This window comes from Gilliamella sp. BG1 (assembly GCF_046635625.1).
Lineage (GTDB): Bacteria > Pseudomonadota > Gammaproteobacteria > Enterobacterales > Orbaceae > Gilliamella > Gilliamella bombi.
In genome coordinates, this window is sequence record NZ_JBIDFG010000003.1 from 57672 (window position 1) to 162290 (window position 104619).

Below are 104619 nucleotides of genomic sequence, written 5' to 3' on the forward strand. Positions count from 1 at the left end.
AATGAACAAAAATTTGCATTTTTGGTTGGTGCCGTCAGTGTTTCATTCATATGGTTTTTTAGTCTTGGTTACGGAGCAAAATTACTCATACCGCTATTTAGAAAGAAAAGAATGTGGGTAATATTGGACTGTATAGTTGGTGCTGTAATGTTCTATATTGCCTATTGTTTAGTTATGTATGTATTTGATATGCATTAAGCACATACATAACCAAAACGTTGAACTAATAATTATTATTTGGGAATTGTGTTAGGTTATTCTTGACAAGCTTGATATATATTATTTTTACAATATTGTTTAAAAGTAATGCTTAGCAGTTTGAATACCTTTTATAGTGCCATTTAGTTATTTCCCATTGCCAATATTATATTTTTATTAAAGAAGTTTCTTGACATGTTTACATGCTTCTTGATGGTTGTTTTGGCAAGCTTGTTGAAAGTAATATTTTGCAGTATAGGTATTTATTGCCACTCCCAATCCTTGTTGATAGATAATACCTAAATTGTATTGTGCATCGGCATGATTTTGTTCAGCGGCAAACTGAAACCATCTTCTAGCTTCTGTATAATTTTTTTCAAACCATGAGCCATTATAATATAACCAACCTAAGCTATATTGTGCTTCAGGATTTCCTCTTTGTGCAGATTGAGTGTCTAATTCTACACCTTTGGCAAAATCTTTTTTTAATCCACCTAATCCATTGTAATACATATTTGCTAAATTATGCAGAGCATATATATTGCCTTGCTTAGCTGCTTGTTCATATAGTTCTCTAGCTTTGGTATAGTTTTTTTTGACAACAATTCCAATATAATAAAATCTACCCAGATTGTTTTGAGCCTCTTTATTGCCTAGTTGTACAGCTTTTTCGTAAAAATATTTTGCCTTAACATAGTCTTGGCTAATAGTATTATTATCTGAATTTTGTTCAATTCCTTTTAGATAATGTTTTTTTTCTGCAAATTCGTAAAGTGCCCCTAGATTAAATAGACCTAAAGCATAACCGCTTGAGGCTGCTTTTGCATAAAACTGCTTTGCTTTAAGCAAATTTTTCTTCACGCCGAGACCATAATTGTACATGTAGCCTAAACTTACTTGTGCATCGGCGTAATTTTGATTAGCCGATTTTTGGTACCATTCAATAGCTTTAGCATAATCTTGTTTAACGTTAAGACCGTACTGGTACATATAACCTAACCGGTTTTGTGCTTCGGCACTATTTTGTTCTGTTGCTTTTTTATATTCAACATCAAAGTTATATTCTATATTTTGTGTTGCAAAAATAGGCGTATTTACAAATAAGTATATTATTAATAGTATTTTTTTCATTTAACTGCCTCTTTATTTTGGGCCCAAATTTCTTATTAAAGAATGTTTTTAACTTGTTTGCAAAACTATTTGTGCTTATTTTGATAAGTCTATTGAAAGCAATGATTTAATGTATAGATATCTTTTGATATTTTTCCATTTTGGTGTAACAGATTAATTATTAACAACCGCAATCGTTATTACTAGCTTGCTTTTTCTTGGCCTGTTGTTTGGCTACAATGGCATTAACCTTTTTTGTTACAACATTTAAGTGATCTTTAGCATCGGAATAGTTTTGTTCAGCGGCCTTAGCAAACCATTGTTTAGCTTTAAAATAGTTCTTTTTAACCCCTGTACCATTGTAATAGAGTGTTGCTAATGTATATTGAGCAACGGCATCTCCTTTTTTAGCTGCTTTTGTATCCCACTCAATTCCCTTAGAATAGTTTTGTTTTGTTCCTTGTCCATTATAATACAATAAGGCTAAACTGTGTTGAGCTGCGATATGACCTTGATTGGCAGCCTTTTCAAACCACTCTTTTGCTTTAATATAATCAGGTTGTGCTTTTAATTGCTCATCAAAACCATATTCGAAACCTTTAAATTGCCGTTTTTTAGTATATGAGCCATCAGCGTACATAAGACCTACATGGTATTGCGCCTCTGCATCTTTTTGTTCTGTTGCTTTTTGATATTCTTCATTAAAATCAAATAATGTTTGTTGATCAGCATTAACAGCAATACTAAAACATAAAACTAATGATAGTTTTGCAAAAAACTTTAGCATACAACTTCCTTATAAATTAAATAACTTAATTATTCTATCGTATTTATCTGTTTAGTATAGCGTAATTAAATAAGTTGTTTATTAATTAAATATTGATGTCATGAAATGGTGGGTCGTGAGCAATTATTCGGCACATCGTGTGCCTCACCCCTTCGGGGCCAACACTGCGTGTTGTTCAAATTTGTTCCAGAAAAATTTGTCGAACGCTATCGTTCTCATCGCTTTTTTTACTTAATTAGATTGATTGGACTTATTCAGAAATTGTTTAATAAAATGGTGGGTCGTGAGCGATTCGAACGCTCGACCAACGGATTAAAAGTCCGCTGCTCTACCGACTGAGCTAACGACCCATCTTAAAGATGGTGGGTGATACCGGGTTCGAACCAGTGACCCCCTCCTTGTAAGGGAGGTGCTCTCCCAACTGAGCTAATCACCCCAAGTGTTTCATTACTGAAACATCACGGTAAAGATTGGTGGGTGATACCGGGTTCGAACCAGTGACCCCCTCCTTGTAAGGGAGGTGCTCTCCCAACTGAGCTAATCACCCTTACCGTGTGGATGTGCATTATAAGGCACGACTTATTTCAGTCAACCTTTTTTTTTAAAATTCTCTAAAATCTACTTCGTTCGATTTAATTTTAAACATTTTTTGGGTGATAGTTCGCAAAAATCGCTTTTGTCAGTTTTTATTTAGGAAAAGATGATTATGATTAAGTGATGCTATTATCAGAAACAAGAAGATAATCCATCATGATTTTTAATAAAAGTAGCGTCATTATTTATGTCGAACCTACAATTTTACGCTATAGGATTGAAAATTCAGTTAAGCGAAATGCTACAACAGCCACTAGCGAAGATCTGATTGTATTTAATTATCAAAATGAAAATGATATAGATATTTTTATTGATGAGTTACTAAAAAAAATTTCTGAGCGTGCGGTATTTGAACTTAATTTGGATATCAATTTAATTCAAATACAACAATTAACCTTACCTGATGTAAAGCTAAATTTAAATGAATTGAGTTTATATGTTGAAGCTAACATTTATAAATTATTCCAAGTGTCGGCTAAAAGTGTATTTTTTGATTTTGTTTATTCAACTGAACATACAAAACAAATTACAGTGATGATAGTTGAACGTCATTATATTGAAAATTGGATCAATCTTTTTAAAAAGCATCAACGACTATTAACTTTTGTAGGTTGTCGATTTGAAAATAATAAAGTTAATTTTTTACCTTGGCGGCAAGAGAAACAAACAAAACATCAACGACAATTGACAGGCGTGGTTGTTGGATTTATGGGCATAATAAGTTGTTTGCTCTGTTATTTGTGGGTACACGCTAAAAATGATTTACAAACTTATGATGAAAAATTACTACACCAGCAAAAGATAGTACAAAAATTAACTGAAGAATTAGTTAATTATTTGCCTAATCCATCATTAAGCCAAAAACAAATTCAGCAATCCTTATTATTGCTTTCAGCGCAGTTACCTTCAGTAATTTGGCTTGACTCTTTCTATTATGAACCTAAAAAAGTAGCAATAGAAGGGCAAAGCTTTAGTTATGTCGAACTTACTCATTTTAACCAAAATTTGTTAATGCTAAAAAATATCGCTAAAAGTCAAATAAAGACCGTATCGACCAATAAGAATAATTTATTTTTTGAAATGGAAATGGAACTTAATGAACAGTGATTTTTTCTATCGCCCAGTTTGGCAACAGTACGCATTGTGTATTTTATGTTGTTTAGCATTTTTTGTTATTGTTTATCAACTTTTTATTAAAGAAGGCCAGCAACAAGCTGAGCTAAAGGCCGAGTTATATCAGCAAAAGATTACTGAAATTGAATTGTTACAGGCAAAAGTAAGGCGTTATCAGGCAAGTAAAAATAGTTTATATAGTTTGATATCTGAAAAAGAATTAGCGTTGGCTATTGAACAAAATCATCTAACACTAAGTTCCTTTAAACATTATCAAACTGACAATACGGTTAATTGGGATATTGAATTAGAAGGGCAATTTTTTGATTTTATGGCTTTAATTTCATCATTAACGGATGATTTTTATTATCTTGATTTTCAGAATCTAAAAATCAGCAAGCAAGAACAGCAGTTACAGATCATGTTTACGCTCTTATTTAAAAAGGCATAAAGTGAAACGTTATATCTATCAATTTATTAGTTTATTAATTGTTATCTGTTTTGAACTAAAGGCCGATGTGTCTTTAGGACGAGATCCTTTTCAACAAAATTACTCAGTTTCTTGTAGTGAGCAAACGGCGTTACTGCTTGAACAAATTCAAGTTTGGCATTTTAGGGGAAGCATGAATCAAATTGATCAGAATTATCAGCAAATTTGGTTAACATCTGAAAATCAATGGCTAGCAATAACCGATGATGTGGTGCCTAACGTTTTGTTTCCTTGGCGTTTGCAATCTTTATTAAACGATAAAATAACGTGGCAGGCCGATTTACCTGATTATTGCCATAGTACTGTATCATGGACAATGTCGCTAAATGAATAATAACAATAGTAAGAATCAAAAGCATCAATGGCTAGAACAATGTATTTGCAGATTGATTAAAGCAATAATAAGTTTGTTAGCTGTAATAATTTTTATATTTGTAACAATGATCATAAATACAACTTACGCAAATATGAAGCAATCAGTAAATGTCGATTCGCAACAAAATATCTCAATGACATTCTACCAAACCGACATTGCAATTATCTTACAAGCTTTAGCCGATAATCAGCAGATGAATTTAGTCATGACCGAAGATATACCAATTAAGCAAACCATTAAACTCAACAACGTTGATTGGCACAAAGCGCTAAAGATCATATTAGATTCGGCAAATTTACAAGCCGAAATTGACGATAATATTTTGTTCGTATCTAAAGCGATAGAACCAGAAGTTTTATTGAAAAAACAGCAATCTGAACAAAGAGAAAAAGAATTAAACCAACCACTTAATTCTTTGCCTATAGCTGTTAATCATGCAGACCCAGCCACCTTAATTGAAACAATTCAACAACAAGGATTATTATCAGAACGGGGCAAGATTACGCTCGATAAGCGGACAAATTCGCTTATCATTACCGATTTAGCTAAACAATTTGCTAATATCCAAAAATTAGTTAAAACACTGGATAAACCAATGCCTCAAGTTCATATTTCAGCGCATATTGTTACCATGAATGAGGAGAGCATGTCAGAGCTGGGTATAAAATGGGGATATTCAGGAAAATCATCGCAATTATTAGATAAGTTCGATGTGGGGCTTGGAGCTAGTTATCCCACCACAACTGTAGGTTTTAATTTGGCTAAAATATCTGGTCATTTACTTAATTTAGAGTTATCAGCGCTCGAATCTGAAAATCAACTTGAAATTATAGCCAGCCCAAATTTGTTAACAGCCAATCAAAATATGGCGTCGATAAAACAAGGTACTGAAATTCCTTACGAGGTTTCTAGTGGTAGTAATGGTGCAACATCTATTGAATTTAAGCCTGCGGTGTTAGGGCTAGAGGTCACACCGAAAGTACTAACAGATGATAGGATGATTTTAGACTTATACATTACGCAAAATACGGCTGGTCGCTCAATAAAACGTAGTGATGGTGGTGAGGCGATAGCTATTGATACACAAGAGATCAAAACACAAGTTCAAATAAAGAATGGCGAAACAGTAGTTTTAGGTGGTATTTTTCAACAGCTTAACACCAATGGGCAACAAAAAGTACCTGGTGCGGGCGATGTGCCCATTATTGGAAATATATTTAAATATAATAGAAAAAAACAGCAAAAACGAGAGTTGGTTATTTTTATTACACCGCAATTGGTTGAGTAAATGTTAACGGAGTTGTATCATACTTTAACTTGTTTTAGCAGTTGCTTTGATAAGTAAATATTGTTTTAAAGTATATTATTATTACCATTAATTATAAAAGTAGAGAATATTATGCATGTTGTTGCTTCTGATTTAGACGGTACTTTATTAACTCCTGAACATAGCTTATCACCTTATACCAAGCAAGTCCTTCAAGCGTTACGTAAAAAAGGCATTCACTTTGTTTTTGCAACTGGCAGACACCACATTGATGTCGCTCAAATGCGTGAAAACATGGAAATTGACGCCTTTATGATAACAGCAAATGGTGCTAGGGTGCATGATAGCGAAGGTAATCTAGTTTTTAGCCAAAGTATTTCCCCATCGCTTGCTAGTGAAATAGCTAAAATGAGTATGGATGATCCTTTAATTTATACTCATGTATATCGTGGTGATCATTGGTTAATTAATAAGGAAGATACATATTCATTAGAATTCTTTCGAGACACAGATTTTACTTATCAATTATTTAATCCACTTAATTTTGACACTAGCGATGTTGCTAAAATTTATTTTACGACAACGGATAATGCACTTTACCCGCATTTAGTCCAATTAAAGAATCGACTTGATGCAAAATTTGGTGACAAACTTAGCATTGCTTTTTCAACCTTAAATTGCCTTGAAGTGATGGCCGAAAATGTGTCTAAGGGTAGTGCACTAAAAAAAGTGGTAGAAAAATTAGGTTACAGTTTAAAAGATAGTATCGCTTTTGGTGATGGCATGAATGACTACGAAATGTTAAAAGCCGCAGGTAAAGGTTGTATAATGCAAAACGGAAGCTCGGAATTAAAATCATTATTGCCTGAGTTAGAGGTTATTGGCTCTAACGCTCAAGATGCTGTACCACATTATCTAAGTAAACTGTTTTTATAATTATTAAATATGAATATAACTATTGACAAAGAACTCAACACGCTTGGATTGCGTTGTCCTGAACCTATTATGTTAATTAGAAAAGCGATCCGAGAACTATCTATAGGACAAGTTCTTTATGTGATCGCTGATGATTTTGCAACTACTCGTGATGTACCTAGCTTTTGCCGCCATATGGATCATCAATTACTGTCATTGCAAATAGAATCTCAACCTTATCAGTATTGGATCAAAAAATCCCATTAGTGTAACGATTTTTATGGCAAAAAGTTTCAGGAAAGTAGGTGTTTGTGTCAATTTAATTCGATTTGCTTTAAGTAAAAACGTAATGTACGCCAATCATTAGGTTGAAGATTATCAACCATTAATAATAGCGTACAGCGTTTGCCATTATGTCGTGATTTTAAGTTTAAAATAATGATATAACGAAATATCAACGGTCTATGCATTAAGTACCAACGTTGTTTGTGCCAGTATATTTGATTGATACAGTGAAATAGCGCAAATTCGTCTTTAATAGTTTTGAAATAACGTAGACTGTGCCACCATTCTATTATTAATAATAGAATAATAACAAAGGTATAACAATTTAAGTATGTGTTAGCAAACATAACTAAACAAAGTGCGATTAACACTGAGTAAAAAAGAGTTGAAATCAGTAATTGTATCTTTGATATGCTAAGTTTTATGCTCCACATAATTCATTCTTTACTTTAGTTAAATTAGGATTATTTCATTCTTTTGCAAAAAATTACTTAAAATAAAGACAAATATGGGAGATAATGCGCATAATTTTTGTGTGTTTTAATAAACGAGCGATCAACCATAGACTTTTTCTTTTAATGTCAATGTGAAGATCCAGAACTGAAGATAGTGTTACTAAATTTGGCGCAGAGAGAACTCTCGTGCCATTATTTTTGCCTTAAAATTTAGAATAGGAAAGATTTGTGATATTAATTAGAGTGTTAAAAATTATTCTAAAATTATTCATTGGCTTATTTCTTTGTGGCTTAATTATTGGTATTGCAGGTTATGCTCATTATTCAAAGGATCTTCCTGATGTCACTACATTAAAAGATGTTCGACTTCAAACACCAATGCAAGTATTAAGCAAAGATGGTGAATTAATTGCCATTTTTGGTGAACGGCGTAGAACCCCTCTGAAATATGATGAAATTCCTCCAATAGTTATTAATGCGGTCATTGCAACTGAAGATGCTCGTTTTTATGAACATTTTGGCATCGATCCAGTTGGTATTGCTCGAGCGATGTATATTGGTTTAAAGCAGAAAGGATTTTCTCAAGGTGGCAGTACAATTACGCAACAAGTCGCTAAGAACTTTTTCTTAACACCTGAAAAAAGTATAGCGCGTAAAGTCAAAGAAATGATTTTGGCTATCCGTATGGAAAAAGAGTTATCAAAAGAAGAAATCATGGCACTATACCTTAACATGATTAACTTCGGATCGAGGGCATATGGTGTTGCTGCTGCATCTTATACTTTTTTTGGTAAAACACCTGAACAGTTAACTGTTGATGAAGCGGCTTTATTAGCTGGTTTACCAAATGCACCATCAGCTTACAACCCAATTTCACATCCAGAACGAGCATTGACTAGACGCAATTGGGTACTAGGACGAATGCTAGATCAATCCTATATTACTCAAGCAGAATATGACGAAGCGATTAAAAAACCGTTAGGCGCTAGCTACCACTCACCACAAATTGAGTTTTCGGCGCCTTATGTTGCCGAAATGGCACGTCAATTTATGTACGACAAATTTGGCGAAAATGCCTACACAGATGGCTATAAAGTCTATACAACTATCTCAAAAACCGATCAAATAGCTGCAACAGAAACAGTGCAAAAGCATATTATTGAGTATGATACCAGACATGGTTATCGTGGTGCTGAAAAAGTATTATGGCAACCAGACGAAGCACCATGGAATTCTGAACAAATCCAGCAAACTCTTAATAAATACATGTGCTATGGCGGAATATGCCCAGCGGTGGTCATGACATCTTCAGATAAAGAAGCAACAGCGGTATTATCTGATAAAAGTAATATTACTATTGCATATCAAAACATGAAATGGGCGCGTCCATTTATTAGCGATACAAGACAAGGCGCTTACCCAAGAAAAGTCTCTGACACCATCAAGGCAGGACAGTTAATTTGGGTCAAAAAAACTGATGATAATTGGGAATTATCACAAATTCCAGCTGTTAACGCTGCGCTAGTATCACTTGATTCAGACAATGGTGCAATCAAAGCGATTGTTGGTGGTTATGATTTTAATTTGAGTAAATTTAATCGAGCAACACAAGCACTAAGGCAATTAGGCTCGAATATTAAACCATTTATTTATACCTCAACATTAGAGCAAGGTTTAACAATGGCTACGCTTCTTAATGATGCACCAATTGTTCGTTCTGCGGGTAGTGCTACATGGCGTCCTAAAAACTCACCACCTACCTATGCAGGACCTTTACGTTTAAGAATTGGCCTAGGAATGTCTAAAAATGTAATGATGGTAAGAGCATTGCGTGCAGTTGGTATAGATTATGCTGCGACTTATTTAGAGCGTTTTGGATTTCCTAAAGAAAATATTTCTTATAATGAATCGTTAGCTTTAGGTTCGGCATCATTTACGCCATTGCAAGTGGCAAGAGCTTATTCGGTGATCACTAATGGCGGTTATTTAATATCACCATATTTAATTGAAAAAATTGAGGAAAATGATGGTAAAGGTCTAATTTATCAGCATCAACCTTTAATTGCTTGTCACAATTGTACTGACGATGACGTCATTGTAGGGGCCACACCAGTATCACTTGATAATGTTGAAAATGAATCAACCGAATTAGGTAATGAAGAGCCAGAGCAAGAAAATCTAAAAGCAGATGATAATATAATTTTACCTGATATTGATACTGAAAATAAAGTCACTGATGTAACACCAAAATACGCACCGCATACGGTAAATAGTGGTATTGCATTTATTATGAAAGATGGTCTTCGATCCATCGTATTTGGTGGTTCAGATTGGCAAGGTACTGCATGGCGTGTAAAAGCATTGGGTAGAAAAGATGTCGGAGGTAAAACTGGGACAACTAACTCATCTAAAGACGTTTGGTTTTCTGGATTTGGTGGCAATATTGTAACTACTGTTTGGATGGGATTTGATGATCATCGCCGTGACTTGGGGCGAACTGTCCGAGCTGAAGCAGGGGCTGTAACCGCAAACCCAATATGGGTTGATTATATGAAAGTTGCCCTAAAAGATGTACCAGTAATAGAAGATGTAAAACCTGCAAATGTTATTTCTGTTACTATTGATCAAAAAACAGGTCTATTACCTCAATCTGGATCTAAAACAATGTCAGAGTACTTTATAAAAGGTACCGAACCAACGACTTATGCGACCCAAGAGGTGGGCACGAAAGTAACAGATTCAGAAGGTAATACTTCAGAACTATTCTAATAAAGGATTTAGCATGAATGGTTCAATAAGAATTATTGGCGGAAAATGGCGTGGGCGTAAATTGTCGGTACTAGACAAACAAGGATTACGCCCAACCACCGATCGAATCAAAGAAACTCTATATAACTGGTTAATGCCAGTTATACATGATAGTGATTGTTTGGACTGCTTTTCGGGTAGTGGCTCATTAGGTTTTGAAGCAGCATCCAGAGGAGCCCAAAGTGTTACTTTGCTCGAAAAAGATAAACAAGTAGCACAGCTACTTAGCAAAAATAAACAGATTATTGCTAGCAACGCAATCGACATTTATCATACTGATACTTTACAATGGCTAAACAGGCCAGCAGTAAAACAGTTTGATATTGTATTTATCGATCCGCCATTTCATCAATCATTAGTCGCAAAAACGGTTAACGAACTTGAAAATAACAACTGGCTAAAACCGTTGGCTTATATTTATATTGAAACAGAAATACAGCATGATCTAACAACTTATATTCCAACTAACTGGCGCTTACATCGTGAAAAAATTGCAGGGCAAGTTCACAGCTATCTATTTATACGAGAAGATAATTAATGTTCATCTTTATTGGTAAAACTTTATACTCATTAATGTGGTTATTTTTATTATTTAACTTAATCCACCCATATCCAAAACCGGCAAATGTTGTTGCCAATATTGGCTTAATCGCCTTTACTGTTACTCATGGCTTACAAGCTTGGATGTTAAACTCAACCATGACCAAACAAGAAAAACAACAAGACAAATTTAAAGTGTTACGGTTATTTTTATTTGGTGTTTTTGAATCACTTAGTTGGAAAGATAGTTTGAAAGACAAAAAATAATAATAAAAAGAGGTTGCGAGATACAAAAATTTTTGTATAATGCTCACCACTTCTTACGAAGCACCTCAATAAGCGGGAATAGCTCAGTTGGTAGAGCACGACCTTGCCAAGGTCGGGGTCGCGAGTTCGAACCTCGTTTCCCGCTCCAATAAAATATCTATTTAGTATAAAAGTAAATTTATATCCCATAGTGTGTTAACTAACGAAAGTGATTAGTTGTGTGCAAGGCACAAAAAACACAGCAAAAACATTGTAATAAAAACAGAAATTAGCTAATAATTACTTAAATTAAGTAAAATAAAAAACTTCAATAAAATCAATGGTCTACCTGAGATATTTTAGAGAAAACACACAACACGGCAAGGTCAATCCACCTATCTTTTAACTGTGTCGGAGTGCTTTGCTGATAGACTGAGGGCAGCACGCCAAATAGGACTGTTTGGTGAGTTTGTGCTTTGTTAGGGATGCCAATTTATCAGGAACAACTTGGCACTTTTTAGCAAAGCAAATAGGCTTAAAAAAGGCGAATATCATAATGATTCGAGTAAATCATACCGATGGTTAAGAGCGAGAGCGTTGGGTACCGTAGTTCATATTTTGTATCTCATGTGAGTTGTAAGATGTTACGCTCAAAATTCTTAAATTAAACGTTACCACCAATATCAGTTATTCCGACAAAATTCAAAAGCTATAAAGCTAACACCATATTTTAATTATAAAATTAACCTATCTATAAAGTCGAATTGTTTTATCTTTACATTTCTTTACAAAAAAGTCCGCCAAAAAACTAGCCAACTATTTTATAAATGGTTATACTTTTATCGCTGTAGGAAAACAAGCTTATTAAATAAGCGAATAATTATAAAAATTCAAATAAAACAAAATATTACTTGACAAGAGAAACGTAATGCATTATCATTTTAGACACCAGACACCAGCACTGGCAAACCTATGTCTTAAATTTATCAAATAATCTTATTCGACGAGTTTTTACACTAAGCTCATTTATACTTTCCAAATTATCTCTCAAATTATTATCGAAATTATTGCTCAAATCACCTAAAACAGCTTTGCTAGTATTAGCACTGTTACTATTGTCATCGTCATGGGATGTACAGGCAAATGGTAAAAAGGTTCGAGCAGGTAATCGTAGTGATGCAATAATAATACCGTCGGCAGTTATCAATTATGTAAGGCCGTATCTATCTAATATTTATGATGACCGATATGCAGGCCCAGCTGACATATGGAATCCTAATAAGGGCTTTTTAGTTCAATCTACCAATCCTGAATCATACAGCCTAAATTTTCCGACTACAGGTGCGCATAATTTATATTTTGATTTACTCATAACAGGAATAGATGTAAATGAATTGACATGGGCACCCGTTACTTTGGGGGGAATTACTGCAACAGTGACAAATGTTGTACCTAATGATTACTGGATTCCTTATGAAGACAAGGGACAAGTTGTCGCCCGTGTTAAGTTAATAGGTCCAGAGGCAAGAAATCAATGGTACAATCCTCATCCTAACCCAATTGCTAAGCCAAAGTTACCGCAGACGTTTGAGTTAGTGGGTAGAGACATTAAAACTAATAATGAGGTAGTAAAATATGGATTTGTGTTGAGGCAGTGGTTCGTCAGTCGGGGGCATACATGGAGAAATTATAGTGACTATTCAGCATGGTGTGATAGTTTGGGTTACCGCATGCCGAGGGTAAGGGATTTAACCAATGCGAAGTGTGGTGTAAGAGGGGCTATGGGTTTTTTCCCATGTATAAATGGCATAAATAGCGCCATGCCGTCGTCTGATTGGAATGGTTACAGGCGTCACATAGGCGCTGGATTTTTTACGGAGTGGGGTTCGGTAGGCATCTACGCTGATTCAGGTTTCTCCGAGAACAGCATGACGAGTGACGGCTCAGCTAGTAGCAAGCTCCATGTCAGCACGTCCGATGGCGATGTTATACTCGGCGATGGACCCGCCTATGGTGTTTGCACCATACCTTAGCTTTTAGCGTTTGGTACTTAATCTTTAGATCTTGAGACGAAAGGGGGCTTATGGTGTAAATAACTGAGAGTTATGACTTATTCTAACCTAGTGAGGTTTAGGACGTTTTATTTGGCAAAAACAAAATGCCCTAAACCAAACATCTCTATAACTATTTTCATAATATTGATTTAAAAATTATCATTAATATAAATCAACATAATACGATTTATGTAGTATTGTAAAACAATTATCTACTGAATTATGATTCTTTAGCAGTGCCATTAAGGCTCAATACGTTATTTTGATGCAGATTTAGATGTTTTTTATGTTTTTATAAATTATTTTATAGATTTTGATTCTTGGTTATAAATTGAATCTTCATTTTAAGTTATACGACTCTGTGTTATGCTACAGTTAATATTAGTCACAGGATATTCCTTATGATAAAAGATCCTTTTTTTGACCGCGAAGCCGAGAAGTATGATTCCCCAATTGCCAGTCGAGAGCTTATTTTAGATTACCTTAAACAAGAAGCAAAGCCTGCTAGTTTAGAAAAAATTGCTCAAGCTGTTGATATTAAAAATGAAGAGCAAAAAGTGGCATTGCATCGTCGTTTGCGCGCAATGGAGCGTGATGGACAAGTAGTTTTTACACGCCGTAAATGTTATGCCTTGCCTGAAAAATTTGATATGGTTAAAGGCAGTGTGATTGCGCATCGTGATGGATTCGGTTTTTTACGCGTTGAAGGAAGTCCTGAAGACTATTTTTTATCACCGGAGCAAATGAAAAAAGTTTTACAAGGCGATGTAATCTTAGCTCAGCCAATGGGAACTAAATATCGCGGAAAAATGGAAGCTCGTGTTGTGCGAATTTTAGAGCCACGCAATAATCAAATTGTTGGGCGGTATTTTATTGAGCAAGGTGTTGGTTTTGTTGTCCCTGATGATAGCCGTTTAAACTTTGATATTTTAATTGCGGGTAAACCTAGCCGCACGGTTCGTATGGGAACGGTGGTGGTGGTTGAGTTACAACAACGCCCTGAACGCCGTCAAAAAGCTGTTGGCATTATAAAAGAAGTGCTCGGTGAAATAATGGGGACTAATTTGGCGATTGATATTGCTCTGCGGAATCACGAAATCCCTTATGAATTGCCAAAGGCTGTTGAAAAAGAGGTAAACAAATTCACTGAACAAGTGCCAGAAAGCGCTAAAAAAGGGCGAAGAGATTTGCGACAATTACCTTTGGTAACAATTGATGGTGAAGATGCCCGTGATTTTGATGATGCGGTTTATTGCCAAAAAAATCGTGGTGGTGGCTATCGGTTATGGGTGGCTATTGCAGATGTTAGTTATTATGTTAGACCAGGTAAGGCGTTAGATAAAGAAGCTTGTTTGCGAGGTACATCGGTTTACTTTCCTTCACGAGTTGTACCAATGCTTCCAGAAGCATTATCTAATGGGCTTTGTTCGTTAAATCCGCAAGTTGATCGCTTATGTTTAGTTTGCGAAATGACGGTGTCTAATCGTGGACGGTTGACGGGGTTTGAGTTTTATGAAGCGGTAATGAACTCGCATGCTCGGTTAACGTATACTAAAGTGGCTAAGATTTTAGATGGTGATGAAGAACTTCGTGAACACTATCATGAATTAGTCCCTCATCTTGAAAATCTTTATGGACTTTATAATGTGCTTGATAAAGCACGGGTTACCCGTGGTGCAATAGGATTTGAATCAGAAGAGCCTAAATTCATCTTTAATGCTGATAAGCGTATTGAAAGTGTCGAGCTAGCACAGCGTAACGTGGCACATAAAATCATTGAGGAGTGCATGATTTTAGCCAATATTTCAGCGGCAAAATTAGTGATTGGTGCCCAAGTGCCATCATTATTCCGTGTACATGACAGACCTGATGAAGATCGAATGAGTAACTTGCGCAGTGTATTAAGTGAACTTGGTTTATCACTTGGTGGTGGTGCAAGTCCTAAACCTAAAGATATTGCTGAATTAATGAAAGTGGTTGAAACACGCCCTGATCATGATATGTTGCAAACCGTGATTTTACGCTCTATGAAACAAGCTATTTATGATCCAGAAAATCGAGGACATTTTGGTTTGGCACTTGAGGAGTATGCACATTTTACTTCGCCAATTCGCCGTTATCCTGATTTGCTTTTGCATCGTGCTATCAAATGGATTTTAGCTGATGAAAAACATAAAACCAGTAAAACAGGGGGGTATCGTTATGATACAAATGAAATGCTTTACTTTGGTGAACACTGTTCAATGACCGAACGACGAGCTGATGAGGCCGTACGTGATGTGGTGGATTGGCTTAAGTGTGATTACATGCAAGATCATGTAGGTGAAGTATTTAACGGCTCTATTTCAAGCGTGGTTAATTTTGGTTTCTTTGTGCGGTTGGACGATCTATTTATCGATGGTTTAGTGCATGTGTCATCGCTTGAAAATGATTACTATTTTTTTGATGCCTCGCACAATCGCCTAGTTGGTGAAAATACACGTTTTACTTATCGTTTAGGCGATAAAGTGCAAGTGAAAGTCGATAATGTTAATCCAGAAGAACGTAAAATTGATTTTTCATTGGTTGGCAGTAATAATAAGCCAAAACGTCAGGGTAAAACGGCAAAAGATAAGTCCAAACAAGTCAAAAACGATCAAATTGTCGATTTACCAATAAAACGAAAAGGCAAAAAATCAACCAGTAAAAAAAGTAGCGCGAAGCCAAATACTAAGCAAAATACTAAACCAAGTACTAAATCAAGTACCCCAAAAAAGGCAAAATCGAACGCTAAATCAAGCATGAAAGCAAGTGCTAAAGTTGAAGTGAAAGCCAAAAGTAAAAAACGTAGTAAATCTAAATCAACGAATAAAACTAAATAGTTAATAAAATAAAAGAGTAACAAATAAATGAGTGAAACAGTTTATGGCCTGCACGCCATTGAAGCATTATTAGCACGTTCGCCAGAAAGAATTATTGAAGTATTTATTATTAAAGGGCGTGAAGATAAACGCCTTCTTGCCGTTGTGCGTCAATTAGAGCAACTTGGTTTGCCAGTTAAAGTTGCTAATCGCCAATGGTTAGATGAAAAATCTAAAAATGGTGTACATCAAGGTATTTTAGCCATGGTTACGCCGAATCGAGGTTATCAAGAAAATGATATACCTTTGCTCATGGAACAACAGCCAAATCCAGTTATTTTAATTTTAGATGGTGTAACTGATCCGCATAATTTAGGTGCATGTATAAGAACTGCTGATGCTGCTGGTGTCGATTTTATTATTGTACCAAAGGATCGCTCCGCACCGCTCAATTCAACGGCACAAAAAGTTGCTTGTGGTGCAGCTGAAAGCGTGCCTGTGGTTAGGGTGACCAATTTGGCTCGTACAATGCGAATGCTGCAAGATGAGTACCAAGTTTGGATTGTGGGCACCGCTGGAGAAGCTGATAGAACGCTTTATCAAACAGACTTCTATAAAACATCAACACAGACCGCACTTGCATTGGTAATGGGTGCTGAAGGTGAAGGTATGCGTCGTTTAACCAAAGAACACTGTGATGAATTGGTGAGCATTCCAATGGCAGGAATTGTGTCATCACTAAATGTATCGGTTGCAACTGGTGTTTGTTTATTTGAAATTGTTCGGCAAAAATCAGCTATCAGAACCTAATTTAGATGGTTATAACCGTATTGGTTACCTAACTGATTAAGTTTCATACTAAATCAATAGATTAGTTGAACTTTAATACGGTTAATTAAAACAATCGTAAAAATATATTAGTAAGCATCTTTTTTATTAGCATGAATTTTTTATTTGTCTTTAAAAAATTAAGTAAACAAATGAGTATAATTTTGTCAAAAAGTTTCAGGTAACCCTACGTTTCAGTAAAAAATATTGTTTTTTAGATCGTTAAATGCTTTTTAACAAGTTGCGATCTTATTTTTATTTATACTCGTGCGTACTGCCTAATATTTTATCTATGGGGAAACATCTATTATTGCTTGAAAATACATTTCTTATATATTTTTTCAATCCAAAAAATCGTGTAATGACAGCATAATAAAATGGCTGGGTATATGATGAAATTAAGCGTGATCCATGCTGATATCAGCAAATCAATACCAATCGAATTGATTAAATAACGCTGATATAAATAAGGATATTGAATTAACCGAGGGATAATCATAAAAATAAGGCTAATTAAAATGCCAATAAGTAAACCACAAAAGACTAAACCTGACGGTTTTTTTATTTTGTTTAAAATGAAGATTGAAATAAGAATAAAACAGAAATAACACAATCCATAATACATTAAATAATAATATTCAGGTGTATGGTATTGTCTTTTGATAAAGCGATAACACCATTGATAACTTAGCAATCCTCCGACACAATTAAACAATAATATAACAGCTAGTTTAATGGCTTTCATTGGTTAGTCCTTTTTATGTTCAATCTTTTTAACTGCTTTATCTAAAACAGTATATGTACGATATAAACCATCAAAAGCAATTTTTCATTATTATTTTTAGTTGTAATAGATTATTTAATAGGGATAAATTTAATATTTTTTATTGTATGTAGTTATATTGCTTAATATAACCATTTTGATAGTGGTTGGCTAATTTAATGATAAGCTATGGAAATACCGTATAGCCCAATGAGTAAAAAGCTTTTCTGTAAATCCTATGTCATTATTGATGTGTATTTTCAGTAGATAGTTATAACTAATAATTTAAAATGCCGACTAGGTTAGTCGGCATTGTTATTTTTAGTGCTAATTTTTTATTAGGTTAATATCAATGCCTAATCCTTTGGCAATTCCAGTTCCATAGTCAGGGTGCACTTTATAGAAGTGTTTGAGCTGTCTGATTTGAATGTCTCGATTCACGTTTTTCATAGAGCCAACGATATTATCAATAAGCAGTTGTTTTTGATCAGACTGCATTAAGTTAAATAATGCGCGTGGTTGTGAGTAATAGTCGTCATCAACACGATGATCGTGCCTGTCCATTGTGCCAGCTGGTACATGCATTGGCGGTTCGGTATATTGTGGTTGTTGTTTTGGTGCGCTATCGACGCTATTAGGCTCATAGTTAGGCGCATTATCAGGAGCATAAAAACGCATTGCACCATCACGTTGATAATTATGAACAGGGCATTTTGGAGCATTGATCGGCAATTGTTGATAATTAGTACCAATACGATAGCGGTGCGCATCGGCATAAGCAAAAATTCGACCTTGAAGCATTTTATCTGGTGATAAACCCGTTCCTGGCACTACATTACTTGGTTCAAATGCTGCTTGTTCAACTTCAGCAAAATAGTTTTCTGGATTACGATTCAGTTCCATTACGCCGACTTCGATTAATGGGAACTGTTTTTGTGACCAAACTTTAGTAACATCAAATGGGTTTTCAGGATGGTTGTTAGCTTGTTCTTCTGTCATTACTTGTATGTAAAGTCGCCATTTTGGATAATCTCCTCGCTCAATGGCTTTGAACAAATCTTCTTGTGCTGAATCTGGATTAGTTCCATCCATTTCTGCTGCTTTTTTAGGATGAATGTTTTTTATTCCTTGCTCAGTTCTGAAATGCCATTTAACCCAAGTGCGAACGCCATCTTTATTAATTAAGCTATAAGTATGGCTACCATAGCCGTGCATATGACGATAACCATCAGGAATACCACGATCAGAAAATAAAATAGTGACTTGGTGAAGTGATTCTGGTGATAAAGACCAAAAATCCCACATCATTTGTGGATCTTTTAAGTTGGTTTTGGGATCACGTTTTTGAGTGTGAATAAAGTCAGGAAACTTTAATGCATCACGTATAAAAAATACAGGTGTATTATTGCCTACTATATCCCAGTTGCCTTCGTCAGTGTAAAATTTTACCGAAAATCCACGAGGGTCGCGGGCGGTGTCCGATGAGCCACGTTCTCCACCAACTGTTGAAAACCTTGCAAAAAGAGGGGTTTGTTTACCTATCTTAGCAAATATACTGGCGTGAGTATATTGAGTGATATCATTTGTTACCGTAAATGTACCGTGTGCGCCAGAGCCTTTGGCGTGTACACGTCTTTCAGGAATATTTTCACGGTTAAAATGGGCTAGTTTTTCAATGAGTTGATAATCATCAAGCAATACTGGACCACGAGGGCCAGCAGTTCGAGAGTTTTGATTATCGGCTATTGGGGCACCGTTATTGGTGGTTAGTTCTTTTTTTTCTGACATTGCAACACTCCTTTCTAGTATATTAAAGCGCTTTTGTAAATTAAAATAATCAATTAATTAATTTTTGAATTTAAAATTACTAAAACATATATATGGGACGGTAGTGCATAGTAAAAAGCTGGATATTGGGGGTTTTCAATACGTTAAAATATATTTAAACTCACAACATCTAATTTATATCTATAAATTTGTGTATTTCTAAATTTAAGGTTCTCAATGGAATAATACACTAAATCATTTATTTTTTGATAATTATGAAAATTTTGACAATTTTTTAAATTGTTATCAATAAATTCAAGCGTAAATAATTTCGGGCAATCGAATATCCCAGGGTTTGTTCTCAATATGTTGGACTTTTTGGCAAGCAAAAGCAAGCCCAATTGGTAAAATTTGTTGAGTTTGATAATTTGCTAGTAATCGGTCATAAAACCCTCCACCCATGCCCATACGATAACCTCGTTGATCAAAAGCAACTAGTGGCGTAAAAACAATGTCGAGTTGATGGTAAGGAAGTACATTTAATACATTTAACTTTGGTTCTAATATACCAAAGTTATTTTTTATGAGTTGAGTTTGGCTAGTATATTTTAAGAAGAGCAAGTTTTTGGTTGCAAAAGGGTGGATAACAGGTAAATAGACGGATTTATTTTGTTGCCATAAATAGTTAATTATAGGTTGGGTTTCGACTTCGCCATCAAATGATAAAAATATGGCGATATTTCTTGCAGTATTAATCGCTTGGTGACAGGCAATTTTTTGATATATAGCGTGTTGTGCAATCTCACGTTCATCGGGAGATAATTGTCGCCGTTTTTGACGAATGATTTGCCTTATATTCATCAGTTTTCACTGTTGTTTAAAAGTAAAAGAGCGCTCCAAGATGTCGTTAGGGTCGTAACCCTTGAACCCAAGGTTCAAGGTGAACATTGTGTTTTAATTTTTAGGTTTCCTTACAAGTAAGGCATACACACCAATTAAAAGTCACTCCGTTCTTAAGTTTAGAATATCGGCTCAGGGGACTAACCCATATGGCGATCATCTCAGAGTCGTATGCTATAATACAAAATTTGACGGATCATACAATACTATTTGTATTAAATTTACAATTCAAGTAGTTAATTATTAGGATTTAGGGCAGAATCGAGTAATTGTTGTAACATTTTTAACCGATCGCCAAATTCACTGCTTTTTTCTTTTTCTTTTGAGAGTTCGTAAGAAATGTTTAGAGCGGCAGTCATAATAAGTTGATCACTGCCAACATGTGGAGACTTTTCTCGTAAATTTGTTAAGCGCGCATCTAAATCTTTTGCGGCATTGTTAAGTGCGTCGACTTCATCAACAGGACAATTAAATTTTAATGTTCGTCCAAAAATTTGAATAGTGACAGCTTGAGTTTCCATATTTAACCTATTGATTCATAAAACGATTAATTTTATCGATAATGTGTTTTTTATCTAGTCCTATTTCTTGCCTTATTTCGCTTTGAGAGCCTTGAGAAATAAACTTGTCAGGGAGTCCAATATTTAAAATATCACATTTTATTTTTTTCGATAATAAATATTCACAGACGGCGCTACCTGCTCCGCCTTTGATACTGTTTTCTTCGATGGTGACAAGTATATTATGAGTTTGGCTAATGTGCAAAAGGACTTTTTCATCTAATGGTTTAACAAAACGCATATCGATAACTGTAGCATTGATTTGTTCTGCAGCTTGTAAAGCTTCGGTAAGTAAAGCGCCAAAATTTAGTAAAGCAATGTTTTCACCTTGCCGGCACAATTTAGATTGTCCCAAAGGAATTGCTGTTAATGGGATTAATGGCGTTCCAGTGCCTTCACCACGGGGGTAACGTACTGCTGCAGGACCATTATGTAAATAGCCTGTGTAGAGCATTTGTCGACATTCGTTTTCGTCACTCGGTGTCATAATGACCATATTGGGTATGCAGCGTAGATAACTTAAGTCAAATGCACCTTGGTGAGTTTCACCGTCGGCGCCGACAATTCCTGCACGATCGATAGCAAACAATACAGGTAAGTTTTGAATAGCAATATCATGAATTACTTGATCATAAGCGCGTTGCAAAAAAGTTGAGTAAATAGCTACAACAGGTTTTAATTCACTAATTGCAAACCCAGCAGCAAGGGTTACCGCATGTTGTTCGGCTATTGCAACATCAAAAAATTGGTCAGGATAATTATTTGCAAATTTTGTCATACCTGAACCTTCCCCCATTGCTGGGGTTATTGCCATTAAACGTTTATCATTTTGCGCCATTTCGCATAACCAATCGCCGAATACTTGCGAATATGTTGGCGCAACTTTTTGAGTAGTAGGTAATATACCATCATTTGGATTAAATTTTGGTACGCCATGCCATAAAGTCGGATCTTTTTCAGCTGGTGCGTAGCCTTTGCCTTTTTGTGTTATTACATGAAGCAGTTGTGGACCCTTTAATTGGCGAACTTTTTGTAAAGTTGCGACCAATCCATTAATATCATGTCCATCAACAGGACCTATATAATTAAATCCAAGTTCTTCAAATAAGATAGCTGGTGTGACTAATCCTTTTAAGTGTTCTTCAGTTTTTTTAACAAGTTCTTTTAATGGTGGAATATTAGCTAATATTCGTTTGCTATTTTCCCTAAAAGATGTATAGGCTTTACTTGATAATATTTGAGTTAGATGTTGGTTAAGTGCTCCAGTATTTGCAGAAATTGACATATCATTATCGTTGACAATCACTAGCATATCTGGCTTAACATGACCAGCGTGATTCATTGCTTCAAATGCCATACCAGCAGTTAATGCTCCATCACCAATAATGGCAGCTACTTTTTTACCTGATTGTTTTTTTTGTTCGCTAATTGTAATACCAAGTGCTGCACTAATTGAAGTTGAAGAATGACCTGTGGTTAGCACATCATATTTACTCTCATTACGATGAGGAAATGGATGAAGTCCCCCTTTTTGACGAATAGTGAGCATTTGGTCTCGTCGACCAGTTAAAATTTTGTGAGGGTAAGCTTGATGACCAACATCCCAAATAATTTTATCAAAAGGTGTGTGATAAACATAATGCAAGGCTGTTGTTAATTCAACAACACCTAGTCCCGATGCTAAATGACCACTTGATTGACTTACGCATGCGAGTAAATATTGTCTAAGCTCGTGACAAATAGACGATAACTGTGACTGAGGAAAACGTCTTAGATCCTCAGGCGAGTTTATTTGTTTTAACAAAGGGTAATTATCTAAATTCATTATGTAATGCTGTATTTTAGCTAGTTATTAACTATTGCGATTAATAATATAACCAGCAAGATCCTGTAATGGCTGATTATTATAAGGTATTTGTTTTAGACTATCGATAGCTTGCTGATAGAGTTGCTGGGTTAGTTTTACTGCGCTATCTAGCCCAATTAATGCAGGGTATGTACTTTTTTCATGAGTAAGGTCTGAACCTTGTGGTTTACCCATAATAGATTGCTCGCCAATGATATCTAAAATATCGTCTTGAATTTGAAATGCTAGCCCAATAGCCTCAGCATAGCGATCGAGCATTAGCTGATAAGGTTTAGCTATTTCACCGCATGCAAAAGCACCCAAACGGATTGCCGTTTTGATCAATGCTCCTGTTTTATAACAATGTATTTTTTGCAAATGTTCAAGACTAATTGATTGATGTGTGGCCTGTAAATCAAGTGATTGACCAAGGCACATGCCATTAACGCCACTGGCATGGGCAAGTTCAGTTATCATATTAATTTTAGTTTCAGCATCGATTAATTTACTTTTTGCTAGTATTGAAAAGGCTAAACTTTGTAAGGCGTCACCAGCAAGTATTGCTTGAGCTTCACCAAATTGGATATGGCAGGTTGGTTTTCCTCGGCGTAAGTCATCATTATCCATTGCAGGTAAGTCATCATGAATTAATGAATAAGTATGAATTGCTTCAATCGCAGCAGCGGCTTCATCTAACTTAGAAAGGGGGCAATTAAACATTTGTCCAGTTAAATAGACTAAAATAGGTCGAATTCGTTTTCCACCAGCCAACAAACTATAACTCATTGCTTGTTGAAGTTGAGATGGTTCAATTTGTGAAATATAGGTGGTTAAAAACGAATCAATTCGTTCTTGTAATGGCTTTAAACTATTCATTATCATCATTTGAGAATTCTGACAGTTCGGAGTCACTATTTTCAGATAATAAAATCTGAATGCGTTGCTCAGCTTGCTGTAACTGTTTTTGTCCTGCTTTTGCTAATTTGATCCCTTTTTCAAACTCATTTAGTGCTTCGTCTAATGGTAGATCGCCGTTTTCTAATTGAGCTACAATGGTTTCGAGCTGTTTAAGTGTCTCTTCGAAACTTACTTCTTTGTCTTGCTTTTTTGCCATATTCAATTCCTCTTTGCGTGCGATGAGTATACACTTATTTCCCATAATCGTGAATCTAGGTTTTGTTTATTTACTCTCATTTTCATTATTCAATTCATCCATTGATAATAAGGTAATATCTGGATTAATCGGTTTTTTAACTTCGATACCCATTTCACGAAATCGTTCAATTTGTCCAATTACATTGCCACGACCTTTACATAATTTGTTCATGGAATTTTGATAGGTTTGTTGAGCTTTGTCTAAACAACTTCCCAGATTTTCCATATCTTCAACAAAGCCACGCATTTTGTCATATAATTTGCTTGCTCTATCGGCAATAAGTTCAGCATTACGATTTTGATATTCAAATCGCCATAAATTATGGATAGTTCGTAATGCAACTAATAAAGTAGTGGGGCTTACTATCATAATATTACTTTTCAGCGCATCGTTAATTAATGTTGGGTCATTATCTATTGCACTTAAAAATGCTGGCTCGACAGGAATAAACATCAAAATATAATCTAATGAATTAATGCCAATAAGTTTATGATAATCTTTTTGACTAAGTTGTTTTAAATGGTTACGCACAGCCGTTAAATGTTCGGCCATTGCTTTTGCTTTAACGTTTTCGTCATCACTATTAAAATGGCGTTCGTAGGCAACCAAGGCCACTTTTGAATCAATAACTACATCACCCCCTTGCGGTAAGTGAACAATGACATCAGGTTGTAATCGTTGATTGTTCTCGTTGGTTAGATTAACTTGTGTTTCGTACTCATAACCTGAACGTAATCCTGAATTGTCCAGAATTTGACTTAGAATAAATTCCCCCCAATTCCCTTGGGTTTTGTTATTACCTTTTAACGCATTAGTTAGATTGGTTGCTTCTTTACTCATTTGTTCATTAAGTAGTTGCAAGTTACGGATTTCATGCGTCAGTGTGTGGCGTTCTTTTGCCTCTTGTCCAAAACTGTCTTGTACTTGTTTTTTAAAACCTTCTAGTTGCTCTTTTAGTGGTGAAAGTAAAAAATCAAGGCTTTGCTTATTTTGTTGTTCAATCTTTTTGCCACTCTGTTCGAAAATACGATTGGCTAGGTTTTCAAACTGAGTCGTAAGCCGTTGTTCGCTTTGTTCTAGTATGGTTTGTCGTTCATGTGTTGCACTTAACGTTTCTTCTAAACGCGTTTTGAGTTCACTAATTTTAACATTCTGCGCTAGATTTTGTTGTCGATACTGCTCTAATTCATGCTCAAGTTGTTTTACTTGAATTACTAAAGTTTGGTTTTCTTCCTTTTTTTGAATTAGTTGTAGATCGAATAGTTGCTGTAAATTATTAATTGTTGATTGAGATTTTATAGCAAATATAAATAACATTAAGGCAACAATCCCAATAATAATGGCAATCCATTCGGTTAATCCTAAAGCATTGAACATAATTAAGCCCTTTCAAAAGTAAATGACATCACATCATTCAAGCTATTGCAATTTAAGGCAAGCATAATTAAACGGTCTAATCCGACAGCGACTCCAGCACAGTCTGGTAGCCCAGCTTCCATAGCGGCCAGTAATTCAATGTCAATATTCTGAGCTGGTAAATTTTGATTAGTACGATCTAAATTATTTTGTTCAAAACGCATTCGTTGTTCTTGTGCATTAGTCAATTCTTTAAAGCCATTAGCAAGTTCAACACCTTTGTAATAGAACTCAAAACGGCTAGCTACACGATGATCTTCTGGGCTAATAACGGCTAATGCAGCTTGTGATGCTGGAAAGTTAAATACAGCAATAGGCTTGTCTTGACCAATATGTGGTTCAACACCGAAAGTGAATAAGCATTGTAACAATCCATCTTTATCATAATTATCTGTGTTAAGTCCGATATCAAGCTGATTTGCTGCATTGACTAAGGTTGCGTGATCGGCTTCCAAAGGATCAATATTAAGATGCCTTTGAAACGCTTTTTGATAAGAAATACGTTCAGCAGGTTCACAATCTAAAATGGTTTGTAATAGATCATCGACTTCATTAATCATTTGCATCATATCAAATTGGATGCGATACCATTCTAACATGGTAAACTCAGGGTTATGATAACGGCTGAATTCTTCATGATTACGAAAACATTTACACATTTGATAAATTGGACCACTACCAGCAGCTAGTAAGCGTTTCATATGATATTCAGGGCTAGTAATTAATGACATGTTTCGCCCTTGTTGATCATCGATTTCACCAGGCTTTAAAAATTTAGTGTGAAAAGAGCTTAAATGTACGTCTGTTACTGCATATTGGCTTAAGGTAGGTGTTTCGACCTCTAAAATACAGCGATCAGCAAAAAATTGACGAATTTGAGAAACAATTTTCGCGCGCTTAAGTAAATTATTTATAGGTGCAGAAGGTTGCCAAGTCATAAAAATATCCATGGATTTTGATTAGTTACTAAAAAGAAGTGAAATAGGGCAAAAGCCCTATTTCTTATTGCTGGCGTTCATTTTGCCATATTGAGAACAAATTGTCGTATTTTTCTTGTTGTTGCCAAATATGACGATGTAATGCGGAAAGAATAATTGGGTCTTCTAAAATCGCTAACTGCTTTTCTTTACTCATTTTTTCTAAGTCTATGTGTTGATATTGTTCAATAAGCTCATTGCGTTTTTGTTGGTTTTTATTATTAACTCTATGTCTTGAAGTCGATAAAGAGCAAGTTAGCGCATTATATATAGGATCGACCAACGCCATAACAAAGCCATGCTCAACAAATGCAGTTTCAGTTTTAATTAAATATTCGCCTGTAAGAGTAACAGCTCTTGTAGGATGCGTTTCTTCAGGGGTTAAAAATAGTCCTGCTTTTTTTGCCTTCATGCCGATACTTGAAAGCCCAGATACTCTAATTACTAAAGGTGAAATGGTTAAAGGTATTAATATGGCTATATACCAATAAGTAAATTGTGGATTTAACCAGATAATTACTCCTAACCAGATAATACCTAATAATGACAGTGGCCAACAAAAATAAAATGACTCCCCCCATGTTAGAGCGTCGTCATTTCGGGATGGTGACTTCCATTGAATTTTACTGCCCATCCATGCTTTAAGTACAAATTTACTATGAAAGATCATGCGTATTGGCGCTAAAATCATTGACCAAATCATTTCAATCAGTATTGATAAAGTTAATTTAAATATACCGCCAACATCTTTTGCCCCAGTTCTGGCTATAATAATACCGTAGCTGAAGAATTTAGGTGCAAACAGTAAAACCATTGTGGTTGATAATAGTTGAATGGCTAATTGTTCATCCCACCTTGGCCAAGTCGGATAAAATTGGTTAGGTTGGAAGAAATATTGAGGCTCAGAAATATTAAACACCAATAATAATAGTGTCGAAAATATTAAAAATACTAGCCACAATAATGAAGAAATATAAGCCATGCCACTAGTTGCAAACATTAAACGATGGGTCAATTTAATACCGCTTTTGAAGATTAGCCTTAAATTAATTAAGTTACCCATACACCAGCGATTATCACGTTTTAAATCTTCAATCATATTACCAGGAAGCTCTTCATAACTTCCATTCATATTATAAGCAATCCAGACGCCATAACCAGCACGACGCATAAGCGTCGCCTCAACTAGATCATGCGATAAGATATGAATTGGACCCTTACGTTTTTGCAATGGAGATAATATGCAATGCTCAATAAAAGGTTTTAAGCGAATCATTGCATTATGTCCCCAATATTGCGCTTCGCTTAATTGCCAAAAGTGTGTACCAGAACAAAATATATCACTATAAATCTGGTTGGCAAATTGTTGAATACGTCCATAAAGCGTGGTCATTCTTACTGATTTTGGTGGTGATTGTAAAATACCGGCTTTTGGGGTCATTTCCATCATGGCGATCATTTTTAAAATGCAATCACCAGTCATGATACTATCGGCATCAAGGATCATCATGTATTCATATTGATGTCCCCAACGACGGCAAAAGTCATCAATATTACCACTTTTACGTTTTACTCGGCGTTTGCGATGGCGATAAAAAACGTTGCAACCATTGTTTTGTTTTGCTGCATTAAATTCAGCCCAAGCTTTAAGTTCGTTCACATATAGATCGGGATCGTTAGTATCACTTAATATATAAAAATCACAACAAGCTGCGTGGCCTGTTTCAGCTAAAGATTGATAAGTTGCTTGTAACCCAGCAAATACTCGAGCAACATCTTCATTACAAATTGGCATAACAAGAGCGGTTCGATGCTTTGCGTCGATATGTGATGCTGGGTCCTTGGGAATAGGAATAGTGTAACGGTCTTTACCCATGACGGCTAAAATTAGGCCCATAATGCTGGTCCAAAATCCAATGGAGATCCAACAAAACAAAATAGCAAACAGGATAATAATCGCCCCTTGTATGATATAAGGTATTATGCTGTAGATGGCTAATTCAGGATTGATATCCCAATTAGTCATAAAATTGATTTTTTGCCAACTTTGGTATGGTAATAAAGAAGATAGATAAGTGGTTCCATAATATGTTTGTACTACAATCAGCGCAAACATAATAAAGCGTCGAATTATAGCTAAAATATTAAAGTTATGTTTTGACTTGGCAATATAGCGCTGGTTCCAGATTTGAGGTTGAATTGGAACGCGTTCAACTTCAGGATAACTTGGTTGTTGTTTTCGGTCATCAATAAAAGAACTAGTATCGCCAATCTGATTTAAGCGATATTTTAAGAACTCAACATCATCAGGTGATGTTGTATTATTTTCATATTTTTGACGCCAAGCTTCAGCATCAGGTAGATTTGTAAAGTAATCTTTTTTCATATTTTTATCTTATAATAATAATGACTATTACATTACTATTGTGCTGGGTATTGCCCGCTCCAAGTTTCAGAAATCACTTCATTGGTTGCTTGTGAAGCGAGTTGTACACGAATATCCGTTGCCTTTTTACTATCTTGGACGTTGAATCTAACAATTACACGCCATCCTTTTATTATTGGATTGTACTGTGAATCACAGCTTACAATAGAGCCGTTAGTAATACTTGAAATTACTTTGACTGGGTCATTTTCTGATAATGAAGGACCAGCGAAGTCAATCACGTACGCATTAGAGCCATCAAGTTTACGAATTAAATTAGCTTGTTTTATATCGCCGAGTGATAATCGGGTACTAATAGCTTTTGCGATATTATTAGGATAACGCTGTAATTCATGTAATGAATAATGTAATCGATATTTTATATCAAGCACGTCGCCAGCTTTATATTGTTTTTCTGGCACCCAAAAAGTGACAATATTATCGTTAGTTTCGTCTGCTGTTGGGATTTCAACTAATTCGACTCGTCCTTTTTGCCAATCGCCTAAAATTTCAGTCCAAACGCTTGGTCGTTTTTCATAGTGATCATCGAGATCTTGATAATCATCAAAACCTTTATCACGCTGAATTAAGCCAAAAGCTTTTGGGTTTTCTAAACTATACGATGAAAACGATAGACGTTTAGGGTTATTTAATGGACGCCATATCCATTCGTTATTATTAGCTAAAATTGACAGACCATTAGAGTCATGCATTGCAGGTCGATAATTTAACAATGGTGATGGTTGATTAGGCCCAAATAAAAACATACTGGTGAGTGGGGCAATGCCAAGTTTTTTTACAGAATCGCGGAAAAAGACCTTAGCTTGAACTGTAACAGTAGTATCAATACTTGGAATCAATGTAATTTTATAAGCACCAGTTACGCTTGGTGAGTCAAGTAATGCATAGATAACTAAATGTTTTTGATTTGGTTCTGGTCTTTCAATCCAGTACTCTTTGAAACGTGGAAATTCTTCACCAGACATTTCTCCAGTGTTAATGGCAAGCCCTCTTGCCGAAAGACCATAGCGTTGATCTTTACCTACCGCACGAAAATAACTGCCACCAAGAGCTGAAAATATTTCATCGTCGGTTTTTGTTGGATTATTAATTGGGTAATGGACTTTAAAACCAGCAAAACCCAAATTTTTAGTATCTAGTTTATCAAGATTAATCTGGCTTAAATCAAAATAGCTAGGATCATATTGTATTGGAGTTATTTGGTTATTAACAATTTCATTAATCTTTATTGGAACATCAAAGTACATTCCTTCGTGATAAAACTCAAGTTTAAAACGACTTTTTTGATCACCCCAGTAAGCTTTTTTATGATTAAATAGAATTTTTTGGTAATCAGCAAATTGTAAAGATGCTAATTCATTAGGAATATTTTTAGATGGTTGAACATAAGCCTTTTTAGATAGTTTTTCAGCTTTTTCAACTACATCATCAAGCGAAAAAGCCCATGCAGAAAAACTAATACAAGTAGCTGAAGCTAAGCAAAGCACCTTGCAAATTAAAGTTTTATTAAACTTATGAATTGGAAATAAATTGCACATAAAAGACTCGCGTTAGTATTATCTAAAAATATTGAAATAATTGATAATATTGTTTTTTGGATCATCTAAGCATTTCTCAACGTAATCCACTTTCATTTCTTGAAGAATGCTTGGGTTTTCGTTTATTAGGAAGTAAGAATAGTCATCTTTAGTAATCTTTGCTTTTAAGGATGAGATATCTTGTTCTGACATTCTAAATTGTGGTCGAAAATATTGTGTTATTTTTGCATTATCTTTTGTATAAATTGCTGCAACGAAATCAGCTGAATATTGGCAATAACTTTTTATATTGTTTTCAGTTGCTTTTATTTTACTTAGTTCCATATTATGTTCGGCTTGGTTTTCCTCAACTACTTTTTTGAGTTGCACATGATACTTTAATTTATATAGTTCATTTAAATAAAAATTCAATACACAAGAGGAGAGATTGTTATTGCCTTTACAATTTAGAATACCTTGTTTAATAATGTAGTTATCGAAGTTTTTATCACCAACAAACCGAATTAGTTGATTTTTAGCATCAACAACATAAGGGTCGTTAGTTTCAGTTTGTTGTTTTAATAGAGATAGTTGCTCTGTTTCGGAAATTGGTTCATTATTTTTTAAAGGTAAATTTTTTTTTGCACAACTTGTGACAAGAATAGCGACAAAGGTGCATATAAGGATATTACTTACTTTCATTTATCAAATTCCATGAGCATATTCTTTAGGTTAATTTTAAAGCGAGCAACTTTGCCACTAATTTAGTCACGTTATTAGTAACAACAGCCACTTATAACGATTATTGTTATAGCGCGAAATTATATACTCTTATTATTTTAAAAAACACTAGCAGATTAAATTAAATTTATAAAAATTGTACTTTATATACGGTCATTTCTCTCTAATGTTTGCATATTTTTTTATTATCGACCGTAAATTTAGTTTCATGATCAACTGAGGATTTAAATTTCCCCTTTGCTTTTAAAAAAGCGATTAGTTGCTCGGCATTCATGTTGGATTTTGAACAAGTATGAAATATGGCATCTTCTCCAAACTTACTTTTGATAGCATCAAGTAAAGAAGATTCGGTATAATTGTTTCCATTCATCATATGCAATACTTCGTGTCCATGAATTGACATTATAGCCTCCCTGAATTATTGTTCATTTTAATGATTAATTCATTATTTTTAGTCCCGAAAGATAACAGATATTTTTAATAAGAAAAAGAGGTTTGATATTAAAAATATAATAAAGTTTTAATTATTCCCCCTGATTTACATCGGGGGAAGAAATAACAGCAAAAAGCTGTAAATTCAAGCAAGAATAATCTTTCTTTTATTTTTAATTGTTGGCTAATTTTGTAATGATTGATTGATTTTCGCTTTTAACCTGGTGAATAACAACAGATATAGTATCAGCAAGTTTGTAGCAAACCTCATCTTTAATTTTGATGATTCCTTCATCGGGTAAAGGAGTAATTTCTTCCTTGACTGAGTGAATCATTGAAAGTGGCATAAATGCAAAAGCGCCTATATCACATAAACGAACTCGAGCACCACCACGATTGATATCGATAATTTCAGCAGAAAAACTTTCACCTACTTTATTTGATAAGTATTGAGCATAAAGGTTTTCAGCCATATCACGTTCTGCATAGCGTAATGTTTTGCGTCTTTCATTCATGTTTTTTAATTGATCTTTATCGGGTGCGACTAATTCTTGTGATCGGATAAATGCTTTGATTAATCGATGGTTGACCATATCACCATATTTACGTATTGGTGAAGTCCATGTTGCATAGGCATCAAATCCCAAACCAAAATGTGGTTTAGGTTCAGTTGAAAAATCAGCAGGGCTTTGGAACTTGCGAAGTTTTGTGGACAAAAATGGAGTGTTGTCGATTATACGACGCAACTTTACGTAACCATCGAAAGATAATAATGATTCTTTATCAAACTCAGTGATTCCGTTGTCATTTAAAAAAGTCACTACTTGTTCAATATATTTATTATCAAAACCTGAATGAATATTAAAAATTCCAAAACCAATTTTATTTTTTAATTGCAATGTTAAAGCTTGGTTAGCTAAAACCATGACTTCTTCTACTATTTGATTTGCAATCCGACGAGACTCTTTAATTATTGATTTAACTTGGCGATTTTCATCAAGTTCAAAACGATAATCTCCATTATCTTTAAAAACTAATGCATGATTTTGCCGCCATGTCATACGAATTTTTGCTAAGTCAGCTAAATGTTTAAGTTGCTGTTTAATAATTGGATTGTTAGTTTCTAAATCTTCATTATTTTCTAAAAAATTAGAAACATTGTTATAAGTTAATTTAGCTTTTGATTCAATCCAAGCTGGTATAAAAGTGATCTCATCGCTATTAATATTGCCCGTTTCGTCAATACTCATTTTACATATCATTGCTGGACGTTTTTGATTTGCTTTTAATGAACATAAATCATTGGCAAGCTCTTTGGGTAGCATAGGGATATTAAAATCAGGCAAATAAGTGGTAAAATTTCTGATTTTGGCAATACGATCAAGTTCGCTATCTTGTAATACATAAGCGGTAGGATCGGCAATGGCAACCATCAATTGATAATCTCCTTGTTCACCTTTTGATATCGCAATAGCATCATCCATATCTTCTGTATCTTCGCTATCGATGGTGAAAAAGTTAACATCGGTTAAATCTTGACGGTTATCAAGTTCAGTACCGTTAATTGATAATGAATCGAACTGTGGGGCGTGAGTTTCTAAATCGTAGCGCGCTAACGTTTTTAGCCAAAGTTGATAAGGTGAATTGCTTTCAGCAACAAAACGAACAATTTCGGCAAGAAATTGATTCTGTTCTTCTTGCAAAGGGTGAGAAACAAGCGTTGCCAAAACCCAATCGCCTTCTTTTAGTTTTTCGCTAACTTGCTTGTTTATTTTGCAACGAATGGCTAGATTAGTTGACATATTTTCAGGATAAATAACCATTGCACGATCTTGAAAGCCTATTTTGCCAATAAATTTTTGCAATGCACTTTCAATTAATGATTCAGGTTCAAAAGACTCTTTATCGTTATTACTTATTACTGTCCCTGATACCTTATCACCATTGCAAACTCTTTTCATTTTAGCAATAGGGATGAAATAACTTTTTTTATTATCAACATCTAAAAAACCAAATCCTTTTTCATGAGCTCTAATAGTGCCTTCAACGCGTGGTGTTTGCTCATGGAGTTCTTGTTTTAATTGTGCAAGTAGAGGGTTATTTTGAAACATATGGCCTAACACTAGTTAAAAAGTTGGTATTAAATTCTATCATATTTATGCAAATTGTGGTTATTGAATTAATCGGTGATGGTATTGAAAATAGACGTATAATAATGCCACTTAAAATAATTGGTCGAATTAAAGTATGAAATTAAACTATAAATTACAGGGTGATGGAAAGTCGATAGTGTTTTTACATGGGGTATTTGGGAGTTTAGATAATTTAAATATGTTAGCGAAGGATTTTATGCAGTATTATCAAACCGTGCAAGTTGATCTGCGTAATCATGGGCATTCCCCTTGGTCTGATAAGATAACTTATCAAACTATGGCTGAAGATGTAGCTGAACTTTGTTATGATTTACAATTAAAAGATATAATATTAGTTGGTCACTCAATGGGGGGGAAGATTGCTTTGCAATTATCGCAAATGCTTTCAGATTCTATCCAAAAAATTGTTGCTATCGATATTGCGCCTATAAAATATCACCGTTCGGCCAATGCCACTATTTTAAGAGTGTTAATGTATTGCCTTAGTAACAAAATTACCGATAAAAAGCAGATCATCAATTTAATGGAACAAGTAGGTATTAACATGCCAACCATTCTTTTTTTACTAAAATCGTTTAAGAATGATAAATGGTTGTTTAATATTGAAGCAATTAATTCACAATATGCTCATATATGCGATTGGCAAAATATCTCTCCTTGCTTAAAACCCACGTTATTTATTCGGGGAAATAACTCTACTTATATTACAAATGAAGCTTATCCAGCGATTTTCGAACAATTTCCTAATGCAAAAATTGAAGTAGTTGAAGGTGCAGGGCATAATGTTCACGCTGAAAAAACGTCACAAGTTTTGCAACTTCTACATAACTGGATAGAGGGATGAATGGTATTTAACTTGCAAACATTTAGAGTGAATTACAAAATAATCGTTGCTGCTTGGCAACTTGTTTGTTAGGTGCATTAACCGTTATAACAACCATTTTACACTGAGCATTATAAGTTTTACTGGTGAGCTTATAGTGCCAACCAGAAGGAATAATTTGGTTTGTGGTATAAGGGTAGCTATCAAGTAGCTGAAAAGCAATTTTGTTGGCACGTAAGTAGTTTGTAAAGTAGTGATGTTTATAAAACAATGCTTGTTGGTAATTAACAAATCCTAACATAATAATTGAAAATAATAGCGTTGCTATCATAACTTCAATTAAACTAAAGCCAGCTATTTTTTTCTTTTTGTTATTCACAATAAATAGCCCTTTTTTCTGGGCAATAATCGAGCCAATGACCTTTTTCAACAATCAATCGATTATTATCAAAATGTGCGAGTGTATATAAATAGAAGTCTTTAGCTTCGCCCCTTACTAACACATACTTATCAATTTTTAATAAAGACTTTTTTATACATGCTTTTAATTGATAAGTGGGTTCAGTCATACAATACCAATTTGTTTTAGGAGTTTGCCAATTTTGGGTTATTGCCCAAGTTAAAGATGAACTAGCTTGATTAAATTTTTGATAGTATTGACTTTCCATTAAGATAGTTTTTTGCCACGAGGTAATAAGTATATTAAAACCAATTAATAGCACCAATCCCACAACCATCAAAATAATTACCATTAAAATAGTGCTAAACCCAGACGAAGTATAAATTTGTTTAAAATAGGTTTTCATTTTTGATTATTTCAGTTATGTGATAATTAATCTGCTTGTTTTTTCTTAATTCAGCAGTAACAGATAGACTAATGGCATCGGGTAGCTGTTTTATTGTAAAATCGGTTACTTTGATTTCGTTTGAATCAAATAAGTTTTCCCATTTAGTTCCAAAACAATCTATTGCTCCTGTTTTATAGGCTATATTGTTTTCTTTATAGCGATAGGTAAAAACATCTGACTTTATAGGGGAAAATTTGTCCCAAACCCAAGAATTGCGAATTTCGCTATCGTATCGAAGAACAATACATTTTCCTTGTTTATCGATTTTAATAGCTTTAGCTGTTATTTTTTTGGGGTCATTAGCAATAAAACCAGCTCGTCTTATGTCTTTTTTCATACCAGCTAATCCAAGTTCAATTGCCTGTTGTAAACGTATTTTTTGATAATATTGCATAATACTTGTTTGTAATTGAATGTAAAACGAGGTTATACCCATAAAAATTAGACTTGATAATATTAAGCTAATAAGCATTTCAAATAAGGAATATCCAGATGCTTTTAACATCGAGGTAACCCTGTTATATAGCTATTTTCTGCACAGAATCGAATGCGTCCAAATAAAGAAATAAAAATCCTGCTAGTACCTATCTTATTTTTTAATTGGAAAGACATTGTTTGTGCTAAGTTGCGACGACCTAAGATCAAAGCATTTTTATTGTTTAATAATTCACTAATTTCAACAGAATTATCAGGTTTGATAAAATAAAGTACTCCTTCACTGCATGATGTAGGTTTTTCATCGTTAGTGATTGCAATGCACCAAGGTGAAGTAAATTGGTGAATAATGTAATTCTCATTTTTAATCGACGCTTTTATTTGAACTTCATACAAAAAATAAGCTAACTGTTTGGTTGTATAAGCTAATTCATTACGCAGCTGTTGCTCTTTCCAATGCTCAACGCCTATTGTGACTAAAATAGCACTAATACAAATAGTTATTAACAATTCTAGTAATGAAAATCCCCAATTTTGCATAATATTGTCTTGGTAACTATCACGATAGTTGCAGAGTACATTTTAATTAAACAATTGGTTATTTGACATTCTAGATTTGTGATACATTGCTCAAATAAATTGTGCTTTTTTCGTTAATACTTTGCTTTTTGTTTTGATGAAAAGTTTATTTAAAAATTACGTCAAAAAGCGGTTGGCAAGTATATTGATTTTACTAAGTTTTTTATTTTGTTTTTCCTGGATTCAAACATGAAGTGCAATTTTAAACACGGTGGAGTGAAGAAAGTAGAAAGGTGATTTATACTAGCACCTTCGCACCATCACAGTTTGGAGATTGTTATGTATTATAATCACCTTTCTAGGAAGGAAAGATACTAGATTTTTGTATTTATAACTATACACAATATCTATTGAACTTACACACAAGAAAACGGCATAAGTTTAAAAGCCCTGTCGCTTTTTATTCTAAGCGTTAAGACGAATTACACTTCATGGTGCAATCAAGGAAATTAACAAAAAACTTAAATAAAATCAATAGTCCATTTGAACGCTTTTAAAGCAAGAAACACACTTATAGCACTACAAGGCTAATATGCTTGCCTTATTAGAGCGTCAAAATGTGCCGATAACGAAGTAAAGCTAGTACGCTAAACTAGGTTGTTGGGCGTGTTTGTGTTTTAGATGTTATCAGCAATATTAATCATTCCGCAAAATACAAAAACTTACAAAACTAACACCTTATTTTAATTAGAAAATTAACCCATCTATTCTATAAAGACAAATCGTTTTTATTTTTACATTTCTTTACAAAAAAGTCCGCCAAAAAACTAGCCAACAATTTTTAAAATGGTTATACTTTTATCGCTATAGGAAAACAAGCTTATTAAATAAGCAAATAATTATAAAAATATAAATAAAACAAATAATTACTTGACAGGTGAACCATGATGCATTATCATTTTAGCCACCAGCACTGGCAAACCTATGCCTTAAATTTATTAAATAATCCTATTCGAAGAGTTTTTGCACGAAACTCATTTATATCATCGAAATTATCTCTCGAATTGTTATCGAAATTATTCACAAAATTATTTTCAAAAATCCCATTGGCATTAGTGCCGTTGTTGTTATTGCCGTACTCCTTAGAATCGCAGGCATTATCGGCCACGACTTCTGAGCGCATTCACGGTACTGCGCCTTATTTAACCTTTGATGGTGGTGTTACTAAAGTGACTAAAACAGAGGACTTATTAGGTATTAAGTTATCAGATGGTCGAACATTCACATCGCAAAATAATTCTTCATCACCAACAGCGCCAATCAAGTTACCTAATGTAGGGGATACCTTGGCTGATATTGAAATGATAGTCCCGCCATTAAGTGACTCAATAAATATAAATGACTTAGTGACACAAGGTAAATGGAGAGACGATGATGGAGATGGACAGGGAGCAGGTGGAGTTACTGCATTAGGAAGTATATCGTTAGCAATAACGGATAAAGATGGCAATACCATTAATCGTAGTGATGCATTAGATATATGTAATGCACCTTATAAGGTAACTTTAAGTAGTACTGGAGGTAGTTTAACTACACAATATGGTTTGCCAGATAGTAGTACTTTTAGTGGAGGAACAGCGGAGTATTATATCACGCCATCACAGCCCGTTATTTGTGCAGTCAGGCCGAATCTAACTTATGGCACAGACAGCTTCTCAGGTCCTGCTAACATATGGAATCCAGCTAAGGGCTTTTTAGTTCAGTCTACTAATCCATCATCTTACGGTTTAAATTTTCCAACAACAGGTGCAGATGGATTGTATTTTGATTTGGATATAGGTGGAATAGATGCAAGTCAGTTTAGTTGGACAGTTACCACACGTGGTGATATAACGGCAACGGTGAGTTGGGTTAGGCCGCGTTCAGGTTCATTTATAGACCCATGGGGAAGTACTGTACAATATGATAATTGGATTAGAGATAAATCCAAGAATGTAACACGGGTAACGTTGAATGGTCCAGAGGCAAGAAGCTTGTGGAGCAATTCTAATCCTAGTCAAATTACCGTGCCATCTTTGCCACAGACATTTGAGTTGGTGGGAAGTGATAGAAGTGGTAATGGGGTGAGATATGGCTTTGTCTTAAAGCAGTGGTTCGTCAATCGGGGGGCTCAAAGAACTAGCGTTTCTAATCAAACCACATGGTGTAATAGTTTGGGTTATCGTTTGTCACGGGTAAGTGATTTAACCAATGCGAAGTGTGATGTAAATAGTAGTAGGTTCCCATGTATAAATAACATAGATGGTGCGATGCCGTCGTCAGGTACTTTTTATTATAGACGTCATGTAGGAGCAGGTTTTTTCACGGAGTGGGGTAATATGAACAGCTATGCTGATACGGGTTTCATCAGCAACAACTACTGGACGAGTGATGCCACAAGTATCCGTAATTTCCATGTTCTCTCTACTAGTGGCGGCGTTGACGGCAACGGTAACAGTTACAGCTTCTCTGCTGCTTGCACCACACCTTAGTTTTTAGTGTTTAGTTCTTAATCCTTAGGCGCGGGGGGGGACGGTGCTTGAGAGGATAATATAACAAAGAATAAAGCCCCCGCGTAAGTTGGGGCGTTTTCCTTAGGGTTGCGCTATTGTGGCGAAGCCACAATCGCGCCGCCCCCCGCCGCCGACGCAGAAAGCGTGGCAGGTAGTCCAGTATTACGCTGTGGCGGTTTAAAGCTGTGGTCTATTTTAGTTCGGCAAGGTTTCGGACGTATTGACCTTTGGGGAATAAAATAGCTATCTTGAATATGTCCTAGCAAGGGGAATTAGAGTGAACTCCTTTTGCAATCCCACGCTTTAGCGCATAATGTGTCTACGGCGCTTCTCGTATCATCCTGATACTCGCCTTTTCGAGGCCATCTTCTCTGTGCTCAGATGTTCAAATTTGTTCCAGACAAATTTGTCTGACGCGAGAATAAGACAAATAACATAGCCTTAGGTGGTTTTTGTGAGTTGTTTTGTGTTAAAAAGCAGTGCAATTACATCCCAAAAGTGATCAGAAAAAGTATTGATTTTTATTAAAGCTTTTATTTTTCTGTTTTTTTGTGATTTCCTATGACTTTACTAAGATTTCGATTGTTTTTGATTGCTTGGATATTGATTGTGGTGTTTTGATTAAACCACTTAAAAAGCAAGAAAGATTATATTATACTGTCCATCTAATTATTATTTGCTAACGGACTATAAATTAAAGGAAACTTGAGATGCAACAATTACAAACTATTATTGAAGCAGCATTTGAACGTCGTGCTGAGATTACACCGTCAAATGTTGATACAGTTACACGTGATGCGATTAACCAATGCATTGCTTTATTAGACAGTGGTAAAATGCGTGTCGCAGAAAAAATCAATGGTGATTGGGTAACTCATCAATGGTTAAAAAAAGCGGTTTTGCTCTCTTTCCGTATTAACGAAAACCAACTGATTGATGGCGGTCCGACTAACTATTATGACAAAGTGCCATTAAAATTTGCTGAATATGATCAAGCAAGATTCCAACAAGAAGGTTTCCGTGTTGTTCCATCTGCTATTGCTCGTAAAGGTGCCTATGTTGCTCGAAATACTGTATTAATGCCATCTTATGTCAATATTGGTGCTTATGTCGATGAAGGTACGATGGTTGATACATGGGTGACAGTTGGTTCTTGTGCGCAAATTGGTAAAAATGTTCATTTATCGGGTGGTGTTGGTATTGGTGGTGTTTTAGAACCGTTACAAGCTAACCCAACCATTATTGAAGATAACTGTTTTATTGGTGCACGTAGCGAAATTGTTGAAGGCGTTATTGTTGAAGAAGGTAGCGTAATTTCAATGGGTGTATTTATTGGTCAAAGTACTAAAATATATGACCGTGCAACTGGTGAAATTCACTATGGACGTGTACCAGCTGGTTCAGTAGTTGTTTCTGGCAACTTACCGACAAAAGATGGCAAATATAGTCTTTATTGTGCAGTTATTGTGAAAAAAGTTGATGCTAAAACTTTAGGTAAAGTAGGTATCAATGAATTGCTTCGTACTATCGATTAATTCACGCTTATATTTTAAAGTCGTCTAAATTATTGTTAGGCGACGATTATTCTATTTATTAACTAGATAATTTTAGTTTTATAACCATTAGAAGAGGAGAATTTATGCCTTCTTTTGATATCGTTTCAGAAATTCAAATGCCAGAAGTTAAAAATGGTGTTGAAAATGCCACTCGTGAGTTAGCTACTCGTTGGGACTTTAAAAATGTTGAAGCATCGTTTGAATTAAATGAAAAAAATGAAACGATTAAAGCAACAAGCCAATCTGATTTTCAAGTACAGCAACTGCTCGATATCCTGCGCGATAAGCTAGCTAAACGAGGTATTGATGGTGGTGCACTTGAAATTCCTGAAGAAATGGAGCACAGCGGTAAACTTTATAGCATTACGGTTAAGCTTAAGCAGGGTATTGATAAAGAGCTATCTAAAAAGATTGTAAAAGCGATCAAAGACAGCAAAATTAAAGTACAAGCTCAAGTACAAGGTGAACAAGTCCGTGTTACAGGTAAATCACGTGATGATTTACAAGCTACTATGGCATTGGTTAAAAATAGCGAATTTGGTCAACCGTTTCAATTTACCAATTTTAGAGATTAATGTGTTATTGAGTTGATATTGCCAACAATTGTCGGCAATATTATCCCTTAAACTTTGTAAAAAATTTCAGAAAAGACAGTGTTTGAATAAGGGGATGCAATAACTATTATGATGTTTTAAACCTGAATGTAAGTAGATAAAAAAACGAGATTTTTTGTAAATACGTTATGCTGTCTGCTTGTCTATCCTCTTAATTATAACAATATTTATTATGATGAAAAAAGTAGCTATATATTTATTTTTTCTTATCTTTTCTGGGCATTTGTTTGCACAAGAACCTAATAGCGAAGTAAAGGAAATAAAGAAAGTTTTTATTGATAATCTATTATCAAAAATGACGCTTCAAGAAAAAGCGGGACAATTGCGCCTAATTAGTGTTGGTGGTGATCTAACGTTAGATAAAGTACTTGATAAAATTGAAGCAGGTGAAATTGGTGGCATTTTTAATACTGTTGTCGAACCTGACCTTTCTCAAATGCAGGAGCGTGCTCTAAAATCTCGCAATAAAATTCCTCTATTTTTTGGTTTTGATATAATTCATGGACATAGAACTATCTTCCCAATTAATTTAGGTATTGCATCCACTTGGGATCGTAGTGCAATTGCAAAAGCTGCTGAAGTATCAGCTGACGAAGCTACCTCGGATGGATTAAATATAACTTGGGCGCCAATGGTTGATATTACACGTGATCCTAGATGGGGGCGTGTGTCTGAAGGGTTTGGAGAAGATCCTTATTTAACCTCAGAAGCTGGGCGGATTTTTGTTGAAAAGATGCAAAAGCAATCGCTTGCCGATAAAAAATCATTGGTGACATCAGTAAAACATTTTGCACTTTATGGCGCAGTTGAAGCAGGGCGTGAGTATAACAGTACGGATATGAGCGAACGCAAAATGTTCCAAGAATATCTTGTGCCTTATAAAGCAGCAATTGATGCAGGTAGCAGGGCAGTTATGGTTTCGTTAGTGAGCGTTAATGGTATTCCAGCAACGGGGAATCATTGGTTGTTAACCGAAGTGCTACGGAATCAGTGGCATTTTGATGGTGTTGTTGTCAGTGATCATGGGGCTATTCGTGAACTTATTAATCATGGCGTAGCTAGTGATCCGAAAGATGCTGTACGTGTTGCGATTAAAGCTGGCATTGATATAAGTATGAATGATGAATATTTCTTACAATTTTTACCTGAATTAGTCGAAGAAGGTGCCATTACAGAAGATGAAATAAATCAAGCTTGTCGTCATGTACTTGAACTTAAATATGATATGGGGTTATTTAGTGATCCTAATCGTAATTTAGATCCAAAATTAGATATCGATACAATGTTTGCTGATAATCGATTACATCGTGAAGAAGCTCGTGATGTGGCACGCCGCAGTATTGTGTTATTAAAAAATGAGAATGAGATATTACCGCTAGCTAAAAATAAGAAAATTGCGGTGATTGGTCCATTAGCTGATTCAAAACGTGATATTTTGGGGAGTTGGTCGGGAGCTGGGCGTGCTAATTTAGCGGTAACTCCATTAGAAGGTATTAAAAATGCAGTTAAAAATCCTGAATCAATTAGCTATGCATTTGGTGCCAATCTTTCTGATGATAAAAATTTATATCGGTTTTTAAATTTATACGGAGAAACAACTAAATTTGATAATCGACCAGCCGACAAAATGATTGCAGAAGCGATGAAAATAGCTAAAAAAGCTGATATTGTTATTGCCTTTGTTGGTGAGGCAGAAGGTATGGCTCATGAGTCATCAAGTCGAACAGAACTATCTTTGCAAGCAACTCAAAAACAATTAATTAAAGCAATGAAAAAGACAGGTAAACCTTTGGTCATTGTCTTAATGAATGGTCGTCCTTTAACATTATCTGAAGAGTATGCTCAAGCTGATGCTATGCTTGAAACTTGGTTTTTAGGAACTGAAGGAGGTAATGCCATTGCCGATGTACTATTTGGTGACTATAACCCTTCGGGTAAATTACCCATGTCTTTTCCTTATAATGTTGGGCAGATCCCAGTCTATTATAGCCATTTGAATACAGGCCGTCCTCGTGGTACGGAAAATATGGGCAAATATACAACCTCGTATTTTGATAGTCCTAATGAGCCGTTATTCCCCTTCGGATTTGGTTTGAGTTATACCAATTTTGCGATGGACTTTTCGTTATCAAGTACTAAAATGAATCGAGATGGTGAAATTATTGTCACCGTTAATGTTGAAAATACAGGGAATAGAGAAGGTATGCAGACCGTCCAGCTTTATTTGCAAGATGTGACAGCGTCGGTTAGCCGCCCAGTGAAAGAGTTAATTGGTTTTGATAATATTACTTTAAAACCGCACACTAAGGGGCAAGTAAAATTTGTGATTAAATATGACATGCTGAAATTCTGGAACAATAAAATGCAATATGTTGCCGAACCAGGAAAATTTAATGTGTATATCGGTAGTGATTCGACAACTCAGGACAAGCAAACATTTACTTTGCTTGATTAATACTTGTTAAGTAATTTGGGTAATTTTCACATAGGATAATGCTGTGCAAAATGATATTACTTTTTATCAACGTTTTAAGTCTGATATTTTAGCTGGTTTAAAAGTCATTACCATTCGAGATAAGAGTGAATCACATTTTAAAGTTGGTGATAAGCTTCGTGTTGGAACTTTTGAAACTGATGAGTATTTTTGTACAATTAAAATAGTTAACATTACACAAATTACATTTGATCAACTTACCGAAAACCATGCCCAACAAGAGAATATGACTTTGAGTGATTTGAAAAAAGTAATTTCTGACATATACCCCAATGAAAATCATTTTTTTGTAATTCATTTTTCGCTCTTATAATAAAAAAGACGCATTGTTAATGCGCCCCTATTTATTTTTATAACTAGCAAAAAACTATTGATTTATAGGTAGCACATCTAAAATTAAACCATCCACAGCAATAATTTCAACACGCTGCCCAACATTAAGATCTTCAACGCATCTTGCCGACCATGTTCCATCTTTGATTTTTACCCGACCTGAGCCATTAACAATAGCATCTGTGACAACTGTTTTAATACCAATTAAATCTTGTTGTGGCTGATTGATTTCGCCTTTACTTGATTTATCTTTACCTTGCTTTTTGAGCCAAAGCCACCAAAGATAAGCAGATACAAGCGTTAGAATTGCAAATAAAATCCATAAAATTGGCCAAGAAAGAGGTAAAATCCAAGCAATTAAACCAACAATAATAGCAGCTATCCCACTCCAAAGCCCGTATCCACCAGTACCAAGTAATTCTATAATCAGCAAAATACCGCCTAAAGCAATAAATACCCAATTGGGCGAACTATAGAAAACCATAAAAAAATCAGTCATTGTTGATTACCTTTATAATACATTCAGTAAAAATCTTAAACATAGCGTTTATAGATTTTGTTAAAAAGTTTCAGGAAACACTATGTTTAAGTATAAAATTTGATTTTTATTTAGTATTTTTAATCATTTCGTTAATGCCTCCAATGCTATCCATGATCCACAAAATTGGCCAAGAAAACGGTAAAATCCAAGCAATTAAAACAATAATAAAAGTAGCGATCCCACTCCAAAAACCATATTTGCCAGTATTGAGTAATTTTATAACTAGCAAAATACCACCTAGAACAATAAATCCCCAATAAGGTGGATTATAGAAAACCATCAAAAAACCATTCATTATCAATCACCTCTAAGATTCATTCAGTGAAATTTCTAAATATAGAGTTTACGATTTTGTTGAAAAGTTTCAGGAAACACTATGTTTAAGTATAAAAATTGATTTTTTATTTCGTGTTTTTAATCAATTCAGCAATACCACCAATACTACCCATTAAACTTGACGCATCAAGTGGCATCATAATCACTTTACTATTATCCGATGAACCAATTTGTTGTAATGCTTCAGTATATTTTTGGGCAACAAAGTAGTTAATAGCATTAATATTACCTGCAGCAATAGCATCGGATACCATTTGAGTTGCTCTTGCTTCTGCCTCGGCAGCACGTTCACGCGCTTCGGCTTGTAAAAAGGCAGATTGTCTTTCACCTTCTGCTTTTAATATTTCAGATTGTTTTTCACCTTCAGAGCGTAAAATCGCTGCTTGACGAACACCTTCTGCTTCAAGAATTTCGGCACGTTTATTACGTTCTGCTTTCATTTGCGCATTCATCGCAGCAATCAATTCTGCTGGTGGGCGAACATCTCGAATTTCGATACGGGTAATTTTGATTCCCCATGGACTTGTTGCCTCATCGACAATACTTAGTAACTTAGAGTTAATATGATCACGTTGTGATAACATTTCATCCAATTCCATGCTACCTAAAACAGTACGAATATTAGTCATCATTAAATTAATGACAGCACGCTCTAATTGATTTACTTGATATGCAGCCCTTGCCGCTTCTTGTACTTGGATAAAGCAAACAGCATCAATTTGCACATTAGCATTATCTTTTGAAATGACTTCTTGTGATGGAATATCGAGTACTTGCTCCATCATATTAATTTTACGACCAACACCATCCATAAACGGAATAATGATATTTAAACCGGGTTCAAGTGTATGGGTATATTTACCAAAACGTTCGATAGTATATTGATAACCTTGGGGAACAATTGTAATTGCCTTTAAGACAGTAATTAACGCAAGCAAAACAATAACACCAATGACGATATAAAATACTGGCATAGTTCAAAAATCCTTATAATTTTTTATAATAAAAATGAGTCAACCATTTTATAGATTATTAAATTTTTTGCCTAGTTATAAATGCGAAGTTTGTTTTTAAAAATAAATAATCTCTTGACAGTGTGCTAGTAAACTAGTTTAATAGTACAAAATTTATTTTTAATCGATAAAAATTATGAAAGCACAATATTTACATCTTATTACTCGTCAATTCACCAGCTTTGGTTGGTGGTGCGTTACCTTTTGCGGGTGATGTAATGATGTATTGTCTTTTTTACACAACCCGCTTTATGCGGGTTTTTTAGTTTTTGGATGTTAAACGAATCAGCTAAATAAAAATTTAAATGTAGAGAGCCAACAATGAATAAGCCGACATTAACACAAATAACCCAAACCATCGGTTATTATCAAGATCCAACTCAAGTGTTTTATCAATTGTGCGATAGTAAACCGGCAACGTTGTTACTAGAATCAGCCGAAATTGATAATAAGCAAGGAATTAAAAGTGTCATGATTGTCGATAGTGCATTACGTATTTCGGCAATAAATAATGAAGTGAGTTTTAAGGCATTGACCACAAATGGTGAAAAGCTATTACCTTTATTACAACAGGCTTTTACAGACAAGTTAGATAATGTACAAGTGGATGAACAAACACTTAAATTGGTATTTCCCACTATTGATAGTATGCAAGATGAAGATTCAAGATTAAAGTCGCTATCAGTTTTTGATGCATTACGCACATTATTGACTATTGTGAATATCCCTGAACAATGTGGTCAAGATGCGATTTTTGTTGGTGGGCTATTTTGTTACGACCTTGTCGCTGGATTTGAAAACTTACCTAATTTACCTACAGAGCAGCGTTGTCAAGATTTCTGTTTTTATTTAGCTGAAACAATATTAGAAATAAATCATAAAGATCATAAATCCATTTTAAAAACGACGGTTTTCACTTCTGATTCAAAAGAAACTGAGCGCTTAACGCAACGGTTAACTAATTTACAAGCAACATTAAATAGCACAATGAAAGCCATTCATACTCAGTCCCTTACTAATATCGATGTGACATGTAATAAAAGTGATGATGATTTCAATACAATTATCAAAAAAATGCAAGATGCAATTGAGCAGGGGGAAATTTTTCAAGCAGTACCTTCACGGCGTTTTAAATTACCTTGCCCTGAGCCATTATCGGCTTATCAGGTATTAAAAAACAATAATCCAAGCCCTTACATGTTTTATATGCAAGATAGTGATTTTGTGTTATTTGGAGCCTCACCTGAAAGTGCACTTAAGTATACTAAAGCAACTAATCAAGTTGAAATTTACCCAATTGCCGGTACTCGTCCACGAGGTTTAACTGCTAATGGCGATATTGATTATGATTTAGATAGTCGATTAGAACTCGAAATGCGTACCGATAAAAAAGAACTGGCTGAACACTTAATGTTAGTTGATTTAGCTCGCAACGATTTAGCGCGTATCTGTAAACCCGGTACTCGTTATACTAAAGATTTGTTAAAAGTGGATCGTTACTCTTTTGTGATGCATTTAGTTTCGCGTGTGGTTGGTCAGTTACGCAGTGATTTAGATGCGCTTCATGCTTATCAAGCCACTATGAATATGGGAACATTAACAGGAGCACCCAAAGTTCGTGCGATGCAATTAATTGCTGAATCAGAAAAAGTTAAACGTGGTAGCTATGGTGGTGCTGTTGGCTATTTTACCGCGAATGGTGATCTTGATACCTGTATTGTGATTCGAAGTGCCTATGTCGAAGATGGCATAGCGACAGTACAAGCTGGCAGTGGTGTGGTGCTAGATTCAAAGCCACAATCAGAATCTGATGAATCACGTAATAAAGCACGTGCAGTTATTCGAGCTATCATGGCAGCGCATAATGTAGAAGGTGTATTCTAATGGCTAATATCTTATTTATTGATAATATTGATTCTTTTACTTATAACTTGGTCGATCAATTACGTAATAGTAAGCATTGTGTGACGATTTATCGAAATACTATCCCTGCAAATGTAATTATTGAAAAATTGTCACAAATGCAAAACCCTATTTTAATGTTATCACCAGGTCCAGGAGCGCCAAGTGACGCTGGATGCATGCCAGAACTGTTAAAACGTTTAAAAGGTAAATTGCCTATTATTGGTATCTGCCTTGGTTATCAAGCTATTGTGGAATCCTATGGTGGAGCGATTGTGCCAGCTGGCGATATTTTGCATGGTAAGGCATCTTTAATTGAGCATGATGAGCAAGCGATGTTTAAAGGATTACCAAATCCGCTACCGGTGGCTCGTTATCACTCTTTAAAAGGTGAAAATATTCCAAAAACACTAACCATCAATGCGCTTTGCAATAATATTGTAATGGCAGTTCGTAATGATGAGGATCGGGTTTGTGGTTTTCAATTTCATCCAGAATCGATATTAACCATTCAAGGTGTAGAATTATTAGAACAAACTATTAAATGGGCACTAAATCCTCCACAAAAACAAGAGAAGCCAAAACAGGAAGCTATTGTTGATAAGCAAGAGTATAATATTCAACCTATTGTTAATAAATTATATTTAGGGCAAACCCTTACACAAGAGGAAAGTAAAATACTATTTAATTTAATTATTCAAGGTAAGATTGAACCAACTGTATTGGCTACCGCAATAATTAGTATGAAAGTTCGTGGTGAAAAACCGGATGAAATAGCAGGGGCAGCTTTAGCATTGCTTGAGAATGCCGATCTTTTTGATTCTCCAGATTATGATTTTACTGATATTGTTGGTACTGGGGGTGATGGCACCAATAGCATTAACATCTCAACAGCTAGTGCTTTTGTGGCTGCAGCATTAGGTTATAAAGTGGCTAAACATGGTAATCGTGGTGTATCAAGTAAATCAGGCTCTTCCGATGTGCTTTCTGCCTTAGGCATTAAATTAAATATGTCAGCACAAACATCTCGTCAGGCATTAGATGAACTTGGCGTGTGCTTTTTATTTGCCCAGCAATATCATTCAGGTTTTCGCCATGCAGCACCAATACGCCAACAATTAAAAACTCGGACCATTTTTAATGTGTTAGGGCCATTGATTAATCCATCTCGTCCTAAACGTATTTTATTAGGCGTGTATCATCCAGATTTAATCCAACCGATTGCTGAAACATTAAAAATGCTTAATTATAAACATGCTTATGTGGTGCATGGTGCAGGAATGGACGAAGTTGCTATTCATGGTAAAACTGACGTTGCTGAAGTTAAAGATGGTGAAATTCGTTATTTTACGCTTAAACCTGACGATTTTGGCTTGCCAACATTTACCTTAAAAGATATTGAAGGGGGTACACCTGAGCAGAATCGTGATATGTTAATTGCCATTTTACAAGGTCACGGAAAACCAGCACACCAATCAGCAATTGCCGCTAATGTTGCGATGTTAATGAGCTTATTTGGCGAGTCAAATTTAAAACAAAATGCACAACGGGCAATTGAAATGATGCAAAGTGGTAAACCTTATGCATTATTACAACAACTAGCAGCAAGATAATAAGTGGAGAATAACATGGCAATTGCAGCATTAGTAAAAAATGTTGAAATGGCAACAGTATTGAAAAAAATCATTGAAGATAAACAAACATGGTTAACTGAGCAGTTAGCAGTAAAGCCAATTAATACCTTTAAATCAGCGATATTCCCTAGTGATCGCAATTTTTATCAAGCGTTAAATCAACCTAAAACGGTTTTTATTTTAGAGTGTAAAAAAGCGTCGCCATCAAAAGGATTGATTCGGGATGATTTTGATCCAGCCGCTATTGCTAAAGTTTATAAAGATTATGCTTCAGTAGTTTCAGTATTGACTGATGAAAAATATTTTCAAGGTAGCTTTGAATTTTTACCCATAGTTCGTAATGAAATCACACAACCCGTGCTTTGTAAGGACTTTATTATTGATGAATATCAGATCTATTTAGCGCGTTATTATCAAGCTGACGCAGTACTATTAATGCTATCTGTATTGACGGATGATGAATATCGTCATCTAAGTAACATTGCTCATAAGCTCAATATGGGGATATTGACAGAAGCTAGTACTGAAAACGAAGTTGAAAGAGCCATCCAACTGGGTGCGAAAGTAATCGGTATTAATAATCGTAACTTAAGGGATTTGACGGTTGATCTAAATCGGGTAAAGGCCTTATCCAAATCAATTCCTAACGATCGCATTATTATTAGTGAATCGGGTATTTATACTCACAATCAGGTTAAAGAACTGAGTCGTTTTGCAGATGGATTCTTAATTGGCAGTGCGTTAATGTCTGAACCAAACTTAACTTTGGCAATTCGTAAGGTGATGTTAGGCGAAAATAAAGTATGCGGTTTAACACGTCCCGAAGATGCTGTTAGTGCTTATCAAGCTGGTGCAGTTTATGGTGGTTTGATTTTTGTCACAAATTCAGCACGTTATATACAGCCAATTAAAGCTCGAACAGTTATTGCAGCAGCGCCACTTAATTGGGTTGGTGTATTTCGAAATGAAGATATTGAAACCGTATGCCAAATAGCAAAACAGTTATCTTTATATGCAGTGCAACTGCATGGAGATGAAGATGCAAACTATATCAAAACATTGCGCCAAGAATTACCCAAAACTTGTCAAATTTGGCAAGCATTAAGTATTGATGGTGCTGTACCTGAACATGCCAATCCATTAGTGTCTCGTTATATCTTTGATCATGGTGCAGGCGGTACAGGAAAAAGCTTTGATTGGTCGCTACTTGATAATCAAGATCTAAATAATGTCATTTTAGCTGGAGGCATTAATCCAGAAAATATTAAATCAGCTTTAGCGACGAATGTGATTGGTGTTGATCTTAATTCAGGGGTTGAAGTTTCACCAGGAGTTAAAGATAAACAGAAAATCCAAGCAGTATTTGAACAAATTTAATTTTTTAATTTAAAAAAGGAATGGTTATGTCTAAATTAAATCCTTACTTTGGCGAATTTGGTGGGCAATATGTCCCGCAAATATTAATGCCAGTACTTGAGCAACTTGAGGATGCCTTCATCTCTGCAATCAACGATCCAAACTTTCAGAAAGAGTTTAATGACCTATTAGTTAATTATGCAGGTAGACCAACAGCACTGACATTATGTAAAAATTTAACTGCAGGAACAAAAACTAAGCTTTATTTAAAACGAGAAGATTTAGTGCATGGTGGTGCGCACAAAACCAACCAAGTATTAGGGCAAGCCTTACTTGCAAAAAGAATGGGAAAAACCGAAATCATTGCCGAAACAGGTGCAGGGCAACATGGTGTTGCATCAGCTTTAGCCTGCGCACTACTTGGCTTAAAATGCCGAATTTATATGGGTGCAAAAGATGTTAAACGTCAAGCTCCTAACGTATTTAGAATGCGATTGATGGGCGCAACAGTCATTCCAGTTGAAACGGGATCAGCAACGTTAAAAGATGCATGTAACGAAGCACTACGCGATTGGTCTGGTAGTTACGAAAAAGCTCACTATATGCTTGGCACAGCAGCAGGTCCGCATCCTTTTCCAACAATTGTACGTGAATTTCAACAGATGATCAGCCGTGAAGCTAAACAACAAATCCTTGAAAAAGAAGGACGTTTGCCTGATGCAGTAATTGCATGTGTTGGTGGTGGTTCAAACGCAATTGGTATGTTTGCTAATTTTATTGATGATAAATCCGTCAAATTAATTGGTGTAGAGCCAGGAGGTCATGGGATTGAAAGTGGCGAACATGGCGCTTCGTTAAAGCATGGTAAGCTTGGCATCTATTTCGGTATGAAATCACCGATGATGCAAACGGAAGAAGGACAAATTGAAGAATCTTATTCAATATCGGCAGGGTTAGATTTTCCATCAGTTGGTCCACAGCATGCGTATTTAGATAGTATTGGTCGTGCTGATTATGTTTCAATTACTGATGATGAAGCGCTTGATGCATTTAAAGCGTTATCACGGCATGAAGGTATTATTCCTGCGTTAGAATCATCACACGCATTAGCTTATGCTATGAAAATGATAAAAGAAAATCCAACTAAAGAACAGCTACTAATAGTTAACCTGTCAGGGCGTGGCGATAAAGATATCTTTACCGTTTATGATATTTTAAAAGCAAAAGGAGAAATAGAATGAGCCGTTATCAAAAACTGTTTGCAACATTAACAGCCGAAAAACGAGGTGCTTTTGTTCCTTTTGTTCCAGTTGGTGATCCAACGCCAGAACTGTCATTTAAAATCATTCACACTTTAATTGAATCTGGCGCTGATGCACTAGAGCTAGGGATCCCATTTTCAGATCCTATGGCCGATGGTCCAACTATTCAAAATGCCAATATTCGGGCATTTAAAGCAGGAATAACAGTTGAAAAGTGTTTTGAAATTTTAACCAATGTCAGAGCGCAATACACCAATATTCCAATAGGATTACTTATTTATGCTAATTTAGTTTTCAAAAATGGTATCGACGACTTTTATGCCAAGTGTGCCAAAGCGGGAGTTGATTCAGTATTGATTGCTGATTTGCCAGCTCAATATGCACAAGAATTTACAGTGGCCGCCGAAAAATACAATATAGCACCGATTTTTATTTGTCCACCAAATGCTGATGATAAAGTCATTCAAAGTATTGCTAAGCAAGGCAAAGGTTATACCTATTTGGTATCACGAGCAGGTGTTACTGGTGCTGAAAATCGAGCTAACAAACCGCTTACCCATCTGATCAAAAAATTAGTTGAGTTTGGCGCTCCACCTGCGTTACAAGGGTTTGGTATTTCAGAACCGAATCAAGTTAGCGAAGCGATTAAATCCGGTGCAGTTGGGGCAATTAGCGGATCGGCAACAGTAAAAATTATTGAGAAAAACCTCGACAATCCTGAACAAATGCTTAACCAATTAGCCAAATTTGTTCAATCAATGAAACAGGCAACTAGCAAGTAATTTATATTACTTTATAGTACTAAATAGTGGGCACAATAATAGGCTTGAAAATGGAATTATTGTGCCAATATAAGTTAAACAATTATGCTTAAGTTAAGTGGTATATATATTAAAATTGACGTGTAGCATATTTTTAATAATTTTAAGGTTACTGATAAAATCAGTGTGATTTGCAGTTGCATTTTATTTAAAATGCCGTATAATTCTCATTCATCTATCGCGGGGTGGAGCAGCTTGGTAGCTCGTCGGGCTCATAACCCGAAGGTCGTTGGTTCAAATCCAGCCCCCGCAACCACTTAAATTTTCATTCATAAACCAATTTATCCTGTTATTGTCTGAAAGTTCGAATAAAGTGGCTTCATTATAGTTAGTTTTTGAATGTAAGCCTCGCATGTCGAGGCTTTTTTTCGTGTAATGATTTAAGCGTAAGTTTAAAAAGAATGTTGGGCTTTATGCCCTTTTTTATTTTCTGCTGTGGAGGTTTGTTTGGCTAATATAGAACAACAATTAACCGATATTATCCAAGAGCCAGTTAATGCACTTGGTTTTGAATTAGTCGGAGTTGAATATATTCGTGGTCGTTATCCTATACTACGAGTCTATATTGATAGTGAAAATGGTATTACGGTTGATGATTGTGCTGATGCAAGCCGTCAAATCAGTGCGGTGCTTGATGTAGAAGACCCGATCAAAGATGCTTACAATCTTGAAGTTTCATCACCAGGAATGGACAGACCTTTGTTTACGCTTGAGCATTATCAGCGGTTTATTGGTGAAGAAGTTACAGTCAGTCTACGTATACCTGTTGCTAATCGCCGTAAATGGAAAGGACGAATTAAGTCTATCGATAGCCAAATGATTACATTAACTGTAGATGATAAAGATGAAGTATTTGCTTTTAGTAATATTCAAAAAGCGAATATTGTACCTAATTTTAACCTTAAATAGAGTACGGATGTAAAGGATGAATAAAGAAATTTTAGCTGTTGTTGAAGCTGTATCAAACGAAAAAGCACTTACGCGTGATAAAATTTTCGAAGCTTTAGAAACCGCATTAGCAACGGCCACAAAAAAGAAGCATAATGTTGATATTGACGTTGTTGTTAAAATAGATCATAAAACAGGTGATTACGACACTTTCCGCCGTTGGCTTGTTGTTGATGAAGTTACGCAACCAACTAAAGAAATGACATTAGACGCTGCACAATACGAAGACCCATCTGTTAAACTTGGCGATTACGTTGAAGAGCAAATTGAATCCGTTGCTTTTGACCGTATAACCACACAAACAGCAAAACAAGTTATTGTACAAAAGGTACGCGAAGCTGAGCGTGCAATGATCATTGACATGTTTAGAAATCGTATTGGTGATATTGTGACTGGAATTGTCAAAAAAACCAATCGCGATAGCGTGATTCTTGATTTAGGTAACAATGCAGACGCAATGATGTCACGCCATGATATGTTACCGCGTGAAAACTTCCGCATAGGCGATCGTGTCCGTGGTATTTTATATCTTGTAGAACAAAATAATAAACCTGCACAATTATGCATTAGCCGTTCAAACCCTGAAATGATGGAAGAGTTATTCCGTATTGAAGTCCCTGAAATTGGTGAAGAGATGATTGACATCAAAGGCGTGGCTCGTGATCCTGGCTCACGTGCTAAAATCGCAGTTAGTAGTAATGATCGTCGTATTGACCCTGTTGGTGCTTGTGTTGGTATGCGTGGTGCGCGCGTACAAGCAGTATCTAATGAATTTGGTGGAGAACGTATTGACATTGTTTTATGGGACGATAATCCTGCACAATACGTAATTAATGCTATGGCGCCGGCAGATGTTGTTTCAATTGTTGTTGATGAAGACAAACACACCATGGATGTAGCCGTCAATGCTGAAACTTTACCACAAGCCATTGGTCGAAATGGTCAGAATATCCGTTTAGCTTCACAGCTTACTGGCTGGACACTAAATGTGATGAGTAACGAAGATTTACAAGAAAAACATCATGCAGAATCTTTTGCTGCAATCAATAATTTGATGAAACATCTTGATATTGATGAAGGGCTTGCACAGCTATTAGTTGAAGAAGGCTTTACCTCACTTGAGGAACTTGCCTATGTGCCAGTTGACGAATTGCTTGAAATTGAAGAACTTGATGAAGATCTTGTTGAAGCATTAAGAACGCGAGCAAAAGATGCATTAACAACACTTGCACTAGCAAATAGTGGCGAAAAACAACCAGCTCAAGATTTGCTAAATCTACCTGGTATGACACAAGAGTTAGCTTATCAATTAGTACAACATGACATCATTACTTTGGAAGATTTAGCAGAACAAGGTACTGATGATTTAGCTGAAATTGAAGGTATAACAAACGAACAAGCTGGCGATTTTATTATGGCTGCTCGTAATATTTGTTGGTTTGCAGATGAATAATTGAGGAAAAGTAATACATGACCAAAGTATCAATAGAAACACTGGCTCAAGAAATCAATACACCAGTGCAAACACTTTTGCAACAGTTTGCTGATGCAGGTATGAAGAAATCTGCAACAGACACTGTCACACAAAAGGAGAAAGAAGCTTTGCTTGCTCATTTAAAACCTCAGCAAGGCCCAACAAAGTTAACATTGCAACGTAAGACGCACTCAACCTTAAATGTGTCGAGCGGTGGTGGCAAAAGCAAAGAAATAAAAGTAGAAGTTCGTAAAAAACGAACTTTTGTTAAACGCGATCCAGCTGAAATTGCGGCGGAGCAAGAAAAAGCACGCTTAGAAGCTGAACAAAAAGCTCGCCAAGAAGCTGAATTAAAAGCGAAACAAGAAGCCGAATTAAAAGCGCGTAAAGAAGCGGAAGAAAAAGAAAAGAAAGCTGAAGAAGAAGCGAAAAAGCGTGCTCAAGAGGAAAAAGCGAAAGCGGCACAAGAGCGAGCAGTTGATCCAAAAGTAAAAAAAGCGCAAGAAGAAAAAGCACGATTAGAAGCTGAAGCGAATGAAATTAAACGTAAAGCGGAAGAAGAAAATCGTCGAAAATTAGAGGAAGATGCCAAGCGTATGGCTGAAGAAGCTCGTAAGCTAGCAGAACAATATAATGAAGTTGATGATAGTGATCATACAGAAGATGAAGATTATCATGTGACAACCTCTAAATACGCTAGAGCAGCAGAAGATGAAACTGATCGTGAAGTTGAAAGCGCTCGTGGACGTGGTCGAAATACTAAACAAACTAAACAGAAAAAAGGCAACAAGCTATCAGAAGGCAAAGCGGAACGTGAAGAAGCTCGAGCTGTGACTCGTGGCGGCCATAATAAAAAGAAAGGTAAAAGCACGTTGCAACAAAGTTTTACTAAACCTGTCCAAGCGGTTAATCGTGATGTTGTTATTGGTGAAACCATTACCGTTGCTGAATTAGCGAATAAAATGGCAGTAAAAGGTTCCGAAGTGATCAAAACTATGATGAAAATGGGGGCAATGGCAACTATTAATCAAGTTATCGATCAAGAAACAGCACAATTAGTGGCTGAAGAAATGGGACATAAAGTGGTATTACGTCGTGAGAATGAACTTGAAGAATCACTCATGAGCGACCGTGATACAGGCGCTGAAAAAGTTTCGCGCGCACCAGTTGTTACCATTATGGGACACGTTGACCATGGTAAAACCTCATTACTTGACTACATCCGTAAAGCAAAAGTCGCATCAGGCGAAGCTGGCGGTATTACTCAGCACATTGGTGCTTATCATGTTAAAACGGCAAGCGGTGAAATTACCTTCTTAGATACTCCAGGGCATGCGGCATTTACCTCAATGCGTGCTCGTGGTGCTAAAGCAACGGATATTGTAGTACTTGTTGTTGCTGCTGATGATGGTGTAATGCCACAAACTATAGAAGCAATCCAACATGCTAAAGCGGCAAATGTACCAATTGTTGTTGCTGTTAACAAAATTGATAAACCTGAAGCTGATCCAGAGCGTGTAAAAGGCGAACTTGCACAATATGGCGTGATGTCAGAAGATTGGGGTGGAGATACCCAGTTTGTTCATGTGTCTGCTAAAGCAGGTACTGGTATTGATCAACTACTTGAAGCCATCTTACTACAAGCTGAAGTGCTTGAATTAACCGCGTACGAAACAGGTATGGCAAGCGGCGTTGTGATTGAATCATTCCTTGATAAGGGTCGTGGTTCAGTTGCAACAGTACTTGTTCAATCAGGTACATTGCATAAAGGTGATATCGTACTTTGTGGATTTGAATACGGTCGTATCCGAGCGATGCGTAATGAACTAGGTAAAGAAGTGACTGAAGCTGGTCCATCAATACCAGTTGAAATTCTTGGCTTGTCTGGAGTACCATCAGCTGGTGACGAAGCTACTGTTGTACGCGATGAAAAGAAAGCTCGTGAAGTTGCGCTTTATCGACAAGGTAAATTCCGTGATGTAAAACTTGCTCGTCAACAGAAGGCGAAGCTTGAAAACATGTTTACCAACATGACAGAAGGCGATGTTTCTGAACTCAATATTGTTCTAAAAGCAGATGTTCAAGGTTCTGCTGAGGCGATTTCTGATTCATTACTTAAACTATCAACAGATGAAGTTAAAGTTAAAATTATTGGATCAGGTGTGGGTGGTATAACCGAAACTGACGCATCACTGGCTGCTGCATCAAATGCGATCATTTTAGGCTTTAACGTTCGTGCCGATGCTTCAGCACGTAAAGTGATTGAATCAGAAAATTTAGATCTACGTTATTACTCTGTTATTTATGATCTAATTGACGAAGTTAAACAAGCCATGAGCGGTATGCTTGCACCAGAATACAAACAAGAAATTATTGGTCTTGCTCAAGTGCGTGATGTGTTTAAATCACCTAAATTTGGTGCAATTGCAGGTTGTATGGTAACCGAAGGTGTTGTTAAACGTCACAACCCAATTCGTGTATTGCGTGATAACGTTGTTATCTATGAAGGCGAACTTGAATCATTACGTCGCTTTAAAGATGATGTTAACGAAGTACGTAATGGAACCGAATGTGGTATTGGTGTGCGTAACTACAACGATGTTCGTGTTGGCGACACGATTGAAGTTTTTGAAACTATCGAAATCAAACGTACGATCTAATTACAACGTATTTATGTTATAAGCAAGGTATAGTCCTTGCTTATTCATTTATAAGGAAAATAGATATGGCAAAAGCATTTAATCGTTCATCTCGAGTTGGGCATGAATTACAAAAAGAAATTGCAATTATCTTACAACGAGAAATCAAAGACCCTCGTCTTGGTATGGTAACTGTTTCAGGCGTTGATATCTCGCGTGATCTTTCGTATGCCAAAGTTTTTGTGACTTTTTTGAATGACGATGATCCACAAGTTATTGAACAAGGATTAACGGTACTTAATGATGCTAAAGGTTACATTCGAACCTTAATTGGCAAAGCGATGCGTTTGCGAATCATTCCAGAGATAAAATTCTTTTACGATGAGTCGCTCGTTAAAGGTATGCAAATGTCGAGTTTGGTGGCGGATGTTATCAAACAAGATAATGAGCGTCATAAAGATTAATATTAAAAAATAGTCCTGAACTCTGTAAAAAAGTTTCCGGTAACTATGTGTTTCAGTATAAAAAATGATGAATATAAAAAAAACTCGCCGTGATCTTCACGGCGTTTTGTTGCTAGACAAAACGCAAGGCATGACATCAAATGATGCGTTGCAAAAAGTAAAATGGTTATTTAATGCTAAAAAGGCAGGGCATACGGGAGCTCTTGATCCACTAGCGACAGGGATGCTTCCTATCTGTTTTGGTGAAGCAACCAAATTTTCACAATATTTATTGGATTCAGATAAGCGTTATCGTGTGATCGCCAAACTAGGAGAACGAACCGATACATCTGATGCTGATGGTCAAATTATATGTACCAAACCTGTTAAAGTGACTGAATCACAAATCAACCAAGCTTTAACACATTTTCGCGGTGATATTTTACAAGTGCCAACTATGTTTTCGGCATTAAAATATCAAGGAAAACCGCTTTACCAATATGCTCGCCAAGGTATTGTGGTTGAACGTGAAGCTAGACCAATTACCGTTTACGAAAATCAATTTATCCAATTTGATACAATAAAAAACGAATTAACGTTAGAAATACACTGCTCAAAAGGCACTTACATCCGAACCATTATTGATGATTTAGGTGAATTATTGGATTGCGGAGCACATGTTATTTATTTAAGGCGTTTACAAGTTTCCAACTACCCGATTGAAAACATGGTCACCTTAGAACAGCTACAAAATATCGAACTTAAAGATGATCTACTAATGCCCGTTGACAGCCCATTGCAAGATCGCCCAAAAGTTACCCTTAGCGATACGCAAGGTAAAGACATATTATTAGGACGAACCATTGAACTTGAAAGCTCCACGCAAGTTGAAACCTTAGTGCGAATTTATCAAGGCAAGCAATTTATTGGCGCTGGTATAATGCAAAATAACAAATTATCGCCAAAGCGTTTAATATCAACATCCTAATTCTTTTAAAAAGTTAAATTTTTCCTAAATTACTTGATATTAAAAAGATCTATATTTGTTGATATCTAGGACTTCATCCTGAAATAGCAAAAAAATTATTTGGCACTGGCATTACATTTATGCCAGTAGTTGTCTCAAAATTACTTTCTTAAAAGATCAAAAATAAAAAAAGAATGTTTAATCAATATTCAACATTTATCAGCTTGTCTTGCTCGGTTTAAATCGACTACAAAAACAAGATCTTCAAGCTAGTAGTTTTTAACGACTCGTTGAGATATGAAACGGTATAAACTCCTGAATCTTTTTTACAAGATAATAAGGCATACTAAAGCAATAAATGGGCACATAGTGTAGCCGATCCATGACTATATACTAGGTTCAGAAAATATTTGCCTAAGCCCTATTTTAAAAAAACTAAAGAGAGTATTTCCGTTAAAGGGCTTTTCCATAAATATGGCATGGGTAATTTGACTTTTATAAATGACGATAAAATATAGCGAAAAAATATTTATGCTGAGTTTTTTGTAATGTTTCAATCGTATTCAAGACATTACAATAAATTAACAAAATACTAGCTCTTTAGTGTTTAACCAGCTATAATTTCGACGCATTATTTAGTATAATACAGCTTATTAAATAAGCAAATAATCATAAAAACACAAATAAAACAACAAATTACTTGACAGGTAGAATGTTATGCGCTATCATAATAGGCACCAGGCACCAGCACTGGCAACCCTACGCCTTAAATCTTTTTCAATTTCACAGTAGTCAAAAACAGATTCGATTCTTATTTTTATCACCAAATCTATCGAAATCGATAAAGTTGTTGGCAAGGATATCTTTGATTTCTAGATTGCTATCCAAGTCACCGCTGGTTTTTGCTCCATTGCTTTTATTGCCTTATTCGCTGAGCTCGCAGGCGTTATCGGCAAAGACATCACAGGTCATTTACGGCTCTGCACCATATTTAAGTATTGATGGTGTAACTAAAGTTGCTAGTATGGAAGATTTATTGGGTATAAGGCTACCAAATATTAGTTATATTCCTCAGGGAGCAAATAGTGCACTTTATCCCAATGCAGTAATAGATCAATCTAACGTAGATGCACCAATTGAAATGCCAAATATAACAGATACATTTGCTGATATACAAGCAATAGTACCATTGGTAAATTACCCAAGAATTCAATTAAGCGAATTAATGGATTCACCTTATAATTATGGTCGAGACGATGATGGCGATGATAATATAAATGCAACAGGAAATTTAACCATAAAATGGCAAGATAAAAATGGTACAGATATTACAGGAGAAGTTAAAGCAAATCCGAATAGACGGCTAAATCTTTGTGATGGGCCTTATAAACTCACCTTAACAGCAACTGCAAGCACCTTATCGACGCAGTATGGTGTTCCCAATAGTAGCAATTTTACGGGTAATGAGCATAGTTACTATATTAATGCCAATATGAATAGGCCAGTTGCTTGCTATGCGCAACCAAATTTAGCTTACGATGACCATGCTTTTGGTACTACCATTTGGGATATGGATGGTCCAAATTGGGTTTCGTTAAAAGGGTTTAAAGTCACAAATAATAGCAATATAGCAGAAAACTTTCCGACGACAGGATCTGATAGGTTATATTTCTATTTATTATTGGGAGGAATCTCTCCTGAACAAGTTATAGCTGCAAATGGTACAACGGTGAGTGCGGTTAGCGGTAGTGGTGTATCATTATCGTTAAGCAAAGAGAATACACAACATTGGGCTATTGACATTGATAGGATATGTAGAACTTGTATTAGAGATGGTAACCTTTATCCTGGTGGCGAACAAGCACTAAAGATTATATTAAAAGGCCCTTCCATAAATTCAAGTAATAAGGCTTTTTCCCCTTCGTTATTTAAGCTTTACTCTGATGTAAATCATACAAAATTACTGTATAGCTTTAAGATAGAACGTTGGTATATCTCTCAACCAGGAATCACAGTAAGATATGGATATGCGGATGCTCAAAACTTTTGTCGTAATTTAGGTAATGGTTATCGAATTCCCGATATAAATGACTATACCAATGGGAATGGAGCTGGTTGGACAGAAGGTTTACCTGGAAGAAGTATTAATAACTGTCAACGAAAAGTCAGTTATAAAGATATTAGCGGTAAATGGGTTGGCGGACTATTTAACGAGTGGGGTTTTACTGCCAATACTATGAATAATTTCTATGAAGGTAGTGATTGGAATCTCAGTATTGGTAACAACTGGGCTAATGATACAGGATATTGGGCTAATTCATATAATGGCAGTCTATATGGTGTTTATTCAGCCGATGGGGGAATTTTTCTGCAGAGTACAGCTAATAGTCACTTTATGGCTTGTGTTACCCCTTAATTCTATATGTGCTTTTCTTGTTAAAGGCGATATTGCCTTACTGCAATGATTAGAACGCACCTATCTGTAGACCTTTAATATGAAGTCTAGATCAAATTTGCGCTTTTGTTGTTAAACAGCAAAAGCGCTTTTTTCTCAAAATTAGTTGAAAAAATATTGTTTTTATTATGTTTTTTAAGAAACCTTTTCTTTCAAAACATCTTACCTTTACAACAACCGCTTAATAATCCTATCCACTTTAATGCGGCTCAGTCGCTTTATCAACTTATGAACTTGACTTGGATAAAATTGACTCGCTTGGATTTGTTGAAAATGTGTGATCAATGTGGTTTTTTGACGAATAGTGTCAAGTTCTTGGTTAAATTTATGGCTTAATTCTTGCTTTGGATCATGTATTAATATGCCATTTTCCAGATCAAGTCGCCAAGCGCGTGGATTTAGGTTGTTGCCTGTTATAAGTACCCAAGTATTGTCCACCCAGATACCTTTAAGATGATAGGTTTGCTCTCCATCCTTCCACAGACGTATGATAAGTTGCTCTTTGTCAATAAAAGATTGTAGGCGCTCAATAAAGCTTCTTAAATTGATTTCGTATAAGTAGGGTAATCCACCCGATATGTTAAAAGGTTGGTCTGGTGGAATATAAAAATCATTTGCTTCTTTATCACCAATAATCAGTTCAACTTGGCGACCTTTACGAAGCAAGCGAATGATATCGCGAACTAGGATGTTAGGCAAATTAAAGTACGGCGTGCAAAATATGATTTTTTGTTCGGTTACGTTGATTAAATGATGGATGATTTTGTTGAGCGAGTTATTGCGACCAAGCCCCATTATTGGTGCAACCGATAAGGTGTTGTTGTCGGTATTGCTGTTATATTGGTAGTTGGTATTCATTAAGTGTTGGCGTAGCTCTTTAATTTCAGACTTAATTTGTTTGCGGGTTTTATGGGTGCCAGTATTAAGTAGTTGCAACGCTTGATATGGTAAAAAGTGGTCGTGAATAAACTGCACCATGCTGTCTGCTAATAGTGGGTTAGTAATAAAGTGATAACGGTCGTAACGGTATTTTTCACGCTTGTGTAGGTATACGTTATTAATGCTAGCTCCACTGTAAATGACAGTATTATCAATAATAAAACCTTTTAAATGCAGTACGCCTAGTACTTCACGACGATTGACAGGTACACCATAAATAGGAATGTCAATATCTGGATATTGCTGTTTTAGTTGGTAATAATAATTTGCGTTGGTATGGGCTTTGTCTTCGCCAATTCTTCCGCGTTGTGCACGGTGCCAGTCAACAAATATTTTGATATCTAAATTAGGGCGTTGCCGTTTGATTTGGTACAGTTCATTAAGAATTTCTTGACCTGCCTCATCTTGCTCTAGATAGAGCGCAACTATATAAATTCGGTGCTGAGCTCTTTTTATACTTTCAATTAAAGCCAGTCGATATGCTTTTGGGGTATAGCAGATATGATATTGCTTGGCGTCTTGCTGAATTTTACCTAATTCGTCAAGATGCTTTTGGTGATTGTATTTTATAAATGGTATTCGCATGATTTTTTGTCATTATAACTGTCAAGTTACTTTAGAAACTTGTTTTCTAATATAAGCTAAGCCAGTAAAAATAACACTCCTTTTAATTTGTATGCATTTTAGCTCAGTTGCTTTAAGTTATGTAGCGTATTTAGCAACTTGTTTATGCGCTTATGCTTCTTACTGGGTGATAATAAATTGTTTAAGATTGTTCATCAACCCAAGTTTGAATTATTTTGTAAGTTAAAGCTAGTACGACAGGACCAATAAATAATCCCATTATGCCAAAGCCAAGTAAGCCACCAATCACACCAAATAATATAAGTAAAAACGGTAAATTGGCACCTTTTTTTATTAAGTAAGCTCGCATTACGCTATCTAAGGTGGTTAAGATAATTGCCACAACAATTAATACGATACCAGCTATGGTGTTGCCCGCCCAAAATTGCCAAAAAATGCATCCAAGCATTACAATCACAGGACCAATTTGTGCGACACAACAAATAAATAAAATTAGAGTGAGTATACCTGGTAACGGCATGTCGGTTAATATAAAGCTTAATCCACCAATTAAGGCTAAGGTAATGGCAGTAACCACAACACCAAGAGCTACAGCTCGAATGGATTGTCCTGCTAATGTGACAGTGATTTCGCCATATTGTTTTGATAATCGGTTGGCTAGTAGGTAAACGTATTTGGTGATATTTTCGCCTTTTAAAAATAGTAATAGACTAAAAATAATCATTACACCAGCATGAAAGATAAATAGTCCAATATTGGTGGCTTGCTCAAGTAGCCAACCTATCATGGTGCCAATATAAGGTTGTATGCTTGAAACTAAATCAGAGCCATCAGTTTGTATTAAGTTTAACCATTTTTGGTGTAGTTCAGAGCCGAAGGCAGGTACGCTTTCAAGCCAGTCAAGTGTTGGTAGTTTTTGGTGAGATAGCGTTTTTGCCCATTCAATAAGATGGTGACCGTTTTGTGCTACCGAGCTAATAATTAATATGAAAGGTATAATACAAACAAAGGCTAATATTAGTGCCATTACTAGTAGTGATAGCCAGCGTTTGTTAAATAATTTTCGTTGTATTTTTATCATTAAAGGCCAAGTGGCAATTACGACCATCACCGCCCAGAAGAAACCGAATAAAAAAACTTCAACAACACGATAGGTAATAATGATTAGTAAACCAATTATTAACAGGTTTAAAATCAATTTAAGTAAATCGGTAGTATTTTTTTCTGCTGGCATTTTTACACCAATTTTATTAATCTAGATGGTGTTATTATACGCATTATCACTGAAAATTAATACGATGGTGTTTATGATTAATTAGTTAAAGGAGATAAAAATGAAAAAATTATTGTTATTAACATTATTAGGTGTAGCATTAACAGCATGCGCAAATTCACAAAAAACGCAACCTGTTGCACAAAGTGTCAATGATATAGCGCCATTCCCTGCAGCTCAAGTTGGCTATACTCGTTATGCTATTCATTTACCAACTATTGCTAATGAAAACAATGCGAAAGTTGAGGTGATCATTGGTAAAGAAATGAATGTTGATTGTAATTTGCAAAATTTAGGTGGTGTAGTTAAGCAAGAAGAGCTTAAAGGTTGGGGATACTCTTATTACGTAGTTGAAAAGACTGTTGGTAACATTTCAACATTAATGGCTTGCCCTGAAGGTACTAATAAAAATCAATTTGTGACAATCAACCATAATTTAGGTTTGTTTAGCTATAACAGCCAATTACCGTTAGTCTTTTATGTTCCGAACGATTTGCAAGTTAAATATCGTGTGTGGCAACCAAATGCTAAAATTATGCAAGCAAGTGCTGAATAATTTTGTTATCTAATTGTTAATTGGTTGTTCCTTACTCCTTGGGTGGTTAAAATACAACCACTCAATCCTTAAACTTTCAATATTTGATTTTTTAAGTGGACATCTTTAAAAAAAAAGGTATTTTATCCCTCGTAATGCAAGGTTAGCTCTACTAGTTCATTTATGTTATTAATGACTTGTGATTGCCTGATTACCTCGGTTTCGCTAGATGGTTGTTACTTTGATAATTTTTATTATTGTTAACAATGTCGATAGTAAAATTTGGGGGTCCGTTGTGTCTTTGCAATGGGCTTGTGTCTAACATGTAATATCCCTACAACTAGAGGAGAAGTGGTGAGCATGTTTACTCAACGTAAAACAATTCTTTCAATCGTGGCTGGTGTTTCACTAGCGTTATCTCAATCTGCTATAGCTAAAGATCGTGTCGTACATTTTTACAATTGGGCAGGGCAAATTGGTTCTAATACGATTTCGGATTTTGAAAAATCGACTGGTATTAAACTAGTTTATGATGTTTATGATTCTAACGAAGCTCTTGAAGGTAAATTAATGGCAGGTCATTCTGGCTTTGATGTGGTTTCGCCTTCAGATAGCTTTTTAGCTAGACAAATTAAATCTGATATCTATCTTCCGTTAGATAAAAGTAAATTGTCTAATTGGAAAAACTTAGATCCTAATCTAATGAAATTAATGGCAACACATGATCCTGATAATAAATATGCTATCCCTTATGTATGGATGACAACAGGTATCGGTTATAACATTGATAAAGTTAAAGAGCGTCTAGGTGATAATGCACCAGTTGATAGCTGGGATTTAGTGTTTAAACCAGAAAATATGGAAAAACTAAAAGATTGTGGTGTGGCATTTTTGGATGCGCCTACCGAAATTTTTGCTAGTGCTCTTCAATATTTAGGTAAAGATCCAAATAGTACAGATGCCAAGGATTATACTGGTGCTGCCTATGAGCTGTTAGAAAAAGTTCGTCCAAATATTCGTTACTTCCACTCTTCACAATATATTACCGATCTAGCTAATGGCGATATTTGTGTGATTTTGGGTTGGTCTGGCGATATTTTACAATCACGAGATAGAGCTAACGAAGCAAATAACGGTGTGCATGTTGGTTATCAAATACCAAAAGAAGGTGCTTTAGTCTTTTTTGATACCTTTGCTATTCCAAAAGATTCAGCAAACCCAGATGAAGCTCATGAGTTTTTAAATTTTGTTATGAAACCAGAAATTGCAGCGCAAGTTACTAACGATGTTAACTTTGCTAGCGCTAATCAGGTTGCTAATGAAAATTTTGTAAAACCAGAAGTGAAAAATGATCCAGCAGTTTATCCAAAACCAGAAGTGATGGAAAAACTATTCACTTTAAAAGTTAAAGATCCAAAACTTGAGCGTATAATTACCCGCACGTGGACTAAGCTCAAAACTGGTAAATAATCGATATTTTGTATATCGAATCTTAACTAATAATCCAAGACGGAGAGGCTGTGAGTCTTTCCGTCTCGTTTTTTTTGGCTTGTTGTTATGAGGAAAAAAGAGTGAACGATAAAACAACAAATCAGGTACAGCCTAAAAAAAAGATGATAACTCCTTTATTGGAGATCAAAAATTTAACAAAAGTTTTTAATGATGATTATTATGCCGTTGATGATGTAAATTTGACTATATATAAAGGTGAAATTTTTGCATTATTAGGTGCATCTGGAAGCGGTAAATCAACACTATTGCGTATGCTAGCTGGTTTTGAGCAACCGACTTCGGGGCAAATCATTTTAGATGGAAAAGATTTATCACAGGTTCCGCCTTATAATCGTCCTATTAATATGATGTTCCAATCGTATGCTTTATTTCCTCACATGACGGTTGAACAAAATATAGCCTTTGGCTTAAAACAAGATAAATTAAGCAATAGCGAAATTAAACATCGCGTTGAAGAGATGTTAGCGCTTGTACATATGGAGCAATTTGGCAAACGTAAACCACACCAATTATCAGGTGGTCAGCGCCAACGTGTGGCTTTAGCAAGAAGCTTAGCCAAACGACCAAAATTATTGTTACTTGATGAGCCAATGGGTGCACTTGATAAACAACTTCGTGATCGAATGCAACTTGAAGTGGTGAGCATTTTAGAACAAGTGGGGGCAACTTGCGTTATGGTTACCCATGATCAAGAAGAAGCTATGACTATGGCAGGTCGTATTGCTATTATGAATAAAGGTCAATTTGTACAAATTGGTGAGCCAGAAGAAATTTATGAACATCCAAATAGCCGTTATAGTGCTGAGTTTATCGGTTCGGTTAATATCTTTGACGGTATCTTGCAAGATACGTTAGAAGATGGTTTGATTTTGAGTTGTCCTACTATTAAACATCCATTTAAAGTAGATTATGATTCTCCAGCTGTGGAAGGTGTGCCGATTAAAGTTGCTCTGCGCCCAGAAAAAATCCAATTATGTGAGCAATTACCTGAAGATGGTTATAACTGCGCTACAGGTGAAGTTGTTGAAATCGCTTATCTTGGGGATTTATCGATTTATCATGTCAAATTGCCAAGTGGGCAAGTTATTATTGCACAATTGCAAAATGAGCATCGTTATCGTAAAGGAATGCCAACTTGGGGTGATATAGTTAACTTAAGTTGGGAAGTTGACAGTTGTGTTGTGCTTACTGAATAAACAAAAGAGGATATCATAATGCGATCCATTGTATTGGGATTGTTGTTAAATGCATTTGTGTTGCTCAATGTTTATTGGCGTTTTGTAACAACAGGTGCATTTGACAATTTATTTTTAGATGCGCTATTTACCGCAATGACATTGAGCTTTTTATTGTCATGCTTTGGTTGTTTTTTAGCGCATTATAGGTCGTCTAAATTTGCTTATCGGCTTATTATTGCTGGCAGTATTTTATTTATTCCAGCAGGGTTAGTTGTAATTTTTTATACATATAAAAAATTGCGTCAACAGCGAGATGATTCGGATTTAATGACTCTTTATGGACGGTTAACCGTAATTGCGATCCCTTATTTATGGATGCTATTACTGTTTTTGCTACCATTTTTAATCGTATTTAGGATCAGTTTTTCTGAAATTGCTTTAGCTGTACCACCTTATACTGATTTGTTAAGTTATGACGATGGTTTGCTTAATATTACGTTAAATTTCGGCAATTATTTAAATCTAATTAGCGATACGATTTATATTGATTCGTATTTGCAATCACTTAAGATTGCTGCGATTTCAACCGTGCTTTGTGTTTTAATTGGTTACCCGTTGGCTTGGGCTATTTCTCAATGCAAACAGTCAACCCGTAATATTTTATTGTTGTTAATCATTTTACCTTCATGGACATCGTTTTTAATTCGTGTTTATGCGTGGATTGGTATTTTGAATCCTAATGGTTTATTAAATCATTTTTTAATGTGGTTAGGGGTTATTGATCAGCCTTTGATTATTATGAAAACCTACTTTGCTGTATATATTGGTATTGTTTATTCTTATTTACCATTTGTGGTATTGCCAATTTATACGTCGTTAAGTAAGGTCGATTCAACGTTAATCGAAGCAGCATTAGACTTAGGTTGTAAACCGATAAAGACATTTTTTAAGATCATTGTACCTTTAACCAAAAATGGGGTGATTGCTGGGGGGATGTTGGTGTTTATTCCTGCTGTAGGTGAGTATGTGATCCCTGAATTATTAGGCCCTTCAGAAGGGATTATGATTGGTACACAGCTTTGGACTGAGTTCTTTAATAATCATGACTGGCCAGCTGCCTCGGCTGTAGCTAGTGTGATGTTGATGATATTGATTGTGCCTATTTATTATTTCAATAAATTCCAAAATCGACAAATGGGAGGTAAATAGATGAACAATTTGCCCGTTATTATGCGATCGGCTTTGATTGTTTTTATCTCGTCATTGCTTGGTGCGATTTTAATGAGTATTTTAATTTCATCATCGGGATTATCGCTTTTGGGTGAATGGAGCTTTTACTATAGCTGTTTTGTTTTTAGTTTCATTATTACCGTTTTAGTTACCATTGCATTGCTATTCCGGTGTTTGAAAGGACTTATCTTTTTGGTGGTATTTTCGTTTTTATATATCCCAATGGTTATTTTGATTGTTTATTCGTTTAATAGCTCGCGTTTGGTGACAGTTTGGGCGGATTTTTCGATCAAATGGTATTTTGAGTTAATTAATAACGAAACATTACTTAAAGCTGTTGGGCTAAGTTTGTCTATTGCTGCAGGTGCTGCAACTTTTGCTGTTGTGCTTGGTACATTAGCGGCTTATGCTATCATTCGTTTTAGAGGATTCCGAGGCTCTAATTTATTTTCGTTTATGACTACAGCACCGCTGGTTATGCCAGATGTTATTACTGGTTTGGCTTTGCTGTTGTTATTTGTGGGAATGGGACAGGTACTTGGTTGGCCAAAAGACCGTGGCGCTATAACTATTTGGATGGCTCATGCTACATTTTGTACAGCTTATGTGACTGTGGTAATTAGTGCTAGGTTGCGTGAATTAGATAAGTCAATTGAAGAAGCTGCATTAGATCTTGGTGCAAATCCTTTAAAGGTATTTTTTATTATTACACTACCAATGATCGCACCAGCGTTAGTGTCAGGTTGGCTTTTAGCATTTACATTGTCACTTGATGATGTGGTTATTGCTAACTTTGTGACTGGACCAGGTGCTATGACGTTACCTAAATTGATATTTTCAAAAGTACGTTTAGGAGTTGATCCTCAGGTTAATGCTTTAGCAACAATTATATTGCTAATTGTTGGTATTATTGGCTTTATTTCGTGGCTATGGATGCGTAAAGCCGAACGGCGTCGCATAAGTGAAACTCGTAGGCATTAATTAAACTCTGCTCTTTCTATTATTGCCGCTGTTTGCGGCAATATTTCATTTTAAAACTCCGTGTCTTTTTTATCATTTTGTATTATAGTGTGATTCGTCAATTTTTTGGCAAAATTCTCAGGGCGGGGTGTAAGTCCCCACCGGTGGTATAGCCCACGAGCGCTTAATTTATTTTGTTAACTGTGGTAGTTGTTTTATTGCTCAGTTAGATTTTGATAGATTAAGGACAAGCAGATTTGGTGAAATTCCAAAGCCGACAGTAAAAGTCTGGATAAAAGAGAGTTGCTTATCTTTCCAATATTTGCTGAAAGGCAAAGTCATGCTGGTCAAGCACTGCCCTGATTCTGGTATTTTATTTATACTTAATTAATTAGATAGCAAATAGCCATTTGATTTTAATTAGATAAATAATGAAATAAATGAGTTAATAAAAATATAGGTATTTACCATGAATCAGTTTAATTTAAATGAATTTGGAACGCCCATTGAACGTGTTAAAAAAGCAATTGCTTCTATTAAAGCCGGTCAAGGTGTACTAGTTTTAGATGATGAAGATCGCGAAAATGAAGGTGATATTATTTGGGCTGCCGAGTCTATTACCAGTGAACAAATGGCTCTAACTATTCGTTACGGCAGTGGTATTGTTTGTTTATGTTTGCCTAAAAAACGCTGTGATGAGTTAAATTTGCCTATGATGGTAGAAAATAATACTAGTAAAAATAATACAGCATTTACCATCTCAATTGAAGCGGCTAATGGAGTTACAACAGGTGTATCAGCCGCTGATCGCGTTACGACTATTAAGGCTGCTGTGAATGATAACGCCAAACCAAGTGATCTTAATCATCCAGGGCATGTGTTTCCTTTAGTTGCTAAAGAAGGTGGTGTATTAATTCGCCGAGGTCATACTGAAGCATCTATTGATTTAGTGACATTAGCGGGTTTAAAGCCTGCCGCAGTATTGTGTGAGTTAACCAACGACGATGGGACTATGGCAAGAGCGCCAGAGGTTGTTAAATTTGCTAATGAGTATCATATGCCAGTTGTGACGATCGAAGATATTGTTGAATATCGTAACTATTTGGCATTGAAGTGAAAATCCTAACTTAAAAATGTTAAGTGCTTATCAACAGTATTATACAAGTTAGGGAAAGATCTTTTGTTTGTGATTTAAATCATCTTCCGCCGAAGTAAGGTATCGGCGGAATAGGGTGGAAATTAGCCAAGTACTTTTAATGTACAAGCTTTGGTTATTTTGACTCCATTTTCTAATGCTAAAGTGTCAAACTTCATTTCAGGATGATGTAATCCTGGTGTTAGATCAGCTCCTAATCCCCAAAAACCAGCTTTGACATTACGTTCACAAGGATAATTGAAAAAGTCTTCTCCACCTGGGGTGAAAATAGGTTCTTTTAACCCCTCTTTGCCAAGTACATCGACAATGGCTTCGGCAATAATTTTTGTGACATCATTATCAATTTCCGCGGCTGGAATTTCTTTAGTGACATTGATATCCACTTTCGCACCGATAGATTCAACACTGAGTTTTATCGCATTTAACGTTTTGGCTTTTAGTTCATCCATGGCTGGGTTAGTTGGCGCTCTTAGATCCCAGCATACATATGCTTCGGATGGAATAGCATTGGTGACTCCAGCATCGCAAATGCAACGTGTGGCTTTAACACTATAGTTTAAGTTAGGTGCAAGGTGAATGGTGTTAACTGCTTGAATGGCCAGTGTTGCTGCATCAAGGGCATTAACGCCTAAATGAGGTCGAGCACCATGTGCTGGGATACCATGAATATTTACTTCAACTGTGGTGGATGCTGAATAGTACATTGCCGCTGCAGCAAAGCCTTTTGGACATTCATCTTTTGGACGTAAATGTAAACCGATAATCATATCAACATCATCAATAGCTCCTCCTTCAATCATAGCTAAAGCACCTGTTCCAAGTTCTTCGGCAGGTTGGAAGATGAGTTTCAATCGACCTTTTTTGATGTTACCTTCTTTTATTAACTCTTGTGCCGAGCTTAATAATATTGATGAATGGCCATCATGACCGCAGGTATGTCTTGCGCAAGGTTCGCCGTTAATAATATGTCCTAGAGCATCCATATCTGCCCGTAAAGCGAGTACAGGGCCAGTTTTGCCGCTATCGTATTGCGCAACAATTCCTGTTGTGTTATTGATGTTGCGAGTTACTTTATAGCCTGCTTGTTCAAGTTGCTGTGCGATATATGACGATGTTTTGTGTTCTTCAAATCCCAACTCTGGAATTTGGTGTAAATACTGATAATGTTCTAAAACATTAGACATGTTTATCTCCTTTATTAAACAAAAAATCGCATAATAATCATTGAAACTAATGCATTAAAAATACTGGTTAACATGAGTAATGGCCAGTATTTTTTTGGTACATCGGCAACGCCTAATAATCGTCCCATATACTGTAATTGTGAGCCCATTAAGAAAATAGCTGGGGCTAATATGGTTATTGCTGTTGGATTGATTGTCCCTGCGGTAAATAAGTTAACTGCAACGCCTGTACCAGCTGATGCTGATAACCATGCAGTTAGTAATACGGTAATTGCTTCGCCAGGTAGGCCAAAAATCTCCATTACTGGAGCACAATAAGTTCCTATTAATTGCATTATACCTAAACGTTTTAGTATTTCGGTGATTACAAATGCCATTAAAATATTGGGCATTAAATTATTAATAGCAATGTTGAATCCTTTGCGAGCACCGATTACAAAAATATCTAAAGGGTTATTAGTTTGTTTTTGTGAATTACTCATTGATAAAATCCTTTTTATAAATTGTATTTAATACTAAGCGAACCATTACTGAGCCTACAAATTTAAGCACTAACATGATGACAAGAGGAATAAAAATAGCTACAGTCATTGAGGCAAATAATGCCGAACCAATCGAGAAGTAGTTATTAATTAAACCCGCACCAGAATATTGCCAAGCACTAATAATGATAAGGTCTTTTTTAGTAATTTGCTTTTCGTCATATAACTCTTTAGTTAATACAGCACCAGCATCAGTGCTTTGTAGGTCGGTAATTAATGCAAGTCCAGTTTTACCTGGTACACCTAAAATTGGTTTTAATAATGGTGTTAATAATTTATGTGCAGCACGAATGGTGCCGTAATGGGTAAATATTTCTAACACGCCTAGCGCTAACATAACCGTAGGTATAAGTGATAAGGCGAAAATAAAACCAGCTCTTGCACTGTGACCTCCTTCACCCACAAAAGTATTTTTTTCAGGATGTAGCATAGTGCCAAATTTGCCGCTTAAGCTGGTAAAATCAAACGCTCCTAGCCATTCTTTACCTTCTACATTAAAAAATAAGCCTGAAAAAAATAAAATGGCTACTATTAGTGATATATAGGCTTTTATACCAACTTTAAATTCATTATCTGTCTTTTTTGACATGCTGCCTTCCTTTTTCCGAATGTTTAAAAAATATTAAGTATTATTACAATTAACAATATTTAATAAGTATAAAATGTTTATTATACAATTTAGTTAAAAAATGCCTCAAAAGTGGTTTTTAGCATTCTATAACTATTTTAGGTTAAATTGAAAAAGATATAACATTTTTTATTTTTTTCTAATAAATTACAAATCTTTATTATATCTTGCATAATTAAGTATTATATAGAGGTGAATTGGTTAGCTTGTATAAGCTCTCTAACATTGAATTGTGTAATTTTGCCCTTGCCATTTATATATCTTCATTATAGAATTACTTACTTATTTGAAAAATAATAATAAAAATTGTGATGATGTTTCGTGAACGTTAGGCGTTTTGGTTTAATGGATAGGACCATATAACAATTGATATCTTTTGGCGGCAAATTCTATTTGCGAACCATCTTTTGTTTTGTCGTTGCTTTTAGCAATAGGGCATAATCAAGCATTATACTTAAACACATTGCAGCAGAAAATTGATTACGACATAAAATAAAGTAGCATAAACGAGGTAGCTATATGTTTAGCATGAATAAAGAGTGGGCATTTGTGGTGCTAACCTGCTTTTTTGAAATATGTTGGATTTTAGGATTTAGCATCGCAACCGAGCTTTGGCAATGGGTTATTATTGTATCGCTCATTATTATTGATTTTACTTTTTTAACCAATGCTTGCAAGACAATACCTACAGGTACGGTTTATGCCATATTTTCAGGTGTTGGTGCTGTCGGTGCAACGCTAATTGATATCTTACTTTTTAATAAAGAGATTAAGCTAATTCAACTTTTTTTTGTGGCGATAATTATTATTGGTGTTGTACAACTAAAACGTGCCGACAGTTAATATTTTATAAGGATAATTTAATCATGGGATGGCTGTTAATATTAATTGCATCAGTTTTTGAAGTAATTGGTGCTATAGGCCTTAAATTATATGCTGAGCAAAAAGGTCTATTTAGATTGGTTTTATATTGGGGAGGTTTTTTTGTCTCTTTTGTGCTTTTCTATTTTTCGCTCCATTATCTTGAATTGAGTGTTGTGTATCCTGTTTGGGTTGGTCTTGGGACTTCGGGTGCGGTGTTAGCCAATATGCTGTTATTTAATGAGCCTAAGAATTTTCCTCGTATATTTGGTCTCACCATTATTATCGTTGGTGTTGTAGGATTACATGCCACTCTATAATTAATTGCGTTTATATATATAAAAAAACCGGAGATTAACTCCGGTAACGCAAAGCGTAAAATAAGATATGGATGAATAAAAAATTATACTGAATTAAATTTCGTCAGCATGCTGTTTTAAGAAACTAGCAACGCCATTTGGATTTGCTTGCATGCCTTTTTTACCTTTTGTCCATTGAGCAGGGCAAACTTCGCCATGTTCTTCATGGAATTGGAAAGCATCAACAATACGAATCATTTCGTCAATGTTACGTCCAATTGGTAAATCGTTAATTGTTTCATGGCGTACAATTCCTGATTTGTCAATAAAGAACGAAGCTCGCAGTGCAACTCCAGCTTCAGGATGTTCAATACCATAAGATTGCATAATTGAGTGTTTGATATCTGCAACAATTGGGAATTTAACTTCACCAATACCACCTTTATCTTGTGGAGTATTGCGCCATGCATTATGTACATATTCAGAGTCCATTGAAACACCAATTACTTCAACACCACGTTTTTTGAATTCTTCTAGACGGTGATCAAATGCAATGATTTCAGATGGGCAAACAAATGTGAAGTCCATTGGCCAAAAGAACACAACGGCATATTTACCTTTGATATGTTGTAATAAATTGAAATTATTAACAATTTCACCAGTACCTAAAACTGCTGCTGATGTAAAATCTGGTGCTTTGCGAGTGACTAGTGTCATAGTATTTCTCCTTTATAATTAACTGCAACTCATGTAGCGTAGCATTATAGCAATTAAAATCTATTGTCAAAGTTGTTATAAACGATTGGTATCATAAGTTTAAGCTATTAAGTTGTGATTATTATTCGGTATTAGTTATTGATTTTCGGTTTGCCTTTATTTTTTGTGTCTCGATAGCGTTGTTTTATCTTTTTCTTTTTTACTTGTTCTTGCTTTTTGTTCGCACTTTTTTGTTTTGCTTTTTGTGAATGTTTTTTCTTAGTTACTGGTTTTGGTGCTTTAGTTTTAGGGCGTAATCCATCAATCGTTCTTAATTTGATTGGTTCCTTAATATAGCGCTCAATTTTTTGCAGTAGTTCGTTATCATGCGCTTCGACTAGCATAATAGCTGTGCCTTTTTTCCCTGCTCGAGCGGTGCGTCCAATTCTGTGTAAATATACATCGGCAGTTTTGGGTGCATCAAAATTAATAACATGAGTAATATTGTCAATATCAATACCTCGTGCAGCAACATCGGTTGCTACAAGTACATTGACAGTATTATTGCTGATCCTTTTTATTGCTTCATTGCGTTTTGCTTGTACCATTTCACCTTCTAAATAGCAGCTATGGATACCAGCTTGGTGTAGTAAGCTAACTAATTCATGCACACGTTCGCGTTTACGAACAAATACAATCGTTTTTTTTAATTGTTCTTGTTTTAATAAGTGAATAAGAAGTGCCACTTTATGAGTTAAATCATCGGCACGATAATAAAATTGCAGGATTTTTTTACGTTCTTTGCGTGAAGGCTCGGCATTGATTTCGATTGGATCAGTCAAAATGCGGCTAGCAAAGTTATGCAGTCCTTCACCTTCCAGTGTGGCAGAAAATAATAAAGTTTGTTTACGCCAACGGGTTTCGGCAGATATCATTTCGACATCTTGTGAAAAACCCATATCTAACATCCGATCAGCTTCGTCTAAAATAAGCATTTCAACTGCTCGGCAGTCGAAGTTTTCTTCTTTTATATACTGTAATAATCGGCCTGTTGTAGCAATAACAATATCTTGGTTTTTACTAAACACTTCAGCGTGATTCATATAAGCAACACCGCCAGTAATAGTTGCAATGCTTAAATTTGTTGATTCGGTTAATAATCTGGCTTGTTCAGCAATTTGCATGGCTAGTTCACGCGTTGGCGTTAAAATTAAAATTCGTGGTGGACCTGGTTTACGGCGTGGAAAATCGAGCAGATGTTGTACGGCCGGAATTAAAAAAGCTAGCGTTTTACCTGTGCCTGTTGGTGCAGAACCTAAAATATCTTTGCCATCTAAAGCAACAGGGATTGTTTGTGTTTGGATTACGGTTGGAGTATTTATATTTTGTGTTTGGAGATTGTGAATTAAAATATCATCTAATTCTAAACCAGAAAAAGTGTGTGTAGTCATAGTGTTCTTTTCATCTAAAATTATAAGGCACATTATAACGTTAATCGTTGTAACTACAATCAATAAAAATGTGATGGAATATTATTTTATTTTTATGGAGCGATTAATTGTAAGGTAGTTATTGCAGTGTAAAATATAGTTTTATGTCTAAAATTAGATGTTTTATTTAAGCAAAACTTATCATTGTTAGCTGTTTGTGATAAGATACGCATCCGTTTGCGATAACATGCATAATGATTATTTATGCTACCGAGGCTAAATTGGTTTAAATAATTAATGTTTAATTATTTTGTGGCTTAACACGGATTGGCTCAAATTTCCATATTAAATAATACTTCTTTAATAACTATCAGATAATGAATATGACTGAATGTTTCTCGAATGATAATTATAATCAACAGTTGAAAAAAAAAGTAGATAATTTAAAAGCATTATTATCAGATTTTTCACTGCCCGAATTATCGGTATATTGTTCACCTATTAGTCATTATCGTATGCGTGCTGAGTTTAGGATCTGGCATGATGGTGAAGATCTTTATCATATTATGTATGATAAAAAAACAAAAAAACGAATACGGGTTGATGAATTTCCTATTGCAACAAAACTAATTAATCAAGCAATGCAAACCATTTTACCTTTGTTACAACATAATTTGTTACTTCGCCATATGCTGTTTCAAATTGATTATTTTTCGACTTTAAGTGGTCAGCTATTAATTACGCTTTTATATCATAAAAAGTTAAGTGATGGATGGATTATAGAAGCAAAAAAATTAAAAACTCAATTAGCTGAACATGGAGTAGTTGCTAATATTGTAGGGCGAGCAAGTAATCAAAAAATAGCCATTGATGTGGATTATGTTGATGAAGTGTTGCCAGTAATGGATAAAACGTTTATTTATCGACAAATTGAAAATAGTTTTACTCAACCAAATGCAGCGGTAAATATTAAAATGCTACAGTGGGCCATATCGGTTACCAAAAATTCAACTGGTGATTTACTCGAATTTTATTGTGGTAATGGTAACTTTTCAATTGCTCTAGCACAAAACTTTCGCAAAGTATTGGCTACTGAAATAGCTAAAGCGTCTGTTTATTCAGCTCAGCATAATATTTTAGTTAATCAAATTGATAATCTTGATATTGTACGGTTGTCAGCCGAAGAATTTACTAGTGCAATTAAAAAAGAACGAGAGTTTAATCGTTTAAAAGGAATCAATTTGGATGAATATCAATGTGATACGGTACTTGTTGATCCACCACGTGGGGGAGTGGATTTAAATACCATTAATATATTAAAAACCTATAAAAAAATTATTTATATTTCGTGTAATCCTAATACATTGCGTGACAATTTACAGTTATTGACTAAAACACATTCAATTCAACATTTTGCTATGTTTGATCAATTTCCTTATACAGATCATGTCGAGACGGGTATTGTGTTGTATAAAAAGTAAAAGGAAGTAATATTCAATGTAGAGTATTTTTGTTAAAATATACTCAATTCGTACCTAACTAATTGTTGTTTCGGGTGTATGTAAACTTGCATCGATCTATAACAAAAAAAAAACCCTAGATAAACTAGGGCTGCATTAAATTGCAAGGAATGGATGAAAGGAAATAAAACAATGAAACAATAATGTCTAGCCTCATGAATCATTGTGTAGCTACTATAACAAAGATAAACCAACTAATTAATGACATTATGATTACAAAATAGTCATTAAACCATCATGATTGGTTTGGTGTTTATCATTTATTCTATAGCTGTGTTATGCAATTACGACAACCAGACAAATAACAAAGGAAATATTCAAGTATGAAATTGTTAGTAGTTGAAGATGAGCAAAAAACAGGTGAGTATCTTCGTCAAGGTTTAGTTGAATCTGGGTTTGTTGTTGATTTAACAAATAATGGTCTTGATGGTTATCATAGAGCCATGACAGAAGATTATGATCTAATTATTTTAGATGTGATGTTGCCCGATATAGTTGGTTGGAAAATTGTTCAGTCACTGCGTGAAGCAGGTAAAGAGACACCTATCATGTTACTTACCGCTATGGGAAGTGTGGATGATAAAGTTAAAGGCCTAAACTTAGGTGCTGATGATTATCTAGTAAAACCTTTTTCGTTTGCTGAGTTATTAGCTCGTGTGAAATCTATGCTCCGACGTAATGTCCCTCAAGTCAATAATTCCCAATTGAGTATTGCAGATCTGGTCATGGATCTTCCTAAACGTATGGTAACACGTGGAGATAAACGCATTGATTTAACCAATAAAGAATTTTTGTTATTAGAATATTTTTTACGTTATCCGGGGGAAGTATTACCACGATCATTAATTGCATCTCAAGTTTGGGATATGAATTTTGATAGTGATACTAATGTGATTGATGTTGCAATTCGGAGATTGCGTAATAAAATTGATGCTGATTTCGAGCCAAAATTGATTCATACAGTCCGTGGAATGGGGTATAAGTTAGATGTCTTGGATGAAACAGAATAAGTTAATATCATTTCGCTTGCCTCTTATTGTTTGTTTATTAACCTGCGGTTTACTTTATTGTTTTAGTTTTTTTATTGAACGTTCTTTTGAAAAAATTTCAATCCAACAAAATGTGTCCGAACTTAATTCGGTTATTGATTCTATAGAACGTGAATTAGTTTATTATTCTCCAGATGAGAATCGTGACGAATTTATTCAAAATTTATTATTAATTTTGACAGGACATCATCGCCTATTTGTTTATGTTATTGATGAGAAAGGTAAAATTGTTTATCGAACACGTGGTCCTAATCTAACCGTTGCTAAAAATCATATTGATTTTGATACCATTATTGCAAATCACAGTACCGCTATTTGGAATCAAGATAAAGCATCATATCGAATTGCCGCTTCACGAGTTTCGATTGAAAATGGTAGACAATATACCACTATAGTTGCTGTTGGTCGTGATTTACATCTCGAATTCATTCGGCGATTACACGATGGTTTAGGCTTGCTTATTGCTATTGCTTGTATTTTGGCCTTAATTGGTTCTTTTGTCAGTGTCTATTTTACCCAAAAACCAATTAATCGGTTGATTAAAAAGATCGAAAAAGTTAATTTTAAAAGTCTAAATTACCGTATTCCTGCTTCTTTAGTACCAATTAAATATGTTAGTTTAGTGAAAGCATTCAATGAGATGCTTAATCGGATAGAGGATGTGTTTCAGCGGCAACGTAATTTTACAGCAGATATCGCTCATGAGATGCGAACACCTATTACCAATTTAACAACTCAAACGCAAATAGTACTGAGTAATGCCAGAACAACTAATGAATATCGCGAGATATTATATTCAAATTTAGAAGAATACGAAAAAATGTCACAGATGATTTCTGATATGTTATTTTTAGCACAAGCAGATAATCGTCAATTGGTGCCTAATTTAATCGATATTGATTTACATAGCTTGATCACAATGATGTGTGAATATTTTGAACCACTTACCGACGAGAAGAATATTGCCTTTAATCTTGAAGGAAATTGTTCCCATATTCAAGGTGATAAGATGATGTTAAGAAGGGCAATCAGTAATATTTTATCCAATGCAATTCGTTATACACCTGAAAATCAGACTATCACTATAATTTTAAGTCAAGTAAGTGAAAAGCGAGTTCGAATCATCATTTCGAATCCAGGCAAGAAAGTTGATAGTAAACATTTGCCACACCTTTTTGATCGGTTTTATAGAGTTGACGAATCACGTCATCGTAATGATAATTCAGGTACAGGAATAGGGCTTGCTATCGTCAAATCCATTATTGAAACACATAAAGGTTCAATTTACGCTGAGTCTGATGAGCAATCAACCCGTTTTATTATTAATTTACCAACCACTATTTAACATCAAAGTCGCTGATCAGTAAATTAGCCGCTGCATAAGCGGCTTTATCTTTTAGTTCTTGTGGGACATTTTCGTTACGAACAACTTCGTCTAACACTTGCATAACAGCGCCTAAGGCATCATCAATATAACCGAGATCATTACTGCCAATTTGTGCGTATTTTTCATAAATAAGATCGCTATATTTATTCATTAAATTCATTTCTTTTTATTCCACTTATAAAAAGCTAACTAATTGTTTATAAACTTGTTCAGCTTGAATGGTTTGCATGCATTTTTCATCTGAGATAATACTAAATTGATTTTTTCCATAGCCACCAATCAATTTTGGATCGGTTTTGCCAAATAAAGTAATATTTGGACGATCCAATGCAGCAGTTAGATGACTTAAACCTGTATCTACCGAAACAACGGCTTTTGCTCCCGCAATAACGGTTGCTATATCGGAAAGTGAAAGCTTGGGAAGTACCTCTACGTGTTGGAATCCTTGTGCTAGACGAATTGCTCGTGCTTGCTCATGTGGTGCTCCCCAAGGTAATTTTATTTTTAACCCAGTAGGCTCAACTAATTTAATTAATTTCCGCCAGGCATCTTCGCTCCAGTGCTTTTCATCTCGTGTTGTTGCGTGTAAAAAAATTAGATATTGCTGATTATCGTTAGGTAATGAAGATAAAAAGTGACGCGCAATAGCATAATCACCCATTGAATCAGGTAATGTATATTGTAGGCTTTTTGCAAACAGCAATCTAATGCGCTCAATAGCATGCATTTGTTTAGGTACATTGTGTTTTACATCATAAAACCAACTAGCAATTGGTTCTTTGATACTTTTGCGATCCAAACCGTGTTTAATGCCCCGTGCTTTACGAGTAATAATAAACGCACTTTTAATGAGTCCTTGTGCATCAATAATCACATCATAACGTTGTCGTCTTAAGGTATTAATAAAATCATGGCGCTCTTGACGAATTGCTTTAGTGAACCAATTTTTTCGCCAGCGTCTTATTGCAACCGGTATCACTTGGTTTACAGCAAAGTGCCAACTAGGTATTTGGGCAAAATTTTCTTCTACTACCCAATCAAAGGATATATTTGGTAAATTGTTAGCCGCATCAGTTAATGCCGGTAAAGAATGAAGTACATCCCCCATGGATGATGTTTTAACCACTAATACTCTCATTATTCTTTACTCTTTTTACAGCGCATGATGAGTTTCATCAAAGTTTCGAAAACAATATCGGGTTTAATATCGATCAGACTTTGATGGTAACCTTGTTCTGCATCGCCTTTACGGACGCGGTGATAACCGGTAATTAAACGGATAACTTCGGCTTTATCTGATAGTGGAGGGGTAAAATCTGGACTACTTGGCCCATAAAGAGCAACCAGTGGTCTGTCTAAAGCTGCTGCAATATGCATTAGTCCAGAGTCATTAGTTACAATGGCTTTACAAGCAGCAATTAGGCTAACAGCTTGTTCTAATTGTGTTTGACCTGCTAGATTGATACATTTATCGCGATGTATCATTTTAGCAATAATTTGTTCTCCTACTTTGCGATCATTTTTGGACCCAAAAATAATAACTTTAGCGTGCTGTTTAACTAGCATATCAGCAAGTGCCGCGTAATGATAATCGGGCCAACGTTTTGCAGGACCAAATTCAGCACCAGGACAAAAGCCAATTAATGGTTCATCTTGTGTTATAGTAAAAGTTGAAAGAGCTTGGGTTATTTCATTTTGTTCGACATTGAGTTTTGGCCATAGTAGTGGTTGTGGTAAATCGGAAGCCGAATGAATCTGTCTATTAGGATAAGCAAGAGCAATATAGCGTTCAATCATCAACGGAAATGCTTGCTTATCAAGTTTACGAAGATCGTTTAATAAACCATAACGCATCTCGCCTTTCCAACCTGTACGTTTAGGAATTTTGGCAAAAAATGGAATCAGTGCTGATTTGAATGAATTAGGTAATACAATAGCATGATCATAATGGTTATCACGCAGTGATTTACCTATTTTATGACGTTTTTTTAACGCAAACTCACCATGGCCTAATGGCATTGCAATTGCTTGATTCACTTCTGGCATTTTATTTAATAACGCTCGACACCAAGCCGGTGCTAAAACATCAATTTCGTTATTAGAATCAAGTTGTTTTAATGTACGATACAGGCTTTGCGACATCATCATATCGCCAACCCATGAAGGACCAATAATGAGTGTTTTCATTTAATCAATTCCATCTTATTGTTCATTGAGCCATTTCATATATTCAGCAGTTCCTTCTGCAACATTCTTAAATTCAATTGGGCATTTAGTTTTTCTAAATTTAGTCAGATCTGCTTGGGTATAGCTTTGATATCGTCCTTTTAGATGTTCAGGAAAGGGGATATAATCAATTTCATCTTTTTTATGGTAAGTAAGAACCGCATCAGCGACAGCTTGGAACGACTCTGCTCGACCCGTTCCACAGTTATAAATTCCTGATATTTTATTTTTCCAGAACCATAAATTGACCGCAACGACATCACCAACATAAATAAAGTCACGTTTAAAGTTTTCACTACCTGCAAAGAGTTTTGGTTTTTCACCTTTATTAATTTGTTCATTTAAGTGAAATGCGACACTTGCCATGCTACCTTTATGTGATTCACGTGGTCCATATACATTAAAATAACGGAATCCACAAATTGGCGAATTAGCTTGGGGTAGTAATTGTCTCACATATTGGTCAAATAAGAATTTAGAATATCCATATACGTTTAATGGCTTTTCGTAAGTGCGATCTTCAATAAAGTTATCACTGCGCCCACCATAAGTAGCGGCTGATGAAGCATATAAAAATGGAATATTGAAATCGAGACAGTAATGCAACAAGTCTTTAGAATAGTCATAGTTATTTTCCATCATAAACTTGCCATCCCATTCTGTGGTTGACGAACAGGCACCTTGATGAAAAACAACATCAATATTAAGATCGTCATGACTAATAATAGCTGCGATAAACTCATCTTTGTCCATATAATCGGCAATATCTAGATCAGCTAGATTAGAAAACTTGGTGCCGTCAGTTAGATCATCAACCACCAAAATATCTTTGTGCCCCAGGTCATTCAAACCTTTAACAATATTACTACCAATAAACCCTGCGCCGCCTGTTACAACAATCATGATCATTTTCCTTAATCAATAAAACTAATCTGCTTATAATAGCGATTTATGATAAATTTTTCGAGTGCTCATTTAAAAAAGCATGGGCAAGACGAGTTTTTTATGAATTCACTTTATTTTTTGCAGTAACTAAAATATATCTTGCTAAATTAAGATAAGGTTCAGTTTGGCAGTATTTTTGTTCCAGTTCTAATAGTTGTTCAAAATGAGTTTCTGCTTTGGATTTATTGATTAGATAGTCATGAAAAATACGAATCCCTGTTTTTTGCAAAATATCAAAATCAAGTTGTGTAAGCCAGTGATATACGTCTGTTGGAACTCTTGGATAATCGGGAGAAAGTGTCTTTTTCTTACGCTTAGCTAACCCTGATTTTGTGTAACCAAAATTGCCTAATGTGACCGTTTTAAACAAAAGCGCATGATAGTTATAAAACATTAACGATAAAAAACCATCAGATTTAAGGTGTTGTTTTAATGATTTTATTAATTCAATTGGTTCAGCAACCCACTCTAATACAGCATGACAAATGACTAAATCAAACTGTTTGTTTATTAAGTTATCAAGCTGCTGAATAGAGCAACAAAGACAATCTATATTTATCTTTTCGGATTGAGCTTTTTGTTTTGCCAGTTCTAGCATTTGTTCAGAGATATCGCAAAGCGTTACTTGATGCCCAAGTTTGGCTAGCCGACAGGCGATCTGACCTTGCCCTCCACCTGCATCTAGAATATTTAATGATTTATTGTGTGGATAGGTAGCTAAAACTTTTTCTAGTTCTTGCCATACTACCGCTTCGCGAATTTGACCTTTGGTTGTGCCATAAATATTTTGTGCAAATTTATTGCTGATATCATCAAAATTACGATCTTGTTTATTCATGACTTATTTTTGATTGTTTAGTTGTTCTGCTTCAGCATTTATTTGCTCTATTTTAGTTGCCATTTGGCTATAGCACTGTTCCATTAAGGCTCTAGCATCCTCTTTGCCTAGATTTTTGGTTTCGATAGGTTCTAACATTTCAACAATGATATGTCCATTATTTAGGCGGTTTAATTTAATATTATTGGTTTGCGATACACAGATTGGCACAATTGGTACTCCAGCAGCAATGGCAGCTTTAAATGCACCTGTTTTAAACGGTAATAATCCCCGTCCACGGCTACGAGTACCTTCAGGAAACATCCAAATAGATATGCCACGCTTTTTAATTTCATTAACAACTTGTCCGATTGTGTCGTGAGCTTTTGATTTATTATTACGGTCAATAAGAATGTTACCTGTAAGATAATAAAGTTGCCCAAAAAAAGGAATCCAAGCCAGACTTTTTTTACCTACTGTTACCGTTTTAGGTTGCACAACATCACCAGCTACAACTATATCATAGTTATCTTGATGATTCGCAATATAGATACAGCTACCTATTATATTGATATTAGGAGGCGTACGAGTATCAACTTTTACTCCCAATATAGGTTTGAATAGAAAGCTAAATAAATGAGCAAATCTTGCTACATTTTTGGGATTTCTTGGGTTAAATAGGCAAAAAATGACGCCTAAAACACAAACGATAATACCAATTATAACACCACTAATTAAGCGAAAAAGAAATAGCATAATTTACCTCATAAGTTAATTTACGTATTATATACTTAATCTAAGCTAATATACAGTTCGTTAACGGCTTCTTCTAAAGGGTGATTATGTATAAACCAACTATAACTTGGGACGAAAATCAAACTCCTGTCTCTACCTATTTCGATGATGTTTATTTTAATACTGAAGGCGCAATTGAGGAAACCAGATATGTATTTGTTGAAGGTAATGATTTACGTCAGCGTTTTTTGAATCACAAGCAAGATACATTTATAGTTGGCGAAACAGGCTTTGGTTCAGGGCTAAATTTTTTGATTTTATGGGAAACATTTTTACATTTTAGAAGTCAATACCCGAATCATAGACTTAAACATCTTGCATTTTTTAGTGTTGAAAAGTACCCGTTATCGTTAAATGAATTAATAAAGATTCATAATAGTGTGCTTTTTAAAAATAAAACATTACTTTCATTATCAAAACGACTTCAGGCTTTTTTAATTGATTCTACTTTCCAGTTTGACGATGTTAGTTTAAAGATATGTAATGATGATATTAGCAATTTTTCAGATTTTTTAACAAAGCAAAATGTTTTGATTGATGCTTGGTTTTTTGATGGGTTTTCACCAGCTAAGAATCCAGATATGTGGTCAGAACGTTTATTTAAAAATTGTTTTAGCCTGACAGTATCTGGTGGTAGTTTTGCTACTTTTACTGCAGCAGGATTTGTTCGTCGTCATTTAATTATTGCAGGATTTATCGTTCAAAAACGAAAAGGCTTTGGTTCAAAACGTGAAATGTTAGTTGGCTATAAGTGAGTATGTATATTTGTTACAGTCTTTTTGCAAATTAGATAAACAACATGAGTAATTTCCACTATTAAGTAATTTTCTAGAAATGATAAGGTAATTCATATAAAATATTAAACAATAATAATTTATTATTTATACTATATTTATGAAAATAAAAGTAAGTTAAATAGGAGAATAGATGAAAGCCTTAAAAAACGTTTTACTTATATTAACCACCGCTATGGTTTTAACTGGTTGTGAAGAAAAAAACGAAGAATATTATTTAAACAATATAGACTCAGCAAATAAAAAAGTAGAGCAATGTAATCAGGATCTAAAAAAGGCATTTATGGCAAGTGATAAAGGCGGTATCGAAAAGGTAGAAAAAGATCCTGAATGTCGTGCTGCAATGTCTGCAATTAAAAAAGACAAAAAGATAAAATATGAATTAGAAAACAAACGGAAAGAAGACGAAAGAAAACAAGCAGTAGATTCTGAAATGAGTGCTATTAAAAAACAAATTTCTGGTATGTCGTGGGGCGAATCAGTTAATGAATATTTAAAGGTAGATGAATGTAAAAGTAGTTTTTCATTTAATAAAAGCCCGAAATGTGAAGCTTGGGAAACGATTTATAAAGAAAAAGTAGATGAAGGTAAAAAAGAGTTAAAACAACTATCTTTTAATGAAATTAAAGCAAAAATGCAGTCTTTATGTAAATTAGACAAAAGAACTGGTTCTAATTGTAGTGTTGCCGAAAAAGCGTTAGAGGAAAAGGCGACTGAAGAATTAGCTAATGCTGATATTCAAACCATTGAATCAAAAAAATCACTATACTGTGCAGATGATCTAGTTTTTTTACCAGTTTGTAGTATTAGTTGGGAAAAAGCATGGAAAAGAGAAAATGATAAGTACATTAAATTCTATACAGAAAATAATGCGGAATTTATTACTACATATAACTCATGCATAGATAAATTAGAAGCAGTTAAATCTCAAAAATTAGACTGGAACAAAGAAAGTAAATTACAAAAAGCAATAAAAGAAGGATACCCTTGTAGTCAGGTAAAGGATGCTTACACGAAAAGGGGAATGGGATATTCTTGGTTTGATAAAAAAATTGAAGAATAACCTAATAGTAGCTCCATGTCAGACAGGAACAAATTATGTAATATCAAACAAAAACGAATGTTGATAGCACTTTTTTACCGTTGAAATGGCTAACCTTATATGCAGCTTAGTTAAAGCGTCAGTTAGCACGTTTTAGGCTAGGATGGTGTTAGCCTTTTACCCTATTGAGATTCTGCATAAGATAATGGGCATAGAGTCCTTTGGGGTAATGTTAAAAATCGAATTGATAAATCAGATCCAATGTTTGAGCTAAACTTGATGTTGCATCTAAATAGAGACTAGGCATTAGGCGATAACGTAAAGTAAAAGTGGCCAATGAATCAAATATACCTACACCATATTTAAGTTGTAAATTAGGTAATATGTAGCCACTAACCACAACTTTAGAGTTATTACCGGCACCTTGCGTATCAAGTGTTAGATTTTTAATACCAAATACATTACCAATATCGCCAATATATTTACCTGTTTTCGCTGTGCCAATACCAACCAGCAAAGCTGTCATCATATCGCTATCGCTTTGTTCTGTACTATCGAGTCCTTGTCCTCGGATTAAGTAGGAGAGTGCTTCTTGCTGTGACATGGCGGGATCTGAAAATACTTCAATTTTTGGCGATTCAGAAGATCCTGTAACACGGATTCCAGCCATAATATTACTATTTTCCATTGCTTCTGGATTACGAATTGCTTCTATATCGAGTGTAGCTTGATCAGCCGATCCTGAAAAAGTAATGATGCCTTTATGAATAATTAAATCTTGCCCATAAGCATGGAATCGACCTGTTGGAATCAAAACTTCACCATGCAAATCAAGTCCTTTATTGGTTTGTGCCGCAATTAAACTACCTTTAAGCGAAGCCTTTAGTCCAAAAGCATCGACAATAACGTTATCACCAATATCAATTTCAAGATGACTATTGATCTTAATGCCAAATTCCTGAGGCCTAATAGGTTTCCGATTTATATCGAGCATTACTTCATCTGGTGAGACATCAACACTTGATGCTGGTAGTGATTCAACTGTTATTTTTCCTTTTGGAATGCTAACTTTACCTAATAACGTTAATTCATCTTGTGTTACATTGATTTTAATATCTGGAACAATTGACATAACAATCATTGGTGGCACAGTAACTTCCATGGCAGCGCCATTAACAGCTAACGAGGCTTGCCATTTATCTATAGTATTCCAGCTGGCATTACCATTAATATTAACATTGCCAGCTTGAGTTGTTAAAACACCTTTTAATGTGGATGATTTACCATTGAAATTGAGGTCAAATTTAGCTGATTTAATATCAATTGGTAATTGGCTAGATTTGATTTCGCTATTTTGTAAGTTAATATTTCCTGTTAGCAATGGCTCATTTAATGAGCCAGAAAATTTAACGTTACCATTAATAGCCCCTTTAGCATAGTCTTTGCTATCTAATAACGGGTTAATAATTGCTAAAGCTAAGTGATCGATACTTAATTGACCAATTAATTTTTTTTGTTCAATTGGATCAGTAATAACAAGATTACCGTTTATTTTTCCTAATTTATGCAGACCAAATTTCCAATCCAATTTAGCTTGTTGTTCATTAAATTCAGCATCTATTTTGAAAACATCAAAAGGCAATAGTAACGATTGGGAGGTAACCATTTGTTGAATATAAACATCATAACTTGTTAAATTTGCTTTTATTAATGGTATTGTATTGTCATTATTAAATTGAATAGTTATTTTTCCATTTACATTACCAGTAAGTTTGGTTTCACCGTCATTTGGTATTGGTAGCCTAGATAGATTAATGTTTTTTAAGGTGATACTTGTATCAGTATTTTTAGCTAACAAAAATTGCTTATCAAGGCAAATGCTTGACTTTCCATTAATCCAGCAATGAGCATTAATTGCTGGGATTTGATTATTAACATCATAAGATAAGTCAACAGATTTAGCTAATTGCCAACTGTTATTTTTGTTTAAATTGAGTAGCGCACCTGAAATGGTTCCGTTCCACTTTGTGCGTTCTTTATCAAGTTTTCCTGTTAACGATGTTTTTAGTGATGCAGGTTCACCACCAATATTAACGGTTAATATATGTTGGCTTTCACTACCAGATAGATCAACATTTAGTTTTTTTATGGTTTGATTTGAAAGTTCTATTGATTGTCCTGTGAGTTTAATGTTGCCACTGATCTGTTCTTTATACTCAACTTTACCTATAAGATTAGCTTTGGCTATTTTGATGGTGTTAAAAGATAGCGAGTTAATAGCTAAACTAGTATCTATAATTGCATTATCATGTGTGCGATTAAGTTTTATATTACCCACAATTGAACCTTGCATATCATCAACTATTAACGATAATGATTCGAGATTTAATTTCGCCAGTAAATTGCCTTTTTCTGCTGAACCATTTAAATCGATCTGATTTTTACCCCAATTGATTGCAAAATTATTAGCAGTGGCTAAGTTTTCAGAATCAACATATACGTTACCAAATGCTAAAAAATTAGCATGATTAATATTACCTTTTAGTTGTAGATTGGAAAAATCAAACGCCCATTTATCTTTGTCTAGTACGCCTGTAGTTTTAAATTGACCATTTAATCGAATCGGATAGTTAGGTAGTTCTTTGTACATATCAACATTATTTAGTTTTATGTTGATATCCCATTGTAATGCTTGTGGCCAACTTATATTTCCATCTATATTAATTTCACCTTGAGGTAATTTAATGATGCCATGATCAATGCTTGCCTCTTGATTAGTTCCTTTGCCAGCAATATCAAACGAAGTATTAATTAATTCTTTCCCTTGAATAATACCTTTGGCCGACATTTGAAACTGCTGTACATTACCATTTATTGATGTGGAAAAATCATTTAATTGATATTGTGCTTGTCCTTCAATTGGCCATTGAATATGCTTACCTTCAATTTGAGTGATTATAGGTAAGTATTTTTCAATAAAATTGATGTGTCCACTCATCACCATTTGATTCGAACCATCAAGGTTTATATTGGTTAATAACTCACCAAGCAATTTACCAGAAAACTGTGCTTCCAATCGGTTTTGTTCAGTATCTGCTTTTATTAAAGCTAATATAGGCCAGTCATCGTGTAATGTGATTTCGCCTGAAAGTGAAACATGTCCGCTAGCATAGGGAGTTATAGCATCTGTATCTAATTGTTTTATAATAATACGGCTATTAACAATATTGGTTTGAATTGTAACGTTATCAAATAGGTAATCATGCCCCCCCATATGTAATAGCCAGTTTGTCCCTCTTAAACTAGTTACATTAATATCTAATGGAATATTAACTTGAGGCAATGATTCAATCAGTGGTTGATTAAAAAGTTGGGCGATTTTTTCATTAAGTGCGATATCTGTATCGGACGTTTTTACTGGTACATTTGCTGCTTTATTATCTGTAAAAATAGCATTCAACCCTGTAGCAACAGCAGGATAAACATGAATCTGATTATTAACCCATGTGGCTTTACCCGTGAAGTCAGACATTCCAAATTGCATATCATCAACAGTGACTTTTACATTAGTAAGGTGTGTGCTGTTAAGCTCTATAGGTAATGGAGTTTTGAGAACAAAATGTTGCTCTGCGGTGGTAGTATCAATAGTAGTTTCACTTGGTGAACTTTCGATTTCTTTAGTGTTAATTGAAACATTTACACCATTGGCATTGAATTGATTGATGCAGACTTCAGTCTTTAATAAACAAAGTCCTGTGAGTGAAAATGAAGCATCATTAACTTGAACATTAATACCCGGTAATTCAAGCGAAAGTCCTTGTATATGCAAATCATGAAAGGTGCCTTCAACTTGAGTTATTTTTAACTCAGGTAGAAATTTATTTAAAACATAGGTGGTTAGTTTTACACCAAGACTGGTGTATATAAACAAAATAACAAAAACAATTAGAAAGGCGATAACAGATAAAATGGCGATGCTTCGCTTTTTCCATTTACGTATCCGCTTTAATTTTTTTACTTTTTTAATTCTAGCTGAATATTTAGTCATATTATAATTCGCTTCCTAGGCCAATGTATAGGTGAATTGAACCTGTATCTTTGTTAAGTGGTGTTGCTAAATCGACCTTTATTGGCCCAACCGGAGAAGCCCAACGAATGCCAAAACCAGTTCCTGTATAAAATTTAGTTTTATCAACTTTATCTATAGCTTCACCTGTATCTACAAATGCAGCTCCCCACCATGATCCAGATAAATTATATTGATATTCAAGTGAACCAGTGATGAGTTTAGAAGCTCCTTTTAATTTACCTTTTTTATCCTTAGGCGAAATAGACTGATAACTGTAACCTCGAATACTGCGTTCACCACCAGCAAAAAATCTAAATGATGGTGGAACACGGTCAAAATTGCTCGCTTGTATAATGCCAAAATTGCCACGAGCTATAAATCGATGCGATTTTTTTAAGGAGCGAATCCAAGTTTGTTGTGCTTGAAATCGCACTAGATTAATATCTGAACCTAATACTTCTCCAGCTGATTCAACAGAATAACGTTGTGAATCGCCCCACATTGCTAATAAATTACCATCAGAACGGATTCTTGATATGCTAAGCGATGGGTAATACAAGAATGTTTTAAAACTTGAATCACCTTGGGTAAAGTCATCATTTAACACATTTAACCCTAATGCAGTTTGCCATCCATAAAAATTATCCCAATTACGTAAAGCCCCGAACGTATAAGAACGTGAGTAGGTATCATTATTATCTATCTTTTTATAACCACCTTGGATAGTGTAATATTGCTCTAAAGGTGATTTTTTTAAAGGGATTTTGTAACTCATGGTCACCAATTGTTCTGGCGAAGATAGTGATAAGTTACTTTGAAAACTTTGCCCTCGACTATTGATCCAAGGTTTATTCCAACCAATCTTACCATGCACGCCGTTATCTGTTGAAAAGCCCAACCCTAAGTCCATATTATTTTTTTTTCGGGGTGAGGTTTCTACATCAATGGGAAGAACTCTATCTTCGGTTAGATGAGGAAAATCTGGGACAACAACCACTGAATTAAACCAGTTTGTAGAAGTAAGGCGTCTATTTAATAATGATAATTGTTCAGCTGTATATTCCTCACCGTCTTTAAATGGCACAATATTAGCTAAATAGTCATCACGAATTTTGGCATTATGAAAAGTAACTTTACCAAATCGATATCGCCTACCTGTTGTATAATCAATATTCCAAAAGGCTTGATGATCAGACATAGATACAGCTAATTGATGTTTAGGCATATTGGCATCAAAGTAACCTTTTTTTAGTGATAAATTTTGCAGGCTTTTCTTAAATGATTCATAAATACCATGATTTAACACATCGCCAATTTTTGGTAAGTTGTTTTTAAGTAAATATTGAAAATCAGGATCTTGTTTCCCCTCACCAGTAATATTAATATTAAGCTGCTCAACTAATACGGGTTCGCCAGGTGAAACGTTAACAACAAGAACTTTTGGGTTTTGTGCGTTATATTCAAAGCTAGGAGAGTAGTAACCCAATGCACGTAATGCTTTTTTTGTTTCGCTTTCAAAATAACGCTTAAAATTTGGAGTATCACTAACTTTGTCAGGTGTAATTAATGAAGTTCGTGCCTCAACATTATCTGCAAGATCGCCTTTTAATCCCTTAATGGATAACTTCATGTCAGCATAACTTGTCGTAGCTGTCATAACTAAAAGTAAACCTAATGAACAGGAGAATCGAGACACATATACCTCGTATAATATTAAGATTCAAGTAAAGTTACATGACCGATAAAAGGTAAGTGACGGTAGTGCTGGGCATAGTCAATACCATAACCCACAACAAATTCATCAGGAATTGAAAATCCGATATATTTAACTGGAACGTTTACTTCACGGCGAGAGGGTTTGTCTAATAGCGTACAAATTTCAATACTGCGTGGATGGCGCAATTCTAAAATAGCCATGACTTTGCTAAGAGTATTACCTGTATCTATAATATCTTCGATAATTAATACATCTTTATCACGGATATCCTCATCTAAGTCCTTTAAGATTTTAACGTCACGGTTACTAATAACAGCATTACCATAGCTTGATGCTGTCATAAAATCAACCTCGTGCCCGACAGTAATTGCTCGACTCAAATCGGCCATAAAAATAAAAGAGCCACGTAAAAGTCCAACTAAAATAAGTTCATTTTGGCTATGTTGATAATCTTGACTTATTTGTTGGCCTAGCTCAATTACACGTTTTTGGATATCATCAGTAGATATCATCATTTCTAATGTGTGTTTTTTCATTAATAATGCTCAAATTAAATTTTTAAAAAATTAAATGAGATTCTAGCAATTTTCCTTGGTAAAAAGAATAAGCGAACCCATTTTTTATTAAACTAACATGGGAATAGATTTTTGTTTTTTATACTCAAACACCTAGTTACCTGAAACTTTTTGACAACAATTTTTAGTCACTTTTTTTTGTAAACGCCGTTTTTTAAAAAAATCACTCAAAATAGTACTACATTCGTTAGTTAACACTCCACCTGTTACTTCTGCATAATGGTTGATGCCTTGCTGAGCAAGAATATCGATAAAAGAACCTGCTGCACCAGTTTTGTAATCTTTTGCACCATATACTACGCGTTTAATACGACTATGTATAATGGCTCCAGCACACATAATGCAAGGCTCAAGAGTGGTATACAGAGTTGTATTAATCAATCGATAGTTATTCAAATATTTACCTGCTTGTTCAATAGCCATCATTTCAGCATGCGCAGTGGGATTATGCTTACTAATGGGTTGATTAAAACCTTCACCAATAATTTGATTATTTTCATCAACAATCACCGCGCCGACTGGGATTTCTCCAAGCAACTCGGCACGTTTAGCAAGCACTAGTGCATGTTGTATCCAAATTTCATCTGACATTTTCAAATTACAAATTATTGAGATTTAGAACATCACGCATGTCGTATAAACCAACTGGCTGTTTGGCAAGCCAGAGCGAGGCTCGAACAGCACCATTAGCAAATGTCATGCGGCTAGATGCTTTATGACTAATTTCAACGCGCTCGCCAATATCGGCAAAGATAGCGGTATGTTCTCCTACTATGTCACCTGCTCGGATAGTTGCAAAGCCAATAGCGCCTTGTGGTCTTTCCCCTGTATGACCTTCACGACAGTAAACTGCACGATCTTTTAAGTTGCAATCAAGTGCATCTGCAATGGCTTCACCCATGGCTAATGCGGTACCAGAAGGAGCATCAACCTTGTGACGGTGATGGGCTTCAATAATTTCGATATCAGTATAACCGCCCATAATTTTGGTAGCTTTTTCCAATAATTTTAGCACTAAGTTAACACCGACACTGAAGTTTGCAGCAAAGACAATGGCAATGCTTTTAGCTGCATCAGCAATAGCTTGTTTACCTGCATCATCAAAACCAGTTGTGCCAATGATTATCATTTTTTTATTTTCAACACAAAAAGCTAAGTGGGCGAGTGTACCTTCAGGTCGCGTAAAATCGATCAATACGTCAAATTGATCTTTAGCTTGCTCTAGATTATCGGTGACTTTAATGCCACAAATACCGATCCCTGCAAGCTCACCAGCATCACTACCAATTAGTGAGGAACCTGCTCGTTCAAATGCTGCTCCTAAAGTAACGCCTTCAATTTGCGAAACAGCTTGGATAAGTTGCCGTCCCATTTTGCCACCAGCGCCTGCGATCGCGATACGAACCATATTTGTTGACATATAACTTTCCTTAACTTTTTGTGAATATAGATAAATAAATATTATAGCGGAAAATAAATAACTTATACACATCGACTAAACTTAAATGCTAGAATTTTTGAACCGTTTTCTATAAAAAATAATCAGGAGTTTATTATGCGATCTCCGTGGTATTTTGGTTGGAATATTGTTATTGCGGCCTCCTTTCTAACTTTACTTTCTAGTGGATTAAGAATGAGTATGGGAGTTTTTTTTCTTCCCATTGCAAATGATCTTAATTTTAGTCGTAGCATTCTTTCTGGAATTATTGCTATAGGTATGCTTTTCTCTGGAATTGCTATGCCAATAGCGGGATATTTAGTCGGTAAATATGGCACTCGTTTTGTCCTAATATTGGGTTCCATCATTATTTTTATTTCTACTGTTTGGTCAGCTAACTCAACTGATTATTGGAACTTTTTTCTATCTTTTGGTGTTGCGTTATCTTTTGGTACTTCCTTTGTTGGTTCTGTCAGTTTTACGCCCATTGTGGCACGTTGGTTTATCAAGCGTAGAGGGTTGGCTTTATTTATTTTATCAACAGGAAGTATGGCAGGTATTGCTGTAATGTTACCTGTTTTTGCTTTCTTTATTCCTATTTATGGATGGAAAACAACGCTAATTTCGTTTGCTGTGATTTTTATGATTATCGCTTTGCCTATTGCTTTGTTTATTATGAAAGATAATCAATCGGAGATCGAAGTCTCTGGTATAGAGCCTGTTATCAATCAAAAAATAGAGCCTAGTATCAAACTTATAGATGTGTTAAAAACACGTCCATTTTGGCAACTGAGTTTTGGGCTTTTTACCTGTGGCTTCAGTATGAATTTATTAGGAACACATGGAGTCCCAATGCTTATCGATCATGGATTTGATCCTATCACTAGCTCTAATGGTATTGGTTTGATTGGTTTAGTCGCTATTTTTAGTACCTTAGTTTTGGGTTATTTATCTGATATAGTGCAACGAAAAAACATTTTAATGATGGTCTATTTAATACGAGGTTTAGGTTTTATTGCTCTTGTTTTAGCATCAACTAAATGGCAGCTTTTTACTATTGCAGCAGTGGGTGGTTTGGTTTGGGCTGGTGCGTTGTCGATGTCTGGAGCCATTACCGCAGATATTTATGGTGTAAAAATTGTGGGACTACTTTCAGGATTAACCTATTTGGGACATCAAATTGGTGCGATGATTGGTTCATGGTTAGGTGGATGGGCTTATGATCATTTACACACTCATTTAGTTGCGTTTGGTACAGCGAGTATTTTATTGTTACTGGCGGCATTTAGTGCTTATCATCTTCCTAAACGATAATAGTTCAAAACAAATGGACGCCAAGTAGCGTCCATTCTTACTTATAAAACTTTTAATAATTCAACATCAAAAATTAATGTGCTGTATGGTGGAATTGATGCGCCAGCACCTTGAGCACCATAAGCTAATTCTTGAGGAATATATAAACGCCATTTTGAACCTTCTGGCATAAGTTGTAATGCTTCAACCCAGCCTTTAATCACACCATTGACTGGAAATTCAGCAGGTTGTCCACGTTCAACAGAACTATCAAATACTGTACCATCAATTAGTTGCCCTGTATAATGAACTTGCACGCGATCGGTTGCTTTCGGTAAATCGCCATCGCCTTGTTTGATGATTTCATACTGTAAACCAGATTCAGTTGATTTAATGCCATCTTTTTTGATATTTTTTGCTAGAAAATCTTTACCTGCTTGAGCAATTTTTTCTGCTTGTTTGGCCTTCTCTTTGGTTGCTTGTTCATGCACATGGCGTAATGCTTCATGTAATTCTTGTAAAGGTAGAGCAGGTTGATTACCCGATAATACATCTTCCATTGCTAGTTTTAATGCGTTGAGTTCTAAATTATTTAAGCCAGATTCTTTTAGTTGTTGTCCTATTTGCAAACCGATAGCATAACTTGCTTTTTGATCTATAGTTTCTAGTTTCATTTTGTACCTTTGATGTTTAAAAATAGTGTCTATCATGACAGTATTAAGTTGGTTGATACAAGAATAAAAGTCAAGTGATAATTTATGTTAGGACCTACTGATATCAGAATCATTATCTAACTGTAGAAGAATTTATTAATTTGGCTAGCACTTATGAAAAATATCAGCGATAATATATATCATTATTTTTTTATGGATAAAGTTAGATGCTGTTTCGTAAGTTTACCTCTTTTACAATTGTAGCGAGTGTTTTATTAACTGGTTGTTCGGTTGTTGATCGTTGGGTATATCGACCTGATATTAACCAAGGTAATTATGTAACACCAGATGCTATAGACCTATTACAAGTTGGTCAAAATAAAGAACAGGTTGTATTTATTATGGGGTCACCAATGTTAACTTCTGTCTTTGGTGATCGTGTTTGGTATTATGTTTTCCGTCAACAACCGCAGCATGGCGCTGTTAGTCAAAGAACCTATGTTGTCTATTTTGATGAAATGGGTATTGTAAAGGATATCAAAACTTCAGAGCTAGCAGGTTCTAAATCATTAGAAGAAATGAATAAACAAGGTATATCAGATCCAATTGATACAAAATCTGATGATGATACTCCTGAATCTTAATTAAAATATAAAATAAAAGCCTCATTTAAAAAATGAGGTTTTTATTTTGGTTTAGCTACGGCTATTGATCTTTTGTATTAATTATAAGCTTATTTATACATTTTTAGCTACATCATACAACTGCCAATGTGACCATACTAATATAAATTCTCGACAACTTATTGTTACGATTGCTATACCTAAATAATGTTTTATCTTATTTGTTGACGAGGATCATTATACTCATCTTAAATATTTAGAATTTGCTACTGTAGATTTATAATCAGGTTATTTTAATCATGAGTTGTAAACAACTCGGTATTTTCCTGCAACTTATCAGTTAAAATTAATTATTCAATTGTGGGACAAGGCAGATTCTGTTATACTGCATTCCCGTCTGATTCTTATTTGTTATATTGGTTTTTATGCTTTAAAAATCGATACAACATTGTTCTTATAAATTAATAATGGTCTGGTATTAATGGTCACGAATTATATTTTTGTTACAGGCGGTGTCGTTTCTTCCCTTGGTAAAGGCATTGCCGCAGCATCACTTGCTGCAATCTTAGAAGCCCGCAATTTAAATGTCACCATGCTCAAACTTGATCCCTATATTAATGTCGATCCGGGCACAATGAGTCCTATTCAACATGGTGAAGTGTTTGTGACTGAAGATGGTGCAGAAACCGATCTTGATTTAGGTCATTATGAACGTTTTATTCGCACTAAAATGACGCGAAAAAATAACTTCACTACAGGGCGCATTTATTCTGATGTGTTACGAAAAGAACGACGTGGTGATTATTTAGGGGCTACAGTTCAAGTTATTCCTCATATCACTAATGCAATTAAATCACGTGTAATTGATGGAGCAAAGGGGTTTGATGTCGCAATTGTTGAAATTGGTGGTACTGTTGGTGATATTGAATCACTTCCGTTTTTAGAAGCGATTCGTCAATTAGCGGTTGATGTTGGTCGTGAACACACATTATTTATGCACTTAACCTTAGTACCTTATTTGGCCTCTGCAGGTGAAGTCAAAACCAAACCTACGCAACATTCAGTAAAAGAGTTGCTATCAATTGGTATTCAACCCGATGTGTTAATTTGCCGTTCCGATCGCATTATTCCTGCTCATGAACGAGCTAAAATTGCACTATTTTGTAACGTGCCTGAACGTGCAGTGATTTCACTTAAAGATGTCGATTCTATTTATAAAATTCCGGCATTATTAAAATCACAAAACTTAGATACTTTTGTTTGTAAACGTTTCAATCTTGATTGTAAAGAGGCCGATCTTTCTCAATGGGAACAAGTCATTTATGAAGAAGCGAACCCAGTTGGTGAAGTGACTATTGGTATGGTGGGTAAATATATTGCTTTACCTGATGCCTATAAATCAGTGAATGAAGCATTAAAACACGGTGGATTAAAAAATCGTTTAACGGTGAATATCCGTTATATTGATTCAGAAGATCTTGAGTCACGTGGTACTGATTTACTAGAAGGTTTAGATGCTATCTTAATTCCTGGTGGATTTGGTTATCGTGGTGTTGAAGGCAAAATTATGGCCGCTCGCTATGCACGTGAAAACAAGATCCCGTACTTAGGTATTTGCCTTGGTTTACAAGTGGCTATGATCGAATATGCGCGTAATGTTGCGGGTATTAAAGATGCTAACTCAACCGAATTTGTTAAAGATTGTGCAAACCCAATCATTGCTTTAATCACAGAATGGAGCGATGAATCGGGCAATGTAGTACAGCGTAACGAAAACAGTGATTTAGGCGGCACAATGCGTTTAGGTTCACAAATTTGCCATTTAGAGCCAAATTCATTAGTATACGATATGTATAAAAACGAATCTATTACCGAGCGTCATCGACATCGTTATGAAGTAAATAATAATTTATTACCTGAAGTGGTTAAAGCTGGGTTAAAGGTCACCGGTCTTTCAACGGATAGAAAGTTGGTTGAGATTATCGAAATCCCAGATCATCCATGGTTTGTTGCGTGTCAGTTCCATCCAGAATTTACATCAACACCACGAGATGGACATCCACTATTTAGTAGTTTTATAAAAGCTGCCAAAGCTTATCAAGAGCAGCAATAAAAATAGTTTTAAATTAACATTTGTAATATATCTGTCATATAGAGGAAAATAACATGGCAAAAATCGTTAAAGTACATGGTCGTGAAGTGATCGACTCTCGTGGTAATCCAACAGTTGAAGCCGAAGTTCATTTAGAAGGTGGTTTTGTTGGTCTTGCAATCGTGCCATCTGGTGCGTCAACTGGCTCACGTGAAGCGTTAGAACTTCGTGATGGTGACAAATCTCGCTTTTTAGGTAAAGGCGTATTAAAAGCGGTTGAAAACGTTAACGGCCCAATTGCTAAAGCTGTAGTGGGTAAAGATGCGTTAGATCAAGCCGCTGTCGACCAAGCTATGCTTGACTTAGATGGAACTGATTTTAAATCTAATTTAGGTGCTAACTCAATTCTTGCTGTATCTTTAGCAACGGCTAAAGCAGCTGCAGCAGCTAAAGGTGTTCCTCTTTATCAGCACATAGCTGATCTTAACGGCACTCCAGGTCAATATTCAATGCCATTACCAATGATGAACATCATCAACGGTGGTGAGCACGCTGATAACAACATTGATTTACAAGAATTTATGATCCAACCAGTTGGTGCTAAAACAGTTCGTGAAGCAATCCGCATGGGTTCTGAAGTATTCCACAACTTAGCAAAAGTATTACACGCTAAAGGTATGAATACTGCAGTTGGTGATGAAGGTGGTTTTGCTCCTAATTTAGGTTCAAATGCTGAAGCATTAGCATGTATTAAAGAAGCGGTAGAAAAAGCAGGTTATGTTTTAGGTAAAGACATCACGTTAGCGATGGACTGTGCGGCTTCTGAATTCTATAACAAAGAAACTGGTAAGTATGTATTGAAAGGTGAAGGTAACAAAGAATTCACTGCTCAAGAATTTACTCATTACTTAGAAGGTTTAACTAATGAATATCCAATCGTATCAATCGAAGACGGTTTAGATGAAAGCGATTGGGAAGGTTGGGCTTACCAAACTAAAGCATTAGGTCACAAAATTCAATTAGTGGGTGATGATCTATTTGTAACTAATACTAAAATCTTTAAACAAGGTATTGAAAAAGGTATCGCTAACTCTATCTTAGTTAAAGTAAACCAAATCGGTACATTAACTGAGTCTATCGCTGCGGTTAAAATGGCAAAAGATGCGGGTTATACTGCAGTTATTTCTCATCGTAGTGGTGAAACTGAAGATTCAACAATTGCTGATTTAGCAGTAGGTTTAGCGGCTGGTCAAATTAAAACTGGTTCAATGAGCCGTTCGGACCGTGTTGCTAAATACAACCAATTAATCCGTATTGAAGAAGCTTTAGGTTCAAAAGCACCATTCAACGGTTTAAAAGAAGTTAAAGGCCAATAATTCTTTTTGATAAAAGACGTTATTGCTTAAAAAACGGTGACTAGTTCACCGTTTTTTATTTTCAAATAATTTAAACCTACTTAATGTAGGAATAGTTGCACCGATTAAGGTTGTGTTGTACTCTTAACATTTGATTTTTTTAAGGCTTATTAATAATCAAATATGTATTGATTAATTTAGTGTTCCTATAATAGATAAAATAACTAACTCAATTTAAAGTTCTACTTATGAATAATATTACGAATATGTCTCAGCCAAAAAGTAAATGGCAACTTTTTAACTGGCTTTATACTGGTAAATTACCATTAAACGAATTATGGCTTAATCCGACTTATCGTTATAAGTTTTTTTTTAGAACCTTGTTTTTAAGTCCAATCACCTTAAAATGGCTTGATAAACTAAGGCAGTACCCATTACTCGGCGATTATTTTTCGTGCCAAACAAATTTGCCATGCAAATTACAGCGTCCTTATTTAGCTTCTTGCTTGAGTCAAAAAGCCCGTTATGACGCTTTGGCGTATCACTATGATTTTTTAGCTAAACAACCTGACAGCGTAAGCAAGGCTTTTTATAATCCGCAATTGCCTTTTGTATTGGCGGATGTAACAGTTAAAAATGAACAAAACATTCAAATAGCAGTGCAAGCCCGTAATAAATTTGCAAGAGAAGGCGAAATCAGCCTTTATTTTTATGATAGTGATGGCATCGACTTAGCCACTTTAACATTTTCAATCGTAGAATATCAAGGTAAGCCAACGCTATTTATTGCAGGATTACAAGGCACAGGACATAATGATGCGCGTACTCGTGTACAAAAAGCGACTAAAGCCTGCTATGGGTTATTCCCTAAACGTGTTGTAGTTGAAGCTGTATTAACTGTTGCTCGTTATTATCAGTTAACTCAAATTGTTGCTGTGGGCAATAAAACACATATATATAACAATTGGCGCTATAATAGCCGCCAAGAGCGCATTTTATCTGATTATGACGATTTTTGGTTAACTCTTGATAGCAAACAAGATGCCAATGGTTTATTTATATTACCAAACCAAATTAATCGAAAATCCATTGAAGAAATCGCCAGTAAAAAACGTGCAGAATATCGAAATCGTTATGCTTTATTGGATCAGCTTCAACTTAATATTGAGCAAAAATTAGCATCATTGACTTAATGATTAGCAGTAACATGTTTAAAACATAGGTTTGATCCAATTATTTAAAAATAAAAATCAGGAATAGTTAAGGAATAAAATATGTATTTTGGTATTCTTATTGCGTTAGTGCCATTGTTTATTGGTTATTTAATTAAGATTAAAAATGATAATTTGATGACCAAGATTAACCAAACATTGAGTTGGATGGTTTACCTTATTTTATTCATTATGGGATCTGAACTTGCACATTTAGATAACTTAACTACAAATTTACAAATGATTTTATGTTATACCGGTGTTCTTTTTATTTGTACATTTGGGGGTAATTTTGTTGTTTTAATTATTTTTGATTATTTTCTTTCTACCAAGGCATATAAAACAGATCAAACTTACGAATCACGTTTTAAAATGATTTTTGAGTCATTGCGTGTTTGTATTGCATTAATTGTTGGGTTTATTTGCGGATTATTTCCATTATTTATTTGGCAATATTCAGAAAGTACCACGCAAGTTGTATTGGTTTTTTTATTGTTTTTAGTCGGTATTCAATTGCGCAGTAATAATATTTCAATTAAGCACATTCTGCTCAATAAAATAGGCATAATTACAACGCTAGTAGTTACGATAAGTGCATTTTTGGGGGGCATTGTTGCGTCATTTGTTTTAGATTTGCCCGCACGAGTTGGTCTTGCTATGTCATCGGGTTTTGGTTGGTATTCGTTATCGGGTATTTTAATGACAGAAGCCCATGGTCCAGTTATTGGTAGTGCTACGTTTTTAAATGATATTCTGCGTGAATTATGCGCAATTATCTTAATCCCAACACTAATTAAACGCTACCAATTAACCACATTAGGTCTGTGTGGTGCAACATCAATGGATTTTACACTCCCCATGCTGCAAAAAGGTGGTGGGATAGCCATAGTGCCTGCGGCTATTGCGCAAGGTTTTTTATTGACACTTATAATGCCGATATTTATTACGTTATTTAACTATGGAGGGTTTGGGTTTTAGCTTAAAAAAAGCAAAGCCTACTTAAACGGAGTAAAAAGGTAATGGGAAAGTATAGTTTATTAAGAGGTAAAGTAAGGCGTTTAAAAATATTGAAAGTAGATCAAGAAAAGGATCACAATAAAAAACTGAAGACTGTGGTTTTATTGAGTCAATTTTGGGGCTATTTATTATCGAGATGATTGGTGGATTTATTCTAATAACCGCTGCTATATGTAAGTTTGTTTGTGAATTCATGCTTAGTTTGTTTACTTTTGGGTTACTACAAACCAAGCTATTAAAAGGCACACCATTTGTTTGTTATATCGGTAATGTCAAAGTCAAAGGTAGGCTAGAAAATGTCACTTTTAAAAATGGTGATTACGTCGAAATGGTCGTCAAACAAATTGATAAGAACAAATATCAAGCTTATGCCGTCCGATTTCCTAAATATCATGCTTTATTTTTCCCTAAAGGAGTTGGTCTTTCGACGTTGCATTTGCTGAAATATTGTATGATTGGTGTTGGATCGATAATATTATGTACCGATGGTTTTATTTTCATTAGCGTATTATTCAATCATGAGTGGGATTCTTTAGAAGTGATAGAAATTACCAAAACAAGCTGTATTGGCTTTGTTGCTTTTGTGTTCTTTTTTTTCTTCGTTTTTGGTGGGAGGTTAACTTTTATTTGTAACCACATTTATGCCACTTTAGGTTATCCAAAACCATGGTTACACAACAACAGTTAGTACGAAGAATTCTTGTTTTTTAAAATGAATCGTCGTCGGGATCCTGAGCTATTTGATGATCCTCAAACGCCAGAATTTCAAAAAATTAGAAATAAAGATATACAGCCTTCAGCTAATTATTACTGTCGAACACCTATTATACCAAGTTGGGTAAATATTATGGATGAATGATAATTTATAAATTTGATGAACTAAATCTGACTGCAGGTTTAGTGAAATTTTAATTCATATTATGGTGTGCGCACGCGTTTGAAGAAGTCTTAATTACCAAACGGTATAGAATCCTGAATATTTTTTACAAAAATATAATCTAAATTAGGTAAATGCTCATATTGAGTACTCAATTCACAAAAAATTATGCTGTTTGTTTCATGTTTTATATACAATGGTAGTCATGCTATTTAGACTCAAGAGATCGAGATCATTTAGTATTATATATGGTTTGATGGCTAACTATAAAATATCTAGTCAAATCAGTGATGATTATTTTCTATGATATATGCGCAATATTGCTTGTTGTTGATAAGGTGTTAATTTTGTTTTTATGTCTATTGATTACAGTATTTTCTCAAATTACTATAAACAACGTGAGTAATTCCTACAGTTATGAGTTTTTATACGCTTAACAAAACTTTACAAAAAAGTAGATGAAAAATAAAGTTTTTATTCTAAAATAGAGTAGTATAGTTATATACTATTTTATGTTAAAATTACTAAAAACAACATTAACTGTTTATTTTATAACAATAAATTTAAGAAA

General features: G+C 35.1%; 93 protein-coding genes, 5 tRNA genes, 1 other RNA gene, 1 pseudogene, 1 riboswitch and 1 other annotated feature (1 of these 102 cut by a window edge). Of the genes and pseudogenes, 53 read left to right on the forward strand and 47 right to left on the reverse strand.

Going from position 1 to position 104619, the window contains the following annotated elements:
* Positions 1 to 198: the final stretch of a LysE/ArgO family amino acid transporter gene (locus ACGH80_RS01880; RefSeq protein WP_174799474.1), read on the forward strand. Its footprint begins 429 nt before the window's first position; the window shows 198 of its 627 coding nt (coding positions 430–627); the start codon falls outside the window, past its left edge; the stop codon is at positions 196 to 198.
* Positions 199 to 375: 177 nt separating this feature from the next.
* Here ACGH80_RS01880 and ACGH80_RS01885 read toward each other — a convergent pair whose 3' ends face one another.
* From ACGH80_RS01885 to ACGH80_RS01905, 5 genes are all read right to left on the reverse strand, one after another.
* Positions 376 to 1329 (reverse strand): tetratricopeptide repeat protein, encoded by a 954-nt coding sequence (locus ACGH80_RS01885; protein WP_085164673.1) that lies wholly within the window; start codon positions 1327 to 1329, stop codon positions 376 to 378.
* Between the two features lie 160 nt (positions 1330 to 1489).
* On the reverse strand, positions 1490 to 2095 hold the full coding sequence (locus tag ACGH80_RS01890) for a tetratricopeptide repeat protein (RefSeq protein WP_065589568.1): 606 nt from the start codon (positions 2093 to 2095) through the stop codon (positions 1490 to 1492).
* 274 nt (positions 2096 to 2369) lie between these two features.
* A tRNA-Lys gene (locus ACGH80_RS01895) sits at positions 2370 to 2445 on the reverse strand.
* Between the two features lie 10 nt (positions 2446 to 2455).
* Positions 2456 to 2531 (reverse strand) — tRNA-Val (locus tag ACGH80_RS01900).
* 35 nt (positions 2532 to 2566) lie between these two features.
* Positions 2567 to 2642: transfer RNA gene (locus tag ACGH80_RS01905), tRNA-Val, on the reverse strand.
* 203 nt (positions 2643 to 2845) lie between these two features.
* Here ACGH80_RS01905 and ACGH80_RS01910 point away from each other — a divergent pair.
* From ACGH80_RS01910 to tusA, 6 genes are all read left to right on the forward strand, one after another.
* Positions 2846 to 3796 (forward strand): PilN domain-containing protein, encoded by a 951-nt coding sequence (locus ACGH80_RS01910; RefSeq protein ID WP_065589569.1) that lies wholly within the window; start codon positions 2846 to 2848, stop codon positions 3794 to 3796.
* Entirely contained in the window at positions 3786 to 4253 is a 468-nt protein-coding gene (locus tag ACGH80_RS01915) for a hypothetical protein (RefSeq protein WP_174799472.1), read from the forward strand. Before ACGH80_RS01910 ends, ACGH80_RS01915 begins: the two co-directional genes overlap by 11 nt.
* A gap of 1 nt (position 4254) precedes the next feature.
* Complete coding sequence (locus ACGH80_RS01920) at positions 4255 to 4626, forward strand: hypothetical protein (protein WP_296301415.1); 372 nt, start codon at positions 4255 to 4257, stop codon at positions 4624 to 4626.
* A gap of 133 nt (positions 4627 to 4759) precedes the next feature.
* Positions 4760 to 5956, forward strand: coding sequence for a secretin N-terminal domain-containing protein (locus ACGH80_RS01925; RefSeq protein WP_081296831.1), 1197 nt, complete (start codon positions 4760 to 4762; stop codon positions 5954 to 5956).
* Positions 5957 to 6064: 108 nt separating this feature from the next.
* Entirely contained in the window at positions 6065 to 6871 is an 807-nt protein-coding gene (locus ACGH80_RS01930) for a Cof-type HAD-IIB family hydrolase (RefSeq protein WP_065589572.1), read from the forward strand.
* Between the two features lie 9 nt (positions 6872 to 6880).
* Complete coding sequence (tusA, locus tag ACGH80_RS01935) at positions 6881 to 7117, forward strand: sulfurtransferase TusA (RefSeq protein ID WP_065589573.1); 237 nt, start codon at positions 6881 to 6883, stop codon at positions 7115 to 7117.
* Positions 7118 to 7164: 47 nt separating this feature from the next.
* Here tusA and ACGH80_RS01940 read toward each other — a convergent pair whose 3' ends face one another.
* The gene (locus ACGH80_RS01940) at positions 7165 to 7569 is read right to left on the reverse strand and encodes a protein YgfX (protein WP_085164685.1); all 405 of its coding nucleotides are present in this window, start codon (positions 7567 to 7569) and stop codon (positions 7165 to 7167) included.
* A gap of 258 nt (positions 7570 to 7827) precedes the next feature.
* On the opposite strand from ACGH80_RS01940, the gene ACGH80_RS01945 reads away from it, so the two are divergent.
* The 7 genes from ACGH80_RS01945 (at position 7828) to rlmB (ending at position 16888) form a co-directional block, all read left to right on the forward strand.
* The gene (locus ACGH80_RS01945) at positions 7828 to 10359 is read left to right on the forward strand and encodes a penicillin-binding protein 1A (protein ID WP_370738302.1); all 2532 of its coding nucleotides are present in this window, start codon (positions 7828 to 7830) and stop codon (positions 10357 to 10359) included.
* Positions 10360 to 10372: 13 nt separating this feature from the next.
* A complete protein-coding gene (gene rsmD / locus ACGH80_RS01950; protein WP_296318424.1) occupies positions 10373 to 10936 on the forward strand; it encodes a 16S rRNA (guanine(966)-N(2))-methyltransferase RsmD in 564 nt (187 codons plus the stop codon).
* Positions 10936 to 11205, forward strand: coding sequence for a DUF1145 domain-containing protein (locus tag ACGH80_RS01955; protein ID WP_085164689.1), 270 nt, complete (start codon positions 10936 to 10938; stop codon positions 11203 to 11205). The genes rsmD and ACGH80_RS01955 overlap by 1 nt, the downstream gene beginning before the upstream one ends.
* Positions 11206 to 11277: 72 nt before the next feature.
* Positions 11278 to 11353: transfer RNA gene (locus ACGH80_RS01960), tRNA-Gly, on the forward strand.
* A 946-nt stretch (positions 11354 to 12299) separates the two neighbouring features.
* Complete coding sequence (locus ACGH80_RS01965; RefSeq protein WP_174799470.1) at positions 12300 to 13217, forward strand: hypothetical protein; 918 nt, start codon at positions 12300 to 12302, stop codon at positions 13215 to 13217.
* Positions 13218 to 13639: 422 nt separating this feature from the next.
* On the forward strand, positions 13640 to 16099 hold the full coding sequence (rnr, locus tag ACGH80_RS01970; protein ID WP_411630461.1) for a ribonuclease R: 2460 nt from the start codon (positions 13640 to 13642) through the stop codon (positions 16097 to 16099).
* Between the two features lie 27 nt (positions 16100 to 16126).
* Entirely contained in the window at positions 16127 to 16888 is a 762-nt protein-coding gene (rlmB, locus tag ACGH80_RS01975) for a 23S rRNA (guanosine(2251)-2'-O)-methyltransferase RlmB (RefSeq protein WP_085164101.1), read from the forward strand.
* 325 nt (positions 16889 to 17213) lie between these two features.
* Here rlmB and ACGH80_RS01980 read toward each other — a convergent pair whose 3' ends face one another.
* The 15 genes from ACGH80_RS01980 to ACGH80_RS02050 form a co-directional block, all read right to left on the reverse strand.
* Positions 17214 to 17651: a hypothetical protein gene (locus ACGH80_RS01980; protein WP_411630462.1), complete on the reverse strand. Its 438-nt coding sequence runs from the start codon at positions 17649 to 17651 to the stop codon at positions 17214 to 17216.
* Positions 17652 to 17996: 345 nt separating this feature from the next.
* On the reverse strand, positions 17997 to 19457 hold the full coding sequence (locus ACGH80_RS01985; protein WP_296300099.1) for a catalase: 1461 nt from the start codon (positions 19455 to 19457) through the stop codon (positions 17997 to 17999).
* A 294-nt stretch (positions 19458 to 19751) separates the two neighbouring features.
* Positions 19752 to 20297, reverse strand: coding sequence for a 5-formyltetrahydrofolate cyclo-ligase (locus ACGH80_RS01990; RefSeq protein ID WP_411591813.1), 546 nt, complete (start codon positions 20295 to 20297; stop codon positions 19752 to 19754).
* A 29-nt stretch (positions 20298 to 20326) separates the two neighbouring features.
* Positions 20327 to 20507, reverse strand: a non-coding RNA gene (gene ssrS / locus ACGH80_RS01995) — 6S RNA.
* Between the two features lie 65 nt (positions 20508 to 20572).
* The gene (zapA, locus tag ACGH80_RS02000) at positions 20573 to 20857 is read right to left on the reverse strand and encodes a cell division protein ZapA (RefSeq protein ID WP_065589209.1); all 285 of its coding nucleotides are present in this window, start codon (positions 20855 to 20857) and stop codon (positions 20573 to 20575) included.
* Positions 20858 to 20864: 7 nt separating this feature from the next.
* Positions 20865 to 22721: a 1-deoxy-D-xylulose-5-phosphate synthase gene (gene dxs / locus ACGH80_RS02005; RefSeq protein ID WP_411630463.1), complete on the reverse strand. Its 1857-nt coding sequence runs from the start codon at positions 22719 to 22721 to the stop codon at positions 20865 to 20867.
* Between the two features lie 27 nt (positions 22722 to 22748).
* The gene (ispA, locus tag ACGH80_RS02010) at positions 22749 to 23627 is read right to left on the reverse strand and encodes a (2E,6E)-farnesyl diphosphate synthase (protein ID WP_174798011.1); all 879 of its coding nucleotides are present in this window, start codon (positions 23625 to 23627) and stop codon (positions 22749 to 22751) included.
* Positions 23611 to 23856 (reverse strand): exodeoxyribonuclease VII small subunit, encoded by a 246-nt coding sequence (gene xseB, locus ACGH80_RS02015; RefSeq protein WP_174798012.1) that lies wholly within the window; start codon positions 23854 to 23856, stop codon positions 23611 to 23613. The genes ispA and xseB overlap by 17 nt, the downstream gene beginning before the upstream one ends.
* 66 nt (positions 23857 to 23922) lie before the next feature.
* Positions 23923 to 25215, reverse strand: a complete 1293-nt coding sequence (rmuC, locus tag ACGH80_RS02020; protein ID WP_363319000.1) for a DNA recombination protein RmuC — start codon at positions 25213 to 25215, stop codon at positions 23923 to 23925.
* Positions 25216 to 25277: 62 nt separating this feature from the next.
* Positions 25278 to 26252 (reverse strand): elongation factor P--(R)-beta-lysine ligase, encoded by a 975-nt coding sequence (gene epmA / locus ACGH80_RS02025; RefSeq protein WP_238786363.1) that lies wholly within the window; start codon positions 26250 to 26252, stop codon positions 25278 to 25280.
* Positions 26253 to 26316: 64 nt separating this feature from the next.
* The gene (gene mdoH / locus ACGH80_RS02030; RefSeq protein ID WP_174798015.1) at positions 26317 to 28677 is read right to left on the reverse strand and encodes a glucans biosynthesis glucosyltransferase MdoH; all 2361 of its coding nucleotides are present in this window, start codon (positions 28675 to 28677) and stop codon (positions 26317 to 26319) included.
* A gap of 35 nt (positions 28678 to 28712) precedes the next feature.
* Entirely contained in the window at positions 28713 to 30275 is a 1563-nt protein-coding gene (locus ACGH80_RS02035; RefSeq protein ID WP_174798016.1) for a glucan biosynthesis protein G, read from the reverse strand.
* A gap of 18 nt (positions 30276 to 30293) precedes the next feature.
* The gene (locus ACGH80_RS02040) at positions 30294 to 30956 is read right to left on the reverse strand and encodes a hypothetical protein (RefSeq protein WP_065589216.1); all 663 of its coding nucleotides are present in this window, start codon (positions 30954 to 30956) and stop codon (positions 30294 to 30296) included.
* A 202-nt stretch (positions 30957 to 31158) separates the two neighbouring features.
* A complete protein-coding gene (locus tag ACGH80_RS02045; protein WP_411630464.1) occupies positions 31159 to 31398 on the reverse strand; it encodes a YecH family metal-binding protein in 240 nt (79 codons plus the stop codon).
* A gap of 202 nt (positions 31399 to 31600) precedes the next feature.
* Entirely contained in the window at positions 31601 to 33538 is a 1938-nt protein-coding gene (locus tag ACGH80_RS02050; RefSeq protein WP_411630465.1) for an exoribonuclease II, read from the reverse strand.
* Between the two features lie 136 nt (positions 33539 to 33674).
* Between ACGH80_RS02050 and ACGH80_RS02055 the strand changes: the two genes are divergently transcribed.
* Positions 33675 to 34424, forward strand: a complete 750-nt coding sequence (locus tag ACGH80_RS02055) for an alpha/beta fold hydrolase (RefSeq protein WP_411591832.1) — start codon at positions 33675 to 33677, stop codon at positions 34422 to 34424.
* Between the two features lie 22 nt (positions 34425 to 34446).
* Here ACGH80_RS02055 and ACGH80_RS02060 read toward each other — a convergent pair whose 3' ends face one another.
* The 4 genes from ACGH80_RS02060 to ACGH80_RS02075 are packed head-to-tail and all read right to left on the reverse strand — an operon-like array spanning position 34447 to position 36226.
* The gene (locus tag ACGH80_RS02060) at positions 34447 to 34782 is read right to left on the reverse strand and encodes a prepilin-type N-terminal cleavage/methylation domain-containing protein (RefSeq protein WP_051634165.1); all 336 of its coding nucleotides are present in this window, start codon (positions 34780 to 34782) and stop codon (positions 34447 to 34449) included.
* On the reverse strand, positions 34775 to 35209 hold the full coding sequence (locus tag ACGH80_RS02065) for a DUF2509 family protein (protein WP_065610973.1): 435 nt from the start codon (positions 35207 to 35209) through the stop codon (positions 34775 to 34777). Before ACGH80_RS02065 ends, ACGH80_RS02060 begins: the two co-directional genes overlap by 8 nt.
* Positions 35193 to 35756 (reverse strand): prepilin peptidase-dependent protein, encoded by a 564-nt coding sequence (locus ACGH80_RS02070; RefSeq protein WP_411591835.1) that lies wholly within the window; start codon positions 35754 to 35756, stop codon positions 35193 to 35195. The genes ACGH80_RS02065 and ACGH80_RS02070 overlap by 17 nt, the downstream gene beginning before the upstream one ends.
* Positions 35750 to 36226: a prepilin-type N-terminal cleavage/methylation domain-containing protein gene (locus tag ACGH80_RS02075; RefSeq protein WP_085164125.1), complete on the reverse strand. Its 477-nt coding sequence runs from the start codon at positions 36224 to 36226 to the stop codon at positions 35750 to 35752. Before ACGH80_RS02075 ends, ACGH80_RS02070 begins: the two co-directional genes overlap by 7 nt.
* A 923-nt stretch (positions 36227 to 37149) precedes the next feature.
* Between ACGH80_RS02075 and ACGH80_RS02080 the strand changes: the two genes are divergently transcribed.
* The 5 genes from ACGH80_RS02080 (at position 37150) to yqfB (ending at position 43734) form a co-directional block, all read left to right on the forward strand.
* Positions 37150 to 38736, forward strand: a complete 1587-nt coding sequence (locus ACGH80_RS02080; RefSeq protein ID WP_411630466.1) for a hypothetical protein — start codon at positions 37150 to 37152, stop codon at positions 38734 to 38736.
* 731 nt (positions 38737 to 39467) lie between these two features.
* Complete coding sequence (gene dapD, locus ACGH80_RS02085) at positions 39468 to 40292, forward strand: 2,3,4,5-tetrahydropyridine-2,6-dicarboxylate N-succinyltransferase (RefSeq protein ID WP_034910674.1); 825 nt, start codon at positions 39468 to 39470, stop codon at positions 40290 to 40292.
* Positions 40293 to 40396: 104 nt separating this feature from the next.
* A complete protein-coding gene (locus ACGH80_RS02090) occupies positions 40397 to 40888 on the forward strand; it encodes a YajQ family cyclic di-GMP-binding protein (RefSeq protein WP_065560184.1) in 492 nt (163 codons plus the stop codon).
* Positions 40889 to 41099: 211 nt separating this feature from the next.
* Complete coding sequence (gene bglX, locus ACGH80_RS02095; protein ID WP_411630467.1) at positions 41100 to 43382, forward strand: beta-glucosidase BglX; 2283 nt, start codon at positions 41100 to 41102, stop codon at positions 43380 to 43382.
* Between the two features lie 43 nt (positions 43383 to 43425).
* Positions 43426 to 43734, forward strand: a complete 309-nt coding sequence (gene yqfB, locus ACGH80_RS02100) for a N(4)-acetylcytidine aminohydrolase (RefSeq protein WP_034910676.1) — start codon at positions 43426 to 43428, stop codon at positions 43732 to 43734.
* Between the two features lie 54 nt (positions 43735 to 43788).
* Here the strand turns inward: yqfB and ACGH80_RS02105 are convergent, their stop codons facing one another.
* The 3 genes from ACGH80_RS02105 to ACGH80_RS02115 form a co-directional block, all read right to left on the reverse strand.
* Positions 43789 to 44253 (reverse strand): NfeD family protein, encoded by a 465-nt coding sequence (locus ACGH80_RS02105; RefSeq protein WP_296301770.1) that lies wholly within the window; start codon positions 44251 to 44253, stop codon positions 43789 to 43791.
* A 106-nt stretch (positions 44254 to 44359) separates the two neighbouring features.
* A complete protein-coding gene (locus tag ACGH80_RS02110; RefSeq protein ID WP_065610987.1) occupies positions 44360 to 44590 on the reverse strand; it encodes a hypothetical protein in 231 nt (76 codons plus the stop codon).
* A 106-nt stretch (positions 44591 to 44696) separates the two neighbouring features.
* Positions 44697 to 45605, reverse strand: coding sequence for an SPFH domain-containing protein (locus ACGH80_RS02115; RefSeq protein ID WP_034910684.1), 909 nt, complete (start codon positions 45603 to 45605; stop codon positions 44697 to 44699).
* A 220-nt stretch (positions 45606 to 45825) separates the two neighbouring features.
* Positions 45826 to 45911 (forward strand) — a sequence feature (Trp leader region).
* 54 nt (positions 45912 to 45965) lie between these two features.
* Between ACGH80_RS02115 and ACGH80_RS02120 the strand changes: the two genes are divergently transcribed.
* From ACGH80_RS02120 to ACGH80_RS02175, 12 genes are all read left to right on the forward strand, one after another.
* Complete coding sequence (locus tag ACGH80_RS02120; protein ID WP_296301768.1) at positions 45966 to 47528, forward strand: anthranilate synthase component 1; 1563 nt, start codon at positions 45966 to 45968, stop codon at positions 47526 to 47528.
* On the forward strand, positions 47528 to 49159 hold the full coding sequence (trpD, locus tag ACGH80_RS02125) for a bifunctional anthranilate synthase glutamate amidotransferase component TrpG/anthranilate phosphoribosyltransferase TrpD (RefSeq protein WP_085164143.1): 1632 nt from the start codon (positions 47528 to 47530) through the stop codon (positions 49157 to 49159). Before ACGH80_RS02120 ends, trpD begins: the two co-directional genes overlap by 1 nt.
* 15 nt (positions 49160 to 49174) lie before the next feature.
* Positions 49175 to 50557, forward strand: coding sequence for a bifunctional indole-3-glycerol-phosphate synthase TrpC/phosphoribosylanthranilate isomerase TrpF (trpCF, locus tag ACGH80_RS02130; RefSeq protein ID WP_065590105.1), 1383 nt, complete (start codon positions 49175 to 49177; stop codon positions 50555 to 50557).
* 26 nt (positions 50558 to 50583) lie between these two features.
* Positions 50584 to 51777, forward strand: coding sequence for a tryptophan synthase subunit beta (gene trpB, locus ACGH80_RS02135; RefSeq protein WP_065590104.1), 1194 nt, complete (start codon positions 50584 to 50586; stop codon positions 51775 to 51777).
* Positions 51774 to 52580, forward strand: coding sequence for a tryptophan synthase subunit alpha (trpA, locus tag ACGH80_RS02140; RefSeq protein WP_411578134.1), 807 nt, complete (start codon positions 51774 to 51776; stop codon positions 52578 to 52580). The genes trpB and trpA overlap by 4 nt, the downstream gene beginning before the upstream one ends.
* Positions 52581 to 52798: 218 nt before the next feature.
* A tRNA-Met gene (locus tag ACGH80_RS02145) sits at positions 52799 to 52875 on the forward strand.
* A 191-nt stretch (positions 52876 to 53066) separates the two neighbouring features.
* Positions 53067 to 53528: a ribosome maturation factor RimP gene (rimP, locus tag ACGH80_RS02150; protein WP_065560173.1), complete on the forward strand. Its 462-nt coding sequence runs from the start codon at positions 53067 to 53069 to the stop codon at positions 53526 to 53528.
* 16 nt (positions 53529 to 53544) lie between these two features.
* Complete coding sequence (gene nusA / locus ACGH80_RS02155) at positions 53545 to 55020, forward strand: transcription termination factor NusA (RefSeq protein WP_034910699.1); 1476 nt, start codon at positions 53545 to 53547, stop codon at positions 55018 to 55020.
* Between the two features lie 17 nt (positions 55021 to 55037).
* A complete protein-coding gene (gene infB, locus ACGH80_RS02160; RefSeq protein WP_411592466.1) occupies positions 55038 to 57701 on the forward strand; it encodes a translation initiation factor IF-2 in 2664 nt (887 codons plus the stop codon).
* A 65-nt stretch (positions 57702 to 57766) separates the two neighbouring features.
* Positions 57767 to 58144, forward strand: a complete 378-nt coding sequence (gene rbfA, locus ACGH80_RS02165; protein ID WP_065560170.1) for a 30S ribosome-binding factor RbfA — start codon at positions 57767 to 57769, stop codon at positions 58142 to 58144.
* Positions 58145 to 58211: 67 nt separating this feature from the next.
* Positions 58212 to 59111, forward strand: coding sequence for a tRNA pseudouridine(55) synthase TruB (gene truB / locus ACGH80_RS02170; RefSeq protein WP_411630481.1), 900 nt, complete (start codon positions 58212 to 58214; stop codon positions 59109 to 59111).
* Positions 59112 to 59955: 844 nt separating this feature from the next.
* Entirely contained in the window at positions 59956 to 61506 is a 1551-nt protein-coding gene (locus tag ACGH80_RS02175; RefSeq protein ID WP_411630468.1) for a hypothetical protein, read from the forward strand.
* 207 nt (positions 61507 to 61713) lie between these two features.
* Here the strand turns inward: ACGH80_RS02175 and pssA are convergent, their stop codons facing one another.
* Both pssA and ydiK read right to left on the reverse strand, forming a co-directional pair.
* On the reverse strand, positions 61714 to 63069 hold the full coding sequence (gene pssA, locus ACGH80_RS02180) for a CDP-diacylglycerol--serine O-phosphatidyltransferase (RefSeq protein ID WP_174798029.1): 1356 nt from the start codon (positions 63067 to 63069) through the stop codon (positions 61714 to 61716).
* A gap of 181 nt (positions 63070 to 63250) precedes the next feature.
* Positions 63251 to 64303: an AI-2E family transporter YdiK gene (gene ydiK / locus ACGH80_RS02185; RefSeq protein WP_174798030.1), complete on the reverse strand. Its 1053-nt coding sequence runs from the start codon at positions 64301 to 64303 to the stop codon at positions 63251 to 63253.
* Positions 64304 to 64403: 100 nt separating this feature from the next.
* Here ydiK and eco point away from each other — a divergent pair, with 100 nt between their 5' ends.
* The 6 genes and pseudogenes from eco to ribB all read left to right on the forward strand — a co-directional run bounded on the left by eco (position 64404) and on the right by ribB (position 70874).
* The gene (gene eco / locus ACGH80_RS02190) at positions 64404 to 64898 is read left to right on the forward strand and encodes a serine protease inhibitor ecotin (RefSeq protein WP_085164162.1); all 495 of its coding nucleotides are present in this window, start codon (positions 64404 to 64406) and stop codon (positions 64896 to 64898) included.
* 339 nt (positions 64899 to 65237) lie between these two features.
* Positions 65238 to 66347: an extracellular solute-binding protein gene (locus tag ACGH80_RS02195; protein ID WP_296300713.1), complete on the forward strand. Its 1110-nt coding sequence runs from the start codon at positions 65238 to 65240 to the stop codon at positions 66345 to 66347.
* A 101-nt stretch (positions 66348 to 66448) separates the two neighbouring features.
* Positions 66449 to 67585, forward strand: a complete 1137-nt coding sequence (potG, locus tag ACGH80_RS02200) for a putrescine ABC transporter ATP-binding subunit PotG (protein ID WP_081296719.1) — start codon at positions 66449 to 66451, stop codon at positions 67583 to 67585.
* Positions 67586 to 67906: 321 nt separating this feature from the next.
* Positions 67907 to 68776, forward strand: a pseudogene (locus ACGH80_RS02205) (ABC transporter permease subunit); the annotation flags it as partial.
* 243 nt (positions 68777 to 69019) lie between these two features.
* Positions 69020 to 69778, forward strand: coding sequence for an ABC transporter permease subunit (locus ACGH80_RS02210; protein WP_141671718.1), 759 nt, complete (start codon positions 69020 to 69022; stop codon positions 69776 to 69778).
* 109 nt (positions 69779 to 69887) lie between these two features.
* Positions 69888 to 70065: riboswitch (FMN riboswitch) on the forward strand.
* 161 nt (positions 70066 to 70226) lie between these two features.
* Positions 70227 to 70874, forward strand: coding sequence for a 3,4-dihydroxy-2-butanone-4-phosphate synthase (gene ribB / locus ACGH80_RS02215; RefSeq protein WP_174798031.1), 648 nt, complete (start codon positions 70227 to 70229; stop codon positions 70872 to 70874).
* A 122-nt stretch (positions 70875 to 70996) separates the two neighbouring features.
* On the opposite strand, the gene ACGH80_RS02220 is transcribed toward ribB, so the two are convergent.
* The 3 genes from ACGH80_RS02220 to ACGH80_RS02230 are packed head-to-tail and all read right to left on the reverse strand — an operon-like array spanning position 70997 to position 73228.
* On the reverse strand, positions 70997 to 72097 hold the full coding sequence (locus ACGH80_RS02220; RefSeq protein ID WP_411630469.1) for an amidohydrolase: 1101 nt from the start codon (positions 72095 to 72097) through the stop codon (positions 70997 to 70999).
* A 14-nt stretch (positions 72098 to 72111) separates the two neighbouring features.
* A complete protein-coding gene (locus ACGH80_RS02225) occupies positions 72112 to 72579 on the reverse strand; it encodes a YjiG family protein (RefSeq protein WP_065589180.1) in 468 nt (155 codons plus the stop codon).
* Positions 72572 to 73228, reverse strand: a complete 657-nt coding sequence (locus tag ACGH80_RS02230; protein ID WP_296301758.1) for a nucleoside recognition domain-containing protein — start codon at positions 73226 to 73228, stop codon at positions 72572 to 72574. The genes ACGH80_RS02225 and ACGH80_RS02230 overlap by 8 nt, the downstream gene beginning before the upstream one ends.
* A 558-nt stretch (positions 73229 to 73786) precedes the next feature.
* On the opposite strand from ACGH80_RS02230, the gene ACGH80_RS02235 reads away from it, so the two are divergent.
* Together ACGH80_RS02235 and ACGH80_RS02240 are read left to right on the forward strand one after the other, a co-directional pair.
* On the forward strand, positions 73787 to 74110 hold the full coding sequence (locus tag ACGH80_RS02235) for a DMT family transporter (RefSeq protein WP_202983885.1): 324 nt from the start codon (positions 73787 to 73789) through the stop codon (positions 74108 to 74110).
* A 23-nt stretch (positions 74111 to 74133) separates the two neighbouring features.
* Positions 74134 to 74448, forward strand: coding sequence for a DMT family transporter (locus ACGH80_RS02240; RefSeq protein WP_085164172.1), 315 nt, complete (start codon positions 74134 to 74136; stop codon positions 74446 to 74448).
* A 93-nt stretch (positions 74449 to 74541) separates the two neighbouring features.
* Here ACGH80_RS02240 and ACGH80_RS02245 read toward each other — a convergent pair whose 3' ends face one another.
* Positions 74542 to 75144 carry a peroxiredoxin C gene (locus ACGH80_RS02245; protein ID WP_065589177.1) on the reverse strand — a complete coding sequence of 201 codons (603 nt, stop codon included), beginning with the start codon at positions 75142 to 75144 and terminating at the stop codon, positions 74542 to 74544.
* Positions 75145 to 75275: 131 nt separating this feature from the next.
* Positions 75276 to 76574 carry an ATP-dependent RNA helicase SrmB gene (gene srmB / locus ACGH80_RS02250; RefSeq protein ID WP_411578130.1) on the reverse strand — a complete coding sequence of 433 codons (1299 nt, stop codon included), beginning with the start codon at positions 76572 to 76574 and terminating at the stop codon, positions 75276 to 75278.
* 362 nt (positions 76575 to 76936) lie between these two features.
* Here srmB and trmA point away from each other — a divergent pair, with 362 nt between their 5' ends.
* The 3 genes from trmA (at position 76937) to ACGH80_RS02265 (ending at position 80467) form a co-directional block, all read left to right on the forward strand.
* Positions 76937 to 78034 carry a tRNA (uridine(54)-C5)-methyltransferase TrmA gene (gene trmA, locus ACGH80_RS02255; protein WP_065589175.1) on the forward strand — a complete coding sequence of 366 codons (1098 nt, stop codon included), beginning with the start codon at positions 76937 to 76939 and terminating at the stop codon, positions 78032 to 78034.
* A gap of 362 nt (positions 78035 to 78396) precedes the next feature.
* Positions 78397 to 79083: a heavy metal response regulator transcription factor gene (locus tag ACGH80_RS02260; RefSeq protein ID WP_034914857.1), complete on the forward strand. Its 687-nt coding sequence runs from the start codon at positions 78397 to 78399 to the stop codon at positions 79081 to 79083.
* Positions 79070 to 80467 carry a heavy metal sensor histidine kinase gene (locus ACGH80_RS02265; RefSeq protein WP_174798036.1) on the forward strand — a complete coding sequence of 466 codons (1398 nt, stop codon included), beginning with the start codon at positions 79070 to 79072 and terminating at the stop codon, positions 80465 to 80467. The genes ACGH80_RS02260 and ACGH80_RS02265 overlap by 14 nt, the downstream gene beginning before the upstream one ends.
* Here the strand turns inward: ACGH80_RS02265 and ACGH80_RS02270 are convergent.
* From ACGH80_RS02270 to ACGH80_RS02295, 6 genes are all read right to left on the reverse strand, one after another.
* Positions 80460 to 80660: a YaeP family protein gene (locus ACGH80_RS02270; protein ID WP_065560145.1), complete on the reverse strand. Its 201-nt coding sequence runs from the start codon at positions 80658 to 80660 to the stop codon at positions 80460 to 80462. The genes ACGH80_RS02265 and ACGH80_RS02270 overlap by 8 nt on opposite strands.
* Before the next feature lie 24 nt (positions 80661 to 80684).
* A complete protein-coding gene (rfaC, locus tag ACGH80_RS02275; protein WP_065589173.1) occupies positions 80685 to 81647 on the reverse strand; it encodes a lipopolysaccharide heptosyltransferase RfaC in 963 nt (320 codons plus the stop codon).
* Positions 81647 to 82696 carry an ADP-heptose--LPS heptosyltransferase RfaF gene (rfaF, locus tag ACGH80_RS02280; protein ID WP_065589172.1) on the reverse strand — a complete coding sequence of 350 codons (1050 nt, stop codon included), beginning with the start codon at positions 82694 to 82696 and terminating at the stop codon, positions 81647 to 81649. The genes rfaC and rfaF overlap by 1 nt, the downstream gene beginning before the upstream one ends.
* 15 nt (positions 82697 to 82711) lie before the next feature.
* A complete protein-coding gene (gene rfaD / locus ACGH80_RS02285) occupies positions 82712 to 83638 on the reverse strand; it encodes an ADP-glyceromanno-heptose 6-epimerase (protein ID WP_085164186.1) in 927 nt (308 codons plus the stop codon).
* A 100-nt stretch (positions 83639 to 83738) separates the two neighbouring features.
* Positions 83739 to 84518 (reverse strand): methyltransferase domain-containing protein, encoded by a 780-nt coding sequence (locus ACGH80_RS02290; RefSeq protein ID WP_411630470.1) that lies wholly within the window; start codon positions 84516 to 84518, stop codon positions 83739 to 83741.
* A 3-nt stretch (positions 84519 to 84521) separates the two neighbouring features.
* The gene (locus ACGH80_RS02295; protein ID WP_034914875.1) at positions 84522 to 85253 is read right to left on the reverse strand and encodes a 1-acylglycerol-3-phosphate O-acyltransferase; all 732 of its coding nucleotides are present in this window, start codon (positions 85251 to 85253) and stop codon (positions 84522 to 84524) included.
* Positions 85254 to 85339: 86 nt separating this feature from the next.
* Here ACGH80_RS02295 and mnmD point away from each other — a divergent pair, with 86 nt between their 5' ends.
* Complete coding sequence (gene mnmD / locus ACGH80_RS02300) at positions 85340 to 86047, forward strand: tRNA (5-methylaminomethyl-2-thiouridine)(34)-methyltransferase MnmD (protein WP_411630471.1); 708 nt, start codon at positions 85340 to 85342, stop codon at positions 86045 to 86047.
* Positions 86048 to 86219: 172 nt separating this feature from the next.
* Positions 86220 to 87149, forward strand: a complete 930-nt coding sequence (locus tag ACGH80_RS02305; protein ID WP_411630472.1) for a hypothetical protein — start codon at positions 86220 to 86222, stop codon at positions 87147 to 87149.
* Positions 87150 to 87360: 211 nt separating this feature from the next.
* Here the strand turns inward: ACGH80_RS02305 and ACGH80_RS02310 are convergent, their stop codons facing one another.
* The 5 genes from ACGH80_RS02310 to dapB form a co-directional block, all read right to left on the reverse strand.
* Positions 87361 to 91176, reverse strand: coding sequence for a translocation/assembly module TamB domain-containing protein (locus ACGH80_RS02310; protein WP_411630473.1), 3816 nt, complete (start codon positions 91174 to 91176; stop codon positions 87361 to 87363).
* A gap of 1 nt (position 91177) precedes the next feature.
* Positions 91178 to 92854, reverse strand: coding sequence for an autotransporter assembly complex protein TamA (locus ACGH80_RS02315; RefSeq protein ID WP_065589165.1), 1677 nt, complete (start codon positions 92852 to 92854; stop codon positions 91178 to 91180).
* A gap of 56 nt (positions 92855 to 92910) precedes the next feature.
* Positions 92911 to 93450, reverse strand: coding sequence for a hypoxanthine phosphoribosyltransferase (gene hpt, locus ACGH80_RS02320; protein ID WP_085164198.1), 540 nt, complete (start codon positions 93448 to 93450; stop codon positions 92911 to 92913).
* A 132-nt stretch (positions 93451 to 93582) separates the two neighbouring features.
* The gene (tadA, locus tag ACGH80_RS02325) at positions 93583 to 94080 is read right to left on the reverse strand and encodes a tRNA adenosine(34) deaminase TadA (RefSeq protein ID WP_411630474.1); all 498 of its coding nucleotides are present in this window, start codon (positions 94078 to 94080) and stop codon (positions 93583 to 93585) included.
* Positions 94081 to 94087: 7 nt separating this feature from the next.
* Entirely contained in the window at positions 94088 to 94909 is an 822-nt protein-coding gene (gene dapB, locus ACGH80_RS02330; protein ID WP_411630475.1) for a 4-hydroxy-tetrahydrodipicolinate reductase, read from the reverse strand.
* Positions 94910 to 95044: 135 nt separating this feature from the next.
* Here dapB and ACGH80_RS02335 point away from each other — a divergent pair, with 135 nt between their 5' ends.
* Entirely contained in the window at positions 95045 to 96241 is a 1197-nt protein-coding gene (locus ACGH80_RS02335; protein ID WP_411630476.1) for an MFS transporter, read from the forward strand.
* 41 nt (positions 96242 to 96282) lie between these two features.
* On the opposite strand, the gene ACGH80_RS02340 is transcribed toward ACGH80_RS02335, so the two are convergent.
* Positions 96283 to 96894 carry an FKBP-type peptidyl-prolyl cis-trans isomerase gene (locus ACGH80_RS02340; protein ID WP_411630477.1) on the reverse strand — a complete coding sequence of 204 codons (612 nt, stop codon included), beginning with the start codon at positions 96892 to 96894 and terminating at the stop codon, positions 96283 to 96285.
* 206 nt (positions 96895 to 97100) lie between these two features.
* On the opposite strand from ACGH80_RS02340, the gene bamE reads away from it, so the two are divergent.
* The 7 genes from bamE to ACGH80_RS02375 all read left to right on the forward strand — a co-directional run bounded on the left by bamE (position 97101) and on the right by ACGH80_RS02375 (position 104030).
* Complete coding sequence (gene bamE, locus ACGH80_RS02345; RefSeq protein WP_065574933.1) at positions 97101 to 97517, forward strand: outer membrane protein assembly factor BamE; 417 nt, start codon at positions 97101 to 97103, stop codon at positions 97515 to 97517.
* A 460-nt stretch (positions 97518 to 97977) separates the two neighbouring features.
* A complete protein-coding gene (gene pyrG / locus ACGH80_RS02350; protein ID WP_065589161.1) occupies positions 97978 to 99609 on the forward strand; it encodes a glutamine hydrolyzing CTP synthase in 1632 nt (543 codons plus the stop codon).
* A gap of 53 nt (positions 99610 to 99662) precedes the next feature.
* Positions 99663 to 100964: a phosphopyruvate hydratase gene (gene eno / locus ACGH80_RS02355; protein WP_065589160.1), complete on the forward strand. Its 1302-nt coding sequence runs from the start codon at positions 99663 to 99665 to the stop codon at positions 100962 to 100964.
* Between the two features lie 227 nt (positions 100965 to 101191).
* Positions 101192 to 102136, forward strand: a complete 945-nt coding sequence (locus tag ACGH80_RS02360; protein ID WP_411630478.1) for a VirK/YbjX family protein — start codon at positions 101192 to 101194, stop codon at positions 102134 to 102136.
* An 81-nt stretch (positions 102137 to 102217) separates the two neighbouring features.
* The gene (locus tag ACGH80_RS02365; protein WP_065589158.1) at positions 102218 to 103132 is read left to right on the forward strand and encodes a lysine exporter LysO family protein; all 915 of its coding nucleotides are present in this window, start codon (positions 102218 to 102220) and stop codon (positions 103130 to 103132) included.
* A gap of 154 nt (positions 103133 to 103286) precedes the next feature.
* The gene (locus ACGH80_RS02370; protein WP_411630479.1) at positions 103287 to 103859 is read left to right on the forward strand and encodes a hypothetical protein; all 573 of its coding nucleotides are present in this window, start codon (positions 103287 to 103289) and stop codon (positions 103857 to 103859) included.
* A gap of 24 nt (positions 103860 to 103883) precedes the next feature.
* Positions 103884 to 104030 (forward strand): hypothetical protein, encoded by a 147-nt coding sequence (locus ACGH80_RS02375; protein ID WP_411630480.1) that lies wholly within the window; start codon positions 103884 to 103886, stop codon positions 104028 to 104030.
* The last annotated feature ends 589 nt before the right edge of the window (positions 104031 to 104619 follow it).

What these genes read in the sequence shown, in the direction of transcription:
- ACGH80_RS01885 (WP_085164673.1), bottom strand. Translation starts at nt 1,329, where the DNA reads ATGAAAAAAATACTATTAATAATATACTTATTTGTAAATACGCCTATT.
- ACGH80_RS01890 (WP_065589568.1), bottom strand. Translation starts at nt 2,095, where the DNA reads ATGCTAAAGTTTTTTGCAAAACTATCATTAGTTTTATGTTTTAGTATT.
- ACGH80_RS01910 (WP_065589569.1), top strand. Translation starts at nt 2,846, where the DNA reads ATGATTTTTAATAAAAGTAGCGTCATTATTTATGTCGAACCTACAATT.
- ACGH80_RS01915 (WP_174799472.1), top strand. Translation starts at nt 3,786, where the DNA reads ATGAACAGTGATTTTTTCTATCGCCCAGTTTGGCAACAGTACGCATTG.
- ACGH80_RS01925 (WP_081296831.1), top strand. Translation starts at nt 4,760, where the DNA reads ATGAAGCAATCAGTAAATGTCGATTCGCAACAAAATATCTCAATGACA.
- tusA (WP_065589573.1), top strand. Translation starts at nt 6,881, where the DNA reads ATGAATATAACTATTGACAAAGAACTCAACACGCTTGGATTGCGTTGT.
- ACGH80_RS01940 (WP_085164685.1), bottom strand. Translation starts at nt 7,569, where the DNA reads ATGTGGAGCATAAAACTTAGCATATCAAAGATACAATTACTGATTTCA.
- rsmD (WP_296318424.1), top strand. Translation starts at nt 10,373, where the DNA reads ATGAATGGTTCAATAAGAATTATTGGCGGAAAATGGCGTGGGCGTAAA.
- ACGH80_RS01955 (WP_085164689.1), top strand. Translation starts at nt 10,936, where the DNA reads ATGTTCATCTTTATTGGTAAAACTTTATACTCATTAATGTGGTTATTT.
- rnr (WP_411630461.1), top strand. Translation starts at nt 13,640, where the DNA reads ATGATAAAAGATCCTTTTTTTGACCGCGAAGCCGAGAAGTATGATTCC.
- rlmB (WP_085164101.1), top strand. Translation starts at nt 16,127, where the DNA reads ATGAGTGAAACAGTTTATGGCCTGCACGCCATTGAAGCATTATTAGCA.
- ACGH80_RS01980 (WP_411630462.1), bottom strand. Translation starts at nt 17,651, where the DNA reads ATGAAAGCCATTAAACTAGCTGTTATATTATTGTTTAATTGTGTCGGA.
- ACGH80_RS01985 (WP_296300099.1), bottom strand. Translation starts at nt 19,457, where the DNA reads ATGTCAGAAAAAAAAGAACTAACCACCAATAACGGTGCCCCAATAGCC.
- ACGH80_RS01990 (WP_411591813.1), bottom strand. Translation starts at nt 20,297, where the DNA reads ATGAATATAAGGCAAATCATTCGTCAAAAACGGCGACAATTATCTCCC.
- zapA (WP_065589209.1), bottom strand. Translation starts at nt 20,857, where the DNA reads ATGGAAACTCAAGCTGTCACTATTCAAATTTTTGGACGAACATTAAAA.
- dxs (WP_411630463.1), bottom strand. Translation starts at nt 22,721, where the DNA reads ATGAATTTAGATAATTACCCTTTGTTAAAACAAATAAACTCGCCTGAG.
- ispA (WP_174798011.1), bottom strand. Translation starts at nt 23,627, where the DNA reads ATGATGATAATGAATAGTTTAAAGCCATTACAAGAACGAATTGATTCG.
- xseB (WP_174798012.1), bottom strand. Translation starts at nt 23,856, where the DNA reads ATGGCAAAAAAGCAAGACAAAGAAGTAAGTTTCGAAGAGACACTTAAA.
- rmuC (WP_363319000.1), bottom strand. Translation starts at nt 25,215, where the DNA reads ATGTTATTTATATTTGCTATAAAATCTCAATCAACAATTAATAATTTA.
- epmA (WP_238786363.1), bottom strand. Translation starts at nt 26,252, where the DNA reads ATGACTTGGCAACCTTCTGCACCTATAAATAATTTACTTAAGCGCGCG.
- mdoH (WP_174798015.1), bottom strand. Translation starts at nt 28,677, where the DNA reads ATGAAAAAAGATTACTTTACAAATCTACCTGATGCTGAAGCTTGGCGT.
- ACGH80_RS02035 (WP_174798016.1), bottom strand. Translation starts at nt 30,275, where the DNA reads ATGTGCAATTTATTTCCAATTCATAAGTTTAATAAAACTTTAATTTGC.
- ACGH80_RS02040 (WP_065589216.1), bottom strand. Translation starts at nt 30,956, where the DNA reads ATGAAAGTAAGTAATATCCTTATATGCACCTTTGTCGCTATTCTTGTC.
- ACGH80_RS02045 (WP_411630464.1), bottom strand. Translation starts at nt 31,398, where the DNA reads ATGTCAATTCATGGACACGAAGTATTGCATATGATGAATGGAAACAAT.
- ACGH80_RS02050 (WP_411630465.1), bottom strand. Translation starts at nt 33,538, where the DNA reads ATGTTTCAAAATAACCCTCTACTTGCACAATTAAAACAAGAACTCCAT.
- ACGH80_RS02055 (WP_411591832.1), top strand. Translation starts at nt 33,675, where the DNA reads ATGAAATTAAACTATAAATTACAGGGTGATGGAAAGTCGATAGTGTTT.
- ACGH80_RS02065 (WP_065610973.1), bottom strand. Translation starts at nt 35,209, where the DNA reads ATGAAAACCTATTTTAAACAAATTTATACTTCGTCTGGGTTTAGCACT.
- ACGH80_RS02070 (WP_411591835.1), bottom strand. Translation starts at nt 35,756, where the DNA reads ATGTTAAAAGCATCTGGATATTCCTTATTTGAAATGCTTATTAGCTTA.
- ACGH80_RS02075 (WP_085164125.1), bottom strand. Translation starts at nt 36,226, where the DNA reads ATGCAAAATTGGGGATTTTCATTACTAGAATTGTTAATAACTATTTGT.
- ACGH80_RS02080 (WP_411630466.1), top strand. Translation starts at nt 37,150, where the DNA reads ATGATGCATTATCATTTTAGCCACCAGCACTGGCAAACCTATGCCTTA.
- dapD (WP_034910674.1), top strand. Translation starts at nt 39,468, where the DNA reads ATGCAACAATTACAAACTATTATTGAAGCAGCATTTGAACGTCGTGCT.
- ACGH80_RS02090 (WP_065560184.1), top strand. Translation starts at nt 40,397, where the DNA reads ATGCCTTCTTTTGATATCGTTTCAGAAATTCAAATGCCAGAAGTTAAA.
- bglX (WP_411630467.1), top strand. Translation starts at nt 41,100, where the DNA reads ATGATGAAAAAAGTAGCTATATATTTATTTTTTCTTATCTTTTCTGGG.
- ACGH80_RS02105 (WP_296301770.1), bottom strand. Translation starts at nt 44,253, where the DNA reads ATGACTGATTTTTTTATGGTTTTCTATAGTTCGCCCAATTGGGTATTT.
- ACGH80_RS02110 (WP_065610987.1), bottom strand. Translation starts at nt 44,590, where the DNA reads ATGAATGGTTTTTTGATGGTTTTCTATAATCCACCTTATTGGGGATTT.
- ACGH80_RS02115 (WP_034910684.1), bottom strand. Translation starts at nt 45,605, where the DNA reads ATGCCAGTATTTTATATCGTCATTGGTGTTATTGTTTTGCTTGCGTTA.
- ACGH80_RS02120 (WP_296301768.1), top strand. Translation starts at nt 45,966, where the DNA reads ATGAATAAGCCGACATTAACACAAATAACCCAAACCATCGGTTATTAT.
- trpD (WP_085164143.1), top strand. Translation starts at nt 47,528, where the DNA reads ATGGCTAATATCTTATTTATTGATAATATTGATTCTTTTACTTATAAC.
- trpCF (WP_065590105.1), top strand. Translation starts at nt 49,175, where the DNA reads ATGGCAATTGCAGCATTAGTAAAAAATGTTGAAATGGCAACAGTATTG.
- trpB (WP_065590104.1), top strand. Translation starts at nt 50,584, where the DNA reads ATGTCTAAATTAAATCCTTACTTTGGCGAATTTGGTGGGCAATATGTC.
- trpA (WP_411578134.1), top strand. Translation starts at nt 51,774, where the DNA reads ATGAGCCGTTATCAAAAACTGTTTGCAACATTAACAGCCGAAAAACGA.
- nusA (WP_034910699.1), top strand. Translation starts at nt 53,545, where the DNA reads ATGAATAAAGAAATTTTAGCTGTTGTTGAAGCTGTATCAAACGAAAAA.
- infB (WP_411592466.1), top strand. Translation starts at nt 55,038, where the DNA reads ATGACCAAAGTATCAATAGAAACACTGGCTCAAGAAATCAATACACCA.
- rbfA (WP_065560170.1), top strand. Translation starts at nt 57,767, where the DNA reads ATGGCAAAAGCATTTAATCGTTCATCTCGAGTTGGGCATGAATTACAA.
- truB (WP_411630481.1), top strand. Translation starts at nt 58,212, where the DNA reads ATGAATATAAAAAAAACTCGCCGTGATCTTCACGGCGTTTTGTTGCTA.
- pssA (WP_174798029.1), bottom strand. Translation starts at nt 63,069, where the DNA reads ATGCGAATACCATTTATAAAATACAATCACCAAAAGCATCTTGACGAA.
- ydiK (WP_174798030.1), bottom strand. Translation starts at nt 64,303, where the DNA reads ATGCCAGCAGAAAAAAATACTACCGATTTACTTAAATTGATTTTAAAC.
- eco (WP_085164162.1), top strand. Translation starts at nt 64,404, where the DNA reads ATGAAAAAATTATTGTTATTAACATTATTAGGTGTAGCATTAACAGCA.
- ACGH80_RS02195 (WP_296300713.1), top strand. Translation starts at nt 65,238, where the DNA reads ATGTTTACTCAACGTAAAACAATTCTTTCAATCGTGGCTGGTGTTTCA.
- ACGH80_RS02210 (WP_141671718.1), top strand. Translation starts at nt 69,020, where the DNA reads ATGGTTATTTTGATTGTTTATTCGTTTAATAGCTCGCGTTTGGTGACA.
- ribB (WP_174798031.1), top strand. Translation starts at nt 70,227, where the DNA reads ATGAATCAGTTTAATTTAAATGAATTTGGAACGCCCATTGAACGTGTT.
- ACGH80_RS02220 (WP_411630469.1), bottom strand. Translation starts at nt 72,097, where the DNA reads ATGTCTAATGTTTTAGAACATTATCAGTATTTACACCAAATTCCAGAG.
- ACGH80_RS02225 (WP_065589180.1), bottom strand. Translation starts at nt 72,579, where the DNA reads ATGAGTAATTCACAAAAACAAACTAATAACCCTTTAGATATTTTTGTA.
- ACGH80_RS02230 (WP_296301758.1), bottom strand. Translation starts at nt 73,228, where the DNA reads ATGTCAAAAAAGACAGATAATGAATTTAAAGTTGGTATAAAAGCCTAT.
- ACGH80_RS02235 (WP_202983885.1), top strand. Translation starts at nt 73,787, where the DNA reads ATGTTTAGCATGAATAAAGAGTGGGCATTTGTGGTGCTAACCTGCTTT.
- ACGH80_RS02240 (WP_085164172.1), top strand. Translation starts at nt 74,134, where the DNA reads ATGGGATGGCTGTTAATATTAATTGCATCAGTTTTTGAAGTAATTGGT.
- ACGH80_RS02245 (WP_065589177.1), bottom strand. Translation starts at nt 75,144, where the DNA reads ATGACACTAGTCACTCGCAAAGCACCAGATTTTACATCAGCAGCAGTT.
- srmB (WP_411578130.1), bottom strand. Translation starts at nt 76,574, where the DNA reads ATGACTACACACACTTTTTCTGGTTTAGAATTAGATGATATTTTAATT.
- trmA (WP_065589175.1), top strand. Translation starts at nt 76,937, where the DNA reads ATGACTGAATGTTTCTCGAATGATAATTATAATCAACAGTTGAAAAAA.
- ACGH80_RS02260 (WP_034914857.1), top strand. Translation starts at nt 78,397, where the DNA reads ATGAAATTGTTAGTAGTTGAAGATGAGCAAAAAACAGGTGAGTATCTT.
- ACGH80_RS02265 (WP_174798036.1), top strand. Translation starts at nt 79,070, where the DNA reads ATGAAACAGAATAAGTTAATATCATTTCGCTTGCCTCTTATTGTTTGT.
- ACGH80_RS02270 (WP_065560145.1), bottom strand. Translation starts at nt 80,660, where the DNA reads ATGAATAAATATAGCGATCTTATTTATGAAAAATACGCACAAATTGGC.
- rfaC (WP_065589173.1), bottom strand. Translation starts at nt 81,647, where the DNA reads ATGAGAGTATTAGTGGTTAAAACATCATCCATGGGGGATGTACTTCAT.
- rfaF (WP_065589172.1), bottom strand. Translation starts at nt 82,696, where the DNA reads ATGAAAACACTCATTATTGGTCCTTCATGGGTTGGCGATATGATGATG.
- rfaD (WP_085164186.1), bottom strand. Translation starts at nt 83,638, where the DNA reads ATGATTGTTGTAACAGGCGGCGCAGGGTTTATTGGTAGTAATATTGTT.
- ACGH80_RS02290 (WP_411630470.1), bottom strand. Translation starts at nt 84,518, where the DNA reads ATGAATAAACAAGATCGTAATTTTGATGATATCAGCAATAAATTTGCA.
- ACGH80_RS02295 (WP_034914875.1), bottom strand. Translation starts at nt 85,253, where the DNA reads ATGCTATTTCTTTTTCGCTTAATTAGTGGTGTTATAATTGGTATTATC.
- mnmD (WP_411630471.1), top strand. Translation starts at nt 85,340, where the DNA reads ATGTATAAACCAACTATAACTTGGGACGAAAATCAAACTCCTGTCTCT.
- ACGH80_RS02305 (WP_411630472.1), top strand. Translation starts at nt 86,220, where the DNA reads ATGAAAGCCTTAAAAAACGTTTTACTTATATTAACCACCGCTATGGTT.
- ACGH80_RS02310 (WP_411630473.1), bottom strand. Translation starts at nt 91,176, where the DNA reads ATGACTAAATATTCAGCTAGAATTAAAAAAGTAAAAAAATTAAAGCGG.
- ACGH80_RS02315 (WP_065589165.1), bottom strand. Translation starts at nt 92,854, where the DNA reads ATGACAGCTACGACAAGTTATGCTGACATGAAGTTATCCATTAAGGGA.
- hpt (WP_085164198.1), bottom strand. Translation starts at nt 93,450, where the DNA reads ATGAAAAAACACACATTAGAAATGATGATATCTACTGATGATATCCAA.
- tadA (WP_411630474.1), bottom strand. Translation starts at nt 94,080, where the DNA reads ATGTCAGATGAAATTTGGATACAACATGCACTAGTGCTTGCTAAACGT.
- dapB (WP_411630475.1), bottom strand. Translation starts at nt 94,909, where the DNA reads ATGTCAACAAATATGGTTCGTATCGCGATCGCAGGCGCTGGTGGCAAA.
- ACGH80_RS02335 (WP_411630476.1), top strand. Translation starts at nt 95,045, where the DNA reads ATGCGATCTCCGTGGTATTTTGGTTGGAATATTGTTATTGCGGCCTCC.
- ACGH80_RS02340 (WP_411630477.1), bottom strand. Translation starts at nt 96,894, where the DNA reads ATGAAACTAGAAACTATAGATCAAAAAGCAAGTTATGCTATCGGTTTG.
- bamE (WP_065574933.1), top strand. Translation starts at nt 97,101, where the DNA reads ATGCTGTTTCGTAAGTTTACCTCTTTTACAATTGTAGCGAGTGTTTTA.
- pyrG (WP_065589161.1), top strand. Translation starts at nt 97,978, where the DNA reads ATGGTCACGAATTATATTTTTGTTACAGGCGGTGTCGTTTCTTCCCTT.
- eno (WP_065589160.1), top strand. Translation starts at nt 99,663, where the DNA reads ATGGCAAAAATCGTTAAAGTACATGGTCGTGAAGTGATCGACTCTCGT.
- ACGH80_RS02360 (WP_411630478.1), top strand. Translation starts at nt 101,192, where the DNA reads ATGAATAATATTACGAATATGTCTCAGCCAAAAAGTAAATGGCAACTT.
- ACGH80_RS02365 (WP_065589158.1), top strand. Translation starts at nt 102,218, where the DNA reads ATGTATTTTGGTATTCTTATTGCGTTAGTGCCATTGTTTATTGGTTAT.
- ACGH80_RS02375 (WP_411630480.1), top strand. Translation starts at nt 103,884, where the DNA reads ATGAATCGTCGTCGGGATCCTGAGCTATTTGATGATCCTCAAACGCCA.